This window comes from Chloroflexota bacterium (assembly GCA_040902225.1).
Classification (GTDB): Bacteria; Chloroflexota; Limnocylindria; order QHBO01; family QHBO01; genus CF-167.
Map to the genome: position 1 here is coordinate 454,965 of JBBDXT010000004.1, position 115,343 is coordinate 570,307.

The following is a 115,343-nucleotide window of genomic DNA, read 5'->3' on the forward strand; positions in this document are numbered from 1 at the left end:
CCTCAGCGATTGAGGTGCCATCCCCCGTGTGTGTGCATGCTGGCGCTCGGGTCGCCTGGCTTGTCGACCCCCTCAGCGATTGAGGTGCCATCCCCCGTGTGTGTGCATGCTGGCGCTCGGGTCGCTGAGGGTGCGCGCTCGCCAAGGGTCGGAGGCCCTATCCCCGCCTCGGCATTAGCCTGCTGGCACAGCTCGCAGCGGCACGGCCAACGGCGGCGGCGGGTCATGAGGCCAGCCCTGCAACGTGGTCGCTGATGGCGGCCAGGGTCGCCGAGGCTGCCACTTTGTCACCCCGCTTCAGGCCCGCCTCGAGCCTTCCACAGATGTCTCGAGCGGTGGCACCTCGTTCCTGCTCGCGTTGCATCCCTTCCAAGATCCGAGCCACCGGCCACCTGGAGGAGATCGAGGTGAGGTAGGCCACCTTCTTCTCAGAGGCGAACCCGAACAACCTCTGGTACTCACCCACCACCTCATTGACCGTCGGGGTCTGGGACATGTCCGGGACGTGTCCGGGACCCTTGTGTTGTGTTGTGTTGTTGTTGTTCTGTGAGGTGGGGGGTGCGGGGGGAGGGGCAGCCTTGCGATGGCGCCATTCCCGCTTCCGAGCGGCCTCCCACTCGCGGCGGGCGGCGATGGTTGCGGCCCACTGGTGCTCATCCCAGTCATGGATCACCAGCGCACCACCTTCGATCTGCAGCCACCGCAGCCCGATCAGCTCGTCGAGGGCGCCCTCAGGGAAGCCGGCCAAGACCAGGGACTCGCGCAGTTCCTCGGGATCGTCCCAGGTCGCCTCCGGGCTCTGGAAGCCGGCCAGCATGAAGACGTGCAGCAGGGCCCCGCGACCGATCGGACTCAGCCGTTGGTACTTAGGCCGGACGAGCATGGCGGTATAGATCGCCAACCACGTGCGGGTCATGGCGCTGCCCCGATTGGTCCCGATCCGGTGCTAAGATCGGCCTGCATCGTCTGGGCGGCGCCTCGAGAGGGGCGCCGTTCGGCATTAGGCGGCATCGTCGCCTGCCTCTGCCTTCCGCCATCGCGCCAGGGCGGCGCGCTTGGCCTGGGCGGACCTCAGGTTCGCGGCCCGAACCCGGATCTCTTCCTCGGACAGCTTGGGGTGTAGGACGCGGGCCGCGGCGAGGAACCGATCCTCGATGGCTTGGCGAGCAGGCGCCAACGCGGCTGCTCGATCGGGTTCGCGGGCCCATCTCTCGTGGGCGGCGATGCTGGCGATGACGCTGCGATGCGACGGGAGGACGGGCACGGGCTAAGTCCTTTCGGAACTTGGCTCGTGCCGCCGTGGCTTCTTCTGCCCGGGGATGATCTGTACCGGATCCGGGACGGTCAACCACTCATAGCGGCCGTTCGCTGCTTCACGGCGCCCTTGGTGATGATCAGTCACCGGGGGCAACCCTCTGGTCAGAGAGCAGGTGGCATATCACCTACCTGCCATGGCACAGGGCGCCTCAGCGCAGCTGGCTTGTTATGTAATTGGCGTCATCCTACCAGCACGGTGCAGGCCCCGAGCGGGTTAGCGTCGTGCTAATCGGTCGACGGGGGAGCGGTAGGCATCACGGGCCCGTTCAGCGGCGACGGATGCCCCGTAGCGATCGAGCATCTGGCGACTGGCCCATCCGCCGAGCTGCATGACGTCCCCCTCGTTGTGGCCACTCTTGAGCATCGCATCGGCCCAGGTATGACGGAGTTGGTGGGGATGTACCACCAGCCCCACCTGAGCAGCCCGCCGGCGCAGGGTGTGATAGATCTCGTTGCCGGTCAGCGGCAGGCCGGTCCGGGCCCGCCACAGCGGCTCCTGCGCGGCGTGGGGAGCTTTCGGGTGGCGCAGGTAGCGGAGCAGGGCCTTGGCGCTGCTATCGCCGTACACGATGGCCCTGCCGCGCCGGCTCTTGCTGGTGCTCGACGCGATGTAGGCGGTGCGCTGGGCAACGTTCAGGTCGCCCAGGGTGAGCCCGGCCACCTCGCCCCGGCGCAGGCCGGTGTCGAGCATGAGACTGAGCAGGGCGAGGTCGCGGCGCGAGATGAAGTCCGTCCCGCGACAGGCCGCCAACAGTGCGGCGACCTGGCTGGGGTCGAGGACCTTGGGCGGGTCGAAAGGCACCGCCGGGGTGCGCATCTTGTCCATCGGGCTCCGGTCGAGCTCGTCCTCGTCGACCATGTACCCGAAGAAGGGTCGCACTGCCCGGAACAGGATGCTGACGTGCGACGGCGCCAGCCCGCGGTCCTGCATGGCTACCATCCACGCCTCGAGGTGCTCGCGGCGTATGGCACGCAGTGCGCGCGGCATGCCCTGCTCGGTCAGGAAGCGATCGAGGCCGTCGAGCGCTCGCAGGTAGAGGGCGATGGTCTGCGGCGAGCGGTTGAGCCCGCGCAGGTGACTGATCCACTCGTTACGGGTGGAGGCGAGGGTCGGGGCACCGTCGGCTATGATCGGTGTCTCGGCTGGGGCTTTGGACATGGCTCGGGGCTCCTAACTTACGGGATTCGCGTCTCGCAAAGTTATACGCGTCTCATGCGTCATGCGCAAGGCCCCGGACGAGTACAGCGCGTCTCGTAAGCACAAAACAGCGGGCGAGTGGCGGAACGGCAGACGCGCCGGCTTTAGGAGCCGGTGTCGCAAGACGTGCGAGTTCGAATCTCGCCTCGCCCACCACGCCAGCAGCAGGAGCAGCCTTGGTCACCGTCTCTTCCCGCCCCGAGTCCGGATCCCGGATGGTCCTCGAAATCGAGGTCTCGCCTACCGAGGTCGACCGGCATTTCGCGACCGCCTACCGCCATGTCGCCGAGCGGACGAAGGTTCCCGGCTTCAGGCCCGGCAAGGCGCCACGCCACGTCATCGATCGGTTCGTGGGGAGAGCCTCCGTGGTCGCCGAGGCGGTCGACCACCTGGTCAACGAGAGCTACGACGCGGCCGTCGACCAGGTCGCCATCATCCCGATCGACCAGCCGGAGGTGGACCTCGACAGCGGCGCGGTGGCCGAGGGCGCGCCGGTCAAGTTCACCGCGACCGTCGCGGTCCGGCCGGAGGTGACGCTTGGCTCATACGCCGACTACCCGTTCGGTCTCGAGCCGATCGAGGTGACCGATGAGCAGGTCGAAGCCGTCATCACCGACCTGCGCGAACAGCAGGGCACGCTGCGACCGGTCGACGATCGGGGCGCGGCCAAGGGCGACATTGCCTCGGTCAAGTTCGTTGGCACGATCGACGGCGAGCCGTTCGAGGGCGGATCGGCCGACCGGCTGCCGCTGGTGATCGGCGAGGAGCGGATGATCCCGAGCTGGGAAGAGAACCTGGTTGGCATGGCGATCGACGAGACCAAGGTCTTCGAGATCGACTTCCCCGATGACTACCGGGTCGAGGCGCTGCAGGGCAAGCACGCGCACTTCGAGGTGACGCTGCTGGACCTGCGCGAGCGGATCCTGCCCGAGCTGGACGACGAGTTCGCGACGAGCGTGGGCGAGCTCTCGACCGTGGACGAGCTGCGCGCCGAGATCCGTGACGCACTGGCGCGGCGGGGTGCCGATGAGGCTCGCCACCACTTCGCCGACCGGATCATCGACTTCGCCACCGCCAACGCCAGCGTCGAGCTGCCGGAGGTGATGATCGCGAACGAGATCGAGATCATGCGCGACGAGCTGCGCAACCGGCTGGCCGTCCAGCAGATCGGGCTGGACAGGTACCTGGAGATGGCTCGCCAGTCACCCGAGGAGCTGGCGACCGAGCTGCGCGAGCCCGCGACCCGGCGGGTGAAGTCGCTCCTCGTCCTCAGCGCGATCGCGGAGAAGGAGGGGATCGACGCGACCCCGGAACAGGTTGAGGAGGAGATCGCGGACCAGCTGGCACGCTACCCGGATGAGCCGCGCCTGCGGGAATACCTCACCTCGCGACGCGGCCGCTCCTACCTGCGCATGACGCTTCGCAACCGTACACTGGTGGACACGCTGATCGACCGTGCGCTGGGCACGGACGCAGTCCCCGCCGACACCACGGAGTAGACGCATGCTGGTCCCGATGGTCATCGAGTCGAGCGCTCGGGGTGAGCGGGCCTTCGACATCTACTCGCGGCTGCTCAAGGAGCGGATCATCTTCCTGGGCGAGCCGATCGAGGATCACATCGCGAACCTGGTCATCGCGCAACTCCTCTTCCTGGAGAGCGAGGATCCGACCAAGGACATCAGCCTGTACGTCAACTCACCTGGCGGCGTGGTGACCAGCGGACTCGCCATCTATGACACGATGCAGTACCTCAAGGCTCCGGTCAGCACCATCTGCATCGGCCAGGCAGCAAGCATGGCGTCGGTGCTGCTGGCGGCGGGTGCCAAGGGAAAGCGCTTCGCCCTGCCGAACAGCCGGATCATGATTCACCAGGGCTCGGCCGGCTTCCGTGGCAACACCCCCGACGTCGAGATCCAGATGCGCGAGGTGATGCACCTGACCGAGCGGCTCACTGGGATCCTGGCGGCGCACACCGGGCAGCCGCCGGAGAAGGTGAAGAGCGACTCGGAGCGGGACTTCTACATGGGTGCCGATGAGGCGAAGGCCTACGGCCTGATCGACGAGGTCTTCGTCGGCTCCACCGAGTCGCTGATCAGCATGACCCAGGCCGCGGGCGGCACGGTGCCGACCGCCAAGGAAGCTGCCGCGGCGGACGTCAAGCCCAAGAAGTAGCGGTGTGGGCCTAAAGCTCAGTTCGCGGACTGTTCATCCACGGGTGGGCTTACCACTGTCATTGGTGAAAGGGCACCGGAGGCCTCCTTCTGCCAACGCGGCACCAATGACATTGGTACGGCATGACGCCCGCGAGCCTCTGTGTGCGGTTGTACCAACGTGGCTGGTAACCGTCAGCGGTCCAGGCTCGCGGCCAGCTTCTTCGAGGCTCGGGTCAGCCAGGCGTCGGTGAGGATCTTCTCGAGCAGGTCCACCTCGATGGCGGGGATCCGGACCAGAACGGCGGCGTAGCCGTTGTAATGCGGCTCGGTGAAGAACACCGCCGGGTCCAGCGACAAGAGCGCCCCTTCTCCAGCTCGTTGGCGACCCGCACCCCGATCACGCCCGGGTTGGGGACGCGCGCCCGCTTCGGGTCGAGTCGCTCCATCCACGGCCAGGCGAACGCCTTGCCGCCGACCGAGAAGGCAAGGCCGGGCTCCTCGCTCGCCTCGGGGAGCGCCAGCGCAATGCGCCGCACGTCTGCCCGGGTCGCCATTACCCGATGCTACCCCCGCGCTCCAGGTCAAGCAGCCAGCGCTTGACCCAGGTGTCGGCTCCCCAGCCGCCGATGGAGCCGTCGGCATGGATGACCCGATGGCACGGGACGACCGGCGAGAACGGGCAGCGGGCCATGGAGCCGCCGGCGGCGCGAGCGGCCCGCGGGGAGCCGGCCATTGCCGCCAGCTCCGCATAGGAGACGGTCTCGCCATACGGGATCTGGCGAGCGGCAGTCCAGACGGCGACGTCGAAGGGGCGGGCGCCGCGCAGGTCGAGAGGAGTTGAGAAGGTGCGCAGCCGTCCGGCGAAATACGCCTCCAGCTCGGCGATCGCCGTGGCGGCCGCGCTGGGATCCAGGGCAAGAGGACCGTGGAAGTCACGGTCCGGGCTGTCGCCGCGCGAGACGCCGACCAGTCCCCGCGAAGAGACGGCGACCCACAGGCGGCCAATCGGCGAGTCGAAGGGTGCCTGGGAGACCGCAATCGGATCCACCGGGGGGATGCTAGCGGGGACCATCGGTCTATAGCCGGCGCGCTCGAAAGCGCGTGCTATGCTCGGAGCAATGACCGGCAAGACCAAGGTTCCATATCGCTGCTCCTTCTGCGGGAAGAGCCAGGAGCAGGTGCGCAAGCTCATCGCGGGCCAGGGTGTCTACATCTGCGACGAGTGCATCAACCTCTGCCAGGAGATCATCGAAGAGGAGATGCTGGAGGCGCCGCGCGCCAAGACCACGCCCGCGGCGCTTCCATCCCCGCGCCGGATCAAGGAGAAGCTCGACAGCTACGTGATCAGCCAGGAGCAGGCCAAGAAGGTCCTCTCGGTGGCGGTCTACAACCACTACAAGCGAGTCAACGCGGGCTCTGCGGTCGACGAGGTGGAGCTCGGCAAGAGCAACGTCCTGCTGGTCGGTCCCACCGGCAGCGGCAAGACGCTCCTGGCCCAGACCCTTGCCAAGGTCCTGGACGTCCCGTTCTGCATCGCCGATGCCACCAGCCTGACCGAGGCCGGCTATGTCGGCGAGGACGTGGAGAACATCCTGCTGCGCCTGATCCAGGCAGCCGATTTCGACGTGCAGCGCGCCCAGCGCGGAATCATCTACATCGACGAGATCGACAAGATCGCCCGCAAGACGGACAACCCCTCGATTACCCGCGACGTCTCCGGCGAGGGCGTGCAGCAGGCGCTCCTCAAGATCCTGGAGGGGACCGTCGCCAACGTCCCGCCGCAGGGTGGCCGCAAGCACCCGCACCAGGACTTCATCCAGATCGACACGACCAACATCCTGTTCATCTGCGGCGGCGCGTTCGAGGGCTTGGAGAAGATCGTCGAGGAGCGGGTCGGCAAGCGCGGGATCGGCTTCGGCTCGCAGGCGCAGCGCTCGAAGGAGGAGCGGCGCCGGCTGATGGAGCAGCTGATGCCCGAGGACCTGCTCAAGTACGGCCTCATCCCCGAGTTCGTGGGACGCCTCCCGGTCGTGGTCGGCCTCACAGCGCTCGCCAAGGACGACCTGATCAAGGTCCTGACCGAGCCGAAGAACGCCGTCACCCGTCAGTTCGCGAAGTTCCTCTCGCTCGACCGCGTTGAGCTGGTGTTCACCGCCGAGGCGCTCGAGGCGACGGCACGCCTGGCGATCGACCGCAAGACCGGTGCGCGCGCCCTGCGGACCATCGTCGAGGAGGCGCTGCTCGAGGTGATGTACGACATCCCGGAGCGGACCGACGTCAAGAAGGTGGTGATCACCGGCGAGACGATCGAGCACGGCCAGCCGCCGATGCTGGTCACCGAGACCGATGATGCCGAGCCGCGCCGCAGGAGCCCTCGCCCAAGGTCAGCCGAGCGCGCCGAAGAGTCTGCGTAGGGGCCTCCCCCGTACCTTCGGCGGCCCCCGATGGTGCCGAGGTCCCATTGCCCCGGAAGGTCGTTTCGCCGGATTGTGGTGCCACTCGTCACCGCACTGCACCCAGAGGCACTGCACATGAACCGACCCAGCGTCCTGCTCGCCCTGGATGGGTGGAGCTCCTCCTACGAGGACGCGCTGACCGAAGCCGGATTCGAGGCGATCGCGGCCGATCGCCAGGAGGCCCTCGGCTGGCTCTCTCGCGACGGCCAGATCGACCTCGCCGTCATCGATTGCGATCGTGGCCAGCCGGGCGACGAGGAGCTCTTCGCCTTCCTGCACTCCACGCAGCGCGTCCCGACCATCATCCTCTTCTCCGACGACATCCCGGAGTGGGCGGTCGACGCGAACCCCGGCGCGAGTCGCGACGAATACGCTCGCAAGCCGATTTCGCCGGAGTCCCTCGTCTATCGGCTCCAGGCGATGCTGATCCATGGCGGGCGCGAAGTGCCGGGCGGGCTGCCCACCACCGCCACCGACGGCTCGGAGATCGAGACCATCGGCGAGGGCACGGTTGTCAGCCTCTTCGCACCCAAGGGCGGCGTGGGCAAGACGATGATCGCGGTCAATCTCGCGGTGGCCATCCGGCAGCAGACCGGCAACAGCGTCTGCCTGATGGATGCCGATGTCGGGGTTGGAAATGTGACCGCCGTCCTCAACGCGCCATACCACGGTGGATTGGCCCACCTGGCCGGCTCGCCCCCGGAGGAATGGACCAACGATGCCTTCGAACAGACTGTCACCACGCACGAGGCGAGCGGAGTCCGCGTCCTGACCTGGGGAACGGAGCCGAGCGAATCCGAGCGGATCAGCACGGACCTGCTCGTCGCCGCCGTGCGCTGGGCGCGAACCCACCACAGCTGGGTCATCATCGACTGCCACCCCAGCTATGACGACCGCACGATGGCCATGCTGGCCGCGTCACGCGAGATCTTCCTGGTGGTCACCCCCGAAGTTGGTCCATTGCGCAACGCCTCCCAGTTCCTGAGCCTCGCCCGCGAGGTCGGGCTGGGTGACATGGTCAAGGTGATCGTGAACCGTTCCAATCACGGCATCGCCCTCGACGACATCGCCAAGAACCTTGGCACGCGCATCAGCGCCACGGTGGTCTCGAATGGCCCCAAGGCGATCACCGCCGCAAACGAAGGGGAACCCGTCATCCTCAAGTTTCCTCGTGAGCAGATGTCAACCGACCTGCACAACGTTGCCCGGCTGCTGACCCATCCGGAAGGGGCGGCTGCGCCCGCGCGCCGTCGTTCCTGGTGGTCGGCGCTGGTCTCCCCATCGAATGCGGCCGAAAAGGCAGTCGGGCGGTGAGCGAGATGTCCGAGGAAGAGACCGCTTTCGCCGGGCTGGCCGAGCAGGCAGACCTGAGTCCGAGCACGGAGCCCGTCAACGAGACGGATCTCGTAAGCGGGACGGAGCCTGCGTCGCCGGATGGTGCAGAGTCTCCTGTCGTGGCACACTCAACGCCAGCGATGAATGACTCCGGCCGAGAACCAGCGGTGCCATTCCTGCAGAGCCTCTCGGATGCGATGCGCAAGATCGCGGAGCAGACGCGCGATGATGCGCTGGCCCAGCTCCGCGCAGGCGTTGCCGAGCGGTCGGCGGGCATCCACTCCGAGACCGAGCAGCGAGCGGCGGAGCTCCACCAGCTCACAAACGACGACCTGAAGAACATCGCAGACTGGGAGCACGGCGAGATTCAACGGATTCGCGACGAGGCGACCGCCAAGGTGTCGGCGCGCAACGCGACGCTGGAGGCGCAGCTCGCCGCCAACACTGCTGCCGGCGAGGGGGCCATGACCGCAGTCGAGGCACGGGTCGACGCCTTCGAGGCTGAGATGAACGCCTTCTTCGCACAGCTGAATGACATCCACGACCCGGCCGCCCTGGCCTCCGCCCTGAAGCGCATCCCCCAGGCGCCGTCGCTGACCGATGCCGACGCGCCACCGGCAGGGGACACTGCCCCGTCGCCGGCGGAGATGGCAGCCCCGGAACCTGAGCCCGCAGCGGCTCCGGACGTCATGGGCGAGCCAGCGCAGACCCCCGCCACAACGAGCGCCGTCGCCGTCATCGATGCCCCCGAGCCCTCGGGCGCCGACGATGGCGCGCACGACTCCACAACCGAATCAGACGTTGCATCCGGGGCAACGACTGCCGGGCCTGCGGCCACTGAGCCTGCGGCCGAGGCGCCCGCTGAGGCACGTGTCGACGATGCAACGACCCAGGTCGTGGTCACCGGGCTGACCAGCTTCGGCGCGATCACCTCGTTCAAGCAGTCGCTCGAGAGCGTGAACGGCATCCATCGGGTCGCCCTGGGACTGGGCACCTCCGGCGAGTTCATCTTCACCGCCGTTCACCTCGATGGATTCGATCTGTCGGCCGCGATTCAGAGCTTCGAGGAATCGGCCCAGTTCGTGACCTCGAACGGTCAACTGCGCGTCACGGTGGGCTCGAAGGCCTAGATCCGCCTCGTGGTAGACTCCCAAGCACGGCGCTGACCGTGAGGAGTACCCCTCCGACGACCGTGAGAGATGGCGGGCCACAGGCTGCAAGCCCGCCTCGGCACGAGAGGGCGAAGGTTGCACGCGAGCCGGCCGGGTTCCGCCCGATACCGCGGTAACGAGGGCGCCATCGGATCAGCCGATGTCGCCGAACGAAGGTGGTACCACGACCCGTTCGTCCTTCGGCGAACGGGTTTGTTGTTGCCACGGAGGCCTGACCGATGACGACGCCGCGACTCGAGCTTCCGCCGCGCTACAACGCGGCCGAGGTCGAGCCAGCGATCTACGAACGATGGCTGGCGAGTGGCGCCTTCACGCCCTCCGCCGACCCACCGGCCGGGGCGGAGCGATTCGTGATCACCATGCCGCCCCCCAACGTCACCGGCTCGCTCCACGTGGGGCACGCGCTCTTCGTGACCCTCGAGGACATGCTGATCCGCTACCACCGCATGCGCGGCGACGACACGCTCTGGCTGCCTGGGGTCGACCACGCCAGCATCGCCGCGCAGTTCGTGCTCGACAAGATCATCGCCGACGAGGGGGAGACACGCGAGTCGCTGGGGCGCGAGCGATACCTGGAGCGCATGTGGCGCTTCATGGACGAGACGCGCGACGTCATCGGCCTGCAGATGCGCCGCCTGGGTGCCTCCGCCGATTGGACGCGCAACCGCTTCACGATGGACCCCATCAGCGCCCGCGCCGTCCGGACGGCGTTCAAGCGACTCCACGACGCCGACCTCGTGTACCGCGGCGAGGCGCTCGTCAACTGGTGCCCGCGCTGCCGAACCACCATCTCGGACCTCGAAAAAGTGCCCAGGGAGGAGACCGGGACCCTGTGGACGATCCGCTATCACCTCGCCCTCGAGGATGGCTCGCCCGATCCAGGCCGATGGATCTCGATCGCCACCACCCGCCCGGAGACGCTGCTGGGTGACGTGGCCGTGGCGGTCCATCCCGATGACGAGCGCTACCGCGAGCTGGTCGGGCACGAGGCGATCCTGCCGTTCCTCGGCCGGCGCCTGCCGATCATCGCCGACGAGGTGGTCGAGCGGGACTTCGGCACAGGGGCAGTCAAGATCACGCCGGCCCACGATCCCGACGACTACGATCTCGGCCGGCGTCACGGGTTGCCGGCGATCAACGTGCTCGACGAATCGGCGCAAGTGAACGAGCAGGGCGGACCGTTCGCTGGCCTGGATCGCTACGAGGCGCGGTCACGCATCGTCAACCAGCTCCGGGAGATGGGGGACCTGGAGGGCGAACGGCCGCACGCCATGGTGGTCGGACACTGCGAGCGCTGCGGGACGGTCATCGAGCCGCGCCTGTCGGTGCAGTGGTTCGTGCGCACGGCGCCGCTCGCCAGGCGCGCATTGGCGTCGGTGCGCGAAGGTCGGACCCGGATCGTGCCCGAGCACTTCACCAAGGTCTACGCGCATTGGATGGAGAACATCCGTGACTGGGCGGTGGGACGCCAGCTGTGGTGGGGGCATCGCATCCCGGCCTGGTACTGCCCCGACGGGCATATCACCGTCAGCGACATTGAGGCTGGTCCCGACGCCTGCGCGACCTGTGGGCGAGCCGCAAGCGAGCTGACCCAGGAGACCGACATCTTCGACACCTGGTTCAGCAGCGGCCTGTGGCCGTTCAGCACCCTCGGCTGGCCGGATGACACGCCCGACATGCGCCGCTTCTATCCGACCTCGGTGATGGAGACCGGGTACGACATCATCTTCTTCTGGGTCGCCCGCATGATGATGCTGGGCCTCTTCCTCACCGACCGAGAGCCGTTCCACACCGTCTACCTGCACGGGCTGGTGCGCGCCACCGGCGGCATCAAGATGAGCAAGACCAAGGGCAACGTCGCGGACCCACTTGAGCTGATCGAGGAGATCGGAGCCGATGCGCTGCGCTTCGCTTTGACGGTCGGCACCTCGCTGGGCGCCGACCAGCGCCTGACGGAAGGGAAGCTGGAGGGGGCGCGGAACTTCACCAACAAGCTGTGGAACGCCGCCCGCTTCGTCCTCGGCTCGCGCCCCGAGCCGCTGGCCGCGTCCGAGGGGGCGCCCAGCCTCGCCGAGCGGTGGATCCACTCACGCCTGGCCGAGGCGACCGAGCGCGCAACCCGCCAGTTGGACGATCTCGAGCTTTCGGCGTATGCGGCCTCCTCCCACGAGTTTGCCTGGACCGATTACTGCGACTGGTACCTGGAGATGGCCAAGGTCGACCTGCGGCGCCCTGGCGTCAGCGACGGCGAGAAGGCCCGAGCGTGGCGCGCCGCGAGCGAGGCGCTGGCGACGATGCTGCAGATCCTCCACCCGATCGTGCCGTTCGTGACTGAGGAGATCTGGTCGCGCCTGGCGGCATCCGATGCCACCGCAGCGGCTCGGCCACCGCTGCTCATTGCCGCCAGCTGGCTGGGGATCGGCGAGCGCGACGCGGCGGCGGAATCGGAGATGGCGGTGCTGATCGAGCTGATTCGTGGCGTCCGCAACCTCCGCACCCAGTCCGGAGCGCCCGCATCAGCGCGGCTGCCACTTACCGTGGTGCCGGCCGATGCGGCCACGCGGGATGGGATCGAGCACGGGCTCGACTACCTGGCCGGCCTGGCTCGCGTAGGCCCGATCGACCTGCGCGCGCCGGGCGACGACCGCGACCGCCCCGAGCTTGTGGCCTCCACCGCAGGAGCCGCGGCGTGGCTCGGGGGCGAGCCGTCAGAGGAGTCCGACGCTCCTTCGCGCCAGGCCGCCAACGAGGCGCATCTCCGGCGCAGGATCGAACGCCTGCAGGTCCTCCTGGCCGGAGACTTCGCCACCCGAGCGCCGGCGGCCGTGGTCGAGCGGGAGCGGATGCGGCTCGCCGATCTGGAAGCGCAGTTGCGGCTGCTGACGGGCGGCTGATGCGCGCCCGCGGACTCAGCGGACGCCACTGCTAGAATCGGTCGATGTCCTTCCTTCGCCGTCGCAACAAGGAGGTCGCGCCTCCGCCTCCGCCGACGCCCTTCATCGAGGAGATCACTGCCCAGGAGTACAGCCTGAAGCTGGCCTTCCTGGCGCGGAGCAGCGATGGCCTGCGCCTCCCGGCGGATCCCAGCATGAAGGCCATGCTGCCGGCCGTCGTCGAGCCGCTGGCGCTGGGGCCGGTCGACGTGTTGGAGCCGGTCAGCCATGAGCTGGCCGACGCCGCCCCAACCATGGAGCGACTCCCCGAGCTGCAGCAGTGGATCGCGGCGCGATCGACGGTCAGCCCGATCGCCCTGCATGCCCTCTACGTGCTCGAGTCCACCGATGCCGTGGACATGACGGTCGACAGCCTCGTCTGTGCCCTGCTGCATGGCGAGACCGACACGGGTGGCTACCCCGACTACTCCGCCATCGTGGGCGGCCTGGCCAGCCACTGGGACGAGCTCTCCGGAGACCTGATCGTCCGAGCCGTGGTCGGCTGGGGAGGCAAGGGCCAGCGCGGCGATACCGAGCGCATCGGCCGCCGCCTGCTCAGCTCGCTCTACCAGCAGGTTCGAGCAACCGGCCACAGCCTTGGCGCCGCGACGGCAACCCGCGCCGCGACCGGTACTGAGCATGGCGGCTCGGTGTGCACCCACTGTGGGTTCGAATCGGGGACCGACGCCTTCTACTGCCCCAAATGCGGGATGCGCAAGGGTGGCCACGGGGCCTAGCCTCGGCTTGCCGTGCCAACCTACGACTACCAGTGCCGCAGCTGCGGCTTCATCACCGAGGTGATCCACTCGATGTTCGAGGATGGACCGGCCACCTGTGAGCGGTGCGGCGGCGAGCTCCGACGGGTCTTCCATCCGACCGGGATCATCTTCAAGGGGGGCGGCTTCTACAAAACCGATTCGCGCTCGTCGTCGTCGGGCAGCGCGGCAGGTTCGAGCAACGGGGCATTAACTGGATCGGGGGATGGGAGCGCTCCAGCTGCGACGTCGACGGAGGCCGGGTCCGGTGGGAAGGGCTCGGCGCCGAAGCCGTCGGGCAGTGGCGCCGGCAAGGGCGACGGCGGGGGCGACTAGGCCGACTGGGACTGGGGGTGCCCGCATCGGCGGCAGAAGCGCGCGGTGGCCGACAGCGACAGCTCGCACTGGGCGCAGCTCCGCACGCCAACCGGGCTGATCGCACCGGCGACCTCGCGGGCCGAGGCGTCCCAGAACGCCCCGCCGGCGAGGGCGGCGAGCGGCGTGACGGGCGCTCCGCTGGATCGGTACGGATGCACCCGTCGCTCGGGACCGACGGGCCCCTGCCCCGGATCGCCCAGCCCCAGCGTGTCGAGCTGCGCGCGTCGAGCGGCAAGCGCCTCGTCGTCGGCGGCGACAGCGGCGGCATCGCGTGGCTTGGTCGCTGGACGCGGCAGGTGGACGAAGGTCTCGCCGATCGGTCGCAGCGGCCTGATGGGTGTCGGTTCCGGCTGGGCCGCCTCTGGCTCGGGCTCGGGCTCGGCGGTGGCTTCCGGCTCCGGCTCGGCCTCGGCCTTGATGACGGGCTCCGCCTCGGGCTCAGCCTCGATGACGGGCTCCGCCCCAGCGTCGACGATCGGCTCCGGCTCGATGACGGGCTCAGCCTCGGCCTCGGCCTCGATGACGGGCTCCGCCTCAGCTTCGACGATCGGCTCCGGCTCGATTGCCGCCGGTGCGCGGAGATCGAGGTTCGTGAGCTGAAGAGGCGGGGTCAGGTCGCTGGACGGCCACGCGGTCGCAGCCTGCGCGTCGCCATTGCCCGCCTCCACCCAGTGCGCGGCTGGCTCGAGATTGGACAGCGGCTGGCAGCTCTGGCAGCGCCCGGCGTCGTCGTTCCAGCAGTTGGTGCAGGTGTACTGGCGACAGTCGATGCAGAAGTTGAACGAGGTGTGGAACGCGTCGAGCTGCCTGAACGCCAGCCGCTCCGCCTGCGAGCGGATGGCGTCGTTGACCGAGTCGGACAGCGAGTCCTGGCTCATGATGTAGTTCTTGAGCCCGGAGATCACCCCGCGCGTCTTGCGGATGGGCGTGAGCTTCTCGGGCGCGGCGAACTCATAGCGAGTTCCGCACCGCTCGCAGAAGGATTCGGTCAGCGTGTCGAGCATCGTTGTCAGGTCAGCACCCGGTTCCAGGAACGTCTACAGGGTCCCGAGTATACCCAGAGGAGGCGGCGGGTCCCCACGGGCGCATTGGTACCTTGGGGCACGCCGTTGGTACCCCGCTCGTCGAGCTCGTGCAGTCCACCGGAGCGGGTCGCGGCCCGTGCTAGGATCGGCCGATGGGCATCATCGCGCGGCTCGAGTCGATTCTCGAGCGGCTCTTCGAGGCGCCGGCGGGACGCCTTGGCGCAACCCTTCAGCCGGTGCTGCTGACGAAGCGCATCGAGCGGGCGATGGATAGCGGAAAGGCCTTCGGCGCGGCCGGGATCATCGTGCCGAACCGGTATGACCTGCATCTGCACCCGGCCGACTTCGCCGAGTTCGAGCCGTATCGCGGCTCCCTCGAGGACGACCTTGCTCACGGCGCCGCGTCGCGCGCTCGCCGCGAGCATTACCAGTTGGTGGCGCGGCCCACCGTCACGCTGGTCGCGGATCCGGCCGTGCCGCGCGGTGACGTGCGCGTTGCCGCAAACGTGGTGGATGTCGCGGGTGAGCCGATCCCCGAGCCGATGCCGGCGCAGGCGTCCGACCACACCATGGTCCTGGCCCGCCCGGGCAGCGCGCCGGCAACACCCGAATCGGCGTCACGTGCCTTCCTGCTGGTGCACACCAACGGCGCACCGAGGGTCCGCTTCGACCTGGGCGGGGCGTTGATCAGCATCGGCCGCGCCAGCGACAACGACGTGATCGTCGACGATCCGGAGGTGAGCCGTCACCACTGCCAGCTCAAGCTGCAGCACGGCGCTTACAGCCTGGCTGACCTGGGCAGCCGCAATGGCTCGTGGATCAACGGCCAGCCGGTCAGCGAGGTGGCGCTCGGGCCGGGCGACGTGGTCCAGATCGGCAGCACCGAGATCGAATTCCAGGTCGGTTGATGACCGGCGAGGTCCTCCGGATCCTGCTCCTCGTCCTGCAGCTCGGCTTCCTCGCCCTCCTGTACCTCATCCTCATCGGCTTCTCGCGCGCCCTGCTGCGCGACCTCCGCAGCGCCGAGATGACCCAGATGGCGAGCCAATCGGGGATCGGGAGGCTGTCGGTGGTGGAGTCGCCGGCGGACGAGCCGGCGCTCGGCAGCGCGATCGCCCTGGGACCGATCAACTCCATCGGCCGCAACGTCAACAGCACCATCTTCGTCGATGACGACTTCGTGAGCGGCACCCACGCGATGCTCACCTTTCGGGGGCGAAGCTGGTTCATCGAGGACCAGGGGAGCACCAACGGGACCTACGTCAACGGTCACCGCATCGATCGTCCGGTGGCGCTCTCGTTCGGCGATGAGCTCACGATCGGTCGGGTCCGGATGCGCCTGGAGCGCTGATGCACGCCGTCTCGCGTCGCCTGGAGCTGCGTCTCCTGCTGCCCCTCGTGATCCTGGTCCCGCTGGGTTTCGCCGTCACCCATATCGCCCAGACGGGCGCGCTCGACCCCGGCCCGATGGGGGTGGCGGTCGGCTACGTGGGCCTCATGTTCGGCGCTCACCTGGCATTGCGCCTGCTCGGCAACCGGGGGGACCAGCTCCTGCTGCCGTGCGTGGCGACGATCGGCGCCATCGGGATCGTCATGCTGAATCGCCTCCCACAGCAGCTGCTCGGCACTGATGCCTTTGGCGTCCAGTTCGGGATGGCCACCACGCAGCTTCTCTGGTTCGCGGTCGGCGTCACGGCGATGGTGGTGCTGGCCGGCCGATTCCGGGACGATGGCGTGCTGCGGCACTACAAGTACACCTGGGCGTTGGCCGGGACCCTGCTGCTGGTGATCACCTTCCTGTTCGGGCGTGAGGTGAACGGCGCCCGGCTGTGGATCTTCCTGGGACCCATCGGCTTTCAGCCCGGAGAGGCGATCAAGGTCGTGCTCGTCATCTTCATCGCCGCCTACCTGGCCGAGAAGCGCACGCTGCTGGCGGGCGCCAGCGCCCGCATCGGTCCGATCAAGATCCCGCCGCTGCCCTACCTGCTGCCGATGATCGCGATCTTCGTGATCGTGATGCTCGTCGTGGTCGTCAGCCGCGACCTCGGCACCGCGCTCCTGTTCATGGGGATCTTCCTGACGATGCTCTTCGTGGCGACCGGCCGGCGGAGCTACGTCCTGCTCGGGATCCTCCTCTTCGTGGCCGGCTCGTTCGTCGCCTACATCCTGTTCGCGCACGTCCGAATTCGGGTCGACAACTGGATCGACCCGTTCGTCGACCCCAGCGACCGCGGATACCAGACCGTGCAGGCGCTCTACGCCTTCGGGCGCGGCGGCCTCTTTGGCGAGGGGCTTGGACAGGGGCTGCCCACCATCTCAGGACGGCTCCCGATCCCGGCGCTGCCCACCGACTTCATCTTTGCCGCGGTCGCCGAGGAGCTCGGGCTGATCGGTGCCTTCGCCCTGCTGGCGCTGGTGATGTGCCTGGTCTTCCGGGGCCTGCGCACCGCCATGCTGGCCCGCGACGACTTCAGCGCCATGCTGGCGGTGGGCCTGACGGTCAGCCTTGGCCTGCAGACCCTCATCATCGCTGCCGGCAACGTGAAGCTCGTGCCGCTGACCGGGATCACCTTCCCGTTCGTCAGCTACGGCGGCTCGAGCCTGCTCGCCTGCTTCGTGGTGGTGGGGCTGCTGCTGGCGATCAGTCATCGGTCGGTGGTCGACGCCCAGATCGAGGGTCGCGGGCCGTGATCGCCACCAACATTCGTCGTCTATCGGTCTACCTCGTGTTCGCCTTTGCCGGTATCTCCGGCACACTCGTGTGGTGGCAGGTGCTCGACGCGCAGACACTCGCGGCGCGACAGGACAACCCCCAGGTCATCGCCACCCGTCGCAGCCTGCCGCGGGGCTCGATCTTCGATTCGCAGGGACGCCTGCTGGCCTCGAGCGTGGTGACCGATGGGATCAGCCGGCGCACCTACACCGATCCGGCCTTCACGCACCTCCTGGGCTACGCCAGCCTGCGGTTCGGGGCGACCGGGGTGGAGCGGGCCTGGGACGACCTGCTCACCGGCCGCGCGGACCCAAACCCCCTGCGCGACCTGGTGAACGACGTCCTCGACCGGAAACCGGATCCGCGCGACCTGACATTGACCATCGATCAGCGCCTGCAGGACTTCGCCGCGGCCCGGCTGGGTGCCGCTCGGGGCGCGGTGGTGGCGCTCGACCCGCGCACCGGCGCGATCCTGGCGCTGGTCTCCACGCCGTCCTACGACGCGACCGGCTTCTCCGGGGACCCGGCCACGGCCCAGGCTCCCTTCGACGCCGTGGCGAGCCTCGCCGACAACCCGTTCCTGGACCGGAGCCGCCAGGGCCATTACACGCCGGGCTCGATCATGAAGGTGCTGACCGCCGCGGCCGCCCTCGACTCGGGCGCCATCACGCCCCAGACCACCTTCCCAGACCAGCCCCAGGAAGAGGTGGACGGCTTCGTGGTCAGCGGCTTCACGATTCGCGAGCACGATCTGGGCCAGACGGCGCCGGCGCTCTGGGACCTGTCCCCGGCCCTGCAGGTGTCGAGCAACATCTACTTCGCGCACGTCGGCCTGGAGCTCGGCGCTGAGCGCTATCTCGACTACGCGCGGCGCTTCGGCTTCTGCCAGGGCCTCCGCATCGGCTCCGACGCCCGCGGCCTGCCCGTCGATCCGTCCTACGTCTCAGCCCCGGCCGATGGCGGCTGCGCCCCCTTCAAGGACCAGGTGGAGCTCGCAAGCGCCGCCTTCGGGCAGGCCGCCGTCTCGGTCACGCCGCTGCAGATGGCACTGCTGGCGGCGACCATCGCCAACGACGGGGTGGTCCCCCGGCCCTTCGTGGTCCGCGACCTGCGCAGCCACGCGGCGACGCCGGCCGCGGGGCCAACGCAGAGCGTGCTCGAGACATATGACGGCGGACGTGGCAATCCGGCCATCTCGTCGGGAACAGCCGCGCAGGTGCGCCAGGCGATGGTCGATGCGGTCCACGGACCGATCGGGCGGCTGTACGCCGCTTCCGGGGATGTGACGCGCTTCGGCATCTCGGGCGTCCAGACCGCCGGCAAGACGGGGACAGCGGAGCGCGGCCCCGGCCTCAAGCCGCACTCGTGGTTCATCGGCTTCACTCCGGCCCAGGATGGCGCCCTCGCGTCGATCGCGATCGTGGTCATCGTCGAGGGCGGCGGCAGCGGCTCGGTGAGCGCAGCCCCGCTCGGCGGCGCCGTGATGGCGGAGTGGCTGAAGCTGACCGGCAGCGGCAGTTGACCGCCGGGCCGGCGCAGCACCGGCGGACGGCGCGCTGGGGTATTGTTCGGCGCGGGCGGACACGCTCACGGTCGAATGGAAGGGGAGTCTCCCGCGGTGAAGAGTGTCAAGGAGTCGGCCGAGCGCGTCGTCGCCAACGTCGAGCGCGTCATCGTCGGCAAGCACGTTGAAGTGCGCATGGCCCTGGTGGCGCTGCTGTGCGAGGGGCACATCCTGATTGAGGACGTGCCAGGGGTCGGCAAGACGATGCTGGCCAAGGCACTCAGCCGCAGCATCGGCTGTACCTTCCGGCGCATCCAGTTCACCCCGGACCTGCTGCCGTCGGACGTCACCGGGCTCTCCATCTTCAACCAGAAGACCCAGGAGTTCGAGTTCCGGCCGGGACCGATCATGGCCCAGGTGGTCCTGGCCGATGAGATCAATCGCGCCACCCCGAAGACCCAGAGCGCGCTGCTCGAATGCATGGAGGAGCACCAGGCGACGATCGACGGGGTCAGCCACCCGATGCCGACGCCGTTCCTCGTGATCGCAACCCAGAACCCGATCGAATACGAGGGCACCTTCGCATTGCCAGAGGCCCAGCTCGACCGCTTCATGCTTCGCCTGCGACTCGGTTATCCGAAGGCGATGGAGGAGATCGTCATCCTCGACGAGCAGAAGCGACGGCATCCGATCGACCAGCTGCAGCAGGTGCTGGAAGTCGAGGAGCTGCGCGAGATGCAGGCCGCAGTCAAGGAGATCTACGTCGACCAGGTCGTGGCCGAGTACATCGTGCGGCTGACCGGGGCAACGCGAGAGCACGCCGATGTCTACCTGGGGGCATCGCCGCGCGGCTCGATCAACCTGTATCGAGCGGGCCAGGCGCTGGCTTCCCTCGACGGGCGGGACTTCGTGATCCCCGACGACATCAAGCAGCTGGCCGTGGCCGTCCTCGGCCATCGGCTGATCGTGAAGAGCCAGGCATCGCTGCGCGAGGTCGACCCTGACGGGATCGTGCGCGAGATCATGGGCCAGGTCCCGATCGGGGAGAGCACGAGCGCCGCGATCGCAGGCACTCGCTAGGCACCGTCATGGGCCTGTCACGGCAGCTCCGGGTCGTCTTCTTCGGCACCGCACTGGTCGTTGCCGCCTTCAGCACCGGGATCAACTTCCTCTTCTTCCTGGTCTACCTGCTGGCGACGCTCCTGCTCGCCTCGCGCTGGTACGCGCGCCGTGGCCTGCGAGGGCTGCGCGCCGGCTATCACGTGCTCAACCCGCGGAGCCAGGTGGGCGACACGCTCGAGGCGGTCTATCGGGTCGATAACGACAGCCGCTGGACCAAGCCGTGGGTCGAGGTCGCCAACGAGTCGACCCTTCCCGCGCCGCTGCCGGGCCGCGTGGTCGGCGTGAAGGCCGGCGGGAGCCGCCAGTGGCTGGCGAAGGTCTTCCTCCTGCGCCGAGGCAGCTACCGGCTCGGCGCCCTGCGGGTGCGGACCGGTGATCCGTTCGGGCTCTTCTCGAGCGAGATGGTGGTCGGGCGGCCGACCTGGATCGTGGTCTTCCCACAGGTCCATCCACTGCCGCACTGGCGCCTGCCCCCCTCGCCGGTGGATGGGAGCACGCCGTCGCGTCGCCGCTACGAGGCGGCGACACCATTGGTCAGCACGGTGCGTCCATACGTGTATGGCGACGCGATCAATCGGATCCACTGGCTCAGCTCCGTGCGCCATGGCGAGCTGATCGTGAAGGAGTTCGACCTCGAGCAGGCGGCCGACCTGTGGCTCCTGCTCGACCTGCAGCGCGCAGCGCACGCCGGATCGACGGAGTCCGCGTCGGTCGAGACCGCGGTCAGCGCCGCCGCCTCGATCGCGGTCCACACCCTGGGCGAGAACCGGGCGGTGGGGATCACCGTCAGCTCGCGGCGACAGCAGCACCTGACCCCGGATCGCGGCACGCGAGTAGAGCAGAAGATCCTGAACCTGCTTGCCAACGTCCAGGCCGATGGGTCGCAGCCGCTCGCCGAAGTGGTGGTCTCCACGCTTCCGCAGCTGCGGCGCGGCATGACCCTGTGCATCGTCACCGGCTCAACGGATCGCGAGTGGGTGCGCGCGCTCGCTTCCCTGCGGAGGCGAGGGATCGGCACCATCGTCGTCCTGCTCGATCGCTTCAGCTTCGCAGGACGGGACGACGACGACGGTCGCGCCGAGCTGGCAGCCGTACGACACGCCCTGGCCGAGTACGACATCGCGCACCACCTGCTCCGGGCGGGAGACGACCTCTCCAGCGTTCTCGGGCGGAGAGCGATCGGCGCGCGGGCACCGGCCATGCGGGAGCGGACTCGTGCCTGAGCTGCTGCGTCGCTTCCTGCAGCCGCGCGAGGGCTGGAGCAGCCTGGCCCTCCTGCTGGTCATGCTGCTCACGCTCGTGTGGTCCCTGCAGCGGGCGGCGTGGGTCAATCACATGGACTACCTCCTCCCCGTCGCGGTCGTCGCGGCGCTGGTCGGAGCGCTGCTCGGGCTGACCCGTCTGAGCGTGCTGTTCACCCTGCCGATCGGAGCCGTCCTGGGAGCCGGATTCGTGCTCTGGACCATCGGTGGCGAGTACTTGCCGGAGCGGGACCAGGCGGGACGGCTGATCATCCTGCGAGGGGACGCGCTGGATTGGACCCGCATCGTCGTCGACGGCGGGTTCGCGCCACAGCTATCCCCCTACGCGCTGGGCCTGGGGGTCCTGATGTGGGTCACCGCCTTCATCGCCTCCTACGCGCTGTACCGGCACCATCGGGTCCTCGACAGCATCCTGCTGGTTGGCGTGGCACTCATCGCGAACATGTCGGCCACCTTCACGGACCTCTTCCTGTATCTCGTTCTCTTCTCGCTCGCGGCGCTCCTGCTCTGGCTGCGCATCGCACTGGTCAACCGCGAGGAGAATTGGCGCCTTCGCCGGGTGAAGGAGAACCTGGATGTCCCGGGACAGATCATGCGGAGCGGCATCACGTTCATCGCCGGCAGCGTCGCCCTGGCCTGGATCCTGACGACGGTCGCGGTGGCGGCGCCGCTGACCAGCGTGTGGAGCAATCTCGACGGTGTGTGGTCGGACATTCGCAACCAGTTCGAAGGGGCATTCGGCGGCCTGGCCGGCACCGACTCGCGGATCCAGGGAACGTCGTTTGGCTCCTCGTTCCGCGTTCACGGCAGCTGGGTCAGCTCAGACGGTCCGGTCATGACGGTGGGCTCGCAGCGCCCGTACTACATGCGCACCGTCACCTACGACCTCTACACCGGCCATGGCTGGTCGAGCAGCGAGGGCCCGAATCGGCGGGTGGCCGCCGGTGATCGCATCTTCCCGGGCGAGACCCCCGAGCGTCCGCTGGCGCCCACCGCCTTCGAACTCGAGACGGTGACGGTCGGGGTGCAACGCAATGTCGGGCGCAACGTCTTCGCGCCCGGCTACCCCACCGTCGCATTCGCCCCGCTCATCGTGCATGAGCCCCGCGGCCTGCCGCTGCTTGGCGCGCTGCAGTCCGGCGTGCTCCTCGAGGAAGGGAAGGGTTACCAGATCACGGCGGCGATCTCGACCGCCACCGAGGCGCATCTGGCCGGCGCCGGCACGGCCTACCCACCCGCGATCGTGACGACCTATACCGGCACCGCCGGCGTCACCCAGCGGACCGCCGACGAGGCGCGCCGCGTGGTGATCGCCGCCGGCGCCACCGACCCGTACCACCAGGCCAGGGCACTTGCCGACTACCTGCGCACGGATCCGCGGTTCACGTACCGGACGGTCGCCGCCCTGCCGTCGGATCCGAACCGTGACATCGTCGACTTCTTCCTCTTCGACCCGGCTGGGCAGATCGGCTACTGCGAATACTTCGCCACCACCATGGCGGTCATGGCGCGGACGCTCGGACTGCCGGCCCGCGTGGCCGTCGGCTATGCGCCGGGAGAGCGGCTCGAGGCGGGGATCTACCAGGTCCGCGAACGCAATGCCCACGCCTGGGCGGAGGTCTTCTTCCCGGGCTATGGCTGGCAGATCTTCGAAGCGACCAAGTCGATCGCGCCCGTGGCCCGCCTCGCGGGCTCCGGGACCGTGCCACCGCTCATCCTGCCCAACGGCCAGATCGACCCCGGAAACCGGGTCCCCGAGGAGCAGGACCCGGGCACGATCTCCGCCCTCCCCTCATTCGAGCCCGTCGAAGGGGGGTTCACGCGGGGGGGCCAGCGCCCCAGCGACGAGGAACGCATCAACAACGCATGGTTGTTCCTGGTCCTGCTGATGCTGCTCCTGGCGGTCGCTGCATGGCGGATGGTGCGAGGCCGGCATCGGTTCCGCTTCCTTGCCCCGGGGGACCGGCAGTGGCAGCGGCTCGCCTACGCAGCTGACCGCGCCGGGGTCGCGCAGCGACCGTCGGAGACCGTCTATGAGTACGCCGGCTGGCTGGAGGAGCAGATCCCCAAGCGCCGCATCGAGATCCATGACATCGCCGACGGCAAGGTCTGGCAGAGCTACTCAGGGCACTCCATCTCGTCCGAGGTGATCGCCCGCCTTGAGCGTGCCTGGAGCCGTCTGCAGCTGCCGCTCCTGTGGCTCGCGCTGCGCAAGCGCATCCGTTCGCTGCTGCGCGACGGCACGAGCAGCTAGCCTCAGCCGACGGGAGCCGGCTGTTTCACCTCGTAGACCTCTCGCATGGCACGCACCGCGGCGGGTGGATTGGTCTGCCGGCCGTGCTCGGCGAGCGTCTCGCCCATGACGCGAACCGCCTCACTCATCTCGTCGATGCCGACACCGCCCATGTGTCCGAATCGCAGGATGCGCCCGGCCCATGCCCCCTGGCCGCCCGCCACGATCAGCCCCTTGGCCCGCATCGCCGCGTTGAACGGACCCCAGTCGAGGCCGTCCGGCAGCCAGGCGGCGGTGACGGTGTTCGACCGATCCCCGGGGGCGGCCACCAGCTGCAGGCCAAGCGCCTCGAGGCCCGCCTGGACGGCCGCTGCGATCGCCGCATGCCTGGCCCAGGTCTGCTCGCGCCCTTCCGCGAGCAGACGTCGAACACCCACGCGCAGCCCGAACAGGACGCTGACCGCGGGGGTCCACGGGGTCTGACCCTTCTCGGCCCATTTGCGCGCCTCGGCCAGGTCCCAGTAGGCGCGTGGCATGCGGGCGGACTCGTTGGCGCTCCACGCCCGCTCACCGAGCGCGGCGATGGCGATCCCCGGTGACCCCATCCATGCCTTCTGGCTGGCGCTCACCACCAGGTCGATCCCCCAGGCGTCCATCTCGAACGGCATCGCGCCCAGCCCGCTGATGCCGTCGACCAGGAGCAGCGGATCGCCCGGGCCGTTGCGGACGACATCGGCCAGCTCGCGGAGCGGGTTCGTCACGCCGGTCGAGGTCTCGTTGTGGGTGAGCAGGATGGCGCGATAGGCGGGATTCGCCGCGAGGTGCTGCGCGAGGGTTTGCGGGTTGGCCGCGTCGCCCCACGGGACCTCGAACCGCTCGACCTGGGCTCCGAAGGCAGAGGCGATCTTGGCAAATCGGTCGCCGAATGAGCCGATGGTGACGGCGAGCACCCGGTCACCCGGCGAGAGGGTGTTGACGACGGCTGCCTCCAGCGCCCCGGAGCCGGAACCGGTCAGCAGCAGCACCTCCCCGCGCGTGCCGATCAGTTCGGCCAGGCCCGTCGTGAGCTCGCGCTGCAGCTCGGCGAACTCGGTGCCGCGGTGATCGATCATCGGCGCCGCCTGGGCTTCGCGAACTTCTTGAAGGAGCGGGGTCGGCCCGGGGACGCGCAGGTTCTGGTCCATGGCGGGCATCATAATCGGCCGATGGATCGGACCGATGCCGCGTAAGCCTCCGGCCTCCGTGACGGAGCCGCTGTTCGTCGAAGGCGCGGGGGCTGACGCGCCACTTGCCGCCCGCATGCGGCCGCGCACGCTCGACGAGTTCGTCGGGCAGGAGTCGCTGGTCGGGCCGGAGGGCGCCTTGTCGAAGGTGGTGCAACCTGGCTACGCGCCGAGCATGGTGCTGTGGGGGCCGCCCGGCTCAGGCAAGACGACGCTGGCGCGGCTGCTGGCGGACCGCTCGGGAGGCACCTGGCGCCAGATCTCGGCGGTGACCAGCGGCGTAGCCGATATCCGGCAGCTGGTCGCCGACGCCAGGGCGCTTCGGCAGGCCGGCGGGCGCACCATCGTCTTCATCGACGAGCTGCATCGGTTCAACAAGAGCCAGCAGGACGCCCTGCTGCCGCACGTCGAGGACGGCACCATCGTCCTGATCGGCGCGACCACCGAGAACCCGTACTACGAGATCAACTCGCCGCTGCTGTCGCGGCTGCGCGTCTACCGCCTCGTGCCCCTGGGTCCCGACGAGGTGCGCGAGATCGTGGTGCGGGCCATCGCCGATGAGCGGGGACTGGGCGGCCGGGTGACGCTCGGCGAGGAGGCGATGACCGCGCTGCTTGAGCTCGCGAGCGGCGACGCGCGCCAGGCGCTGAATATCGTCGAGGCGGCGGCGGCGGTGGTTGACGACGGGGAGTCACTCAGCCGTGAGGCGGTGGCCGAGGCGGCGCAGCAGCGGCTGCTGGCCTACGACCGGGTCGGCGACCAGCACTACGAGGCGGCATCGGCCTTCATCAAGTCCATGCGCGGCAATGATCCGGACGCGGCGCTCTATTGGTGCGCGAGCATGGTCGCGGCGGGGGAGGATCCCACCTTCATCGCGCGGCGGATCGTGATCGCCGCCAGCGAGGACGTCGGCAACGCCGACCCACGCGCGCTCCAGATCGCGGTGGCGGCGATGCAGGCGGTCGAGCTGATCGGCCTGCCCGAGGCGCAGTACGCGCTGGCCCAGGCTGCTGCCTACGTTGCATCGGCGCCGAAGTCGAACCGAGCAGGAGCTGCCTACTTCGCGGCGCTGGCCGAGGTCGAGGAGAGGGGCAGGCTGCCGGTGCCGCTCCCGCTGCGGCCATCGGCGCACCGGCGGTTGGCGAACGAGCACGGCTACGGCAAGGGCTACCTCTATCCGCACGACTTCGAGGACGCCGATGTGGACCAGCAGTACCTGCCCGACGCGCTGGCCGGTCGGGTCTTCTACGAGCCGAGCGACCAGGGGATGGAGATCCAGATCGGGGAGCGCCTGCAACGGCTGCGGCGACAGCGCCTGGAGCGCCGCAAGGCAGGGCAATGAGCAGGGAGATGAGGTTCATGGCATGACCGACCGGATGTCGCCGCGCGACTTTCACGAGGCCGATGGCGTCGCGGACTGGCGCGTCATCGGCGACGGCGCCTGCGTCTACTTCCGCACGGGTTCTTTCGCAGAGAGCGCTAGGCTCGTTCAGGCGATTGGCGAGGTGAAAGGAGTGGGCGAGCACCCGCCCGCCGTGGACGTGCGGGAGGGCGGCGTGACCATCTGCCTGATCACCGTCGCGAACGACTACATGGGAATGACCCAGAGCGACCTTGAGCTCGCCCGGCAGATCTCGGCGGTGGCGCGAGGCCTTGGCTTCTCCGCCGACCCTGCCGCGGTCCAGTCCCTGCTCGTGATCCCGGGTGCGCCCGTCATTGCCGACGTGATGCCGTTCTGGCGGGCGATTCTCGGCTATGAGCCCCGCGCCGACAGCCCCGACGAGGACCTGGTCGATCCGCTGGGTCGCGGCCCCGCATTCTGGTTCGAGTCCATGGACGAGCCGCGTCCGGGAGGTGGTGGCGCCATCCATCTGGCGATCTGGGTGCCGCACGACCAGGCCGAGGCTCGCATCGCGGCCGCCCTCGCGGCCGGCGGCCGGATGGTTCGCGACGAGTTCGCGCCGTCGTGGTGGACGCTGGCCGATGCGGCGGGCAATGAGGCCGACATCGCCACCACGATGGGCCGCGACTAGCTCGGCGAGACTAGCTCGGGCCGATCCCCAGCAGGCTGAAGGCGACGACCGCGGCTCCCAACAGGATGACCATCGCTACCACCAGGACGGCGATGTTGCGGAGGTCGCGGCGGACGTAGTGGTATTCATCGGCGGCACGCTCCGACAGGCGCGAGGAACCCGAGACGGCGAAGCGTGGGTCGGCCCGGCCAGGGCGCGCTGACGGAGCCGCCGGCGTCGCGGTTGACTCGATGCGACGCTCCGCGGCGGCCTCAATAGCCTCGGAAACGGCGCCGGCGGCCAGTGGTGCGGATGCGGGCGGACGCTGCAGCATCCTGCGCTGCGCCTTCCGCTGACGGTCGCGGCGATTGGCCGCCTTGCCGCCTCGTCGAGCCATCGATCCTCCGTTCTCGGGTGCGCGGTCGAGCCGAATCGGGGCGGTATGATACAGCGCCTGTGCCCGACCTGAACCGCACCCTCCTCGACAACCTGGCGCTCATCCTCGGCGTCATGGGGGTCCTCCTCATCGGCCTCATGGTCGTGGCGATCGTCCATTCCAGGCGCATCCGGCAGGCCAGCACTTCTTACCGGTCGCTCGTCAGCGACAGCCAGGGCGGGTCGCTCCAGCAGCTGCTCGACAGCCATCTCGGCAAGGTCATCGAGGTGGGGACCAAGATGGAGGAGCTGTCGGATCTGTACCAGGCCCTCGAGGTGCGATCGCGCGGCAGCTTGCAGCATGTCGGGATCGTCCGCTTCAACCCCTTCAAGGACACCGGCTCTGACCAGAGCTTCGCGATCGCCCTGCTCGACGACCGTCGCGACGGGATCGTCCTGAGCAGCCTGCACGGGCGCGGGCAGACGCGGGTCTTTGCCAAGCCGGTCGAGAGCGGCGAGTCGACGCACCAGCTTTCAGACGAGGAGGCGCAGGCGATACGGATCGCGGTCGAGGGCGGGCGCCCGGCTCCCAGCGCCGGCTGAGACCATCACCGCCGTGGGCAACGGACCGATCGATCCCGGCCAGCGACGGCTGGCGGAGCGCCGCCTGCTCACCGCGCTGCGCAGGCACCAGCGAACGTCGCCGCTGCGTCGTGATCTTCGCGTCGATGCGCTCGTCGGCGAAGTGCGTGCCGCTGAGCCCAGTCGCGTGACCACCCACCGCGGCAGGCAGCCTCTGACGCTCAGCGACCGAGAGCTGCGTTCGGTCGTTGATACCATGGTCGCCGCCGGGGCGCTGATGCGAACCGGCCACCGGCTGCAGCTGCCAGAGGCGGGTCCATCCCTCGATCCAATCATGCGAGAACGCGTGGATCAGCTGCTGGCCGCCCTCGCAGCGCGCGGCGCGACGCCCCCGTCCGCCGACGCTCTCGCCGTCCGGCTTGGCATCCCTCCAGCGCTGGTCGATCAGCTGCGTGGCGCCGGTGAGCTGGTCCCGGTGGCGCCCAGAATTGATTACCCCCGCGAGGCGTGGCTGGAGATCTCGCATCGGCTCGACCGGCTCGCGGCCGATGACGCCCTCTCCGTTCGGCAGGTCAGAGACGAGCTCGGGACGGCCCGACGCCACGCCGAGGCGATCCTACGACACTGGAACCGATCGCGTACGCGCGACACACGAGGTGTCGAATAAGCGAGCGATAACGGTCCGGTGAATGGCACACCGGCTACCATCGGGGAGATGCCAGTGGTGGTGCCGTCCCCGAACCAGATCCCGATCTTCGAGGAGCTGGTCGCCCCACCGCGCGCTGCTCGGCCGCACCTGCGCATCCAGCCGCCCCTGCTCGCGGACCTGACCCCCCGCCAGCGCAAGGCGGTGACGCACGGGGAGGGGCCGCTCCTGATCGTGGCCGGGGCGGGGACCGGCAAGACCACGGTCATCACGCGCCGGATTGCGTGGCTGATCGCAGAGAAGCTGGCCAAGCCCTCCGAGATCCTGGCGCTCACCTTCACCGATCGGGCCGCCCTAGAGATGACGGAGCGCGTCGATCGTCTCGTGCCCTACGGATTCACCGATACGGTCATCAGCACGTTCCACGCCTGGGGCGATCGGCTCCTCCGCGACCACGCCATGGAGGCCGGCCTCTCCGATCGTTCGACCGTCCTCTCACGGGCCGAGCAGGTGATCTTCCTGCGGGAGCACCTCTTCGAGCTGCCCCTGGACCGATACCGCCCGTTGGGCGACCCGACGCGCTTCCTGCACGCACTGGTGACCCTCATCAGCCGCGCCAGGGACGAGGACGTCGCTCCTTCGGAATACCGCGCCCTTGCCGAGCGCCTGGTCGCCGACGCGGCGGCGACCCCGGACGATGCCGCGCTGGCCGAGACGGCGGGCCAGCAGGCCGAGCTGGTGGCGTGCTACGCCGCCTACGAGGAGCTGATGCGGCGTACCGACCGGATCGACTTCGGGGACCAGGTGGGCCTGGCGCTTCGCCTGCTGCGGGAGCATCCGGCCATCCTCGAGGCGGAGCGGCAGCGCTATCGGTACATCCTGGTCGACGAGTTCCAGGACACGAATCATGCCCAGTTCGAGCTGGTCAAGCTGCTGGCCGGTTCGCCGACCGCCAACCTGACGGTGGTGGGCGACGACGACCAGAGCATCTATCGCTTCCGCGGCGCCGCCCTCTCCAACATCCTGGGCTTCCGAGCGGCCTTCCCCTCCGCGCCCAGCGTCGTGCTGACCGATAACTTCCGGAGCCGTCAGCCGATCCTGGACGCGGCCTACCGCCTCATCCGGCACAACGACCCGGACCGGCTCGAGGCACGCGAAGGGCTCGACAAGCGGCTGGTGGCGCGGGCCCATGGGCGTCGCAAGGTGGGAGCGGAGTCGAGCATCGAGCTGCTCTCGTTCGACACTGGATCCGACGAGGCCGATGCCGTCGCCGAGCGGATCGCCGCGTCGCTGCGGGCCGGTCGGCGCGCAGGCGATTACGCCATCCTGGTCCGCACCAATCGCGACGCGGACCCGATCCTGCGATCGCTGAACATGGCGCGGGTGCCATGGCGCTTCGCTGGCACAGCCGGCCTCTACCGCCAGCCGGAGGTCCGCCTGCTGGTCAGCTTCCTGCGGGCGGTGAACGATCCCGGGGACTCGGTCAGCTGCTACGACCTGGCCACCTCGGAGACGTTCGGGCTCGATCCGCGCGACGTGACCCTCGCCCTGAATGCGGCCTCGCGACGCCGCACCAGCCTCGAGACCGCGCTCCGCTCGGCCGCCGCGGATCCCGGGCAGGCCCCGTTCGGCAAGCGACCGCTCGAGGTCGTGGCGCGGCTCCTTGCCAGCCTTGACCAGCACCGCGGCATGAGCGCCGAGCGCACCACCGGCGAGCTGCTCTATCACTTCATCACCTCTTCGGGCTGGCTCGGCCGCCTCGCCGCCGAGGCGCGTCAGAGCGGCGACGAGCGGCTCGCCAACGTCGCGCGCTTCTTCGAGATCGTGCGGCGCCAATCGTCGCTGCTGCGCGATGATCGCCTCCCCTTCCTGGTCGCCCAGCTGGACACGCTGATCGAGGCGGGGGACGACCCTTCCACCGCCGACGTGGCCGCCGACGAGGGGGATGCCGTCCACGTCCTGACCTACCACCGGGCCAAGGGACTCGAATTCCCGACCGTGATCATGCTGGGCCTGGTTGACGACCGCTTCCCAACCAGATCCCGGGGCGATCTGCTGCCGTTTCCCGCCGACCTGGTGCGCGAGACGGTGCCGGAGGGCGACCACCATCTGGCCGAGGAGCGACGCCTCTTCTACGTCGGGATGACTCGCGCCAGGGAGGAGCTGGTGCTCACCTGGGCGCGCGACTACGGCGGACGCAGCGCGCGCCGGATGAGCCAGTTCGTGCTCGAGGCGCTCGACCTTCCCCCGGCCACGCCGGTCGAATCGCTGCGATCGTCCGTCGCCGAGCGGCTGGCGCGCAACCAGCACCCGGTCCGGCAGCCTACGGCAGCCACACGGCCCAGCCTGGGCGACAAGCCACTGACCCTGAGCTACGGGCAGGTCAGCGACTACCTCGAGTGCCCAGCCAAGTACCGGTTCGGCCACCTCATTCGGATTCCGACCCCGGTCTCGCACCAGATGGTCTATGGACGGGCGCTGCACGCCGCCGTGCAGGCATTCCACCGCCGACAGATGGCCCATCGGCCAATGGCGCTGGCGGAGCTCCACGCCGAGCTGGACGCCGCCTGGGAATCCACCGGCTTCCTGACCCGCGATCACGAGGAGGCACGCCGGACGGCGGCGCGGGACACCCTCGAGCGTTTCTGGAACGCGCAGCAGGCCGATCCCGCCACCCCGTCGGCCATCGAACTCGAATTCGCGGTGCCGTTCGGGCGCGACCGGGTGCGTGGCCGCTACGATCGGGTGGATACCGATGCCAGCGGGCGAGTCACCATCGTCGACTACAAGTCTAGCGACGTGCGGGATGCGGCAACGGCGTCGCGGCGCGCGCGCGAGTCCCTCCAGCTGGCGATCTACGGGTCCGCCTGGGAGGCGCAGCATGGCCATCCCCCCGACGACCTGGTGCTCCACTTCCTGGAGTCGGGGATCGAGGGACACAGCACGCCAAGCCCCAAGCGCCTGGCGGGCGCAGCCGAGCAGGTCGCCACCGCCGCCGAGGGGATCCGCGCCGGCAGCTTCAATGCGAACCCGTCACCCACCCGCTGCGGGTACTGTCCTTTCCGTGAGATCTGCCCCGACGCGATCCGATGACCTCCCGATCCCGCATCGCGGTTGCCGCGCTGATGCTGCTCGCCGTGCTCGGTGCGGTGGTGCTGGTGGCCTTTGCGGGGAATGCCTGTGCCGGAGACGTGCCGGGTCGGCCGTGTCCCGATGCGGGGGCCAATCGAATCGTGGTGGTTACGCTCGCGGCCGCCTCCGCGGGTGTGGCGGTGGTGCCGTTCGCCTTTCTCGCCGAGTTCGCGGTGCGGCGCCGGATCATCTATCGCGGAGCCTGGGGGCGGGCCACGCGGCGGGGGCTGCTGGCGGCAGCCGCCATCGCTGCGGTCGCCGGCCTGCGCCTCGGTGGCGCTTTGTCGGTTCCGGTCGCGCTCTTCGTGATCAGCCTGGCGGTGGCCGTGGAGTGGGTCGCGCTTCGTCGTTTCGACCTCCCCTAGGCCCGGTCGCGGCGTGAGCGCCGACATCTTCGGCTCGCAGCCGTCGGACGAGGACCGGCTGGCCGAGCTATACGACCTCGAGCACGACGACCTGGTCGAGGATCTCCCCTTCTACCGCGAGCTGGCCCGACGGACCGCCGGCCCGGTCCTCGATCTCGGCTGCGGATCCGGGCGCCTCTTCACGACCCTGCTCGACGGGAGAGCACCGCGCATCCTGGGGATCGATGGATCCGCTGCACTCGTGCGACGGGCCGAGGCGCGCATCGCCGGTGACCCGCGACTCGCCGACGCCGCCCGCGACGGCCGGCTGTCGGTCATGCGGGGCGATGTGCGGGTCATCTCGACCCTCAACATTCGCGAGCGGTTCGACCTGGCGGTGGCGGTCGGTGTGCTGCCGCACCTCGACGGCCCGGAGGACGCGCTGCGCCTGTTGGGCGGCGTCAGATCGGTCCTGGCCAGGGGCGGGCGCCTCGTCATCGACGACCTCGGGCCGGCGGAGATGCCCCTCCGCGACATGCCTCTGTCGATCGACTGGCGGCGCGAGATTGATGGCCGCGAGGTGGTTCGGCGCAGTGAATTGGTGCGGCGTGAATCGCCGGAAGGGCTGCGGGTCGCCTTCTCCACGATCGCGGATGCAGTACAACCCGATGGTACGATAGCGCGGCTTCCTGCAAGTCATCAGCTCTGGTATCCATCTCCTGAGGCGCTTTCCGCGCTCGTCAAGCAGGCGGGGATGGTGGTCGAGTTGAGCTACGGCTCGCACGACCTCGAGCCACTTGGCGACGAGAGCGCGCGCCGGATCTATGTCGTCGCGTACGAACCCGCGGCGGCCCCGACGCGAGAGGTGAAGGTTGGCTGAGCAGATCAGGCTGCTGGTGATCGAGGACGTTCCGCAGGTGGCGATGCACATGCGGTCGCTGCTGCAGGCCCAGTCGCAGATCAAGATGCTGGACGTGATCACCTCCGGAGAGCAGGCCATGTCGGCCGTGAGCGAGCTTCGTCCGGACGTGCTGATCGTCGACGCCCTGTTGCAGGGCCGCGTCTCGGGGATGCAGGTTGCCGAACAGGTCCGCCGCACGGAGCCGAGCGTGTCGGTGATCGTGCTGACCGTGCCGCAGAACCCGGTCACCGAGGACCCCGCCGCCGGGATCGACGCGGTGCTCAGGATGCCGTTCTCGGGCTTCGACCTCACCACATTGGTCCGCAAGGTGCATGAGCAGAGCAACGTCTCCGGAGGCCACAACGCCTCGACCATGATCTCGCTCTTCTCGCCCAAGGGCGGCGTCGGGCGGACGACCCTGGCCTTCAACCTGGCCGTGGCGCTGGGTGCCGACCATCGGGTCTGCCTGATCGACGGCTCCCTGCAGTTCAGTGACCTGCGCGGACTGCTGCGCGCGCCGGCGAGCGCGCCCTCGATCATGAACCTGCCAACCGACCGCATCCGAGACACTGATCTGGCCGAGGTGCTGTGGAAGGATCCCTCCGGGATCGAGGTGCTGCTCGCGCCGCCACGCATTGAGATGGCCGAGATGGTCACGACTCGCGATATCGAGAAGGCGCTCTCGATCATCCGGCAGGTCTACGAAGTGATCGTGGTCGACACGCGCGCGTCCCTCTCGGATGACGTGCTCGCCTTCCTCGATGCATCCGACCTGATCCTGGAGGTGCTGGCCTACGACAGCATGGCGATTCGCGCCCTGGCGATGGCCGACGAGGCCTTTGCCGCCATCGGATACGCGGCGCACAAGCTCGAGACGGTCCTGAACCGATCGGACTCGACCGGCGGCTTCAGCAAGGCTGACGTCGAGGAAGCGCTCAATCGGAAGATCGACCACGAGGTCGTCTCGGACGGGAAGCTCGTGATCGCCGCCAATAACGAGGGTGTTCCCTTCGTGCTGGCCAACCCCGATGCGCAGGTCTCACAGGGGGTCCGGGCGATGGCCGCCTCCCTTGCGGCACGGCTGCCGGGGAGCGTCCCCGTCCTCGCACGCCGCTGACCGTCGCGGTGGGGCTCCGGGCAGACCCCCGGCCGATCGGGGTCTTCGACTCTGGCGTCGGCGGCCTGACCGTTCTCGCAGAGCTTCGCCGGCGCCTGCCCGCCGAATCGACGATCTACCTGGGCGACAACGCTCGCGCCCCATATGGGCCGCGCAGCGCCGACGAGGTGCGCGCCTTCACGCTCGAGTCGGTCGCGTGGCTGCTGGCGCAGGACGTGAAGCTGCTGGTCCTTGCCTGCAACACGGCGACCGCCCAGGCGCTGCCGGTGGTCCGCGCGATGGCGGCCGTGCCGGTGCTCGGCGTGGTGCGGCCGGGTGCTCTTGCGGCCGCTGCCTCCACCCGGGTCGGGCACGTGGGGGTGATCGCAACTCTCGGAACGGTCGCGTCGGGCGCCTACGTCGCCGCGATTGGCCAGGCGGATCCTGCCCTGATCGTGACGCAGCAGGCCTGCCCCGAGCTGGTCCCGATGGTGGAGGCGGGCCAACTCAGCGGCCCGGTCGCCGAGGCGACGGTCAGCGGCTACCTTGGCGAGCTGTTCGGCGCGGACCCACGGATCGATACCCTGCTGCTCGGTTGCACGCACTATCCGCTGCTGCGACCGCTGATCGAGGAGGTGGCAGGGCCGCAGGTGGCGGTCGTCGATTCGGCATTCACCACGGCGCTCGCCACGGAAGACCTGATCGACGCGCTCGGCGCACGGAGCGGACAGCCAGCCCCGGGTGCCAACCGGATCGTGACCACTGGCAAGGTCGCGAGCTTCACCGCCGTTGCGGGAATGGTCTTCGGCGAGGCGCTTCCCTCGGTTGAGCAGGCGGTGGTGGCAGCCGTCTAGACTCCCCGCATGGCACGCAGCGCAAGCCGGATCGGGATGGGGATTATCGTCGGGGGGTTGCTGGCCATGGGCGCCACGGCAGTCCAGCGCGAGCTGCTCCGCCGGGCGGGCACGCGGCTCATCGACTGGGAGTCGGTTCGGCGCATCGCGCGCCGCCGACTGGGAGCCGGGGGAGCGGGGCTGAGCGCGGCCGACCGTTCGGAGGCCGACACGTTCTACCGCGCCGAGCTGCTGCGGATCGAGCCGATCGTGGCGGAGGCGATCGGTGCCGAGCTGCCTCGTGCGCTCGAGACGCCGGCGGTGATCGATCGCTTCGAGTGGATCGACCTCAACCTGGCGACCTTCGAGCAGCTCTTCGGTCGGGTGGAGCGGATCATCAACGACGCCACCACCGGAGCCGATACCCCCGGCCGCGCGCTGGCACGGATCTTGAATCGGTCGCTCGGCAATCAGCAGCTCGGGCTGCTGATGGCGTTCCTGGCGCGCAAGGTGCTCGGCCAGTACGACGTCAGCCTCCTCGCCGCGGCGCCGGCAGCACGAGGCCGGCTGAACTTCGTCGAGCCGAACATCAGGGCCAGCGCGGAGACGCTGGGCGTTTCGCTGGGCGAGTTCCGCACCTTCATCGCGCTGCACGAGGCGACCCACGCCTTCGAGTTCGAGGCGTATCCGTGGCTGCGCGAGCATTTCGCGGCCTCTGTCGGCGAGGCGATCGAGCAGATGGCGACGGACACCGGCGGACTCAGCCGGCGCCTGCGAGGCGCGCTGCGCGGCCGCGATGGACACTGGCTGGAACGGATGATGACGCCCGCCCAGCTCGGCACCTTCCGCCGCACCCAGGCGCTGATGTCGCTGCTGGAGGGCTACTCGAACCACGTGATGAACGACGCCGGCGAGCGGCTGCTGCCAGGCTTCGGCAAGCTCCATGAGCGATTCGAGCGCCGCAACGAGGCGCGCGGAGCCCTCGAGCGGGCGATCATGCGCCTGACCGGCCTCGACCTGAAGATGGAGCAGTACGCGGCCGGCGAGCGATTCGTGACTGCCGTCCTGGCCGTACGGGATCGCGCATTCCTGAACCAGGTGTGGGAGGGTCCCGCCAACCTGCCGGACCTCGCCGAGATCCGCCAGCCGCAGCGCTGGATCGACCGGATCGAGGGACGCCGAACCAAGGAGCAGGTCAGCTGACCGACGAGATCGTGATCCTGGCGACGCCGATCTTCGGCGCCCCGCTCTCGGCCGAACATGCGGCGCAGCTTCAGGCGGTGCCCGGCGCGCGGGTGGTGCAGATGTCGCGCGAGGGGCTGGTCCACGACGATGCCGAGACGGCGCTCGCCTCCGCTCGCGTGCTGTTGCGAGGCGGCGTGCCCGCATCGGTGCTCGACCACATCATCGCCCGCGCTCCGCGCCTGGAGTGGATCCACTCCTTCTCGGCCGGGGTGGACCGCGTGGCGACCCCCGCGGTTCGCGAGCGCGGGCTGATCGTGACGAATGCGCGGGGTGTCTTCTCCCGGCCGATCGCCGAGTACGTGGTGATGATGTGCCTGGCCATCGCACGTCGGCTGCCGCAGCTCCTCGAGCTGCAGCGCGAGCAGACGTGGCAGCCGCTGCGTGGGACCGAGCTGGGTGGCATGACGATCGGGATCGTCGGCTTTGGGAGCATCGGCTCCGAGATCGCCAGTCTGCTGGCGCCATTCGAGGCGAAGGTGCTGGCCACGCGGCGGCATCCCGAGCGGGGAGCCGGCGACGCGTCGAATGTCGAGCTGCTGGGCCTCGATCAGCTCGACGAGCTGCTGCGCCGCAGCGACATCGTGGTCGTGGCCGCGCCGCTGACCGATGACACGGCCGGGCTGATCGGGGCCGCCCAGCTGCAGGAGATGCGGGAGCACGCGTGGCTGATCAACATCGCCCGCGGCCGGCTGCTCGATGAGCTGGCGCTGCGCCGGGCACTCGAATCCGGCTGGATCGGCGGAGCGGTGCTCGATGTCTTCAACGAGGAGCCGCTGCCGCCGGATTCACCGCTGTACGGCACGCCGAACCTGATCCTCACACCGCACACCTCGTGGTCGAGCGACCGGGTGGTGGACCGCTCGCTCGACCTGTTCGTGGCCAACCTTCGGCGATTCGCTGCGGGTGAGCGACTCGAGAACGTGGTCGACCTGGAGGCCGGGTACTAGCCGGTGCAGGTCACCATCGTCGGGCTGCCGGGGAGCGGCAAGACGACCGTCTTCAATGCCCTGACCGGGGCGCACGCCGACACCGGGGGCTTCTCCGGCGGACGTGCCGCGCCGAACCTGGGTGTGGTCAAGGTGCCCGACGAGCGCCTGGAACGCCTTGCGGACCTGTTCCACCCGCGTAAGACGACACCGGCCGATGTCACCTACGTCGACGTTGCCATCCCGGCCGGCGCGACCCGTGAAGGGACGATCAACCCGGACGTGCTGGCCCTGGTCCGCAATGCCGATGCGCTCCTGCACGTGGCCCGCGCCTTCGAAGCCGGTGGCGCCGACGGCCCGCCGGACCCATGGCGTGACGTCGAGGCGCTCGACCTGGAATTCGCGATCGCCGACTTGATGGTGATCGAGAAGCGCCTGGAGAAGCTGCGCACCTCGGGGCGCCACGGCGCGCCGGCGGAGCGCGAGGCGAACGCCCAGGAAGAGGCTCTCCTTGCGCGCCTGGAGCCGGAGCTGTCCGCCGGGCACCCGCTGCGAGCGGTCGCCCTGACCGATGACGACGAGCTGCGCCTGCGCGGGTATCGGTTCCTGACCCAGAAGCCGGTACTGGTGGTCCTGAACATCGACGAGGGCCAGCTCGCGGCCGTATCCGAGCTCGAGACCGCCGGCCGGGAGCGCTACGCCCAGCCCCAGACGGCCGTGGCCGCGCTGGGCGGCAAGATCGAGGCCGAGCTCGCCCAGCTCTCCGAGGCCGATGCGGCGCTCTTCATGGATGACCTGGGGATCGCCGAGCCGAGCCGCGGTCGCGTCATCCGCCTGACCTATGCGCTGCTGGGACTCTTCTCCTTCTTCACGGCCGGCGAGGACGAGTGCCGAGCCTGGACGCTGCGGCACGGCGCGACGGCGGTCGATGCGGCAGCGGCGGTTCACTCCGACCTGGCGCGCGGGTTCATTCGCGCGGAGGTGGTCACCTACGACGACCTGATCGCGTGCGGCAGCATGGTGGAGGCCCGCAAGCGCGGGCTGCTGCGATCCGAGGGGAAGACGTATGCGGTGCGCGACGGCGACGTGATCGAGGTGCTCTTCAACGTCGCCCGCTGAGGCGGAAGGACGTCTACGAAGAGAGGTCGACCTCCGCGATGACGCTGCGGAACTCGTCGCTGGTCTCGACCAGGTAGGTGTCCGCCTCGTCCATGCCCACGCTCATGCTGGCCGTGAGCTTCTCGTCCGCGGCGTAAGTGAACCCGTGGCTGCGCTCGAGCTCGCGGGCAATCGCCTCGACCAGGGTGTCCTCCTCGAAGGTATCGACCACCGCCGCCCTGGCGGCCAGCACGAGCGACGCGAAGGCCTCCGGCGCGTACTCCGTGTCGCTGACCAGCACCGCATCGGTGAGGAGGTCGGTGGCTCCCTCGTGCAGCTCGTAGAAGAAGAGTTTCATGATGGCCCGATGATAGCCGCCCGGCCGGACCTGCTCGTGATCGGCGGCCTGACCGTCGACCGCTTCGCCGATGGCTCCTCTGCTCCCGGCGGGTCGGTCCTGCACATCGCCCGGGCGGCCGTCCCACGGGGCTTGCGGGTGGCGGTCATGACCGTCGCCGGACCCGAGCCCGAGGCACGGGCGGGGCTGGATGAGCTCCGCCGCGTGACGGCCCGGCTCGATTTCAGCGAGGCGGCCGCCACCGCCACGTTCATCCATCGCGATTCTCCTGGGGGGAGGCGCCTCCGGCTTGAGCGGAGTGGTGGTCCGATCCGGTTCGCCGGCATCGATTCGCACGACACCCCGTCCGCCATCCTGGTGGCGCCGATCGCTGACGAGGTTGCGCCAGACGACCTCGCGCGCCTGGACGACGCGCCCGCGCGCGGCGCAATCCTGCAGGGCTTCCTTCGCTCGATTGCCGCTGATGGCGAGGTGCGGCCGCTTCCGCTGTCGGCGCTCTCCCCGCGACTCATTGCCCAATTGAGCACGTTCGATCTGCTGGTTGCCAGCCGCGAGGACCTCCTGGGAGAGGCTGCGGAACCATCGGACCAGCTGGCCGCGCTGCGCAGCTGCGTCGGCGCAGGGCCCCAGCTGGTCGTGACGGATGGGGTTCACGGCGTCTGGATGGAACGCGAGCACCTTCCCGTACCGCGGCGCGTCAGGGGCGTCCCGAGCGTGGGCGCCGGGGACGTCTTCGCCGCCTTCATGCTCGCCGGTGGGTGGCCGCGGCCCCCGACCGCCGGCTTCCTGCGCCAGCGTGCCGAGGGCGCGATGCAGGTCGTCTCCGAGGCCCTGGAGGAACGGCGGCGCTAGGCTCTCGGAATCTCCGTCATGCCACGCGAGCTACGCGCGCTGCCCGACGGTCGGCGGCCGCGACCCAGCGCCGAAGCCTGCGCAGCCGCGCATCGACCCGCAGTCGCACGCGACCGACCGCCAGCATCCCACCACCACGTCCGAGCGCAAATGCCAGATCGAGCACCCGAGAGCTCGTCAGGGCAGCCTCCAGCGCTCCGTGCAGATCGCCGCGGTGCCGCTCGCGGATGCGCGCCACCTCGAGCCAGGCGGCGGCAGCATCCGTCGAGGCACGACGCGTGGCGGCGGTCCACAGCTCCTCCGCTCGGTCAACCTCCCCCGCGCTGATCAGCAATCGCGTCGCCATCCGGCGCAGCGAATGTGCCCGATCCTGGTCAACCCCCGGCAGCATCGCCGACTCGACCACCTCGAGCGCCTCTTCGCTCGCGCCGTGGCGCAGGAGCTCGACCGCCATTCCATGGGGATCGAGCACCGGAGCATCACGCCAGCCGCCGGCGCGCATCCGCACGAGCTCGCCCTCCAGCAGGGCGAGCGAGACGATGTCCTGCAGGTTGTGATCGAGGACATCGGTCAACAGGTCGGGTGAGCCGCCGCGCAGGTAGCCGAAGTACCGCGAAGGCACCTCGCTGCCGGGGCAGTCGGATGTGCGGATCACGCCCAGCACGCCGGACTCCACGTCGGCCAGTCGAGCCCCGCCCAGCGGCCTGCGGTACAGCCGGCGGGCAACGGGCAGCAGGTCGTCGTGGAGCTCGGGCAGCGCCGACATCTCGCGGAAGAGGCGATGAACCGTCAGCCGGGTGATGAGGAGCGGCAGGTCGAAGCCCCGCCCGTTGTAGGTGACGACCCGCGGCAGCGCGGCCAGCTCGCTGCAGGCGAGCCGGAGCAGCGCGGCCTCATGGGGATAGTCGGGGAGGAGCAGCTGTCGCACGACCAGGTGCCCGCCCTCCAGGTGGCCGAGGCCGGCCAGGAAAACCACGGTCCCGGCGCCGGTCGAGAGGCCGGTCGTCTCGGTGTCGAAGTAGCAGGCCGGCGGCAGGTCGACGAGGTTCGCAACGGTCGCGGCCGGGAGGGCGACGCGCCGCTCGACCACGACCGCCGCGCCATCGGGTGCGATCTGCAGACGGGCCCCGAACCAGCGGGCAAGAATCTCAGCGCGATCGTCGGGTGAGCGCGCCGGGCGCTGCGGGGCCGGGACTCTCCGCTCTGCCCTTATCTCCGCCAGTCGATCGGCGAGGGTGCGCATCGGTCAGGAGAGTCCGGCCAGCAGCTCGGAGACGGTCGCCTTGCCGCGCGGTCCGACTTCTATGGCCGGGCCCACGCAGGCGGGACAGCCATCGGTGCATGCACAGGAGTCGACCGCCTCGCGGCATGCTCGCAGCAGCTGATCGATGAGCGTGTAGAGCCGCTCGGTCAGGCCCACCCCGCCGGGGGTGGCGTCGTACACGTATACCGTCGGTCGGCCGGTGAAGGGCGCCTGCACCTGGGCCAGCACACCGAGATCGCGCGGGTCGCACATCAGGAGCAGCGACGCGGTCGTGCGAGTGACGCGCGCCAGGCCGATGAGCGCCCCGTCGAGGGTATCCCGGTCGTATCGGTTCACGAGCTCAGCCGGTGGAACGAGCCAGCAGGCGGTGGTGTGCATCTCCTGCTCGGGGATGCTGATCGAGCCCCACCCGACATTCTCGTGGGTGTGGTACTTGATCTTCTTGAACATGGTCACCTTCCAGGCGACCATCACCTCGCCGCGCTGTCGCTTGCCGGCGGGCGGCTGATCGGCCTCGTCGAAGACCTCGAGCACCTTGAGGGTGATGCCGAGGTCGGCATCGGTGTAGTAGTCGACGTCGGTGCGCGTGACGTAGGCCTTGCGCTCATCCCAGTCGAGGCGATCCACGTGGAATTGCACGCCCTCGTGGATGTAGATCGCCTTCTCGTGGACGAGCAGGGGGGCAGCGAACAGGTCCACCTCACCGAGCACCCGGTGGCGGTCGCCCGATGTGTCGACGATGACGACGTTCTCAGGCGCACCGCTGCGCAGGGAGAAGGAGCTGGCCGGGAAGTTCTCGTGGCTCCAGTAATACCGATCGTCCTCGGCACGGCGCAGGTAGCCGTCCTCCTCGAGGACGTCGAGCAGCGCCGGCGTCTCGTCAATGCCGAACCGCTCGGCGGCGGGCACCGGCAGCTCGAAGCTCGAGGCGCGCAGATGGTTGAGGAGCACGTGGAGGTTGTCCGGGTTGACGAGGCCATGCTCCGGCGAGGTCTCGAAGAGGTACTCGGGGTGCGCCGCCAGGAACTGGTCGATCGGGGCTGACGAGCAGATCAGCGCCGAGAGGCTGGTGCTGACCCGCCGGCCGGCGCGGCCCATCTGCTGCCAGGTCGAGGCGATGGTGCCCGGGTAGCCGATGCTGATGGCGGCGTCCAGGCCGCCGATGTCGATCCCCAGCTCCAGCGCATTGGTGGCGACCACGCCCCGGACTCGGCCGTCGCGCAGGCCGCGCTCGATCTCCTTGCGCTCGTTGGGCAGGTAACCGCCGCGATAACCCCGGATCGTGTGGGGATGGCCGGGCGGGGGAGCGAAGGTCTCGCGCAGGTAGGTGGTCAGCACCTCCACCGAGGTGCGCGACTTCGCGAACGCGATCGTCTGCACGCCGCCGCTGATCAGTCGCTCCGCCACGCGCTGCCCCGTGAGCAGCGCCGAGCCACGGATGCCTAGCTTCTCGTTGGCGACCGGCGGATTGATCACCAGGATGTGCCTGCGACCGGAGGGCGCGCCGTTGTCGTCAACGAGCTCGACAGGGGCCTCCAGGATCCGCTCGGCCAGGTCGCGCGGGTTGGCGATCGTGGCGCTTGCGCAGATGAAGACCGGGTCCGCCCCGTAATGGCGGGTGATGCGGCGCAGGCGGCGGATGACGTTGGCCACGTGGCTGCCGAAGAGGCCGCGATAGGTGTGCAGCTCGTCGATGACCACGAACTGCAGGTTCTCGAACAGCTTGAACCACTTGGTGTGGTGGGGGAGGATCGCCGCGTGGAGCATGTCCGGGTTCGTGATCACGACCTGGCCGGCGGCTCGCACCACCGATCGCACGTTGGGGGGCGTGTCGCCGTCGTAGGTGTGCGTCTTGAGGTCCAGCTCGGCGGCGTCGGCCAGCGCTCGCAGCTCGACCAGCTGATCGGCCGCCAGCGCCTTGGTGGGAAAGAGGTAGAGCGCCCTGGCGGTCGGGTCGCGGGCGACGGCGTCCAGGACCGGCAGGTTGTAGCAGAGCGTCTTTCCGGACGCGGTCGGCGTGACCACGCACACGTTGCGACCGGCGCGGATCGCCTCGAGCGCCTGCGCCTGGTGGGTGTAGAGCGCCTCGACCCCTCGCGAGCGAAGGGCGTCTGCCAGCCGCGGGTCGAGCCCGTCCGGCCATGGTGCGTGGCGAGGCGGGCGCGGCTCCAGGACCCGATGCGCCGCCACGAGCGGCTGCAGAGCGGAATCGGCCAGGAGGGCCTCGATGGCATCCGTCGGGGTGGTGGGGCCGTCGGTCAGCATGCTGCGCTCCAAAATAGCACGCCCGTTCTCTTTCGAGCGTGCATCTTGAGCATCGCGGCGCGCGCGACAGCTCGGCTGTCGCGTCGGCGGTGCTAGGGTTCCGCCTGATGATTCGCCCGACGCCCTTCCATCCGCGCACCAGCGCGCTCAACGAGACGGGTCTGTGGAGCCACTGGGCGGGGCACCTGGCCGCCAACCGCTACCAGGAATCGGACAAGTTCGAGTACTTCGCGGTGCGAAGCGCGGCGGGCATCTTCGACACCTCGCCGCTGTACAAGTACCGGATCGCGGGACGCGACGCCGAGCGCTTCCTGGGCGGCATGCTGGCGCGCGACATGCGCGCCTGCCCTCCGGGCCACGCCCAGTACACGACCTGGCTCGACGATCGTGGCTTCGTCATCGAGGACGGTGTGATCCAGCACCGGGCGCCCGACGAGTACCTGCTGACCAGCGCCGAGCCCAACTTCGGCTACTTCGCCGACCGGGTCGGACGCCTGGCAGTAGCGATCGAGGACGTCAGCAGCCAGATCGGCACCATCGCGGTGCAGGGGCCGCGCTCTCGTGATCTCCTCGCCCAGCTCGTGCCGTCAGTCGCCTCCACGCCCTTCTTCGCCCTGACCACCGGGCAGATCGGCGGCGTGCCGGTGACCGTCTCACGCACCGGCTATACCGGCGACCTCGGCTACGAGGTATGGGTTGACGCCGCCGACGCGTTGACCGCCTGGGACGCGCTGTGGGACGCAGCCGAAGGACTCGGCGTGCTGCCGTTCGGGCTGGCGGCGCTGTACATGCTGCGCATCGAGGCCGGGCTGCTGCTGCTGGCGGTCGACTTCGACTCGAGCCGATACGCCTTCAACGACGCCCATCGGTCCACCCCGATCGAGCTCGGCTGGTCGTGGATGTTCAAGGGGCTGGCCGATGACGACCGTGCCTTCATCGGGCGCCGTGCCCTGGAGCGCGAGATCGCGGACAAGACGTCCCGTTGGCGGATGAGCGGGCTGGTGGTCGACTGGGAGGACTACGATCGCGTCTACGGCGCGGCCGGGCTGATCCCGCCCAAGGTGCACGCGCCGGTCCACGAGGATTGGATGGTCTACGACGAGGCCGGCCAGCGGGTCGGCTATGCCACCAGCTTCATGTACTCGCCGGTACTGCAGCGCCACATTGCGCTGGGCCGGGTGCGGCCCGACCTGGCCAAGGTTGGACAGCGCGTGCAGCTCGAGTTCACGGTCGACCATCACTACGAGAAGGTCGCGGCGCACGTGGTACGGCTGCCCTTCTTCAACCCGGAGCGCAAGACGGCATGAGCAGCGACCCCTACGACGCGATCGTCATCGGTGGCGGCCACAACGGGCTGGTGAACGGTGCCTACCTGGCCCGTGGCGGGCTGCGGACGCTCATCCTCGAGCAGCGCGAGCTCGTCGGCGGGGCGGCGATCACCGAGGAGCTGCGACCCGGCTTCTGGTTCACCACCTTCTCGTACGCGCTCTCGCTGCTGCGGCCGCAGATCATTCACGAGCTCGAGCTCCCCAAGCACGGCTTCATGCCGCTGCTCATGTCGTCAAAGTTCGCGCCGACGCCGGAGGGCGAGTACCTGTGGTTCACCAAGGATCACGACCAGAACCTGCGCGAGATCGCGCGTATCTCCCCCCACGACGCCGATGCCTACGAGCAGTACGGCCACGACCTAGATCGGGTCTGCCAGGCCATCAAGCCGCTCGTCGACATGGTCCCTCCCGACCTCTTCAGCGACGATCCGGAGGAGCTGCTGGCCCTCGCGACGGTCGGATCGCGGCTGCGCAGCCTCGACAAGCGGACGCTCCACAACGCCGTCCGGCTGCTCACCGGCAGCGCCGCCGACTTCCTGGACGACTACTTCGAGTCCGATCTGCTGAAGGGCTGGCTGGCGTCATCGAGCATCATCGGCACCAAGGTCGGACCCCGCTCGCAGGGCTCCGGGCTGGTCCTCCTCTACCACTCGTTGGGTGAGCACGATGGTGAGTTCGGGTCGTGGGCCTTCCACAAGGGTGGCAACGGCGGCTTCACCCAGGTCCTGGCGAAGGCCGCCACCGCCTTTGGGGCGGAGATCCGCCTCGGCGCGCCGGTCGAACGGGTGCTGACCCGCGATGGGCAGGCCACCGGCGTGGCGCTCGCCGACGGCACCGAGCTGCAGGCCAGGGTGGTCGTCAGCGCGCTCGACCCGCGCCGCACCTTCCTCGAGCTGGTCGACCCCCGCGAGCTGCCCGACGACCTGGTCGACACGGTTCGACGCATGAAGTTCCAGGGAGTCTCGTCGAAGGTGAACTTCGCCCTGTCCGGCCTCCCGCGCTACCCGGCGCTGGCGGAGCGGAGCGACATGTTCCGCGGCTTCCTGAACATCGGGCCGTCGATGGACTACCTCGAGCGAGCCTTCGACGCGGCCAAGTACGGCTGGTACAGCCCCGAGCCGTACATCGACGGCGCCATCCAGTCGACGATCGACCCGGACATGGCGCCGCCGGGCCAGCACGTCATGTCCTGCTTCGTGCAGTACACCCCATATCAGCTGCGCGAGAGCGACTGGGACACGGAGCGCGAGCGGCTGGGCGGCACCGCGCAGGCCACGCTCGAGCGGTATTTCCCGGGCTTTGGCGATCTCGTGCTGCAGCGCGAGGTGGTCACGCCGCTCGACATCGAGCGGACGATCGGCCTCAGCGAGGGCAACATCTTCGCCGGCGAGCTGCTGGCGCCGCAGATGTTCTTCTTCCGCCCGGCGCCCGGCTGGTCGCAGTACCGCACCCCGATCGACGGCTACTACCAGTGTGGCTCCGGCACGCATCCCGGCGGCTGCGTGATGGGCGCCCCAGGCCGCCTGGCGGCCAGCCAGATCCTCAAGGACGGCGAGGCCGCACGCCGCTGACGGGGAGCGGCGGGTGTGGATAACTATGCCGCCAACGCCTTGCATGGTGGAAAACTACCGGGCTAGACTGCCTCCCGGATGACCAGCCTCGAACTGCCCGCCCCGCGTCAAACTCCCCCCGAGCGACCGTTGCGGGTGCGCATCCCGGCTTCTCGCGGAGGACTGGCCTGGATCGCCGTGTTGCTGATCATCGGCACCTTCCTGGCGGTCCAGGTTGGGCGCCAGGTCTATACCAGCTGGTCGACCGGGCAGGAGGCCGATGCGATTCGTGCCGAGATCACGGCCATGGAGGCCCATAACGAGGCCCTGCGCCAGCAGCTGGCCTACCTGGAGAGCAAGGGATTCGTGTCAGGCGAGGCGCGACGACTGCTGAACCTCGGCCTGCCCGGCGAGCACGTGCTGATCATCCCGCCCGGGGCGGAGACGGCCCTTCCACCGGAGCTGCGCGAGAAGCCGGTTTCCAAGCCGCCTCTCGAGCAGTGGCTCGACCTTTTCTTCGGCCCTTAGCATTGAGACCGATGCAGAGCTTGCCGCGCTTTCCCGTTCTATTGCGGACTTTCGTCCTATCGGCCTGAGGTGGATCCGGGACTGAAAATCCCGGCATGTTCTTCAGCGGGTGGCGCGCCACGGGCCTGCCGGCCGCGGTCCGATCGCCGCGGTGCTGGCTCATCGCCATGACGATGGTCGGGCTGATCGGCGGCGGCCTGGCGATCAGCCGCGCCACCGACACGCAGTGGCAGGCCGGGACGCCGCTCAGCCGCCTCGGCGTCGACGACGGCGCGGCCGGCACCTTGACCTTCACCCTCCTCGGCCTGGGCATCATCCTGCTCGCTCTCGGCGTGTCGCTGGACAGAACATTCGCCCGTCTGCGTTCGGCGCGACGGGTGCGCCCGCGTGCCGGGCGGCTCCTGCCGCTCGGGTTCCTGGTGGCGGGGATCGCGGTCGCCGTGGCTGGTCTGTTTCCAATCGACACGAAGGCCTCGACCGCGGTCCACAACGTGGCCGGCATTGCCCTCCCGGCCGCGCTGATGGCCACCATGTTCGGCGGGCGGCTGGCCCTGGGGAGCCTCGGGCGGCGCTTCGACCAAGCCTCGGCCATGATCCTGCTGACCGTCATCGGCGTCTACGTCGCCACCGTCCCCCTCCATCTGTTGCCCTACAGGCTGATGGAGCTCATCTGTCTCGGGCTCATCGGGGCCTGGCTATGGCTCTTCGAGGCCCATCTCCGCCGTCTGATGGGAGACGCCTGACTCAACCCGCAGGACCTTTGAGATGGAACTACAAGGCCACCATTCGGTCACGACCTGCCTGCCGGCGGCGGGCTGCCTCGCCGACCGGCTGCAGTACGTCGTGCGCTGGCGCTTAACCCAGCCGTCGGTAGTCAAGCGGCAGACCCCTTGGATCCTTCGCCCGCGGTCGGTGTGGCCGGAGGCACCGTGGGCCGCCCGCCGCCGCCCATGAAGGCGCTGATCAGGTCCATCGGGAGGGGGAAGATGATGATCCGGCTCTGATCCGAGCTGATGTCGGTGAGCGTCTGCAGGTAGCGCAGCTGGAGAGCACTGGGCGCGGCATTGATGATGTTTGCCGCGTTGGCGAGCTGCTCGGCGGCCAGGAATTCGCCCTCGGCGTTGATGATCTTCGCCCGCTTGTCGCGTTCGGCCTCCGCCTGGCGCGCCATGGCGCGCTTCATCTCCTGTGGCAGCTCGACGTCCTTGACCTCGACGATGCTGACCTTGATGCCCCACGGCGCCGTCTGCTCGTCGATGATCTGCTGTAGGCGCGTATTGATCTCCTCGCGCTTGCTGAGCAGCTCGTCAAGCTCCGACTGGCCGAGCACCGAGCGCATCGTGGTCTGCGCGATCTGGAGCGTGGCGATCAGGAACTTTTCGACCCGCACCACCGCCGCCTCCGGGTCGACGACGCGGAAGTAGCAGACGGCGTTGACGCGGACAGTGACGTTGTCACGGGTGATGGCCTCCTGGCTCGGGATGTCGAGCGTCACGACTCGCAGGTCGATCTTCACCATGCGGTCGATGAAGGGGATGATGAAGAACAGCCCAGGGCCCTTGGCGCCGACCAGCCGGCCGAGCCGGAAGATCACCCCGCGCTCGTACTCCTGCACCACCTTCACCGCGGCGCCGATGAGGCTCAGGATGATGGCGGCCGCGACGGCCAGGATCGGCAGCAGAAAAATGAGGTCTTCCATCTAACTCTCCTTCTGGTTGGCTGCCTCCGGCAGTTGTTCCACGATGAGGTCGAGTCCCTCTCGACCGATGATTCGGACATGGTCCCCCGGATTCAACGTCGTGTCGGCGCCGGCGGGGCGCGCCCGCCACAGCTCTCCCTCGACGAAGACCGATGACGTCCCCCGCACGCTGCCCTCGCGCCCGATCATGTCGCCGCCCCCGATGAAGGCGGGTCTCCGTCGGGTGCGCATGACGGCCCGGAGCGCAAACAGGACGAATGCGACGAGGGCCAGGGTGATGCCGAAGATCAGCGGGCGACTGATCTCCAGGAATGGCGCACGGCTGTCATCGACCAGGATCAGGGCGCCGAGCACGAACGCGATCCCGCCGCCGATGCCCAGCACGCCTCCGGACGCCACCCAGATCTCGGCGCCCAGCAGCGCGAGGCCGAACAGGAGCAGCGCGAGCCCGGCGTAGTTGATCGGCAGAGTGCCCAGGCTGAAGAGCGCCAGGATGAGGGCGATGGCGCCGAAGATGCCCGGGAAGAACGCGCCCGGGTTGCTGAGCTCGAAATAGATGCCGAGCGTCCCAAGGCTAAGCAGGATCAACGCGATGTTCGGATCAGAGAGGACGATGAGGAACTCCTCGAAGGGCGACATCGGTTCCTCGACCACGACCGCGCCGGCGGTGCCAAGCGTGATGTCACGGTCGACCAGGCGCACCGTCATGCCATTGATAGCCGTGAGCAGCTCCGCGCGATCCGCCGCGACGAGGTCCACCACGCCGAGCTCCAGGGCCTCCGTCGCCCCGACCGAGACGCCATTGCGAACAGCGTCTTCTGCCCAGTCGGCGTTTCTGCCACGCGCCTCGGCGATGCTGCGGGCGTAGACGGCCGTGTCGTTGATGATCTTGGTGCGCAGGTCGTCCGGCATCTCCTGGCCGTCGCCGCTCACCGGCGTGGCCGCACCGATCCGCGTGCTCGGCGCCATGGCCGCCACGTGCGCCGCCATGGTGATGAACGTGCCGGCCGAGGCCGCGTGCGAGCCGGCCGGTGTGACGTACACGATCACCGGGAGGCGCGCATTGAGCAGCGCGCCGGTGATCTCCTGGGTGGCGTCGAGCAGGCCGCCTGGCGTGTCCAGCTCGATGAGCACCGCGGTGTCACCCTCGTCGGCTGCCTCCTCGATGCCGCGCACCAGGTAGCGGGCGGAGATGGGATTGATGATGCCGTCGACGCTGAGCACGCGCACCTCACCCGCGGCGGCATCCACACCACTCGGAACCCCGATGCCGAGGAGCAGGACGCCAAGCCAGAATGCCGCGAGCGATAGACCGCGGCTGAGCGTGCGCGCGAGAGTCGTTGGTCCTACAGTCATCATGGTCAACAAAAAGACCACCGGCTTTGCGCCAGCAGTCTCCACCTTTGACGCCTGATAAGGAAGGGCGTCGCTTCCGCGGCCAGCGGCTCTGCCACGCTGCACCCGTTGGTCCATTTTCGGCGACCGCAGTTGGTCACGTGCAGCAGAATCATCTTACTCGTCGCGACGGCTCGCTCGGGGGTGCCCGCTGACGACTTGCGCGGGTGAATTTGGTCCATCGGACCACTGGTCGGGTCAGCGCGTTCGCTAGTCAGCGGTCACCCTTGGCAGACTCTTGAGACGCGGGGGTCGAGTCGATTTGACAGCGCACCAGCCGAGTTGCCGCGGTGATCGGCTGTCGGTATCCTCGGAGGGTGTTCATTCGATAGGCCCCTTGTCGATCCGAGCACGAATCGCGTGGCGGAGTAGCTCAGTGGCAGAGCAGGGGACTCATAAGCCCTTGGTCGGTGGTTCGAATCCGCCCTCCGCTACCAGATCCCTGACCCTTCGACGGAATCTGTGGCCGTTTACCAATGTGGCTGGTACAACTGCGCCGATGACTCCGCCCGCGCGACGTCCTACCAATGTCACTGGTGCCGCGGCACGTCTGCGGGCCTCGAGTGGTGGATCAAGGCCGGATGTGCGTCGTTCTACCAATGGGGCTGGTAACGATCCGCTCAGGCCGATCATTGACGCGCTGGCCGAGGGCGCGGCCCGCCTGCCGATCCCCGATGGCGCTGCCCTCGTGCTTGCCATTTCCGGCGGTCCTGACTCCACCGCACTGCTGCACGCGTCGGCGAAAATGGCACCCGACCGCGGCTGGCGGCTGACGGTCGCCCATCTCGATCACGCGCTTCGACCGACCTCGGCCGATGAGGCGGCCGAGGTGGCCGCAACGGCTGCAGGTATGGGCCTGCCGGCCGAGGTGCGGCGGGTCGATGTGGGGGCGCTGGCAGCAGCAGAGCACCGGTCGTTGGAGGATGCCGGCCGGCAGGCCCGCTACCGCTTCCTCGAGGAGGTTGCCGCAGGGCTGGGAGCGGACGCGTTGATCGCCACAGCTCACACCGCCGACGACGCGGCCGAGACCGTCCTGCTGCGCCTGGCGCGCGGCAGCGGCCTCCGCGGCCTGCGGGGCATCCCCGCGCGGCGCGGTCGGATCGTCCGGCCGCTCCTGCATGCCCGCCGCACGGTCCTGCGGGACGCGCTCGACGCGGCGGGCATCGCCTATCTCATCGACCCGTCCAATGCGAATCTCGCGCATGCCCGCAACCGGGTGCGGGCGGACCTGCTGCCGGCATTCGAGCGCCTGAACCCCGCCGCGGTCGAGGCGCTGATGCGTTTCGGGCGCCTCAGCGCCGATGACGACGACCTGCTCGATGCCCTCGCCGCCGCCGAGCTGGCGCGGCGACGGGACACCGCCGACGCGTCGCTGGACTGGCGGGACCCCCCGGCTCGAGCCCTCGGCCGCCGCGTGCTGCGCCTGGCGATCGGTGATCCGGCACCGTCCGCGGAGCGCATCGAGGCGCTGCTCGACGCCGCCGAGGGGCCGCGCGGCGGCATCGCCATCGAGCTCGGCGCCGGCCGTCAGGCATCGGTCCGGGAGCGGCGCATCCGCCTGGAGTGACACGCCTCAGTATCCAGCCGCGTAGCAGGGTATGAGCTGCGATGCGCAGCCATCGGTCATGGCCCAGATGGGCCGTTTGTTGGCGTTGCCGGCTCGCACCTATACTTGCCCGGCCTGCGCGCAGGCGCAGCCAGGCTGTCGAAGCGAGAGCGCTCGATGGCCGATCCCCGCACCTGAGACTGGAAGAGAGCCACGTTGAGCAGCCGACTCATCCGTAACAGCGTTGTCCTGGTCGTGCTGGCCGTCTTTGGGCTGGCGCTGCTGTGGACCTACGTCGTCGAAAGCAATACCGGCAAGCCGTACACCTACAGCGAGATGCTGGAGGACGCTGCCAAGGGCGACGTCACCGCGGTCGTGCAGGACGGCACCCGCCTGGCGGTCACCGTGGATGGATCGACCGAGCCAAAGGCAGTGGTCGTCCCCTCCGAGTTCGTCAACGTGCGAGCCGAGGTCTGCGCGGCCGCCGGCAGCTCCGATCCCGGCAGCTGCGCCATCACCTATTCGGCCGTCGAGGAGAGCGCCGCCGGGCAGTGGCTCGGCCTGCTGATCACCGCCTTCCTGCCCGTCCTGCTGATCGGTGGCTTCATCTTCTTCATGATGCGGCAGGCCCAGGGCACCAATAACCAGGCGATGAGCTTCGGCAAGAGCCGGGCCCGCATGTTCCTCGGCAACAAGACGGTGGTCACCTTCAACGACGTGGCCGGCGTGGACGAGGCCAAGCAGGAGCTGACCGAGGTGGTCGAGTTCCTCAAGTACCCCGAGAAGTTCAACTCGCTCGGCGCGCGGATTCCGCGCGGCGTGCTGCTGGTCGGCCCGCCCGGAACTGGCAAGACCCTCCTCGCCCGCGCCGTCGCCGGCGAGGCCGGGGTTCCGTTCTTCTCCATCTCCGGATCGGAGTTCGTGGAGATGTTCGTGGGTGTCGGCGCATCGCGCGTGCGTGACCTCTTCGAGCAGGCCAAGCGCAACTCGCCGTGCATCGTGTTCGTGGACGAGATCGATGCGGTCGGGCGCCAGCGCGGCGCCGGGCTGGGCGGCAGCCACGACGAGCGCGAGCAGACCCTCAACCAGATCCTGGTCGAGATGGACGGCTTCGACACGAACACCAACGTGATCGTGGTGGCCGCCACCAACCGGCCCGATGTCCTCGACCCGGCGCTCCTGCGCCCGGGCCGCTTCGACCGCCAGGTCGTGCTCGATCGGCCTGACATCAGGGGCCGACGCGAGATCCTCAATGTCCACATCAAGGGCAAGCCGCTCGACAAGACGGTGGACCTCGACGAGTTGGCGCGCCGCACGCCCGGCTTCTCGGGGGCAGACCTCGCCAACCTGGTCAACGAGGCGGCCATCCTGGCTGCGCGCCACAACAAGAAGTCGGTCGCCCCGAGCGACTTCAACGAGGCGATCGATCGAGTGGTGGCCGGACCTGAGCGGCGCAGCCGCCTGATCACGCCCGAGGAGAAGACGATCATCGCCTACCACGAGGGCGGGCACGCGGTCGTGCAGCGCGTGCTGCCGAAGTGCGATCCGGTCAGCAAGGTGACGATCGTGAGCCGCGGCATGGCGCTGGGCTACACCATGAGCCTGCCTTCCGAGGACCGATACCTCCACTCCAAGTCCGAGTTCGAGGACAAGCTCGCCGGGATGCTGGGCGGTCACGTGGCCGAGGAGATCGTCTTCGGCGACACGACCACCGGGGCGAGCAACGACATCGAGAAGGCGACCGGCCTGGCCCGCGCGATGGTGACCCAGTACGGCATGAGCGACAAGCTCGGCCCGCTGACCTTCGGCAAGAAGGACGAGATGATCTTCCTTGGCCGCGAGATCAGCGAGCAGCGCAACTACTCCGACGAGGTCGCCGCCAAGATCGACGCCGAGGTTCGCGAGATCATCGATCGTGCCTATCAGCGCGCCAAGGAAGCGCTCATCGCTCAGCGCGAGGTGCTCGACCGATTGGCGGCTCTGCTGATCGAGAAGGAGACGATCGAGAGCGAAGAATTCGAGTCGCTCTTCGCCGGCATCCTGCCGCCTCGAGGCGGCTCAGGTCCCACGCCGCAACGGGTTGGCGAGATCGACGCGGGCGAGGAGCTTCCCACCCCGGAGCCGGGTCCCAAGCGCCGAAGGAAGCCAGCGCCACAGCCGGCCTAGTCGCTGCATCCAGCGCTCGCGCGCCGGATAAGCGTGGCTTATGGTCGTGCACCAATGGCGCTCCATCGGGGCCGTCTGATAAGCCACGCTTATCACGCTTCACGGTACGGGCTCCATCGGTGCACGACCATAAGTCCGGCTAATGGCGGGAGGGTAGGTGCGGCCTAAGAGGGGGCGCCGGTAGCCCATTCGGGCCATTTCGGAGCCAGGAGGGCTGGTCGTATACTCGCCCCCGTTGCGCATGAGCACCATGCGCTGCACTGCTCGTGTGTGAGGAGCCGCGGCACCCATGATTGAAGACCCGACTACCAGCGATCCCGAGGCCGATCCTCTCGCCGACGTCGCGCCGGCCACTGTCGATTGGCACCTCCAGGGAGAGGCCGGCGCGCTCGCGCCGCGATCGGCCCTGGACGTGCTGACCAACCTGAATGAGCGGATCGCGTCGGGCAAGGTTGACGAGTTCCAGCCGATCGGCACCGGCTTCGTGCCGCTCGACAAGACGATCGGCGGAGGATTGCGCCCCGGCGAGCTGATGCTGATCGGCGGCGCCCAGGGCGCCGGCAAGACCACCATGGCGCTCCAGATGGCCCGCAACATGGCCGCATCGGGCCAGGCGACCGCGCTCTACGTCTGCTTCGAGCACGAGGAGGAGTACCTCATCCAGCGGCTCATCTCCATGGAGTCCGCGCTCGGCCAGCTGCCAAAGAAGACGGGTGCGGTAAAGATCCAGGACGTCAAGAAAGAGGTCATGCAGAGCTACGCCGCCGCCGCTGAGGCGGGTCAGCGCGCCAAGCTGGGCACGAATCCGCGCCTGCGACCCTCGCTCGAGCGGATTGCCCGCTATGGCAGCAACCTGTACCTGATGCGCGGCACAGCCACCGGTTCCACCATCGACAACATGCGCTCGCTCGTCGCCGAGCACCGTGGCCCTGAGGGCAAGCGTCTCGTCCTGTTCGTCGACTACCTCCAGAAGGTGCCGGTCATCCCCGAGCCGTCGGAGGAGGCGGAGAAGGTGACCCGCATCGTCGGCGGGCTGAAGGACATCGCCCTCTCGCTCGAGATCCCGGTAGTGGCGATCGTCGCAGCCGACCGCGAGGGGCTGAAGGCAAAGCGCCTGCGCAACCATCACCTGCGCGGCAGCAGCGCCATCAACTACGAGAGCGACATCATCCTGATCCTGAACGACAAGTACCACATCGTGGCCAAGGTCAACATCGAGTTCAACCCGTACCAGGCCCAGCGCTATCGTGACTGGGTGGTTGCCACGGTCGAGAAGAACCGGGGCGGGCAGGACAACGTCGACCTTGAGTACGAGAAGCTGTTCGAGTTCAGCTGCTTCGATCCGACCGGCCGGGTGACAGCTGAGAAGCTGATCGAGGAGCGACTCTTCAATGAGTGAACCGGGCCAGCCGATGTCGTCGGTCGACCCGTACAAGATCCTGCAGGTCTCTCCGTCGGCCGAGCAGGAGGTCCTGCACGCTGCCTTCCGGGCGCTGGCCATGAAGTACCACCCCGATCGTGATTCATCGGCTCGCGCAGCCCGCCGCATGATGGAGCTGAACCAGGCCTATGCCATGGTCCGCGAACCCGAGCTGCGGGTGCAGGTCGACAAGTCTCGGCGTGCCGCTCGCGTCCCCTTCGATCCGGCCTCTATCCCCCCGATGAACGGTCGTATGGCGCCACCTCCACAGGCGCGGCGCACCAATGCCGCCAGCACGAACGGCACCTCGACCAAGCTTGACACCGGTCGCTATGCCGGATGGAGCCTGAAGGACCTTGCCGGCCATGATCCGGGTTACCTGAAGTGGCTGGCGCGCCACTCTTCGGGCTTGCGCTATCGCAAGGAGATCTCGCTCATCCTCGGCTCCAGGGCCGTCGCCGGGGGCTGACCCACGTGCGGCCTTGACGCGGTAGGCTTGGCCGGAATGAGCGACGCACGACCGACGGCCAGGCTGCGGGCCGTCTTCCTGGATATCGGCGACACCGTGATGCGCCCGAACCCTTCCTGGGAGCACGTATACGCCATCGCCTTCGAGGAGTATGGCGTGAAGGTCGAGGTCGAGGCGCTCCATGCAGCTCTGCGCCGGGCCTATCACCACGGCGGCTATGGCTTTGAAGCGGGCTTCGACCCCACCGAGGAGACCTCCTTTGCCCGCACCATGCAGATCGACAGCGCCGCGCTCGCCGACCTCGGCATCGATCCGATGCCAGAATCCTTCTTCCGCCGTCTGTCGGAGCTGTTCATGCTCACCGCCAACTGGCATATCTTCGCCGACGTCTCGCCGGCGCTTGCCGCTCTCCGCGAGCGAGGGTTGGTGGTGGGAGCCGTCAGCAACTGGGTCTGGCAGCTGCCCGAGCTCCTGCACGCGCTCAAGCTCGTCAGCCGGTTCGATTTCATTGCCGCCAGCTCGCGCGTGGGCTTCGAGAAGCCGCATCCCGAGATCTTCGAATGGGCACTGGCCCAGGCCAAGGTCCAGGCCGCGGAGGCGATCCACGTTGGCGACCACCTCGACGCCGATGTCGCCGGTGCGCAGGGCGTGGGCATCCAGCCGGTCCTCATCGACCGACGTGATCGCTTCACGCCGGCAGACGTACCGGACGGCGTACCGCTCATCCGGACGCTGACCGAGCTGATCCCGATCGTCGACGCCAGGCTTCCCGCCACGGTCGCAGGCCGATGATCGACGAAGGGTGGCGCTGCTTCGTGGGCGTGCCGATCGGCGAGCCGCTCGACAACGAGCTGCGCGCCGCGCTCGGCGCGCTGCAGGCCGCCGCATCGGTCGAGGCCGACGATCTGCGCTGGATCGATCCGCAGGAGTGGCACCTGACGCTTGCCTTCATGGGGCCAATCGCCGAGTCCGAGCTGCCGCGGCTGATCGAGGCCCTCAACGACGTCGCGTCCAACCATGCGCCGTTCGCGATTCCCACCGGAGGGCTGGGGGCATTTCCGTCGCGGCGTGAGGTTCGGATCCTGTGGTACGGGCTTGCCGATCGTTCCCGCCGGCTGGCCGAGCTCGCCATCGCCGTCCGGATCGCGGTCGACTGCGAGACGGCCTCACCGTTCCGCGCCCACCTGACACTGGCCCGGGCGCGCGGCGATCGTGGTGTCGCGATCCCCGCGGCCACCTGGAAGGTGCCCATGCCGGCCGGACAGCTGGCAGTCGAGCAGCTGGTCCTGTACCGCAGCCACCTCGGCGCCGGCCCCGCCAGCTACGAGATCCTGGCCGCCGCCCCCCTGGGCATCGCGCTGGCCGGGTCACGGGCGGCCACGCCATGAGTGAGCCCACCCCACGCCCGCGAGCGCCGCACGTCGCGGTCATCGGCGACGGGGATCCGCGCGGTCCGGAGGCGCATCGCATCCTCGAGTGGGCCGAGGAGGTGGGACAGCTGCTCGCCCGTGGCGGGGCGGTCGTGATCACCGGCGGCCTCGGTGGGGTCATGCGAGCGGCGTCGCGCGGCGCCCAGAGCGCCGGTGGCGCGACGATCGGGATCCTGCCCGGCGCCGATGCGGCGGAGGCAAATGAATTCGTGACGATCCCAGTCGCCACCGGACTGGGCGTGGTTCGCAATCTGGTCGTGGTCACTGCCGCCGACTCGGTGGTGGCAGTCGGTGGGCGGCACGGAACCCTGTCCGAGATCGGCATGGCCCTGCGCATGGGACGCCAGGTGGTGACCCTCAGCTCATGGCGAGTCGAGTCCGATCACCGCATCGGTGGCCCGCGCGTGCACCGCGCCCGCGATCCGCGCGAGGCCGCCGCCATGGCACTGCGCCTGGCTACCGCCGGAGCCGATCCGCCGGACTAGTCGCCGGAAAGCGAACCGGCCGGGCGAAGCGCCCGGCGGCATCGGTCAGTCGACGAGGCCTTGCTGCGTAATGTGGTACAGCTGGCTCGGATCGTACGGCATGTAGATGTTGCCGTTTCCGCCGATGTCCCATGTAAACGAGATGATCTGGACAGCGAGGATCGCCGTCGAGTCTCCGTTGCCCGAGATCTTCACATCGGCAAATGGCGCATAGATCGTTCCGGCGATGTCCAACGCGCCCTGACCGACAATTTCGATCGGCGCCGTGGGATTATCGCCGCGCCCGTCCTGCCACATCAGCATGCCGCGCCACTGACCAGAATCGAGTCCCCACAGGCGCAGGCTCGACTTTCCGCTGATCTTGATGCCGCCCTGCAGGCAGCGGCCGATCGTCGCATCGCAGCCCAGGTCCGTCGTGTTGTCCGTGCTGAAAATGAGGATACGCGCAGGATCGAGCGCCGGGTCGGGATCGCCGCCCACCGTTGCCGGCGTACTGTCGAGGTTCGGGCCGGTGATTGAGATGCCACCCCCGGCGATGATGTAGATCCCCGGCTGGAGCCTGACCGTCACGTCTTTGCCAGAGAACTTCCAGCCACCGTAGTAGACGCCGGGCGTCATCGTGATCGTCGTTCCATTCTGGTTCCAGCTGCAACCATCCTGGGTGGGGACCGACTGAACGTAGGTGATCAGCTGGCCTACCTTCTTGGGACAGTAGCCCGCTGGATACCCCTGTTGCGCCGGACCATACAGACCGGACATGGGATCCGGGGCCGGATCCGCTCCTTCAGATACCGGGCTGGCGACCTCTCCACCGGCCTCCTGGCAGGTACCGACGATGTAGATGTGCGGGGCGGTTATGGTGCTGCCACCGTTGCCGCCCTGCTTGAAGGCCCCGTTGCCATTGCCGCAGTCGTCGTTGTAGGCGCCATCCGGGAGGCAGTCCGAGTTGACGTGGACATATCCCCCGTTGAACGGCACTCCGGGGGTCTCGGGATTCTCCGCGGGCTCGATCGTCACGGTTCCCCCGCCATGAATCTTCCCGGCTGCACAGCCGTGGGGGTCGAGTGCGACGAGCGAGTTGGTGTTGGCGCTCGTCGACTCGCGGGCGGCGACCGCCGCTGTCTTGACGGTTAGTGTCGGCCGGCCGAGGAACTGCCCGAAGAACGATGTGTGATCGGCGCTGATGACGACCTGCACCATTTCCGGCCGAGCGGCGAATGGTCCCGAGATCGGCGGCCAGTGGATCTTGAGCCGCCCCTCGAGTCGCGCGCTGTCACAAGTGTCATTGTCGGCCTCGAAGAACCCGTTCTGCTTGGCATAGAAGCAGGCGGCGGTGTCCATCTTGGTCCGCGTTGCAGCACTGTCGCCCTCCTCGATGTAGCGCGCCGCCGCGATCGCGGCCGGGTCGGCCGCGTTCTGCTCCTGACGACGCAGCATCCACGACAGGCCGAGATCCACGACGATCGCCCCGATGGCAAGGAGCGCCATCATGGCGAACGCCACGAGGATGAGTATCTGGCCCCGCGACGACCGGCAGCGAGTGGACGAGATCATTCGAGCGGGCCTCATTTCTGGTGCTGCATGGCTTCGGTGATCACGGCTTGCAACGTGACCGCACCCCCAACGAGCTCACCCAGGAACGGTGGAGTCCATTCGTAGCAGGCGTATATCGTCACCTGGTTCGCCGAGTACGCTGCGCTGGCCGCGAGATTGCTCGCCTTGTCGTCCGTCGTGGCTGGATCCGCGCTTAGGACCGTTGCGGGCGGCGGACAGGGAAGCGATCCCGTGTCCTCGCGAGGGTCGATGCCGCCGATTGTGCATTCTCGGAAGTCGTTCGGCTGGCCGTCGCTTGGATTGAGTGCGGGAGCGTCATAGCTCGCCGCGGGATCCTCGTCCCAGTAGCCGGACCAGCATGCGGCGAAGTGGACCTCCGACGCGCTGATTCCGAAGACCTTCGACCGCGCATGTGCCGTCATCATCGGCCAGCCCAGGTCAGGCGGGTCGCAGCTGTAGTAGTTGTTCTTGTCGAAGCTGTCGTCGATGATTCGGTTCCAGTCGGGATCCAGTCGCGATGTGGTTGGACATTGCGAGGTGGCGCTGTGGATGGCGGCGTAGCGCGCGGCCTCTCGAGCCGCGTTTGTCAGCTGCTGCTGGTAGAACACCCCGATGCCAAAGGTGACGATGCCGGCCAGCACGAGGATGAACAGCGGAGCCACGAGGGCGAACTCCACGAGCGTCTGGCCACGCGACCCGCCGTTCTTCACGGCGTCGCCTCTGGGCTCGGCGTCGGTGTCTCCGGTGCTGGCGTCGGTGTCTCCGGTGCTGGCGTCGGTGTCTCAGCCGGGGTCTCGGCGGCCGACTCCTCCGGGCTCTGGGAGGCCGACTCCTCCGGGGTTGGCGTTGGCGGGATCTCCCCGGGCGACGGCGGCGGTGGCTCAGATGGCGGCTCGGGGGTCGGAGGCGGCGGATAGTAGGCGACGGTGAAGACGCGCGACTTCTGCAGCCAGACATCGTCGAGCGGGAGCACCGGAAGGTTGATCAGCATCGAGAACCGGTAGCAGATCCGGACCTCGACATATCGGCTTAGCTCAGTGCCGCCCTCCATGGTGTTCTCGGGCGGGGTCTGCAGCGCTGAGCACTGAGGCGGGATCGTCGCCCCGAAGGCCGACTCCCCACAGAGGGGATCGGCGTCATCGTGGATGCAGACCAGGAACACCGGCATCGCTTCGCCAGCCCCCGGATCGAACGCGCATTGGTCGGTGTCTGGATCGAAGGTCGCATTCTGAAGACCACCTGCCTCTCGGCACGCCGTCCGCGCGGCAAGCTCGTGGAGCGGCTGGTAGTAGGCGGGGTCGCCAGGCGATGGGGCCGGCAGGGTCTGGTCCGCGTATACACCATCCGGTGGGGTACGGCGATACTCCTCCGCGACGACTTCGGCCGCATTCCGAGCCGCCGCCTCGAGCGTGATGCCCGCAGCGAATACACGGCCGAAGTCAGCGATCCCCAGCAACAGAACGAGGAGCAGCGGCAGGACGAGCATGAACTCGACCATGGACTGGCCGCGTGCCGAACGCGCCCGGTGAAGAACCCCCCTGAACGTCTCGCGCAATGTCGGCTCCCGTGGTTCGGACTAGTACTGCAGTACTACCCGCCGAATAGGACTTACTTCGTCGCCGAAAGATAGGCCGGCATCCTTGCAGGGAACCTTGCAGCCGGAAACTGCGGTGCGCAGGCGCACCCTTGAGAAGTCCTCAAGGGCCTCGACATGAAACAGCGCCGCACCGTTGGTGCAGCGCGGTGGATGCGAAGGGGATCAGCAGATCAGGTTGTGAGCGACCGCAGGGGAACGCCCCGAGCTGAAGGGGTCGCCGCCGTGGTCAGGCGGTCGGGGCGCCCACGTGCATCGCCGCGTCAGCCGCCTTTTGGCGCGATTCCGCGACAGTAGCATGTCTGCTAGGCCGCACCATGACGAACGTCATCGTAATGATGACCAGCACAAGACCGACGTCCGGCATCCCCGCCAGGTGATGGGCGATGGCTGCCCACGTCGAGATGGCGAGGCCCCACACGACGGCAAGGACGATCCGGCGAACCCAGAACTTGGTCTGCATGCCCCCATGCTGTTGAGCGCGGCCTGGCGCAGCAACGGGACGAAGGTCCCAGAAGGGCCCTGCCTTATGGGTTGCAGACGCTGACCGTGGGTGAGCAGGCAGGGTCGAGGCGAAGGATGCCCGACGTGTCACCGACCACGGCTTCCAGGCTCAGAGTTGATGAGCCCGAGAACACGATCGTCCACGAGATGATCTGGCCCAGGACTCCCGTCTGTGGGCTATTTCCCGTCACCTGGGTGTTATCGGTCGGTGCGTACTGGATGCCGGCCACCGCCAGGGCTCCTCCGCCGGGGAGCTTGAGTTGGGGCTGTCTGTTGCTGCACGAATTGGACGGTTCCAACGCCGGGAATGGTGGCGCCAGGCAGCTGGGGTCGGGCTCGACCATGATCGACATCAGCGTCGAAGGGAAACCGCCGGTCACCACGAACCCGCCGTTCCACGCTGCAGCGGTGGCACGTTGTCCGCTGGAGTTCTGGTACGCACTGCCGAAGTTCAGCGCGACAAGCGGTGACGTATTCCCGGCGAATCCGGGGCAGTTGTTTCCGGGGCAGGTGGGAAATACGACCGCGACCCCGGGCTGATTGCCGACGTACCCGCCAACAAGCGTCGAACTGACGTCGAGCCCCTTGTCGAAGAAGTAGACCCCGGGTGTGAGGAGCACGGCTTCATCGGCCTTGCTGTTCTTCAATTGTTTGGTGTAGATCCCCGGCATGTAGCAGGTCACCCTGGTCGCCGGAAGCAGGTCCTTGATCGATGTCCCGCCCACCTTGTACTGGGCAGGCACCTGGGCCATCTCAGCCTGGCACGCCGCGCTCCCCGGCGCCCCACCGAGCATGGCATCGGAGAGACTGGCGGCCGTGTAGGTGCAGACAGCGGTGCTGGTCGTAGGGCATCCAGCGACCACGTCCGCCCGCTGAGGGATCGGGTAGTCCGGATCCTCGATGGGTGAGGAGAGCTGCGATCCGGGCGGCGGATCGCCCCACGCCTGGTAAGTGTCGTAGCGCCAAACGAAGTACGTATACGGCCCTGGTGCGGCGGGGTTCTGCAGCAGGACAGCCGAATTGATGCCATCGATGATGAGGTTGCTGTTGGTGCCGATGTCGGCGTTGTCGACCTGGACGATCGAGCCACCGGTGACATGAATGTCCTGCTCGTTCGCGTCGCTGCCATTGGCGCGCGGACGCGGCGGGCGAAGGGTGACCAGGCCGTATTGGCGACTCTGCACGATGCCGGCCACCGACGTGGTGCTCACCACCCAGCTCGACTGGCCGAAGATGCGGCCGAAGGTCAGCCCGAACGCTGGCTGGCGGATCGTGACCTGGATGCACCGATTCGGATCGCAGTCCACCCAGCTCGGGGACGGTGTGCGGATGGCCACCTCGTAGGGCGTGCCCGGCAGCGGACAGCCGGCGGGGGTGAGACAGGGCGATGCACCCATGACGCTGGGTGTCGACGTGGCCCGCAGCTCGCTGACGAGGATGTCCATGGCGTGGGTGCGCGCGTCCTGGTATTGCTGCGCACCGGGGAGCGCCTTGGACCCGGGGATCTGGAGGTCCTGCCCGCCCGCCAGTGAAGCGGCGTCAGCCACGGCGCGTTGCCAGCGATCCGCCATGTAGGCCGCGCTGACATCAATCGCCAGTCCGGTGATGCCGATCAGGATGACCATCAGCAGCGCTGCCAGAACCAGGATCTGGCCCCGCTCGCGCTGGTCTTGAGGAGCCGGCCGGTGCGTCATGGTCGCTTGGGCTCCATTCGCAGTTCGGTTGAGGATGTGAGGCAGAACCCGGGAGATCCGCATGCCGGGGCGATGAACTCGAGCCCCGGTAGGAAGATGGGGACGACGTGGTTCACGCGAACGCGGACGGTCCACACCGTCGTGTTGTCGGACGGCGGGCAGTCGGTCGCAAACGTGCTGTCTTCGGACTGCCAGTCGGCCCCCACACCTTCGGAGCCAACCGCGGCGATGCTGCTGGCCGTGGACCATGTGCCAGCCGGGTAGTTGACCAGCGAGGTGCCACGGGCGAGCTGATCGGCCGCTGCCGCGAGGGCGGTGCGCGTGGCGGGAGAGTCGCACGGGCTGATCGATTGCGTAACTGCCCATCGGGCAGTGTCGCGCGCGACCTGCGTGATCGCATTCTGGCTCCACAGGATGACGCCGAATTGGATCAGGCCGCCGATGACGAACAGGAACAGACCGATCACCAACCCGAACTCGACGAGGGCTTGCCCCCGATGCGCGCGAGGTGGTCGCCTGCGTGGTCGGTTCACGCTGATCATGGCGTCGGCCGCGCCTCCATCCGGAACCGCGCCGTGGTCGTAATGGGCAGGTAACAGCCGTTGGTGTCACACGCTCCCAAGCCGGGCAGATAAGCCAGCCCGGGCAGGAAGACCGGGGCCCGATGTGTGAGGCGCACCGTGACGTAGGCTGCCGTGGTGCTGTCCACGGTGGGGCAGGGTTCGCCGTTCTGGTACGACCAGACCACCTCGACCCACTCCGAGTTGGGTGGAGTCGCCGGCATCGGCTCGTTATCGGCGTAGGCGGTGAACGTCAGCGCGTTCCAATCCCCAGCCGCGTATCCCATCAGGCGAGACTGCTGGGCGATCGCGTCGGCCTCCGTGACCGGTTCAGGCGGAGAGGCAGTGGTTGCGCTGAGACATGGGTCGAATGCCTGCGTCGCTGCCCAGCGTCCGGTATCGCGGGCCACCTGGATGAGCGAGTGCTTGGTGGCGAAGATGACCCCGTACTGGATAATGCCTCCGACGAGCATGAGCAGGATCGGAAGCACCAGGGCGAACTCGACCAGGGCCTGGCCGCGCCGCGATCGCGCCTGTCTGTTCCACCTGGGCGTGTGGCTCACTGTTGCTCCCCTGGCGTGGACGGGTACCGTCGTACTACAGGACGAATAGGACCATCTACGCCGCGGACGATAATCCTGCGGCCTTGCAAGAGACCTTGCAGCCCGAAACTGCGGTGACAATGCGCACCCACCTAGACTCGGGAAATGGTCGAGCGCGTGCTGGTGCTGCCCCGTGCTGAGGTCCCCGGCGGGTGTCATTTCACGGGAGTCCGCGAGACCAGCGATCAGACGATGGCCGTGCTGCAGACCGCGACGGCGACCCACGGTCGCTTCATGGACCGGCCGCTCGCGGAGCAGGATCAGGCCTTCAAGCAGCTCATCCCGTATGTCGTCATCCGCGACGGAGCGCTCGTGTACCTGATGGAGCGCACCGCGGCGGGGGGCGATTCACGGCTGCACGGCAAGGCGAGCATCGGGGTCGGCGGCCATCTCAACCCGGTCGACGAGGGAGAAGACCCCCTTGCCGATGGGCTCCGCCGGGAGTGGTCCGAGGAGTTGGTGACCGACTGGGAGCCGGAGTTTCGGCTGGTGGGGATGCTCAACGATGATTCGAACCCGGTTGGATCGGTTCATCTGGGAGTCGTCTTCGAGGTCCAGGCCGATGGCCGCCCGGTCGAGGTGCGCGAGCGCGACAAGCTGACCGGTCGCTTCGCTACAGCGGCTGAGGTTCGCGCTGTGTGGGATCGGATGGAGACCTGGTCCCGCCTCGTCGCCGAGCACCTCCTCTAAAAGCGGCCCTTGGGCGGCCCACGCGTATACTCGGAAGGATGTCTCGGCTGCGGCGCGCCTTCGCGGTCGGCGCCATGCTCCTTGGTCTCGTCTCGCTGGCGGCAAGCGCTGCCGGAGCCGATGTGGGCGTGCTCAGGCTGCAGCTGACGGGCGTGATCGACCAGGTCAACGCCGCCTACATCGAGGAGGGGCTGCAGACCGCAGCCGACTCGGGCGCAGCCGCCGTCATCATCCAGATCGATTCACCCGGCGGCGAGCTGACCAGCATGGATCGCATCCTGAAGGCGATCCTGGGCAGTGAGGTGCCGGTCATCACCTGGGTCGCACCGGAGGGGGCGCGCGCCGGGAGCGCCGCCACCTTCATCACCCTGGCCGGGGACGTGGCGGCCATGGCGCCGCTCACCAACATCGGTGCCGCGTCGGTGATAAGCGGCACTGGCGAGGACCTGCCGGAGACCCTGGGCCGCAAGGTGACCAACGACGCCGTGGCGCGCATCACCGAGCTGGCGCGCGACCACGGCCGCAACGCGGCGTGGGCGGAGCGGGCGGTGCGGAACGCGGCCAGCGCCTCGGTCAGCCAGGCGATCGCCATGAAGCCGCCGATCGTGGACATCCTGGCGGCCGATACCGACGCCCTATTCGCCGAGATCGACAAGGGGACGCGTGCCGACGGCTACGCCTATACCTTCAACGGCGAACCCTTGCCGAAGCTCTCCGGACTGCCGATCAGCGACGGGACCATGAACATCGGCCAGCAGTTCCTGCACCTCCTGTCCGACCCGAACATCGCCTTCATCCTGTTCACCATCGGCTTCTACGGGATCCTGTCGGAGCTGTTCCATCCGAACCTGATCAGCGGCTCGCTGGGAGCGATCGCCATCGTGCTGGCCTTCATCGGCTCCAACAGCCTGCCCCTGAACGTAGGCGGCCTGCTGCTGATCCTGATGGGGATCAGCCTCTTCGTGCTGGAACTGCACTTCACCAGCTACGGCTTCCTGGCGGTGGGTGGAGTGGTCTGCTTCCTGCTGGGCGCCTTCGCCCTGTACACCGGCGTCGACACCGACAACCCGGTCGAGTTCACGGTCAGCCCGATCCTGATCGTGGGCGCCATCCTGCTCAGCCTCGCGTACTTCTTCGTACTGGTCCGAGGGCTCATCCAGATGCGCGCCAACCGATCCACCGCGCTCCCGATCGCAACCCTGGTGGGGGCAGGTGGGACGGCCCAGACCCTCATCGCCCCAACCGGCATCGCCTATGCTGGAGGCGAGGCTTGGTCGGCTCGCAGCCGGCACGGGGAGATCCAGCCCGGCAACCCGCTGCGCGTGGTCGCGGTCGAGGGGCTGGAACTGATCGTCGAGCCGGAGGAGAAGGATGGCTGACGCGGTCGTGACTCGATCGGGCGCGGACCGCGGAGCGTCCGAACGGCCGAACGGCGTGGCCGTGGTCGACGGCGCCGGTGGTGCCCTGACCGCCTGGTTCCTCGACGGCGTCTCGGCCGAGCTGTCGGCGCGCGGCTATCCGGTCCAGCGGGATCGCGAGCGGGATGCCACTGACATCGACCCGGACGTGCGAGTGGTGCTGAACGCGGTCGAAGCCGACGAGCCGCGCAGCTTCCGGCGCCGATCCAAGGAGATCTTCGTGGTCGGCGTGGCCGAGCTGCCCGACTCACCGGACGACATGCTGCGCGCCGGCTACCCACTGCTGGTGCGCTCGCTCTCCAACGTGTTCGTGCCGATCGCGCGGAACGGCGGCGGACCGGAGGCCTACCTGATCACGATGGAGCAGGGCTTCCACCGCATCGCCGGCGAGGCCGATGACGAGACCTTCTTCGCGCGCGTGGTCGACCGCATCGTGCCCCTCGCCGAGTCCCGGCTCGTGATCGACAACGAGTTTGTTCCCGACCTGCCCCGCGAGCTGTGGCATGGCGACGAGCACACGCAGGCGATTGCGCGCGCCGGGCAGCGGCTCGACGAGCTCGACCTGCTGCCCGCCCCGTGGCCGATCGACGAGATGCTGAGCGCCGACGAGTTGCGGCACGTGAAGCGCCTGTTCGGGATCGGCGGCCTGAGCTACGGCAACGCCAGCGAGCGCCAATCCGGCGACGACTTCTGGATGAGCGCCAGCGGCGTGGACAAGAGCAGGCTGCGCGAGATCGGACGCGACATCCTGCTGGTGACCGGCTTCGATGCCGAGCGCGGCGTGATCCGCCTCAGCGTCCCGCCCGCCGTGAAGCCGCGGCGGGTCTCGGTCGACGCGATCGAGCACCTGACCATCTACCGTGCGCACGTCGAGGTCGGCGCCATCCTGCACGTCCACGGCTGGGTCGCGGGCGCCGTCTCGACCGAGGCCGTCTACCCCTGCGGCACCGAAGAGCTGGCCCGCGAGGTGGCCGAGCTGGTCCGCGAGGCCCCCGATCCCGGCCACGCCGTGATCGGCCTCAGGAACCACGGCCTGACGATCACCGGCGAGAGCCTGGACGAGATCCTGGAGCGGGTTGGGCCGCACATCGTCCGCCAGGTCCCGATGAGCTGACTGGCGCTATGGAGGGCAGGCCGGCTCGCGGCCTTGGCCTGCGCGTCGGCGCATCCCGCCTGAACCAGCGGGCGCTGCGGTTGGTCGGTCGACGGCTGCCGGCGTTGACCGGCGGCTGGATGCCATGGCTGGCGCTCTCCCGATACCCGATCCCCGCGCCGCCAGGACCCGACTGGGTCCGGATCCGGCCGCTGATGGCCGGGATCTGCGGCAGCGACACCGCGCTCCTCACCGGAAGGGCCAGCCCCATCCTGTCGCCGTTCGCCTCGTTCCCCGCCATCCTGGGCCACGAGGTGGTGGGGGTGATCGAGGAGGCAGGCAGCGCCGTCGCCCACGAGGTAGGGGAGCGGGTGGTGGTCGACCCGATCATCTCGTGCTTCGTCCGGGGTCTGGACCCATGTCCCGCCTGCCGCGATGGCCTGCCCGCCCTGTGCCGCCACGCGGCCGATGGGTCTCTCGCGCCGGGGATGCTGATCGGGTACTGCCGCGACCTGCCCGGGGCCTGGTCGGAGGCAATGCTTGCGCATGCCAGCCAGCTGCACCGGGTTCCCGACTCGCTGAGCGACGAGACGGCGGTCCTGGTGGAGCCGCTGGCCTGCTCGCTGCACGCGGTCCTGCGCGCTCCGCCGGGGCCGGGCGAGAAGGTGCTGGTGGTGGGCGGAGGGACGATCGGGCTTGGCGTACTGGTGGCCCTGCGCATGGTAGATCCGAACGCCGATGTCACCGCGGTGGTCCGGCATCCACTCCAGGTCAGCCTGGCAGAGCGCCTGGGCGCGAGCCGCGTGGTGCTCGATCTCGGTGGCGGCGGGCCGCAGCGGGCGGCAGTGGAGGTCACCGGCGCACGCGCCCATCGGCCGATCGTCGGCGACCAGGTCTTCACGGGCGGCTTCGACCTTGTCTTCGATGGGGTCGGCAGCCGTGCCAGCGTGGACGCCGGCCTGCGGGTCGTGGCGCCCCGCGGTCGGTTCGTCCTGCTCGGCACCGCCGGGGAACTCGAGCACCTCGACCTCACGCTCGCCTGGGCGCGCGAGCTGCGGGTCATCGGCAGCTATGTCTACGGCCGGGAAGCCTCCCTGCCGGGGGCGCCGCACACCTTCGAATACCTGCTCGGCCGGCTGGCCGAACCGGGCGCGCCACCGGTCGCGGAGCTGGTCACGCATCGGTTCGGGCTCGACCGCTGGAGGCAAGCGCTGGCGGTTGCCACCGGACGCGGCCGACACGCATCGGTCAAGGTGGTCTTCGATCATGCAACGGCCTATGCTGCCCGCGACTGAACGCTGCGCCGCTCGAGAAGGGAAGCTTCTGGATGCCTGACAATCTGGTTGGCCTGGTGATCCTGCTGATCGGCCTGGCAATCCTCATCGCCCTGCTGACCACCATTGTCAACATCGTCCGCGAATACGAACGGCTGGTCGTCTTCTTCCTGGGAAGGCTGCAGGGCGGGCGCGGTCCGGGGCTGGTGCTCCTCATCCCGTTCATCCAGCAGGCGGTCAAGGTCGACCTGCGGGAGCGGTTCCTGGAGGTGCCGCAGCAGACCTGCATCACCAAGGACAACGCCCCGATCAGCATCGACTTCCTCGTCTACTCCAAGGTCTTCGACCCGGTCGAGACGGTGACCGCGGTGGTCGACTTCACCGGCGCTTCGCAGGCGCTGGCGGCGACCACCCTGCGCGCTGTGATCGGCGACATCCCGCTGGATGACGTGCTGGCCAAGCGCGAGGAGATCAACAACGTCCTGCGCTCCAAGCTCGACGAGGTGACGCACCGCTGGGGCGTCAAGATCACGAACGTCGAGATTCGCGAGATCGTGCCGCCGCGTGACATCCAGGATGCGATGAACCGCCAGATGAGCGCCGAGCGCAACCGGCGCGCCAACATCACCGAGTCGGAGGGGACCCGGCAGGCCACGATCAACGTGGCCGAGGGCGACAAGCAGAGCGCCATCCTGCGTGCCGAGGGCGAGCGGCAGGCCCAGGTCCTGCGGGCCGAGGGCTTCAGCAACGCGCTCAAGACGATCTTCGCCGCCGCCAAGGGGGTTGACGACAAGACGATGACCCTCCAGTACCTCGAGGCGCTCAAGGCGCTCGCCGCCGGCGCGTCCACCAAGTGGATCGTGCCGATGGAGCTGGCCGAGCTGACGCGGCCGCTGGCCGGGGTGATGCGGGCTGCGCGCGAGGCCGGCGAGCCACCCGCCAAGACCTGAGCGACCCGGCGAAGGGCATGGCAACGCCTCCGGGCCGACGGCGCGGGCTGATCGCCTGGCTGGGTCGGGTCGTGGCCGCCGTCACCTTCGGCTATCTCGGCTACCTGACGGTGGAGGGGTCGCGACGCATCGTCAGCCCCGGCCGCCGCCCATTCGTGCCGGAGGAGGGCGATCCCGCCACACCCGCCGACATCGGCCTCGCCTACGAGGACGTTCGCTTCACGAGCGATGACGGGGTGACGCTCTCCGGCTGGCTGATCCCCGCCGGCCGCGAGACGCGTGCGGCGGTGGTCCTGCTGCACGGCTTCTCCGGGCATCGGTTGCCGTGGCTGGCCGGTTTCGTGCCGTGGCTGCAACGGCGCTACCACGTCCTGCCGTTCGACTTCCGCGGCCACGGTGGCAGCGACGACTCTCTCATCTCGCTTGGCACGCTCGAGCAGCGCGACGTGGCCGCGGCGGTGCACTTCCTGGCCGGTCGCGGGCTCGGGCCCATCGCGCTGATGGGGAACAGCATGGGCGGCTCGGTGGCGCTCATGGCTGCGCCCGACCTGCCGGTGGCTGCTGTCGTCGCCGATGCGGCCTATGCGGACCTGCGCAACCCGATCGCAAACCGCATGCGGGAGGCTGGCTATCCGCTTGCGCGGCTGGGGGCAGGGCTCGCGCTGGCGGCAGCGAGCCTGCGAGCACGCGTCTGGCTGCGCTCGCCGATGAACCGTGTGGCACAGATCGCGCCGCGTGGACTGTTGCTGATCTCCCCCGGCGAGGATCGGCTGGTGAGTCCGCACCAGTCTCAGCGCATGTTCCGGGCTGCGGGCGAGCCGAAGGAGCTGTTCGTGGTCCCCGGAGCCGCCCATTCAGAGGCGCATTCGACCGCCCCGGAGGCGTACGAGCGCCGCGTCCTGGACTTCCTGGCCCGGCACCTGGACGGGGAAGCGCCCGTATAATCGCCCGGACCTCCATTCCGCCTCGGGGAGCTGCATGGCCACCAGAATCCTGGTCGTCGACGACGACCTGAACATCCAGCGCGTCCTCGTCTTCGCCCTCAAGCAGGAGGGCTACGAGGTCACGGTCGCGTCCGACGGCGCCGCGGGGGTGGAGATGGCTTTCGAGGCGCGGCCCGACCTGATCCTGATGGACGTGGCCATGCCCAAGCTGGATGGCTACGCCGCCACGCAGCAGATCCGCGCGGCGGAGAAGGGCATCGGCCGCATCCCGATCATCATGCTCACCTCCGAGGCCGACGTGGAGCAGCGGGTCCGGGGTCTCCGCGCGGGCGCCGATGACGACATCGTCAAGCCGTTCCACCCGCTCGAGCTGATGGCCCGCATCAAGGCGCTGCTCGCCCAGAGCGGGGGACCCACCCCCACGAGGACCGGCCCCGAGGCGCCGACCCTTGGCAGGCTGTGCGCCTTCTATCCCGCCAAGGGGGGTGTGGGCACCACCACCATCGCCATCAACACCGCCATTGGGCTGGCGCGCGAGCTGAAGCGACGGACCGCCCTGATCGACGCCAACCTCCAGTTCGGCGACCTGCGCGTCTTCCTGGACCTGGGCCTCGATACCCCCTCGATCGTGAACGCGATCAGCGAGCCTGACCTCGATCTGGACCTGTTCCGGACCATGATGGTCAGCCATCGGTCCGGGATCGACCTGCTGCTGGCCCCGGCCACCCCGGCGTCCGCCGACATCGTGGTCGAGCGGCAGCGACAGGCGCCCGCGGTGATGAGCAACCTGTTGGGTCTCTCGCGACGCCTGTACGACTACACCCTGGTCGACATGTCGCAGTCGATCGACGATTTCAACCTCCAGCTCTTCGACGAAGCCGATGTCATCTACGTGGTAATGACCGCCGACCTGTCGTGCCTCAAGAACGTGCCGTTGGTGCTCGAGACGATGGACAGCCTGGGCTACGAGAAGAGCAAGGTGCAGCTCGTCCTGAATCGGTCCAATGCGTACACCGGCATCAATGTCAGCAACGCAGAGTCGGCACTCGGCCGCAAGATCGACTACCAGGTCATCAACGAGTACCGCGGCGCGATCAGCGCCCTGAACTCGGGCGAGCCGTTCATGTCCAGCCGCGCCGATGCGCCCTTGAGCAAGAGCGTGCTGGCCTTCGCCCGGGCCATCGACGAGGCCTTTGCGACCGAGGCCGTTCCCGCCGGCGCCTGACCGTTAAGCGGCGCCTAACGAGCCGATAAGGCCCGACCCCTAGCCTCCTGCTCAGCCGGTCGCCGCCGGAGTTTGGGAGGCGAGCAGGTGTGCGGCCGGCACCTCATCCGCTTCGATCCGCGCCTCTCAAGGCGAGGTGGTGCGCTTGCTGGCCGAGACGCTCAGCGCGTCGATCATGGGCGTCGAAGGCCTGCCGGTGCGCGTCGAGGTGGATGTCGCCTTTGGTCTGCCGGCGCTCACGATCGTGGGCCTGGCGGGGAGCCAGGTGCAGGAGGCCCGTGAACGAGTCAGGAGCGCGCTACGGAACAGCGGGTTCGAGGTGCCGGCGCGACGGATCACCATCAACCTGTCGCCCGCGGACCTGCCCAAGGACGGCACGGGCTACGACCTGCCGATCGCGGTGGGGATCCTGGCCGCCTCGGGCCAGCTTCGCGACGTCGACCGACTGCGGCAGACGGCCCTGGTCGGCGAGCTGGGGCTGGATGGCGGCGTGCGCCCGGTGCCGGGCACGATGGCGCTGGCGGCAGCCTCCTTCAGCGCCGGCGTCCCGTCGCTGATCGTTGCCGTCGGAGCGACCGGTGAGGCTGCTGCGGTGGCCGGCCTGCGCGTCCACGGCGCCGCTTCGTTGGGAGAGGCGGTCGGTCACCTGGCGGGCGTGCGCGACCTGCCCGTGGCGGAGCCGACGGAGCTGCCCTCGCCTGTCCCCACGCGGCGCGGTCCTGATCTCGCCGAGGTGGCCGGCCAGGCGCTGGCGCGCCGCGGGCTGGAGATCGCGCTGGCCGGGCGCCACAACCTGGCGCTGTGCGGGCCGCCGGGGATCGGCAAGACGCTCCTCCTGCGCTGTGCGGCCGACCTGATGCCGCCGCTCGAGGACGACGAGGCGATCGAGGTCAGCCGCATCTACTCCGTGGCCGGGCTCCTCGAACGGCGCGCGCCGCTCCTCCGCGAGCGACCCTTCCGTGCGCCGCACCACACCATCTCGACCCAGGCGCTCGTGGGGGGAGGCCCGCGGGTGCGGCCCGGGGAGGCGTCGCTGGCGCATCGGGGCATCCTGCTGCTCGACGAGACGCTGCAGTTTCGATCGGATGCGCTCGACGCGCTGCGTGAGCCCCTCGAGGGCGGGAGCGTCACCATCGCGCGCGTCGACGGAGCACTCACCATGCCGGCGCGCTTCACGCTGCTGGCCGCCTTCAATCCGTGTCCCTGTGGCTGGCGCGGCTCCAGGCAGCGGGCGTGCACCTGCGAGGATGCCACCGCCCGCCGCTATCTGGCCCGGCTCTCCGGGCCGCTGCGGGACAGAATCGACCTGTGGGTGACGATGGCGCAGCCCGCCCCGGACACTGCCGCCAGCACCGATGGCATCGAGCCGAGCGAGGCAGTGACGGCCCGCATCGTAAGGGCGTGGCGGCGACAGCTGGAGCGGCAGGGCAGCGCCAACGGCGACCTGCCGGCCGGCGCGCTCCGCGCGGACCGGGGATTCGGACCGGTGGCCGCTGGCATCCTGACGCAGCGTGCGCGCCGATTCGCGATGTCGCCGCGCCGGATCCATCGCGCTGCGCGAGTGGCGCGCACCATCGCCGACCTCGCCGCGGTTGTCGAGGTGGCCCGGGAGCACATCGACGAGGCGCTGACCTACCGCGGCGCGGTGGGCTCGTGATCGGGGTCGGGGCCGGGGGACCCGTGTCGCCGGCCTTGGCAACGGCGGCCGCCGAGACGCGCTTCCGCGCCGATCACGGTGGGTGGACCGGGATCGATCTTGGCGAGCTCGAACGAGAGGCGGAGGCCCCGTACTGGATCGCCATCTCGCTGGTTCCCGGCGTCGGTCCGGTTGGCTTCGCGCGGCTGCTGCGACGCTTCGGGAGTGCGCGCGCAGCCTGGGCTGCCGGACCGGCGCTGCTCGAGGCGCTGCCCCGGGTTCCGGATGACGCGGCCCCGGCCCTCGCACGACTGCGTCGGGAAGGGGCGAGTCGCGTGGCCTCGCGGGTGGCGGCTGCGACGCGGCGGTGCGGCGGCATCATCCTGAGCGCCCTCGATCCTGGGTATCCGGCTGCGCTGAGCGCGGCCGATCCGCGGCCGCCGGTCCTGTACCTGGCCGGCGATCCCGCCTCGATGACGCGACCGTGCGTGGCGATTGTGGGAACCCGCCGCGCCAGCGGCTACGGCCGTTCCTGTGCTGCCGAGATCGCGGAGGAGCTGGCGCGAGCAGGGGTCACGGTGGTGAGCGGGCTGGCGGTCGGGATCGACGCGCAGGCGCACGTGGCCGCCGTGGCTGCCGGGGGGCGGAGCGTCGCGGTCCTGCCGTCGCCGCTCGACCGCATTTACCCGCCCCGCCATCGTGACCTGGCCGCGCGGCTGGTCGCGACCGGCGGCGCGCTGATCTCCGAGCTCGCGCCAGGCCATGCGCCGGGCAAGCCGGACTTCGCGCGACGCAACCGCATCATCGCCGGCCTGGTGCGCGCGGTGGTGGTGGTCGAGGCGCCGGATCGCTCCGGTGCGCTGCTCACCGCCGCGGCGGCGATCGATCACGGTCGGGAGGTGTTCGCGGTCCCGGGTCCGATCGACGCCATCGCGTCGCGGGGCTGCAACCGGCTGATCGCCGATCACCAGGCGACCATCGTCACCTCCGCCGCCGCTCTGCTGCATCGCATCGGCGCACAGGCCGGCGGCCGGCCAGTAAGCGTCACCAGCCTCTCGGACCCGGAGGCCATGGTCCTCCACGCGCTGCTCCAGCGCCCCGCGTCGATCGAGGAGCTGATCGGCCGAACGGACATGGCAACCGGGGCGCTGGCGAGCACTTTGACGCTCCTGGAGGCTCGCGGATTGGTCGAATCCTACGGTGGCGCGACCTTCCATCCGACCCTCGCCGCACGCCGGATCGGGCGCCCGACTGGGCTTGACAGCTGATCGGCGGGTATACTTCGTGCGCCACAAGGCAGCCGTGGGTCGTGCCCGACAGCGGTCAGCCCGTGACAGGAGTCACCGTCTATTGATCTCTATTCGCAGTGCGCGCTTCGGAAATCGCGCCCCATTCGCGTCGCTCTCGTACCAGTTGCGACGCCATCGTGCCATCACCCGCACCCTCATCGCAGCCCTCTCCCTCGTCCTCGCATCCGCCGTTTCGGCGGGCGGTGCCGCGCAGGCCGGGCTGACGACCATCCTCCCACCCCCGACCTCGATTCTGCCCGTGGTCATCGGCGTGGGAATCGGCACCGAGCAGCCCGTGACCATGGCCTTCACCCATTCGATGGATGCCGCGTCAGTCGAGGCGGCACTGTCGATCGTCCCGTCGCATCCGGTACGCCTTGCCTGGTCCGACGACGGCGGCGAGCTCCGGGTGCTGCCCGAGGGTCTCTGGTCGCCTGACAGGCGCTACGGGCTCGTGGTGGCGGGAACGGCTCGCACCGCAGGCGGCGCGTTGCTGGGCTCCCCGGCTCGCTTCAGCTTCACCACCCAGACCGCGCCTCGCATCAGCGACTTCGCGATCCACTACGTGGCGGAGACCGCCGTCCCTGTCGCGGCCATGGGCGCTACCGAGTCCGACCTGGTCGGGCCGCCGCCCGACACCGCGTCGGACGTGAGCGCCGGGACCTCGATCGAGATCGCATTCAGCGCGCCGATGAATCATGCTGAGGTGGAGCAGGCCTTCGTCCTGAGCCCCGCCACGCCGGGCATCCTCCGCTGGGCCGGCAGCACCCTGACCTTCACACCGATCGAGCGACTCGCATCGGGCGCCCGCTATGCCGTCTCGCTGGTGGGGGTGCACGACCGCGCCGGCAACCCGCTCGGCGGGGACGCATCCTTCTCGTTCACCACCCGACCGGGCGCCCAGCTGGTGCAGAGCACGCCAAAGGCCGATGCCATCGGCGTGACAACCAAGGAGATCGGCCTCTGGTTCAGCCAGCCGGTGGATGCCGCGGTGGTCGGCGCCGCGCTGCGGGTCACTGATCGATCGACCGGCGCCAAGCTGACCGGCACGACGTCATGGAACGCCTCGCACACGCAGCTGGTCTTCAAGCCGGCGCGCGCGCTGGCGGCCGGCCACCGCTTCGACGTGAGCCTGGCCAAGGGCGCCCTCGACGCCGATGGCAACGCGCTGACCGCCAGTCTGACCTTCACCACCAAGCCACTCGTCGTCGCCGTCGCACGCCCCCGCGTCTCGGTGTCCGCGCCAGCTCCCTCGTCGACCCTGGTCGGCCACGCGCTGAACCAGGTCAATGCCGCCCGTGCGGCGTACGGTCTCAAGCCGCTCGTGCTCAACTCGGCCATCTCGGCCGTCGCCAATGCGCACGCCTGGGACATGCTGCGGAACGGCTACTTCAGCCACACCAGCCTCGACGGGCGTACCAAGCAGGACCGTTTGCGCAACGGGGGCATCTCGTTCGGCTGGTCGGGCGAGAACATCTGCTACAGCAACAACGGCTCGCGGACACCAACCGGCGTGCTCAACTGGTGCCACAACCAATTCATGGCCGAGCCGTACCCTGGCTACAACAATCACATCGGCAACATCCTCGGCACGCACTACACCCGGATCGGCATCGGGATCGCCGTCAGCGGCTCAAAGGTGTACGTCGTGTGGGATTTCACGGACTAGTCCGTGCTCCGGAGCGCCCGCTGACGGGTGCTACACTCCCTGACCGATGCCCCCGAAGAAGCGTTCCAGCGGCAACCTGGTGATCGTCGAGTCGCCCGCCAAAGCCAAGACGATCGAGCGGTACCTTGGACCCGGCTACACCGTCACCGCCTCCTTCGGCCATGTTCGCGACCTCCCCCAGAAGAACCTGGGAGTCGATCTCGAGCATGACTTCGCCCCGCGCTACGAGCCGCTCAAGGAGCGCCGGAAGGAGCTCGAGAAGCTCGCCGACCTGGCGCGCAAGGCCGAGACGGTGTGGCTCGCCACCGACCTCGATCGCGAGGGCGAGTCGATCGCCTGGCACATCGCGGAGTACGCCGGCCTGGACGACGCGCACGTTCGCCGCGTGACCTTCAGCGAGATCACCAAGCCGGCCATCGAGGCGGCGTTCGCCCACCCACGCGCCGTCAACCTCGACCTGGTCAACGCCCAGCAGGCGCGGCGGGTCATCGATCGGCTGGTCGGCTACAAGCTCAGCCCGCTGGTGAGCAGCAAGATCCGGCGAGGACTCTCAGCTGGACGCGTGCAGAGCGTGGCGGTGCGCCTGGTCGTCGATCGCGAGCGCGAGATCGACGCCTTCACGGCCGAGGAGTACTGGACCATCGCGGCCGAGCTGACCCGTCGCGCGGAGAGTGGCAAGTTCACGGCCGAGCTGACCGGGATCGACGGCAAGAAGGCCCGCATCGGCTCGCAGGCCGAGGCGCGAGAGCACGAGGCCGCCCTGCGTGCCGCGGAGTACAAGGTCGCCTCGGTCAGCCGCACGCAGCAGAAGAAGTCCGCGCCGCCGCCGTTCACGACCAGCACCCTGCAGCAGGAAGCCTCCCGCAAGCTGAGCTTCGGGGCGCGACGCACCATGAGCGTCGCCCAGTCGCTGTACGAGGGAGTCGCCCTGCCGGAGGGCCAGGTCGGGCTGATCACCTACATGCGCACCGACTCGCTCTCGATCGCGAGCGGTGCGGTGAGCGAGGCGCGCGGCGTCATCGGCGAGCGATTCGGCGCCGATTTCGTGCCTGAGAAGCCGAATGCCTTCCGCAACCGGAGCCGCGGCGCTCAGGAGGCCCACGAGGCGATTCGCCCGTCCAGCTTTGCTCGCACGCCCGACAGCATGCGGGCGCACCTCAAGCCGGACGAGTTCCGCCTGTACGAGCTGATCTGGAAGCGGGCGATCGCCAGCCAGATGGCTCCTGCCCGCTTCGACCAGGTCGGCGTTGACGTGGACGCGGGGCGCTACACCCTGCACGCCGGCGCTCGCAAGCGCGTCTTCGACGGCTACCAGGCCGTCTATGTCGAGGGCCGTGACGACGAGGAGGACGAGCGCCTGGCGGTGCTGCCGGACCTGCGCGACGACGAGCCGCTCGACCTCGCCGCGGTGACCGCCGAGCAGCATTTCACCCAGCCACCGCCCCGATACACCGAGGCAACCCTGATCAAGGCGCTCGAGGAGCACGGCATCGGCCGGCCTTCGACCTACGCCCCGACCATCGAGACGATCCGCGCCCGTGGCTACGTCACCATCAAGGAGCGCCGCCTCTTCGCGGAGGAGTCCGCCTTCAAGGTCACCGACCTGCTGGTGGAGCACTTCCCCGAAGTGGTGGACATCGAGTTCACCGCGCGCATGGAGGAGCAGCTCGACGAGGTGGCGGCGGGCACCAACGAATGGGTGCCGATGGTGCGCGCGTTCTGGGACCCCTTCAGCGTCCAGATCGCCGAGGGGCGGGCCAACATCGCCAAGCAGGTCGAGCTGACCGACATCGTCTGCCCGCTGAGTGGCGACCTGCTGGTCAAGCGCTTCGGTCGCAACGGCTGGTTCCTAGGCTGCAGCGGCTACCCGGAGTGCAAGTACACCGCGCCGCTGCCCGGGGAAGAGGCCGAGGCGGCCGCGCTGCCCGGCGTGGGGGAGGAGTGCCCGCAGTGCGGGCAGGGCCACCTGGCGGCGCGCACCGGCCGGTTCGGGCCGTTCGTGGGCTGCGACCGCTACCCGGAATGCAAGTACATCAAGCGCGAGACGCCCGCCGCCGAGCGCTTCGGAGTCTGTCCGAAGTGCGGGCAGGGGACAGTGGTGACAAAGCGAGCCCGGCGCGGCCGGCGGCCGTTCTGGGGCTGCGACCGCTATCCCGATTGCGACTACGTGAGCTGGACCCGGCCGGGTCGCCCGGAGGAGGAGGGCGAGGCTCCCGCGGCAGCTGCGGCCGCAAGTGGCTGACGCGCCGGCGCTGAGCGGCGACGCCGCGGCGGCCCTGCGGCGCTTCCTGGGCCATCTCTCGAGCCGCAACTCCTCGCCGGGCACCATCCGCGAGTACCGTCGCCACGTGGCGCAGTTCTTCGCCTTCCTCGGATCGCGCGGCGTCGACTGGAAGTCGCCCGACCGCGCTACGGTGCGCACCTACCTGGGAACGCTGGCGGAGCGCGGCCTGTCCGCCTCGACCGTCGGCGGGCAGCTGGCCGCCATCCGCTCGCTGTATCGCCACGCTGCCCGACAGGGCTGGATCGACGGCGATCCGGTGGCCGGGGTCCGCTCGCCCAAGCGCCCCGGCCGCCTGCCCCGGGTCCTGTCGGTGGACGGGGCGGCGCGCCTGGTCGAGGCGCCGGCTAACGTCATCAGACCCGGCCGACGCAGGCGCGACCCCGCACTGGCGGACGCCACGGCGCGCCGCGATGCCGCAGTCCTCGAGCTGCTGTACGCCACCGGGATGCGGATCAGCGAGCTCGCCTCGCTCACCGTCGACCGCCTCGACCCCAGCCGCCGCCGGCTGCGGGTGATCGGCAAGGGGAGCAAGGAGCGCGAGCTGCTCTTCGGCGAGCCGGCAGCCCGCGCGGTGCGCGCCTACCTGGCGTCCGGACGTCCGACCCTGGCCGCCCGCAGCAGCAGCCCGGTTGCGGCGCTCTTCCTGAACAGCGCCGGCGGACCGCTGACCGCGCGGGGGGCTCGCATGATCGTGGATCGCTGGGTGACGGCTTCCGGCGCCCCGGCCAGCACCTCGCCGCACACGCTCCGTCATTCGTTCGCCACGCACCTGCTCGAGGGCGGAGCCGACCTGCGCACCGTGCAGGAGCTGCTCGGCCACGCCAGCCTGGCCACGACCCAGATCTACACGCACCTCTCCGACGCGTCGTTGCGCACGGCCTATCGCTCCGCGCACCCCCGATCGGGCCGGACCGGCTCCGCCCGCCCCACAGAGTGAGCGACGCCGTCGGCGTGGAGACGCCGCCGGAGCCTCGCGGTCCATCGATCGGTCGAGTGCTGGCCAACGCCAGCCTGATCCTGACCGTGGCGGCGCTCGCCAGCCGCCTGCTGGGCTGGATCCGGCTGCTGGTCATCGGCTCGCAGTTCGGTGCGTCGGAGGACCTCGACGCCTACTTCGCTGCCTTCCGCATCCCGGATGCGATCTTCCAGCTGGTGGTGGCCGGGGCGCTCTCGGCCGCCCTGATCCCGGTCTTCAGCAGCTACCGGGCGCGGGAGGACGAGCGCGAGGCCTGGCGCCTGGCGAGCAGCGTCATCAACCTGGTCCTGATCGCGCTGGCCGTGTTCAGCCTGGTGATGGCCATCCTGGCCCCCTGGGTGGTGCCGATCATCGCGCCGGGCTTCGACCCCGAGACGACCGAGCTGACGGTGCGCCTCACGCGGGTGATGCTGCTCAGCCCGGTCTTCATCGGGATGGGCGCCGTGGTGAGCGGGCTGCTGAACACCTACGGGCGCTTCGGGGTGCCGGCGGCAGCCCCGCTGGTCTACAACCTGGCGATCATCGTGGCCGCGGTGGTGCTGGCGCCAACGCTGGGGGTCGAGGGGCTGGCGATCGGCGTGGTGGCGGGGTCGATCCTGCACCTGGCAATCCAGCTGCCGCAGCTGCGCGGCGTGGGACGTCATTACGACCTGACCATCGGCCTTGGACATCCGGGGGTCCGCCAGGTGGCGTGGCTGATGGGTCCGCGCCTGCTCGGCCTTGCCGCGGGACAGCTGAACTTCATCGTCAGCACCGTGCTTGCCAGCAGCCTGGGGGTTGGGGCCGTGACCGCCTACAACTACGCCTTCCAGCTCAGCCAGATCCCGGTCGGCGTGCTGGGGGTGAGCGTCGCGGTCGCCCTCTTCCCGACCTTCTCGCGCGATGCGGCGCTGGGACACATCGCCGAGATCCGGCGCCAGCTGTCGACCAGCCTGCGCATCCTCATCTTCCTGGCAGCACCGCTGACGGCAGTCATGATCGTCCTGGCCCGCCCGATCGCCGCGGTCTTCTTCCAGTACGGCCTCTTCTCGAGTGCCGCCGCCGAGCGCACGGCGGGGGCGCTGGTCTTCTTCAGCATCGGCCTCGCCGGGCATATCGTGGTGCACGTGCTGACGCGCGCCTTCTACGCAATGCAGGAGACCCGCGTCCCGGTGCTGTGGGCGATCGTGGCGGTGGCCATCAACGTGCCGCTGATGGTGATCCTGTCGGGGCCGATGGGGGTCGAGGGGCTGGCACTGGCCCTCTCGATCAGCGCCTCGCTGGAGGTGATCGGCCTGGCTTGGGCCCTTCGCCGCCGGATCGACTCGATCGACGAGGGGACGATCCTGCGATCCACGCTTCGCTCGGCGACCGCGGCGGTTGTTGCCGGCGCCGTCATGCTCGGCGGATTGACCGCCGCGCAGGAGTGGTTCGGCCCGCTGTTGGCGAACGGCGCGGGGCGCGTGCTGGTGCTGCTCGTCCTTGCCGCTGCCGGGACGGCGGTCTACCTGCTGGCGGCCGTTGCGATGCGTTCCCAGGAGCTGGGCCAGGTGCGTCGCTACCTGCTCCACCGTGGCTCGGCCGAGGACACCGCATGAGCCGCTTCCGGCCGGCGACGCCCGCTGACGAGTCCGCCTGGCAGGCGCTCCTTGGACGGAGCCCGGCCGGCGACTTCCTGCACGACTGGGCGTGGGCAGAGGTGGCAGCCTTCGACGGCCAGGTGCAGAGGCGCTTCGTGGTCGAGGAGGAGGGCGAGATCGTGGCGATCGCAGCAGCCCAGGAGCGTCGCCTGCCGCTTGGACGGGCCTTCTGGTACGTCCCGCACGGGCCCGTCCTCGACTACGCCGATCCCCAGGCTGCCGATCGGTTGCGCGCCGTGACAATTGGCCTGCGCGAGGTCGGCCGGGCCTCCCGGGTGATCGCGGCCAAGCTGGAGCCGCGTGTCGAGGCCGATTCGTCCGCGATGGCGCACTTCGCACGCCTGCGGCCCGATCCGCGAACCGTCCAGGTTGGCCAGACGCGCCTGGTGGATCTGACCGATGACGAATCGTTGATGGGCAGCTTCGACAAGGACACGCGCTACGCGGTGCGCCGCTCGCAGCGCGAAGGAGTGGAGGTCCGCGTCCTGACCGATGCGTCCGACACGACGCCGATCGACGAGCTCCACGGCCTGGTGCTCGAGACGCAGCGCCGAGCGGGCTTCCCGCGGCCGCCGCTCGAGCGCTATCGGACCGCGTGGAAAGGGCTCGCAGGCGCCGGCCGCGCCTCGATCCTGGAGGCCCGGCGGGGCGACGAGCTGCTCGCCTCCGGCATGCTGGTGCTGGAGGGCGAGCAATCCTTCTATCTCTTTGCCGGCTCGCGGCGCGAGGAGCCGGGCGAGCCGAAGCACTACGCCAGCTACCTGCTGCAGTGGGAGATGATGCGCCTCGCCCGCGAGCTCGGCAGCCGGGTTCACGACCTGTGGGGGATCGCTCCCGCTGGGGCCGGCCCGGAGCACGCCTGGCACGGGGTCGGCCTCTTCAAGAAAGGCTTCGGCGGCCGCGAGGTCCGATGGGCTGGCACCTGGGATGTCGTCATCGACCCCACCGTCTACCGCCTCCGCTCGGTGGTCGCGATGGCGCGCTCGGCCATCCCTGGGAGGTCCCGATGAGCGCACCACGCTTGATGGGCCTCGGCGAGCTGACCGACGCCATCGGTCCGGAACGGGTGGTCGGCGTGCCGGTCGGCGAGGTCCGCTCCCTCGCCTACGACTCGCGGCACGCCACTGCGGGCACACTCTTCTTCGCGGTTCCCGGCGACCATGTCGACGGGCATGACTTCATCGCCGATGCGGTGGCGCGCGGCGCACGAGCGGTGGTCGCCGAGCGGGAGACCCCTGGCCTCGCCGTCCCGCAGCTGCTTGTGCCCCGCACCCGCGACGCACTGGGCGATGCCGCCGACGCCTGGTACGGGCGCCCCTCGGAGCGCCTGGAGGTGATCGGCGTGACCGGCACCGACGGCAAGACCACGACCTGCTACCTGGCCGTCGCCGCGCTGCAGGCCGGCGCGCGCCGGCCGGGGATGATCGGCACGGTGGCGGTACGGGTCGGCGACATGGAGTGGCCCAATAGGGATCGGAACACAACCCCGGAGGCGCTGGAGCTCCAGGCGCTGCTGGCGGGCATGGTCGAGGCCGGCAACGATTGCGTGGTGATGGAGGCGACCAGCCACGGACTCGCCCAGTCACGCGTCCGCAACTGCCGCTTCCGGGTCGCGATTGTGACCAACGTGACCAGCGAGCACCTCGAGTTCCACGGCACGCTGGAGGCGTATCGGGCGGCCAAGGCGATGCTGGTCGAGGAGGCGCCGATTTCCATCCTGAATGCCGATGACCCAGCCTTCGGCTACTTCCGCGACCGAGCTCGTGACCGGGTCCTCACCTACGGGACCGATTCCTCCGCCGACGTCCGCGCCACTGATATCGAGGCCCGCGCCGACGGCACGACCTTCACGGCCACCACGCCCAGCTGGAGCGCCGAGGTCAGCCTGAAGCTGCCAGGTGCCTTCAACGTGCACAACGCCCTGGCGGCGCTGGCCCTGGCCGAGGTCGAGGGCGTTGACCTCGCTGCAGCGGCCGCCGCCCTTGGCGGCGTCAGCGGCGTTCCCGGCCGAATGGAGCGGATCGACGCTGGTCAGCCGTTCGGGGTGGTGGTCGACTACGCGCACACCGCCGAGTCGCTCGAGAAGGTGCTCAGCACCCTTCGTCCGCTGACAAAGGGGCGACTGATCGTGGTCCTCGGTTCGGCGGGGGAGCGCGACCGGGTCAAGCGTCCCGCCCTGGGGCGCGTGGCGGCCGAGCTGGCCGACCTCGCCATCGTGGCGGACGAGGACCCCCGCCTGGAAGATCCGCGGGTCATCAACGAGGCGATCGCCGACGGGGCGCGCGAAGCTGGCGCTCGCGACGGCGAGAACCTCTGGGTCATCGACGACCGCCGGCAGGCGGTCGCACACGCCATCCGCCTGGCGGAGGCGGGCGACATGATCCTGCTGGCCGGCAAGGGGCACGAGGGCAGCATCATCTACGGCCGCGAGAAGCGCTGGTGGGACGAGCGCGAGGTGGCTCGCCAGGAACTCGCCACGGCCGGATTCAGCGCCGATGCCTGAGCTCTCCGCCTTCTACGTCACCGACCGCGACGCCTGGAACGCCTTCGTCGAACAGGCCCCGTACCGCAGCTTCCCGCAGCTCTGGGAGTGGGGCGAGCTGCGCGAGCCGGCCGGGTGGCGTGCCATCCGGTTCGCGGTAGGGGAGCGCGAGGAGCGGCCGCTGGCGGGCGCCCAGGTGCTGATCCGCACCGTGCCGGTCGTCGGCTGGCGCCTCGGGTATGCGCCGCGGGGCCCGATCGGCCAGTTCGACGAGCCGGAGACTCGCCGATCCCTGGTCGCGGCCATGCGCCACCTGCGCGTCCTGGAAGGGATAGCCACCCTCAAGGTGGACCCCGAGGCCACGGCAGGCGAACCGCTCAGTGCGGAGCTTCTTGGCCCCCGTTGGCGGCCGTCGGCCAAGGTGCAGCCGCCGCGGACCCGGGTCATCGACCTCTCACTCGACGAGGACGCGCTCCTGGCCGGCATGCGCAAGAAGCACCGGCAGTACGTCCACAAGGCAGAACGCGCCGGGATCCAGGTCGAGCAGCTCGCCACGAACGCCCCGCCCAACGAGGCGGCCACCGCCCTGACCGACTTCTACGCGATCTACCGGGAGACCGCCGAGCGCGCGGGATTCGCGGTCCGCGTGCAGGAGTACTACGAACGCGTCTGGAGCCTCTTCGGCCCGGGCGGCCACGCCCGGCTCTTCTTCGCCACCCTGGACGGCGAGCGCGTGGCGACGCTCTTCCACTTCACATGCGGCGACCGCGCCGCAGAGGCCTACGGCGGCATGACCGATGCCGGCGCGGCCTCGCACGCCAACTATCTGCTCAAGTGGGAGGCGATGCGCGCCTTCAAGGCCGCCGGCTTCTCCAGCTACGACCTGTGGGGCATCGCGACCGGCGGCATCGCGCAGTTCAAGGAGGGCTTCGGCGGCCGACAGATCGACTACGTCGGCGCCCGGGACCTTCCGCTCCGCACCGCCCAGGACGCGGCCCTCCGGTTGCTCCTGCCCGCCTACGGCATCGCCCAGCGAGCCCGCCTGCGGCTCACTGGTCACAAGCTCGCGGGCAGCGACGACTGACGGAGTCAGCGGCTCTTCGAGAAGTCGGTCTCCTTCACGACCTTGCCAGTGCGATCGTAAGTCCGCCAGATCCCGATCTGCCGCCCACGGTCGAACTCGCCGGATCGCATCGGGCTCCCGTCCTTGCGGAAGAACTCCCAGGCGCCGTGCATCTGGCCGTCGAGCTGAAAGCCGCGGTAGCGGACTCCGCCGTCGTCGTAGTGAGCGATATCGGGGACCGGCTCCGTGCGTTTCGGCATCCAGGGGATTATCGTCGTTCGGGCCATTGACCAGGGTCTTATGACCGGTCATGATAATTGGCCATGAGAACCGTGACTGCGATGGGCCTTCGGGCGCGCCTGGGCGAGATCCTCGACGCAGCTTCTTCCGGCGAGCGGATCGTGATCGAGCGTGACCATAAGCCGATGGCGGTCTTGATCCCTTACGAGGACGCCGCCCGCCTCGATCCGGACGAGCAGGAGCGCATCCGGCGCAGCCTCGAGGCTCTTGACCGACTGGTGGCCCGCGGCAAGCGCCTCCGGGCCTCGGGTCTCATTCCCGGGGACGCGCCAGATGCAGTGACGGCGATCCGTGAGGAGCGGGCGCGCGATGACCTCTAGCGTGGCCTCGGCGCTCGTAGTCGACGCCTCGGTCGCCGTGGCGATCACCGTCCAAGAAGCGGGTCACGACCGCGCCGTTACGATCCTCCGAGAGCGCCGGGCCGCCGGTAGCAAGCTGCTGGTGCCTGCATTCTTTTGGCTCGAGGTGGCCAACGTCCTCGTCAGGCGCTATCGCCAGCGGCCTGGGGTGGTGCTCGAAGCAATCGTTGACTTGGAGAACCTTGGTCTGGAGTCTATTGCGCTCGACCGGCCGCAACTGTTGCTCACGATCGACGCAATGGAGCGCGGCGGCCTTTCGGCCTACGACGCCGCGTATCTAGCCCTCGCGGAGTCCGCCAATGCGCAGCTCACGACTGCCGACCGACGCCTCGCTGCTGCAGCCGGCAGCCGGGCCTTACCGATCGGTGGCGGTCGCACAATCAAGGAAGCCCGCGAGCCCTACCCGGAATCCTGGGCGGCGTGGCCGGGGGCCGCCGCCTATCTCAAGCAGCTTCGCGCGCAGGTGGTCGGCCAGGCCAACGGGTAGGCTTCTGGACCGATGCCTCCCATCCTCCGTCGCGCCGACGACACCGACCGCACCGCCTGGGACGCCTTCATCGCCTCCCGTCCGGAGGCCGATCTCCTCCAGAGCTGGGCCTGGGGCGAGTGCACCGCGCTCGCGGGCGAGCCGTCTGCCCGCCTCCTGCTCGATGACAACGGCACGATCCGCGGCATTGCCCAGGCCCTCATGCGCCCTGCCGGGTTCGGCCGCCAGGTCGCCTACGTCGCGCATGGCCCAATCTGGGACCGATCGGCCCCGGACGCCGATCGTCTCTTCGCCTGGCTGCTCCAGGGCCTGCGCACCCTCGCCCGCAAGGAGAAGGCGCTCGTGGTCAAGCTCGACCCCCGTACGGAGCCCAGCGACGCGACCGACCTCGCCGGTCTTGTCGGGACCAACAGGCTCCGCCCTGCACCCGACCTGCAGGCCCCGACTACCCGGATCGTCGACCTGCTGGATGGGGCCGAACAGCTCGAAGCGTCCTGGCACGCGGACGCGCGTCGCCTCTCGCGTCGCGCCGAGCGCGAGGGCACGCAGGTCACCGTCACCCGCGAGCCCGATCCCGCGCAGATTGCGATCCTCCACGAGCTGCTGACCCTGACCGCCGAGCACGGCGACTTTCGCGTCCGCTCACCGGAATTTCTCGAGCGGCTCGCGACCGAGCTGAGCCGCTCGGACGGCTGGTACCTGGGCATCGGCCGTGTCGAGGACACGCCGATCGCCGCCATGGCCTTCCCCCGCATCGGCAATCGCGCTTACTACCTGTACGGGGCCCTCCGCCGCGACCCCGAGTACAAGCATCACTACGGCGCCCACGCCGTCATGGCCACGATGCTCCGGGACCTCGCCGCCGATGGCTGCTCCACCGTCGACATGTGGGGCGTCGCCGAGCCGGACGACACCACCGCCGATCCCGCCTGGCGTGGCTTCTCCGACTTCAAACGCACCTTCGGCGGCCTTCCCCTCCGCCATCCCGGCCTCTTCGACCTCGTGACCCATCGGTTCTGGTACCGGCTTCGCGCCATGCGGGCCTGGTTCCATGGGCGTGTCGCAGCGATTCTTGCCTTGTCGGATCGGTAGTTGTTCAATGGGGTAGGGTTTCATTAACAATCACCGGACGAGCGGTGGGCATGAGGAGAGCGAGCGATGTATGCCAGGGTGAGCTACTACGCCGAATCGCCAGAGCAGATTGATGCAACGATCAGCAACTGGCGGAACAATGTCCTTCCTGCGGTTCGGCAGCAGATGAAGGAATCGGGCCTCAAGGACCATGGCGCCATGGTCCTCGTCGACCGCGGCTCTGGAAAGTCGCTCAGCATCAGCTTCTGGGAAACGGAAGACGAGATGCGGGCGAGTGAGGAGCAGGCCGACCGAGCCCGAGGGCAGATAGCTCGCGCCGGAGGCGGGAATATCACCGGCGTCGAGCGGTATGAAGTTGTAATCGACGAGCGAGAGTAGACACATCGCTGACCTGGACTAAAGTCGGCTGGTACAGGGACGCGATGGCATGATTTCCGCACGCGACAGCACCACGATCGGCCGACCCATCGACGAGGTCTTCTCGTATGTGGCCGATACCACCAACGACCCCGCTTGGCACACCGATTTCACTGAAGTCCGCCGCCGCGGCTCGCAGCCGACGCAGCTTGGAACGGAGTTCGACGTCCAGATCAAGCCCTTCATGGGACAGTCGACGGGCTGGCTGAAGGTCACGGGGTACGAGCTGAACCGCCTGCTTGAGCTCGAAGGCCGTGTGGGGGCGATGGAGCCGACGCTCCGCTACACCTTTCGAACGGCGGATGGCGGGACGGAGGTGGGCCGGGAGGAAGCCCTTGAGCCACCGGGCCTGATGCGTTTGCTGCAGCCGTTCCTGCGCCCGGTCTTCGCCCGCAGAAACAGACAGTTTCTGGAGAACCTGAAGCAGGTTCTCGAGCGCTAGACGGAGGCTGCGGGAGCCGATGTCACGGAGCTCGTGCTGGGATAAGGACGCATGAGAATTGAATTGACAGAGCTCATCAACCGACCGCCGGCAGAGGTGTTTCGGTTCATCGCTGCTGACCATGTTCGGAACCATCCGCGCTGGGATCCCAAGATGGAGCTTCAGCAGGTAACCGAGGGACCGCTCGGCGTTGGAACCGTCATTCGTCGGCGCAATACACATACAGGCAAGCCGGTCGAAGGGACGATGGAGGTCGTGGAGTTCGTGCCGAACCGTGCGTTCGGGATGGTGATTCAGGACGGTCCGACGGAGATGCACTCGCGGATCACGTTCGAGGAGCAGGATGGGAACCGAACCAAGCTCATCGCCAGCGTCGACATACCGTCGATGGCCGAACCGATGAACCCCGAGCCGATCGAGCAGAGCATGCGCCGCATGAAGGAGCTGATCGAAGCCGGGCGGTAGGGTGCTACCCTTGCTTGACCATGGACCTGGCACGCCTGAGGGCGGCCCCGGCCGCCGTGGCGAAGCGCATCTCGCGAAATGCCGAGCCAGCGGCCAGCACGCCCACCATCGATACCGTCATCGCGGAGGCGCGACGACATCGGCCGAGCGTCAACGTCGGCCTGATCGAGCGTGCCCACCAGGTCGCGGCGGCCGCGCATGAAGGCCAGCTGAGGGCGTCGGGCGAGCCGTACATCACCCACCCGGTGGCGGTGGCCTACGAGCTGGCGGCGCTCCAGCTGGATGCGGAGAGCATCGCCGCCGCACTCCTGCACGACGTGCCCGAGGACACCGATCTGACCATCGCCGACCTCGAGAAGCGCTTCGGGCGCGAGGTGGCGCGGCTGGTCGACGGGGTCACCAAGCTCAGCAAATTCGGCTCAGCCCGCTCCATGGAGGAGCAGCAGGCCGAGAACATCCGGAAGATGTTCCTGGCCATGGCCGAGGACGTGCGGGTGGTCATCATCAAGCTCGCCGACCGGCTCCACAACATGCGCACCCTGGGCGCCCTGCCACCCGACAAGCAGGTGCGCATCGCGCGCCAGACGATGGAGATCTACGCGCCGCTGGCACATCGGCTGGGGATCTGGCAGTGGAAGTGGGAGCTCGAGGACCTCGCCTTCAAGCACGCCGAGCCGGAGACCTTCCGCAAGATGGTCGAGATGCTGGCCGACCGCCGCAAGGAGCGCGAGTCGTTCGTCAATAAGAGCATCGGCATCCTGACCAAGGAGCTTGCCAAGGTCGAGATCGAGGCGGAGATCAGCGGGCGGCCCAAGCACCTGTACAGCGTCTACAAGAAGATGGAGCGCAAGGGCGCCGAGTTCAGCGAGATCTACGACCTGCACGCCATCCGGCTAATCGTGGACGAGGTCAAGGACACGTATGCCGCGCTGGGTGTGGTCCACTCCATCTGGCGACCGATCCCCGGGCAGTTCGACGACTACATCGCCATGCCCAAGGCCAACCTTTACCAGTCACTGCACACCGCCGTCATCGGGCCCGATGCCAAGCCGCTCGAGGTCCAGATCCGGACCCGCGCCATGCACGAGGTGGCGGAGGCGGGGATCGCCGCTCACTGGCGCTACAAGGAGGGCTCGCGCGGCGATCGCCGCTACGACGAGAAGCTGGCCTGGGTGCGGCAGCTGATCGACTGGCAGCGCGAGGTGGTCGACGCGACCGAGTTCGTGGAGGGGCTCAAGCTCGACATCTTCCAGGACCAGGTCTTCGTGTTCACCCCCAAGGGCGACGTCAAGGACCTGCCCTCCGGCGCGACCCCGCTCGACTTCGCCTACCGCATCCATACCGATGTCGGCCATCGCACCATCGGCTCCAAAGTCAACAACCGATTGGTGCCGCTCGACTACCGGCTGCACAACGGAGACATCGTCGAGATCATCACCACCAAGGCCGCGCACGGGCCGTCCCGAGACTGGCTCAACATCGTGCGCACCAACCAGGCCCGCGAGAAGATCCGCGCCTGGTTCAAACGGCAGCAGCGCGACGAGAACATCGCCCAGGGCAAGGAGATCCTCGACCGTGAGCTCCGCCGCCTGGCGCACGAGACGCTGGTCAGCATCGACGCCGACAAGCTGCTGGAGCTGGCGTCCCATGCGCATTACAAGGAGCTCGACGACTTCTACGCCGCCATCGGCTACGGGGCGGTCTCGCCGGCCAGCGTGGTTGGCAAGCTGGAGATCCACGACGACGCGGCGATCACCCTGCCCGAGGTGGCGCCGCCCTCCGGCGTGCCCTCCGCCAGTGGGATCCGGGTCAAGGGGGTGGGCGACCTTCTGGTGCGCTTCGCGAAGTGCTGCTCACCGATCCCCGGCGACCCGATCACCGGCTACGTAACCCGCGGCAAGGGCGTGACCGTGCACCGCTCCAACTGCCGGTCGGTGCTGTCGGAACGGGATATCGAGCGGCTGATCGACGTGGATTGGGAGGCGGTGGACCTGCAGACCTACCCGATCACCATCCGGATCCTGGCGGTTGACCGGCCGGGGCTGCTCAACGAGATCACGAATGTCGTGGCCGAGGACAAGGTCAACATCGTGGCGGCGTCGATTGGCACGCACCCCGATGGCACCGCCACGATCAGTGCCACGCTCAAGGTCACGTCGTTGCAGCAGCTAGCCAAGGTGCTGACCCGCATCGAGCGGGTGCGTGATGTGACCAGCGTCAGTCGCGAGGCGCGCTAGGGGCTTGGGCCTGGCGGGCTCGGGCCACCTCATTGGTGTCGAGCCTGGTCGTGCACTCGTGCTGCACGATCGCACGAACGACCCTGACACCGGCGACTACGCCGAGGATTTCTGCCAGGATCCGCGTCATGTGCACGTGGCCTCGGCGCCCAGCTGCGAAATGTAGTCCCGCTCGATCTGCGACCCCAGCCCGACGCTGTCCAGGTGGGATCCACCTTCCAGGCCGCGATCACGGATTCCGATCACGACCGCGTACCGAACGCCGAGGTACGGCGGGACCCACTCCTCGAAATAGAGCGCGACAAATCCGCTATCGAAGCACCGAGCGTCAATCAGCCTCGGATGAATCGGGAGCGGGAATGCTCTCGAACTTGCGATGACCCACTGGCGCGCACCATCGGACTTCTGCATCCCGCAAGACGAGGGGCGGAAGGGTGTAGGCGAGTGCGGGCACTACCGCCATCACGAGGATGAACAGGAGCGCTGAGCGAATCATGGCTCTCCTGCCGGCACCGGCTCAGCCTCGGTGCGGGCCTGGACGAGGAGCAGGAAGACCAGCGTTGCGGCGGTCGCGATGAGCGTCAGCGAGATCCAGATCCGCGCGACCGGCAGCGTCACGAGGTCCTCGAGCCACGGCCAGAACGTGAACGGCGTGGTGTCGACCAGGGCGTAGAGCATCGAGGCTGTAAAGCCAGCGGTCATGAGCAGATATGCCGCGAAGACGCTCCAGTTGGCCGCGGCGAGGGGGGCCAGCACGGCCATCGCCGGGAACAGGTAGCGCTCGTGGACGCGGGTCGGCAGGAAGTAGAAGGCGAAGATCACGAAGGCTCCGCCGGCCAGGATCATGCGCAGGTCCTGCCGCCGCAGCAGCGGGAGCACCGCTGCGGTCAGGCCGAGGACGAGCAGGACGGCGCCGATGTAGACCAGGTCTCCATCGGGCTTCTTGTACCCGTGGAAGAGGCCCCAGATGTTCGCCGCATTGGCCGATGACATCTCCTTGAAGCTCCCAGCGCCGATCACGCGACCGATGTACGAGATCGGATCCATGCGCAGCGGGAGCGCCACGACCAAGTAGGCGGCCGCCCCGCCAAGGGCCGAGCGAACGATGGGAACGACGCTACGGGTCGCGCGCCACTGCACGATCGCGACGACCGCGACCGGCAGCAGGACGAGCCCGAACTGCGGTTTGACCAGGAGCGCGAGCACGGCGCAGGCACCGGCCATTGCGAACCGCCTCCCGGCCAGCGCCAGCAGGGCGAGGAGATAGGCGAGCGTCCCGGCGGCGTCGACCTGTCCCCACACCGGTCCTGCCAGCAGCACGGCCGGGCTGAAGATGTAGATCGCCGGGGCCACGAGCCCCCGGACCGGGCCGACCATGCGTCGTGCCGCCACGTAGGTGACCACACCGATGGCCAGGTCGAAGGGGATCGAGAGGCCCTTGACCGCACGGGCCTGGGCGACACCGTCGAGCAGCACCCCGATCGGCCAGTACGCGTACAACAACGCCGGGTAGAGGGCGCCGTCATGGCGGTAGAAGTCCCACGGGCCGTAGATCGCCATTCTGTCCGCCCAGCGGCCGTTGACCTCCGCGTCGCCGTAGTGGCCTGTCGTGTCGAGGACAGCGAGCCGGATCGCCAGGCCTGCGGCCAGGAGCGCGGCGAGCGTCAGCCACACGAGGATCGTCCGGAGTCTGACGGTCCGCATCATCGGCGCAGCCTAGCGGCTCGCGATCAGATGCGGCAGACCGCGAAGGTCAATCCCCGGTCGTGATCGCAAGCCCGAGGAGCGTGGAATCACACGTGTTGTCTACGCCCGGATCCACGATGAAGTAGATCGACTCGCCGCGACGGACCGTGGTGGTGACGTCGAGATGGTCGCTGTCTCCCGAACGAACCTCGGACGCGAACAACGTTGAAGACTCACGGTCCACCGAGAAGCCGATGCCGCTCCCGAGCTCCTTGCAGTTGCGATCGACCATGAGCACGAAGCCGCGAATCGTCACGTCCCCAGCGACGGGGCTCGTCCAGCCGAGGATCGCAAATCGCACGCTCCCATCGGCCTTCCAGGGATGCATGACAAGCCCATCCTTGTCGCGATACACGATGACGGTCGAGGGATCGGTCCACTGGCCGTTGGCGAAGGTCGGAAGTGGCTCGTACTGGAGAGGAGCGTGCGCCCTGGGGCTGCTCAGATAGCTCCACACATTCGAGTTGCCGTACGAGTCCGGACTCGGGTTGCGCTGGCTGGGTGCCACCAGGAATTCCGCGCCGGGGTCCCACGCCAACTCCGGCCGGGCGTCCGCCGACGCGGTTGGAAACAGTGACCCGATGCGGTTAACCGTCAGCCCGCCCGCCACGACGACCAGGATCAGCACCGCCGCGGCGGCCAACACTCCCACCGGCCCGCTGCCGAGCCAGCTACGACCTGTCCGGCGAGTTCCGCCCTGAGGAGTCCTGGCCACGGACTCCAGGGCATTCTCGAGCACCTCTCGTGGCATCGGCTGCGCATCGTCAGTGAGCCAATCGTCGAGGAGGCGTTCGATCTCTTCGTCGGATCTCATCGCCTGCCTACTTCCGGCGTCGTCCGAGCATCGGCCTCAAGTGCGGCGCGCAGGGTTTTGAGGGAGTAATGGAGCCGTGAGCGCACGGTGCCCACCGGGATGTCGAGGGCTTCGGCAATCTCCTGGTTCGACAGGCCGGCGTAGTGCTTCAGAACGACCACTGCCCGATGGTCGATGGGCAGTCGCTGGAATCCGCGCTCGAGCTGGTCGCGGTCCGCTACGAGGGTCGCGTGGTCGGGCGCGAAGGTCCGGTCCGGCGTCACGGCGGCCGCGCGCAGGCCCCACAGGCGCTGACGGCCTGCCTCGGCGTAGGCAGCGCGGACGACGATGCGGTAGGCCCACGCCTGGAATCGGTCTGGATCCTTGAGCTGGGGCAGCATCCGCCAGATATCGATCATGGCCTGCTGGGCGGCGTCCTCGGCGCGTCCGGTGTCGCGCAGGATGTGATGGGCGGTGGCGTACATGCGATCACCGATCCTCACCGCAAGCGCAGCGTAGGCCGACTCGTCGCCCTGCTGCGCGCGCTCGACCAGCTCGCGATCCAATGCCCGCCCTCGTCGCCCGCGACCTGGCTCGACAGGTCGACGCGTAAGGCGGCATCTTCGCCGTTGAGTGCGTGAGGTGGCAAGCATTCACGGTGCTGCGGAGGTGTGGGAGATGGGCGGGGTGATCCGCCCATTCCCCTCACTGGCGCCGAAGCCAGCCGTGGCACTTCGTCACTGCCGCAGCCAAGTGCTGGCTACGAGTTCACGTTTCCGATCGCGATGTCGCCCTGCACAAGGAAGGCGTCATGTGCGGTCGTGGCCGCGTCAGGACACGTTGCTGGGAAGTTGCGGGGCACGGCAACCGCAGTGGAGTCGAGTGGAAGGATGTACGTCCCGCTCACGACGTCCGGGTTGGCTGGGTTCTGGTCGCTATTGTCGATCAGGAACACCAGGAACTTGTCACCTACGCCAAAGCCCGGCGAAGGGTCAGCGGTCAGCCTCGTGATCACGCCGCCGATGGCGGTCTGGTTGCCGGAAACGTCGAGGCATTTCACCTGGCCGCTGAAGGTGAGGTTTATCGCCAGGTTTCGGTACCAGTACGAGCCCCACGCACCGTTTGTATCGGCCTGGGCATATGCGTTGAACTGGACCCTCCGCTCATTGCCATCTGCGCTAAGGCGGTAGCCACTGCCCGATACGAAATCGCCGTTGGACGCTGGCGCTCCCGATACTGGTGTACCCAGTAGCATCATGACGGCGGTTGCCGCCATGAGGACACGCAGTTTTCGCACTTGGGCTCTCCTCTCGTCGTTGGGCGAGCCACCAAGCTGATGGCCGCTCGCTATCTGATGCAATGAGAGCCTCTGCCCTTCGATCGACTCAATCTTCGCTGACGGGCAGGGAGCGTTTCCCGAGGGTATGGGTCGGTAGACTCCGCACATGTCCCGTCCCGTCTCCGCGCCGCGCGGCACGCGCGACCTGCTCCCCGAGGACGGCTCCGCCTGGAGCCGCATCGAGGAGATCGCCCGGGACCTGAGCAGCCGGTATGCGCTCGATCGGATCGAGACGCCGCTCTTCGAGCGGATCGAGCTGTTCAGCCGCGGCCTGGGTGAGTCGTCCGACGCAGTCGAGAAGGAGATGTTCCGCGTCAGCGGGGCGGCCGGCAGCGAGGAGGAGCGCGCCGAGTGGGCGCTCCGACCGGAGCCCACTGCCGGCATCGTGCGGGCCTATCTCGAGCACGGCATGCACGTGCGGCCAGGTCCGCAGCGCCTGTGGATGATCGGCCCCATGTTCCGCTACGACCGCCCGCAGGCCGGCCGCTTCCGGCAGTTCGTGCAATGGGACGTCGAGGTCATCGGCGATCCGGGCCCGATGGTCGACGCCGAGATCATCGAGCTCGGCCACCGTTTCTTCGAGGGGGCGGGGTTGGGCGACGTCGTGGCCTACGTCAACTCGATCGGCGACGCGACGTGCCGCCCCGGCTACCGAACCGCCCTGATCGAGTACTTCGCTGCGAACGAAGACCGCCTGACCGATGACTCGCGACGGCGGCTGAGCGTCAACCCGCTGCGTGTCCTCGATGGCAAGGATCTTGATCCGGAGCTCGCTGCGGGCGCCCCCCGCTCGATGGACCACCTGTGCGATCCGTGCCGAGCGCACTTCGTGGCGGTCCAGGCATTGCTCGACGACCTCGGCGTGCGCTACGAGGTCGACAATCGCATCGTGCGGGGCCTCGACTACTACACGCGCACCACCTTCGAGTTCTACGTTGCCGGCCGTCGGGGGCAGCAGCAGGCGCTCGGTGGCGGCGGCCGCTACGACGGGCTGGCGGAGCTCCTCGGCGGGCCCCCGATGCCGGGGATCGGCTTCGGGATCGGGATTGATCGGACGGTGCTGGCGGCAGCCGAGCAGGGCGTTACGGTGCCGGCAGGCGCACCCCTGGTGGTCGTGGTCGGCGCGGATCCGGATGCCCTTGCGCCGCGCCTGGCGGTCGCCGGGACCCTGCGTCAGGCCGGCCTCCGCGTGCGCGCCGACGGCAGCGCCCGAAAGCTGGGGAGGCAGCTGGAGTCGGCTGCCAAGCTCGGAGCACGCTTTGCTGTCATCGTCGACCCGCAGCTGCCGGAGGGGAGCGTGACCCTGCGCGACCTGGATGCCAGCGAGCAGCGCCAGGTCCGGCTCGACGAGGTAGCCGGGTCGATGCGTTAGCCCCTATCAGATCAGCCCGCTGATCAGCAGGACGACGCCGCAGAGGATGAGTCCGAAGAGCAGGAACGGGCGGTACGAGGCCCGCCTCAGGTCTTCGCGCAACAAACCATCGGCTCGTGGCCCGGCCTCGTCGCGGAGCGCGATGAGCGGCGCCTTCCAGTCTCCGCCGCTGGCGGCCAATGCGCGAGCGTCCGCGATCACCGCCTCGCCGCGCGCCGCCAGGCGCTCGGCGGAGTCGGGGTCGCCGACCGCCTCGGCCTGTTCCCGCAACGAGTCGAAGTCCGGATCGCCACCCTCGACCCATCCCAGGTAGACCCGGAGCGACTGCTGCTCGAATCGATCCCACTCGCTCACGATGGGCATGCGCTCGGTGACCGCGCGTGCCTCGACCAGGTCCCCCGTGAGGAGGAGGATCTCGGCTCGCGCCCAGCGCGTCTCCGGCCGTTCGGGGTTTCGTTCCAGCCATCGATGCATCGCCGGCAAGGTGGCCGGCACCGGCGTCCCCACCATCGCAACCCATCGCTTCATGCCGGGATTGCCGACGACCGCGTAGCCTTCCCACGCTCTCCGGACGCCCCCGGGAATCGTCACGTAACCCAACTCGACGGCGATCACGGCAAAGGCCACCGTCCCGGCCAGCAGCCCCACGGGCCAGGGCACGCCGGCTTGCACCGCCAGCGGGAGCCCGAACCCGGTGATCACCAGGGCAGCGGCAATGCCGATGAGCGTCTGGATCGGGATCGGGCCGATGGCCGTCTCCCGCAGGATGGCGCTCCCGATCGCGGCGGGATCGCGGATCTGGGTGGCGGCTCTCTCGAGAAGCGGCGGCACGGGCACCGGGCGATCTCCTCGAGCGATGAGCAGCGCCCCAACGACGATCAGCACGACCTCCGGCGCCCACCAGAGCCACAGGACGGCGTCGTAGACGAGGTCGGGATTCAGGGCATCCTGGACCAGGAAATAGCCCCACCATCCGGCCCCGGGCAAGCCAAGAGCGATCAGCAGCGTCCCGGCCGCCACCCCGTGACCTCGCCGCACGAGCCAGTAGGTTGCGAACGTGGGAATGGCCAAGAAGAGCGCGACATAACCCAGCTCGGGCATGAAGAGGAAGCCGATCGCGCCGCTGGCCCCCTCCAGGCCAGCAACCAGGCGCACGGTCGCGCGCGAGATCTCGCGGCCGCGGTAGCGCTGTACCCCGGCATAGACCAGGACGCCCGCCGCGCCGAGCATCGCGAGCAGTGTCACCAGCGCCATGAGCCGTATCACGGGCGGCATCATGGCAGGCTCGGAGCGGCCCACGCTCCGGTACCATTCGACCTCCCATGGGCCAGGCCTTCCGGAGTCACACCTGCGGCGAGCTGCGCGCCTCCCACGTGGGAGAGCGGGTGACGCTGGCCGGCTGGGTGCATCGGCGCCGCGACCATGGCCATCTGGCCTTCTTCGACCTGCGCGACCGATACGGGATCACCCAGGTGGTGACCAACGCGGACGACGCAGCTGATGCCCATCTCGCCGCCGAGCCGGCACGCAACGAGTGGGTGGTGCAGGTGGAAGGCGTGGTGCGCCATCGGCCTCCGGGGACGACCAACGCCGAGCTGGCGAGCGGCGAGATCGAGGTCGCGGTCGACACCTTCGCCGTCCTCAACCCCAGCAAGCTGCCGCCGTTCTACGTCAACGAGGAGCAGCCCGGCCTCGACGAGTCGCTGCGCCTGACCTATCGCTACCTTGACCTGCGCAGGCCTCCGCTCCAGGGGCGGATCCTGCTGCGGGCACGGCTGGCGAGTGCCGTTCGCCGGCAGCTGGAGGCATTCGGGTTCGTCGAGGTCGAGACCCCGACTCTGATCCGCAGCACGCCCGAGGGTGCGCGCGACTTCGTGGTGCCCAGCCGCGTGCAGCCCGGCAAGTTCTACGCGCTGCCGCAGTCCCCGCAGCAACTCAAGCAGCTGTTGATGGTGGCCGGGTACGACCGCTACTACCAGCTCGCCCGCGCATATCGGGACGAGGACCAGCGCGGCGATCGGCAGCTGGAGCACACCCAGGTCGACATCGAGATGAGCTTCGTGGCAGCCGAGGACGTCATGGCGACCGTCGAGGACGTGGTGACCGCCGTCAGCGGCGAGGTGCTCCCGGAGCGTCCGATCCTGCAGACTCCGTTCCCGCGCCTCACCTACGAGGAGGCGATGAGCCGATATGGATCGGACAAGCCCGATCTGCGCTTCGGGATGGAGCTGATCGACCTGGGCGAGACGGTCAGCGACGTCGACTTTCGGATCTTCACCGAAGCGCTCGCGGGGGGTGGCGCCGTGTTCGCCATCCGCGCACCAGGCTGCGGTGACTACTCTCGCCGCCAGCTCGACGAGCTGACCGACCTTGCCCAGCGCCACGCTGCCAAGGGCCTGATCCACGTGTCCGTGCAAGCTGATGGCTCCCTTCACGGCCCGCTCGGTAAGTTCCTGTCGTTGACGCAGACGGCAGCCATCCTGGAAGCGGTGGGTGGCGAGGCAGGCGACCTGCTCCTCATGGTGGCCGATGCCGATCGTCTCGTCGCTGCCGGCGCGCTCGGCCGGCTGCGGCTCGAGATGGGCCAGCGGCTCGACCTGCGCGATGCCAGCACGCTGGCGTATGTCTGGGTCTATCCCTTCCCGATGTTCAAATGGGACGCGGACCTCGGCCGCTGGGATGCGACCCACAACCCGTTCAGCGCACCGCTCTGGGATGAAGAGGCACGCATGGAGGCCGATCCCGGCGCCGTCCATGCCCAGCAGTACGACCTGGCGCTGAACGGCTGGGAGCTCGGTGGTGGATCGATTCGGATCCATCGTCGCGACCTGCTTGAGCGCGCCTTCGCGTTGATGGGCCACAGCGTGGAGGGGATGCGCGACCAGTTCGGCGCCCTGCTCGATGCGCTCGAATATGGCGCACCTCCACACGGCGGCATCGCGATCGGGCTGGACCGATGGTCCGCCCTGCTCGCCGACCAGGACAACATCCGCGAGGTGATGGCTTTCCCCAAGACGCAATCCGGCAGTGACCTGATGATGGGCGCGCCGTCGCCGATCACTCCCGAACAGCTGGCCGAGCTGTCGCTGCGCGTCGTGGATCACGACCGAGAGAAGTCCTAGCCATGCCTCGGCGACCGATCCGCCTGATCTTGGCAATCGGACTTGGTGTGGCGGCCCTGGCGGCAGGCTGCGTGAATTCAGCGGCCGGGGTACTCCGGAAGCGGCGGCGGCCTTCAACTCGGCACACCCACGAGAGACAGTGATCGACCATTACCGAGCGGAATGGACGGCTGCCGGCTGGACGCTCAACCCGTCATCGCCTCTCGCCTCTGAGCCGCCCGCGGGCGAGGACAGTCCCGACTTCGTGTTCGGCGGCGCGAGCGCCCACAAGGACGGCATGACCTACTCGATCACGGCTCAGCTGGAGGGAGCAGAGACGCTCTACCTGCTGCTCGTCGGCCCAGATCGATGACGCCTGCAATTGACAGTCGCGGTGTAATCACGCAAGGGGGCGAATGCAGAGGAGGAGAGGATGTCTCTGAAGCCGGGCGCAATTCTGTTGCTCGTCGCGGTTGTGCTGTTTCTGCTTGCGGCGTTTGAGTTCAAGGTCGGCACGTTGGACCTCGTGACGCTCGGCCTGGCCGCGTTCGCGGGCTCGTTCCTGCTCGAGGGCTGGAAGCGCTAGCGTCTAATCGGTCGGCGGCGGGAAGCTTCCATCTGCGTCATGCGTCTCGCCGCCGGTCAACGCCGGGTTGAAGACACAAACGAGATGGAGGTCGGTCCGCACGCGGAGGGTGTGGCGGTCGTGCTGGTCGAGCGCATACATCGACCCAGGCCGAAGGATGTGCTGCTCACCAGTTAACAGGTCGGTCAGCTCCGCCTCACCCGCCATGAGGTAGCAGGCCTCGAGGTGATGCTTGTACTGCAGGGTGAGCTCGGTTCCTGCCGCCACGGTGGTGTCGTGCAACGAAAAGCCCAGCCCGTCGCGTCGTAAGAGGAGGCGGCGGCTGCGCCAGCCCTCGCCCGCGACATCCCGGTCACTCCCCACCACATCGTCGAGGGTTCGCACGATCACCGATCCACACCTCCATGTCCCAGCGTCGTAGACTGCCGCCCGTGGCGCCCCGCTTGATCGCCGCGATTCGGCACTCCGCCGTGATCGCAGCTCTGCTCTCGTTCGTGTGGCCCGGCCTTGGTCAAGGCTGGGTCGGTTCGCGTCGTCGGGCGCTGATGTTCGCGGTGCCGATGATGCTCCTGCTGGGCGCCGGCGTGGTGGTCATGATCGTGCAGGGCAAGGCCCGCTCCCTGGGCCTGCTGCTCCAGCCGAGCGTTCTGCTGCCGCTCATCGCGCTCAACATCGCCGTGCTCGTCTACCGCCTCTTCGCAATCGTGGACGCGTATCGAGCGGCGGCGCGCCGTTGGCCGCCGATCCCGGATTTCCGGGCCGCGCTCGGACTGGTCCTCCTGGGCACCCTGCTGGGCAGCACGCTCCTGATGCACGGCTGGCTGGGGTTCGTCGGCATCAAGGCGTATGACACCGTGGTCGCCATCTCCCACCCGTTCGGCAGCGCGACGCCGGTCCCCGCCGCCAGCCGGCTACCCGGCGAGACGCCCGGCCCGACGCCCGAGCCGACGCCGATCCCCACTCCAGAACCGGCGTGGGGTGACAACGGGCGGCTCGATCTGCTCCTGGTCGGGGGAGACGCCGGCCCCGGGCGCTTCAGCCTGCGCACGGACACGATGGTCATCCTGAGCATCGAGGTCAGGACCGGGCGCGCTGCGCTGTTCGGGCTGCCGCGCAACCTCCTGAACGTCCCGCTGCCGGACGGTCCGGCCCAGGCCTTCGACTGCCGGTGCTATCAGGACCAGCTGAATTCGCTCTACACCTACGCCATTGCTCATCCCGAGATCTTCCCCGGCCCTGATGAGGAGCGCGGCTATCGGGCCGTCCAGGAGGCGATCGCCGAGCTGACCGGCCTCCAGATCGACGGGCAGGTGGTTGTCACCCTCGGCGGCTTCATTCACGTGGTGGATGCGCTGGGTGGGCTGGACATGACGACGAAGGACTCCATCTATGATGCGACCTATCCGGATCCCTTCAGCATCAAGCGCGATGTCACCGTCTACATTGCGAGAGGCTTCCACCACTTCGACGGCTGGCATGCGCTGGCCTACGCGCGTTCGCGCCACCAGGACAACGACTACAACCGGATGAACCGGCAGCAGGAGGTGCTGCTGGCGCTCCGCCAGCAGCTCGACCCGTGCACCCTCATCCCGCGCATCCCCGAGCTGCTCGACATCGCCCGTGACTCGCTCTGGACCAACATCCCGATCGAGCAGCTGCCGGACCTGTTGGCGATCGGAGCCAGCGTTCGCCCCGGCACCATCGCCACCTACCAGTTCTGGCCACCGGCCATTCAAGAGAATCTGGACTTCGCGAGCATCAGCCGGGTGCGGTCGATCGCGCGCACCGCGTTCCTGATGCCCTTGGCAACGCCGGCGCCGTCGTCCAGCGAGACCCCCACATCCGGCTCCGGGTCGGTCTGCTAGGAGACCTGGTCCGATGAGCATCTACCTCGACCATGCCGCCACCACGCCGCTCCGCGCCGAGGTGCTGGAGGCGATGCTGCCCTACCTGACGAACCACTTCGGCAATGCGTCAAGCCCGCACGCCGCCGGCCGACGGGCGCGGCAGGGACTCGACGAGGCCCGGGAAGGGATCGCTTCGATCCTGGGCGCCAGGCCCCGCGAGATCGTCTTTACCGGCGGCGGCAGCGAGGCCGATAACCTCGCCATCAAGGGTGCCGCCTGGGCGGCCAGCGCCAAGGGACGGCACATCGTCACCAGCGGCGTGGAGCACAAGGCGGTGCTGCATGCCTGCGCAATCATGGAGCGCTCCGGCTTCGGGGTGACCGTCGTCCCGGTCGACCGATTCGGCCGCGTTGACCCCGCCGCGGTCGAGGCCGCCATCAATGAGCACACCAGCCTGGTCTCGATCATGTACGCCAACAACGAGGTCGGCACGATCCAGCCGATCGCGGAGATCGGTGCCATCTGCCGCCGTCACCGCGTCCTCTTCCACGCCGATGCAATCCAGGCCGCGGGCTTCCTTCCACTCGACGTCGACAACCTGGGAGTCGATCTGCTGAGCCTGGCCGCGCACAAGGTGTACGGGCCCAAGGGGGTCGGCGCGCTGTTCGTGCGGCAGGGGACGGCACTCCTGCCGCAGATCCAGGGCGGCGCCCAGGAGCGGCAGCGGCGCGCTGGAACGGAGAACGTGGCCGGCATCGTCGGCTTTGGGCGGGCCCTGGAGCTGGCCCAGGGCGATCGATCGGCCCGCGACGCCGAGAATGGGCGTCTGGCCGGCCTGCGTGATCGGCTCCTTGTCGGCATGCGGGAGCTGGACGGGGTGGAGCCGAGCGGCCATCCCAGCGAGCGCCTGCCGCATAGCGCCAGCTGGCTGATCGACGGCGTCGAGGGAGGAGACCTGGTGGCCGCGCTGGACCTGGAGGGCGTTGAGGGGAGCACGGGCAGCGCCTGCACCAGCGGCTCCGCCGAACCGAGCCACGTCCTGCTGGCGATGGGGATCGACGCCGAGCGTGCCCATGGTGCGCTGCGCCTGACCGCCGGCCGAGGTACGACGCTCGACGACATTGAACGAGCGACCGAGGTCCTGCGCTCGACCATCGGCCGCATCCGTGAGCAGGCCGCGCGACCAAACACCGTGGCATCGGCCTGATGGCCCGCATCGTTGCCGCCATGAGCGGCGGCGTGGACTCGAGCGTTGCAGCGGCGCTGCTGGCGCGCGACGCGGGCCAGAGCGGTGACGAGGTGGTCGGCGTCTGGATGCGGCTTCACCCTGACGGTGGCGAGGGGTACGAGCAGAGTCGGAGCTGCTGCTCGCCCGACGCGCACGACGACGCCCGCCGGGTCGCGCAGCTGGTGGGGATCCCGTTCTTCGCCCTCAACCTGGAGCGCTCGTTCGAGGAGCGGGTGATCGACGCCTTCGCGGACGGCTACCTCGCCGGCGCCACTCCGAACCCATGCCAGGCCTGCAACCAGTACATCAAGTTCGACGAGCTGCTGCGTCGCGGCCTCGCCGCGTATGGCGCCGACCAGGTGGCGACCGGCCACTACGCGCGAGTCGAGGAGCGGGACGGTCACTTCCACCTCATGCGTGCGGCCGACGCCAACAAGGATCAGACCTATTTCCTGTGGGTCCTCGACCAGGGCCAGCTGGCGCACACCCGCTTCCCGCTCGGCGAGCTGACCAAGCCCGAGGTACGGCGGATCGCCGCCGAGCTGAAGCTGCCGACCGCCGACAAGCCGGAGAGCCAGGAGATCTGCTTCGTGCCCGCCGGCGACTACCGCGAGCTGCTGGCCGAGCGGCGCGGATACCTCGGCGAGCCGGGCCCGATCGTCGACACCGGTGGCGAGCGGATCGGCACCCATACCGGGTACGCGCACTACACCGTTGGACAGCGGCACGGCCTGGGCGTCGCGCTCGGCGAGCCCGTCTTCGTGCAGGAGGTACGCCCTGCCTCGAACACGGTGGTAGTGGCCAGGCGCGACGAGATCGCCGCGCGCAGCTTCGCGGTCGAGGGGCGCCGCTTCGTGGCGGGGGCGCCGCCGGCCGATCGCTTCAGCGCATCGGTCCGCATCCGGCACCGTGGAGCGGAGGTGCCGTGCGAGGTCACCGTGATCGGGGATGAGCGGCTCCTGGTCGAGACCTCCGAGCCGGTCTGGGCACCGGCGCCGGGGCAGGCGGCGGTCCTGTACGACGGAGAGGAGTGCCTCGGCGGCGGTCGCATCGCCCGCGCGACATGACGCCCTGGATGGTGCTCACCGCCTTCGTGGCGGCGATCAACCTGACCGTCTTCACCGCTCTCCGCGGTCGCTGGGACCGGCGGCTGCTGATCCTGGCGCTCGCCTCGCTGTTGGGCACCGCCGCGGGGAACGCGATCGGGGCGCGAACCGGCCTCGAGCTGGTGCGGATCGGCGACTTCCACCTGCTGGCCGCCTGCCTGGGTGCGCAGCTCGCCATGCTGGCCACCGATCTGCTGGCGCAGCTCGGACCTTCGCGGCCGCCCCCCGAGCGCCCTGCCCGCGGTGGTCGGGACGGGGAACGGACGGATCGTTAGAATCAGCGGACGCAAACGCTAGGGACGGACCGAGAGCATGAAAGATTCCGGGTTCGGCAGCTTCCTCGCAGGAGTCGTGATCGGCGGACTGATCGGTGCCGCCATCGGCCTCCTCCTTGCCCCGCGAACGGGTGACGAGATTCGCGAGCAGGTCGGTGAGTTCGTCGGCGAGAAGAAGGCAGCCATCGGTGAGGCGATCAGCGAGGGTCGCGCGGCGGCCGAGAAGGCACGCGCGGAGATGATGTCCGCGTACGATGCCGGCGGTGGGGAGCCTGCGCCGGAGGGCGCTGCCTCCTGACCGGCCATTCGCGCGCAATCACGCACGAGGAGTCGAGAGCCGGTTGTCGCCGGCTCTCGTGGTGAGTACGAGGTCACGGGCAGGACCGATGCCGGAGCTGCAGGCCGCCGAGATCCGCGAGCGCTTCCAGCGCTTCTTCGAGGCGCGCGGCCACACCCGCGTGCCGGCGGCTCCGCTCCTTGCGCGCGACGACCCGACGCTCCTCTTCACCAACTCGGGGATGGTCCAGTTCAAGCGGGTGCTGACCGGCGAGGAGAAGCGCGACTACACGCGCGCCGTCGACGCGCAGCCATGCCTGCGGGTGGCCGGCAAGCACAACGACTTCGAGCAGGTTGGGCGCACACCCCGTCACCACACCCTGTTCGAGATGCTCGGCAACTGGAGCTTCGGCGACTATTTCAAGCGCGAGGCGATCCACTGGGCGTGGGAGTTCCTGACGGTCGAGCTGGGGATTCCTGGCGAGCGCATCGCCGCCACCACCTATACCGATGACGACGAGGCGCGCCGCATCTGGAGCGAGGAGATCGGCCTTCCGCCGGAGCGGATGGCGCAGTGGGGCAACATCGCCGCCGGCGACGACCACAACTTCTGGTCGATGGGCGAGACCGGCCCGTGCGGGCCGTGCAGCGAACTGCACTACGACCGCGGCGCCGAGCTTTCCGAGGGGCCCGAATGCGTGCCCGACCATTCGGAGACCTGCCCGCGCTGGCTGGAGATCTGGAATCTGGTCTTCATGCAGTTCGACCGATCAGTCGACGGGACCCTCACGCCTCTGCCGTTCCCCAGCGTCGACACCGGGATGGGACTGGAGCGGATGGCGAGCGCCGTGCAGGGGGTCGACAGCAACTACCTGACCGACCTTTTCACCCCGATCATCGACCGGCTGGCGGAGCATCTTGGCCACGATCCCCAGAGCGTCGAGAGCGAGCGCTTCAGCTACCAGGTGGTCGCCGACCACAGCCGGGCGATGACCTTCCTGATCGGCGAGGGACTGAGGCCGTCGAATGAGGGTCCCGGCTACGTGCTGCGCCGGATCATGCGGCGTGCCGTCCGGCACCTGCGCCTGATGGGGATCACGCAGGCGGTGCTGGCCGAGACGTGCGGGACCGTCATCGAGGTGATGGGCGGCGCGTACCCGTATCTCGTCGCGAATCGGGAAGAGATCCTGGGCACGGTCGACGCCGAGGAGCGCAAGTTCGCACGCACGCTCGAGGCGGGGAGCGAGCGGCTCGCAGCGCTGGTCGACGCGGCGGGGCCGAATGGCACCATCGCCGGCGACGAGGCGTTCCGGCTGCACGACACGTTCGGCTTCCCGATCGACCTCACCGTGGAGATCGCTGCGGAGCGTGGCGTGACCGTGGACCGCAAGGGGTTCGAGGCCGCCATGGAGGAACAGCGCGATCGCTCGCGGGGCTCCCGCGCCGGCCGCTTCGCGCCACTCCCGGGCGTCGAAGGGCTGCGCAGCGAGTTCACCGGCTATCCCAACGAGACGTCGGCAGATGGCCTGGCTGTCCTGGTGGTTGCGGAGGGCGAGGGATCGACCCAGGTCGTGCTCGACAGGACGCCGTTCTACGCGGAGGGCGGCGGCCAGATCGGCGATCGTGGCGAGCTGGTCGGAGAGCGTGGAAGGCTCGTGGTGGACGACACGCAGCGCGTCGGCGACGCGATCGTGCATGTCGGGCGGCTGGAGGGCGCGCTCACCGTCGGCGACGTGGTCAACGCCCGCGTCGACGAGGAGCGACGCTGGGGGGCGGCGCGCAACCACACCGCCACGCACCTGCTGCACCGCGCCCTGCGCGACGTCCTCGGCGAGCAGGCAAAGCAGGCCGGCAGCTGGGTTGGGCCGGATGGGCTGCGCTTCGACTTTCCGGCGGACGCGGCCACGCCGCGGGAGGGGCTGCGCGACGTCGAGCGTCAGGTGAATGCTCAGATCCGCCGCAACGCATCGGTCACACCGACCGAGATGTCGCTGGCCGAGGCCCAGGCGATCGGCGCCGACATGTTCTTCGGCGAGAAATATGCCCCCGAGCGGGTTCGGGTCATACGGGTCGATGGCTACAGCGCCGAGCTGTGCGGCGGCACGCACGTGGCGGCGACGGGGCAGATCGGCTCCTTCCGGATCACGGGTGATGCGAGCATCGGCACCGGGTTGCGGCGAATCGAGGCGGTGAGCGGAGCGGCGGCCGATGAGCTGGTCGCCTCCCGGCTCGAGGCGCTGCACACGGCGGCCCAGCTGCTCGGCGCCGCCGAGGACCAGGTCGCGACTCGAATCGAGAGTCTGCAGGCGCGGCTGCGAGAGGCGGAGAAGGGTGGCAGCAACGCCAGCACCACGCGACTCGATGCCGTGCAAGCCCTGGCGGGTGCGCAGCAGGCGGGTGAGGCGAAGGTCGTCGTCGAGCGCTACGCCGATGCCGATGGCGCCGCGCTGCGGGCTCTCGCGGATGACCTGCGCGCCGCAACGGGTCGCTTCGTGGCCGTCATCGCCGGTGAGCGCGGAGGGCCGGCGATCCTGGTCGCCGCCAGTCGCGACCTCGTCGAGGAAGGGTTCGATGCTGCCGCAATCGTGCGCGAGGTGGCGCCGATGATCGGGGGCGGGGGCGGCGGGCGCGCAGAGCTTGCCCAGGCGGGTGGCAAGGACCTCGCCGGCCTGGACCAGGCGCTGCGCGAGGGCGCCCGCCTGGCGCTCGAGGCGCTCCAGCGGATCGAGAACGGCTGACGGTGCAGGACCGGCTGAGGAGCCTCGTCGAACGCCTGACCAGGGTCGGTGGGCGCTCGGCTGCCGGTCCGCCGGCGCTCGTCGCACTCGATGTTGGGACCGAGTTCGCCAAGGCCCTGGTGGTGGCCATCACGCCTGACGAGGAGGGGCGGCTGGTCGGATCGGTCCGGGGCTCGGGACGGCAGCGTCAGGGCCTCACCCACATGCAGTCGGGCACCGTGAGCGACATTGATGCGGTCGTCGCCAATTGCTCACGCGCCCTGGGCGAGGCGCGGGAGATGGCGGGCATGCAGGCGACCTCGGCCGTGATCGGCATCGCCGGCGAGCTGGTCAAGGGCACGACCTCGAATGGCGCGGTGCACCGCGAGAATCCACACGCGCCCATGACCGAGGCGGAGCTGCAGCAGATCGTGGAGCAGGTGCAGATCGAGGCCCTGGCCGACGCGGAGCGCCGCATCGCCTGGGAGAGCGGCGTCGAGCGCCTGGACGTGCGCCTGGTGCACGCTGCGGTGGTCGAGCTCAAGATCGACGGCTACCCGGTCAGCAATCCGATCGGCTTCACCGGCGCGCAGCTCGAGCTGTCGGTCTTCAACGCCTTCGCGCCGATGGTTCACCTTGGTGCCCTGCAGTCGGTGGCGAGCCAGCTTGGTCTCAAGCTGCTTGGAGTGATTGCCGAGCCGTATGCGGTGGCCACCTGCCTGGATCCCGGCGAGCTGGGGGATGCGGGCGCGGTCTTCGTGGACATCGGTGGCGGGACGACCGACGTGGCCCTGGTGCGCCACGGCGGGATCGCGGGCACCAAGATGCTGGCACTCGGCGGGCGGGCCTTCACCAAGGGGATCGCTGAGCGCTTTGCCCTCTCCTTCTCGCGCGCCGAGGCATTGAAGCTCGCGGCCGCGGACGGGGAGCTGCCCGAGCAGGTCGACCGGGCGACGCTGGCCGAGGCGCTGGCCGACGATGCGGCCGTGTGGCTGGGCGGCGTCGAGCTGATGATCAGCGACCTTGCCGAGGGGGAGCTGCTGCCCGGCCGTGTCTACCTGTGCGGCGGGGGCGCGGAGCTGCCGCAGATCGTGGCCGCGCTCGACGGCGATGAATGGTGGCATCGGCTGCCCTTTGCGCGAAAACCCCAGGTTCGTCCGCTCTCCCCGGCAGATGTGGTGGGCCTCCACGATGCGAGCGGGCAGCTGGCGACGCGCCAGGACGTGACCCCGATGGCGCTCGCGCACCAGGCCCTCATCCTCGACGCCAGCAGCAGCGCGGCCGAGCGTGCGATGCGCGCCGCCGTGCGGGCGATGCAGCTGTGAGCCCCGTGGACGGCGAGCCCCAGCTCCTCTACCTGGAGCCCGACGACGAGATCACCTCGGTGGTGCGCCGCCTGCGTGGGGCCGATGCCGGACGCGTCGTGCTGGTCGCTCCCGGCCGCAGCCGCGCGACCTCGAGCGTGGTGGCGCTGCGCCTGCTGGGGCGTGCCGCGGCCGAGACCGGTCGCTCCGTGGCGCTGGTGGCCGATGCCTCGACGCGGTCGCTTGCCGGCGAGGCTGGCATCGCCGCCTTCGCCTCGGTCGCCGACGCGACCTCGCCAACGCCATCCCCCGCGGAGCCGATGACTCCCACCCGTGCGCCAATTCACGTGGTCCGCGGCGCGGGCGGCGCACGGCCCCAGCCTGCAAGGCCGATCCCTGCCACCGACGGCATGGAGGAGACGGTGGCCGTCCACCTGCCACCGCCGTCTGGGGCTCCGGGTGCACCGGGTCGCGGACGCCGGCGCACTCGGGGCCTGCCCCGCTGGCCGTGGCTGGTGGCGCTCCTCGCCGCGGCTCTTGCGGCGGGCGCCGCGCTGCTGCCCGGGGCAACCGTCACGATCACGCCCGCCACGACGCCCGTTGGACCGGTCTCGATTCCGGTCACGGTCGACGTTGCCGGGCACGTGGCCGCCGAACTGGAGTCCACCGAGCCCGGCACGGCAACGGGTGAGCGGCTGGAGGAGGTTCCGGCCAGCGGGGTCGTCACCTTCTTCAACTGGAATACGGTTGCTGTGGAAGTCCCCCGGGGCACGCACGTGTCGGTCGGTGGGAACACCGCGTTTGTCACGCTCGAGCGGATCGTGGTTCCGCGCGGCAAGTTTGGAGCGCCGATCGAGCCGGGTCAGAAGAGCGTCGCGGTGGCCGCCGTCGTGGCTGGCCTTGGGGGGAATGTCGCAGCCGGTGCGATCGACACGGTGGACGACGATGGGGTACGGCTCTTCCTGCGTGGATTCCCTGACAACCCGAACCGCTTAGTGACGAACTCCGAAGCCACGGCCGGCGGCGCGGAGACACCGCACACCGTGATCCAGCAGGAGGATGTCGATGCTGTCGTGGCCGCCATCGAAGCCGACCTCCGGTCGCAGCTGGACGCGGCGCTGGCAGGAGATGCGGACCGCCTGTTCGCCGCGGCCACGGCCGAGGAGGTACCGAGCATCGAGGTACCCGACGACCTGGTCGGCAAGGAGGACGAGGCCACCTTCGAGCTGCGGGGGACGCTGACGTTCGATCGCGCGTACGGTTCCCGTGCCGAGGCCGAGTCAACAGCTTCTTCGGCGCTCCTGACGCTTGGCGAAGAGGTGCCGCCGGGAACCGCCATCGTGGCCGACTCGATCCAGGTGGAGCTGGGGCCGGCGACGCTGGCCGGAGGGCGGCTGGACCTCACGGCTTCGGTGACGGCCGCCGCAGCCGCTGAGATAGACCAGGCCCAGGTGCGCGACCGCATCGCCGGACTGACCGTCCCCGAGGCCAAGGCTGAGCTCGCCCCGCTTGGTGACGTCGACGTCGACCTGTGGCCGGCCTGGGTGGATCGGCTCCCTCGGCTGACCTTCCGAATCGACATCAGGGAGGAGGTCCAGACCCCGACCGAGTCACCCGGCCAGGCGCCGGCCCAGTCATTGAACTGATGACAGCCGTCATCGGCCTGGACCACGGCAGCCGGCGCATCGGTGTGGCGGTCGGCAACGAGGAGACCCGGCAGGCCTTCCCTCGTCCGGCATTGCTGCGCGGCAATGTGGCTACCGACCTGGAGCAGATCGCCGCGCTGGCAGGCTCCGAGGGCACGAGCCGAATCGTGGTGGGCCTGCCCCGCAACATGGACGGCAGCGAGGGGGCGCAGGCGGCTGCGGCACGGGCGTTTGGGGAGCAGCTGACCGCCATCGGCCTGGAGGTCGTCTTCGTCGACGAGCGGCTGACCAGCTGGCAGGCGGGGGAGCAGCTGGCGGCCGCGGGGCGCCGGCCGGAGCGGGGATCGGGCGAAAGGGACTCGGCGGCGGCGTGCCTCATCCTGCAAGAATGGCTCGACCGCAGGAGACCAGATGACCCGACAGCCTGATCCCCGCTGGAACAAGAACGAGCAGCGCAACGCTCGGATCCGCGAGCTCCGCGACCAGCGCGACGCGCCGATGCGGCGGCGCCGCACGTTCCAGCCGCTGACCATTGTCGCCTGGTTTGGCGCCGTCATCGCGCTGGCCGTCGTACTGCTCTTTGTGGGCTTGCTGGCCCTCTCGCCCCGCCTCTTCGCGTGGGTGGAGGAGCATCCCGGCTCGATCGAGCACGGCGTCGTGCGCGACTTCGTGGAGTGGTACCGCCCCAACGCCCTGGCCGATGAGCCGGCCGGGGAGGATGGACGAAGGATCACGGTCGAGGTCGTGGCGGGCACCAACGATGCAGAGATCGGCCAGCTCCTCTTCGACAAGGGCGTCATCAGCAGCCAGCTCGCCTTCCAGTACGCGGTGCTGCAAGCCGAGCGCTCCGGCGAGCTGCAGGCCGGCGTCTATGACCTGTCGCCTGCGCTGCGCCCGTCTCAGATCGTGGCCGCTCTGAAGCAGGAGGCGGGCGAGGAGGTCACGATCACGCTCGTCGAGGGCTGGCGTCTGGAGCAGGTCGTCGGCTATCTGGGCACCACGAAGCTGACCATGAACCTGGAGGAGTTTGCGGCGCTCGCGAAGGCCCCGCCGGCCGACCTCGTCGCCCAGTTCGACTTCCTGGCCGATCTGCCGGAGGGCCGCAGCCTCGAGGGCTATCTCTACCCGGACACCTATCGGGTTGACGCCAATGACCACGCACGCCAGGTGCTCGAGAAGCTGCTCGGCACCTTCGGGGAGCGACTGACGCAGGAGATCCGCGACGGGATTGCCGCACAGGGGCTGACGATCGACCAGGCGGTGACCGTGGCCAGCATCGTGGAGCGCGAGGCGGTCCAGGACCCTGAGCGGCCGATCATCGCCGGCGTCTACCTCAACCGCATCAAGAACCCGACCGCCGGCACGGTTGGCCTCCTGAATGCCGACCCGACCCTCCAGTACGGGCTGGCCACGGCCGAGTTCGGGTCGCGGCCGATCTCCGAGTGGCAGGGGATCGAGTGGTGGCCGCAGCTGCAGACCGCGGGGGGCGAGGTGGTGCTCCCCGAGGAGCTGGCCGGCTACCAGTCGTACCGGGTCAAGGGGCTCCCGCCGTCGCCGATCGCCTCGCCGCGGATCGCCTCGCTCGCCGGCGTGGCCGCGCCCGACACGAGCGGCGGCTACTTCTACTTCGTGGCGGCCTGCCCCGGCGGCGTGCGCGACGGGTCGCACTATTTCGCAGCGACCCTGCCGCAGCACAACGCCAACATCGCCAAGGCCAACGCCGAGTGCCCCGCGGCGTGATCGGAGTGCCGCATGATTGACACCGGCGATATCAAGAAGGGCGTCATCATCGAGCTGGACGGGCAGCTGATGAAGGTGCTGGACTGGACGCACATCAAGATGGCGCGTGGATCGGCGCAGGTGCGAATGAAGCTCCAGAACGTCCGTCGCGGCGACATCGTGGAACGGACCTTCCAGGCGGGGACCCGCTGGCCGCGCGCCCGGGTGGAGCAGCGCAAGGTCCAGTACCTGTATGGCGACGGCGATTCGTTCCACTTCATGGACAACGAGACGTACGACCAGTTCGCGGTCAGCGCCAAGCAGATCGGCGAGGACGCTCGGTTCCTGAAGGAGGGGACCGAGGTCTTCGTCAGCATGTACGACGCCGAGGTGCTCGGCGTCGACCTGCCGGTTGCCGTCGACCTGCGGGTGACCCAGACCGATCCGGGCTTCGCCGGCGACACCGCCACCGGCGCCAAGAAATCCGCCACGATGGAGACCGGTTTGGCGGTCCAGGTGCCGCTCTTCGTCAACGAGGGCGACATGCTGCGCATCGACACGCGGACCGGCGAATACATGACCCGCCTGAAATAGGCCCGATGACGCCCGATTCCGATCAGCCCACCCTCTGGGAGGCGCCACGCCCGGCGCCACGCATCCTGCGCGTCTCGGACCTCAACCGCCGGGTGCGAGTCTTGCTCGACGGCGACCCTGCGCTGGCCGACGTGTGGGTCGAGGGCGAGGTCAGCCAACCCTCGTACCCGCCATCGGGGCATTGCTTCTTCGTCCTGAAGGACGCCGCCAGCCAGGTGAAGGCGGTCCTCTTCCGCGAGGAGCTGGCCAGCGCCACGGTGCGTCCCGAGCATGGCATGCACGTGATCTGCCACGGCAAGGTGCGCGCCTACGAGCCGCAGGGCAGCTACCAGGTCTACGTCGAGTCCATCACGCCCGCGGGGGCTGGGGACCTGCACCAGCAGTACGAGGCGCTCCGAACCAAGCTGGCCGCGGAGGGGCTCTTCGACGAGGGTCGCAAGCGCCCGATCCCTCGCTGGCCGCGGCGGATCGGGGTGGTCACCTCGCCGGTCGGCGCCGTGTGGCGCGACATCGGCAATGTGATGCGCCGGCGCTACCCGATCGCCGAGCTGGTCCTGTCACCGACGATCGTCCAGGGCCCAACCGCATCGGGTGCGATCGTGCGCGCGCTGCACCGCCTCTACACGGACGAGCGGATCGACCTCGTCATCCTGGCCCGCGGTGGCGGCTCGCTCGAGGACCTGTGGTCGTTCAACGACGAGCGCGTGGTGCGCGCCGTGATCGAGGCGCCGATGCCGGTGGTGGTGGGGGTCGGGCACGAGTCGGACGTGACGCTCGCCGACTTCGCCGCTGACCTCCGCGCGCCGACCCCCTCTGCGGCTGCCGAGCAGGCGGTCCCGGACCTCGCCACCTTCCCGGCCATCCTGGATCGCCTGCGTGACCGTGCCTCGGCGGCAATGATCAGCGGCCTCGCCGATCGCGGCAGCTTTCTGGGCCAGGAGGGGCGTGCCCTCATCCGCCTGCTGCCCGATACCGCTGCCGCCCGTCAGCGCGCCGCCGAGCTCGTCGACCGCGGCCACCGCGCGCTGAGCGCACGGACCTCCCACGAGCTGACGCAGCTGCGAGGCCTGGCGGACGCCCTGCGCGCCCTCTCGCCGGCGGCCACCCTGGAGCGTGGCTATGCGGTGGCCCGGCTCGCCGACGGCACGATCGTACGCGACCCTGCCCAGGCCAGGCCGGGGGAGCCGCTGGAGGTGGTGGTGGCCCGCGGTACGATCCGCACGCGCGTGGAGACGACCGCCGGGTCGGACGAGGAGGTGCTGTGATGACCGAGCCAGAGGCAGCCGCTGATCTTGCCGCGCGGCCCTTCGACGAGCTCGTCGCCGAGCTGCAGCGCATCGTCCAGGCGCTGGAGGCCGGCAATCTGCCGCTCGAGGAGAGCATCGCCCGCTACCGCGAGGCGTTGCGCCTGCACGCCGCGGCCGAGCTCCGGCTGCGGGAAGCCGAGCTGACCATCAGCCAGCTTGGGCGAGGGATGGGCGCCGAGGCCAGCGACCAGGCGCCCACCACCGAGGGAGAGGGTTAGCGGCATATACTTTCGCGCGCCAACGCGTAGCGGAGAGCTCCTTGCCGATCCTCGACACACTGAACGACCCCGCACAGCTGCGCGGGCTGAGCCCCGCGCAGCTGGAGGCGCTTGCCGGCGAGCTCCGCGAGAAGATGATTCGGACGGTGCAGCACACCGGTGGCCACCTGGCCAGCTCGCTGGGGGCGGTCGAGGTCACCCTCGCCCTCCATCGGGTGATGAGCTCTCCCGGTGATCGGATCGTATGGGACACCGGACACCAGGCCTATGCCCACAAGTTGCTGACCGGACGCCGCGATCGGTTCCATACCCTGCGCCAGCTGGACGGCGTGGGCGGCTTTCCACGCCGCAGCGAGAGCGACCACGACGTCTTCGACGGGGGCCACGCCGGGACGGGGGTCAGCATCGCGGTCGGGCTGGCCGCGGCGCGCGACCTGCGCCCCGGCGACGATCCGGCGCGACGGCAGCGGATCGCGGTCTGCGTCGGGGATGCCGCCATCCAGAGCGGCCTGACGCTCGAGGCGCTCAACCATCTCGGCGACGACCGGCATCGCCTGCTGATCGTGCTGAACGACAACGAGATGAGCATCAGCCCGTCGGTGGGCGGGCTCTCGACGCGACTCAACAAGCTGCGCCTGAGCCGCGCCTACCAGGAGACGAAGTCGCTGACCCAGCGGGTGCTACCACGCATCCCGCTCATCGGCCGCCCCTTATTCAATGCGCTGGCCTTCACCAAGGAGGGATTCAAGCGCTCGTGGGCCAAGGTCGGCTTCTTCGAGGACATGGGGATCACCTACATCGGGGTCCTCGACGGCCACAACCTGGCCGAGCTGGAGCACAGCTTCGAGCGGGCCTTTGCCCTGCCCGGACCGGTGCTGGTCCACGTCAAGACGGTGAAGGGGAAGGGCTATGGGCCGGCCGAGATCGACAGCATCAGCTTCCACGGCGCCAGCCTGCCGCCGATCGACCTGTGCCTGATCGACCCCACCGAGGAGCCGCTGCCGCCCGAGGGCGAGCCCGGGCGTCGCCCGAAGACGTACACCGCAGCCTTCGCCGAGGAGCTGGTGCGGCTGGCGACCGATGATGATCGGATCTGCGCCATCACCGCGGGGATGCCGACCGGGACCGGGCTGTCGCGCTTCGGCGCGCGCTTCCCGTCGCGCCTCTTCGACGTCGGGATCGCCGAGCAGCACGCCGTCACCATGGCCGCCGGCCTGGCGCTCGGCGGGAAACGACCGGTGGTCGCCCTGTATTCGACCTTCAGCCAGCGCGCGTACGACCAGCTCGTGCACGACATCTGCCAGAACGACCTGCCGGTGCTGCTGGCGATCGACCGCGCCGGGCTGGTCGGGGAGGACGGCACCAGCCACCAGGGCATGTTCGCCCTCTCCCCACAGCGCGCTCTGCCGAAGCTCGTCATCGGCTCGCCCAAGGACGAGCAGGAGCTGCGTGACATGGTGGTGACCGCGTTCGCCCACGCCGGACCGATCAGCCTGCACTACCCGCGCGACCCCGGCGAGGACCTGCCGGACCGCGACGGATCGGCGCTCGAGATCGGGCGTGGCGAGGTGCTGCGCGCCGGTGGCGACCTGCTGCTGGTCGGCTTCGGACCGATCGTGCAGCGGCTGTCGCGGGTGGCCGAGACGCTCGAGCGCGACCACGGCCTGGCATCGACCGTCATCAACGCGCGCTGGGCAAAGCCGCTCGACGAGGAGCTGATCGCCGCCCAGGCGGTGGGCCGGCGCCTGGTGGTGACTGCCGAGGAGAGCGCCGCCATGGGTGGGTTCGGCGACGGCGTTCTCGACGCCCTCAACCGGGCAGGCGTCCGCGTGCCGCTCCTCAAGATCGCCCTGGCCGAGGGGTTCGTGCACCACGGTGCCGTCGAAGACCTGCGACGCCAGCAGCGGATCGACGTGCCGGGGATGCTGGCCCAGATCCGCGAGGCGCTCGGCCTCGAGGCTCCCGCTGAGGCTTCCCTCGAGTCGACCGCTGGCGATCCGTCGAGCGCAAGCGCCGCCTGACCGGCGTGACCCGGGTCCGCCTCGATCAGCTGCTCGTCGACCGTGCCCTGGCGCGGAGTCGCGCCGCGGCCCAGGCTCTGCTGCTGGCAGGCGAGGTGGAGCTGGCGGGCGCCGGCAGCCGCACCCTGAAGCCCGGCCAGCTCGTCGATCCCGAGGCGCAGGTATCGGTGATCGCACGCCGTCGCTGGGCATCTCGCGCCGGCGAGAAGTTGGACGCAGCGCTGGACGCGTTCGCGATCGATCCCGCGGGCAGGGCGTGCCTCGACGCCGGCTCCTCCACGGGTGGGTTCACCGACGTGCTCCTCGACCGCGGCGCCCGGATCGTGTACGCGGTGGATGTCGGTCGCGGCCAGCTGCTGGACCGCCTGGCCCGCGATCCCCGGGTGGTCAGCATGGAGCGCACCAACCTGCGGACGCTGCGCCGGCTTCCGGAGCCGATCGACCTCGCCACGCTCGATCTCTCCTTCATCTCGCTCCGCCTCGTCCTCGCGGCGGTGCGCGAGCT

Annotated in this window: 108 protein-coding genes and 2 tRNA genes (1 of these 110 only partly in view); 83 read left to right on the top strand and 27 right to left on the bottom strand. The window is 69.0% G+C overall.

Features of this window, described 5'->3' with window-relative positions:
- Positions 1-223: 223 nt before the first annotated feature.
- The 3 genes from WEB29_04550 to WEB29_04560 form a co-directional block, all read right to left on the bottom strand.
- Positions 224-916 (bottom strand): hypothetical protein, encoded by a 693-nt coding sequence (locus WEB29_04550; protein ID MEX2136219.1) that lies wholly within the window; start codon positions 914-916, stop codon positions 224-226.
- An 84-nt stretch (positions 917-1,000) separates the two neighbouring features.
- Positions 1,001-1,264 (bottom strand): hypothetical protein, encoded by a 264-nt coding sequence (locus WEB29_04555; protein MEX2136220.1) that lies wholly within the window; start codon positions 1,262-1,264, stop codon positions 1,001-1,003.
- 267 nt (positions 1,265-1,531) lie between these two features.
- Positions 1,532-2,476: a tyrosine-type recombinase/integrase gene (locus WEB29_04560; GenBank protein MEX2136221.1), complete on the bottom strand. Its 945-nt coding sequence runs from the start codon at positions 2,474-2,476 to the stop codon at positions 1,532-1,534.
- A gap of 111 nt (positions 2,477-2,587) precedes the next feature.
- Here WEB29_04560 and WEB29_04565 point away from each other — a divergent pair.
- From WEB29_04565 to WEB29_04575, 3 genes are all read left to right on the top strand, one after another.
- Positions 2,588-2,671 (top strand) — tRNA-Leu (locus WEB29_04565).
- Positions 2,672-2,691: 20 nt separating this feature from the next.
- Entirely contained in the window at positions 2,692-4,014 is a 1,323-nt protein-coding gene (tig, locus tag WEB29_04570; GenBank protein ID MEX2136222.1) for a trigger factor, read from the top strand.
- Positions 4,015-4,018: 4 nt separating this feature from the next.
- The gene (locus tag WEB29_04575; GenBank protein ID MEX2136223.1) at positions 4,019-4,687 is read left to right on the top strand and encodes an ATP-dependent Clp protease proteolytic subunit; all 669 of its coding nucleotides are present in this window, start codon (positions 4,019-4,021) and stop codon (positions 4,685-4,687) included.
- Between the two features lie 173 nt (positions 4,688-4,860).
- Here the strand turns inward: WEB29_04575 and WEB29_04580 are convergent, their stop codons facing one another.
- Positions 4,861-5,025, bottom strand: coding sequence for a hypothetical protein (locus WEB29_04580; GenBank protein ID MEX2136224.1), 165 nt, complete (start codon positions 5,023-5,025; stop codon positions 4,861-4,863).
- 196 nt (positions 5,026-5,221) lie between these two features.
- Positions 5,222-5,716 (bottom strand): methylated-DNA--[protein]-cysteine S-methyltransferase, encoded by a 495-nt coding sequence (locus tag WEB29_04585; protein ID MEX2136225.1) that lies wholly within the window; start codon positions 5,714-5,716, stop codon positions 5,222-5,224.
- Between the two features lie 70 nt (positions 5,717-5,786).
- Between WEB29_04585 and clpX the strand changes: the two genes are divergently transcribed.
- From clpX to WEB29_04615, 6 genes are all read left to right on the top strand, one after another.
- Positions 5,787-7,082 (top strand): ATP-dependent Clp protease ATP-binding subunit ClpX, encoded by a 1,296-nt coding sequence (gene clpX, locus WEB29_04590; GenBank protein ID MEX2136226.1) that lies wholly within the window; start codon positions 5,787-5,789, stop codon positions 7,080-7,082.
- A gap of 117 nt (positions 7,083-7,199) precedes the next feature.
- The gene (locus tag WEB29_04595; protein ID MEX2136227.1) at positions 7,200-8,438 is read left to right on the top strand and encodes an AAA family ATPase; all 1,239 of its coding nucleotides are present in this window, start codon (positions 7,200-7,202) and stop codon (positions 8,436-8,438) included.
- 188 nt (positions 8,439-8,626) lie between these two features.
- The gene (locus WEB29_04600; GenBank protein MEX2136228.1) at positions 8,627-9,589 is read left to right on the top strand and encodes a hypothetical protein; all 963 of its coding nucleotides are present in this window, start codon (positions 8,627-8,629) and stop codon (positions 9,587-9,589) included.
- A 260-nt stretch (positions 9,590-9,849) separates the two neighbouring features.
- Positions 9,850-12,525 (top strand): valine--tRNA ligase, encoded by a 2,676-nt coding sequence (locus tag WEB29_04605; GenBank protein MEX2136229.1) that lies wholly within the window; start codon positions 9,850-9,852, stop codon positions 12,523-12,525.
- Between the two features lie 44 nt (positions 12,526-12,569).
- Positions 12,570-13,301 (top strand): hypothetical protein, encoded by a 732-nt coding sequence (locus WEB29_04610; protein ID MEX2136230.1) that lies wholly within the window; start codon positions 12,570-12,572, stop codon positions 13,299-13,301.
- 12 nt (positions 13,302-13,313) lie between these two features.
- Positions 13,314-13,655: an FmdB family zinc ribbon protein gene (locus WEB29_04615; protein MEX2136231.1), complete on the top strand. Its 342-nt coding sequence runs from the start codon at positions 13,314-13,316 to the stop codon at positions 13,653-13,655.
- Here the strand turns inward: WEB29_04615 and WEB29_04620 are convergent.
- Positions 13,652-14,701, bottom strand: coding sequence for a hypothetical protein (locus WEB29_04620; GenBank protein MEX2136232.1), 1,050 nt, complete (start codon positions 14,699-14,701; stop codon positions 13,652-13,654). The genes WEB29_04615 and WEB29_04620 overlap by 4 nt on opposite strands.
- Positions 14,702-14,874: 173 nt before the next feature.
- On the opposite strand from WEB29_04620, the gene WEB29_04625 reads away from it, so the two are divergent.
- The 7 genes from WEB29_04625 (at position 14,875) to WEB29_04655 (ending at position 23,577) form a co-directional block, all read left to right on the top strand.
- A complete protein-coding gene (locus tag WEB29_04625) occupies positions 14,875-15,630 on the top strand; it encodes a DUF3662 and FHA domain-containing protein (protein ID MEX2136233.1) in 756 nt (251 codons plus the stop codon).
- Complete coding sequence (locus WEB29_04630) at positions 15,630-16,073, top strand: FHA domain-containing protein (GenBank protein ID MEX2136234.1); 444 nt, start codon at positions 15,630-15,632, stop codon at positions 16,071-16,073. Before WEB29_04625 ends, WEB29_04630 begins: the two co-directional genes overlap by 1 nt.
- The gene (locus tag WEB29_04635; GenBank protein MEX2136235.1) at positions 16,073-17,413 is read left to right on the top strand and encodes an FtsW/RodA/SpoVE family cell cycle protein; all 1,341 of its coding nucleotides are present in this window, start codon (positions 16,073-16,075) and stop codon (positions 17,411-17,413) included. Before WEB29_04630 ends, WEB29_04635 begins: the two co-directional genes overlap by 1 nt.
- Positions 17,410-18,957, top strand: coding sequence for a penicillin-binding protein 2 (locus WEB29_04640; GenBank protein MEX2136236.1), 1,548 nt, complete (start codon positions 17,410-17,412; stop codon positions 18,955-18,957). Before WEB29_04635 ends, WEB29_04640 begins: the two co-directional genes overlap by 4 nt.
- A 96-nt stretch (positions 18,958-19,053) precedes the next feature.
- Complete coding sequence (locus WEB29_04645; protein MEX2136237.1) at positions 19,054-20,019, top strand: MoxR family ATPase; 966 nt, start codon at positions 19,054-19,056, stop codon at positions 20,017-20,019.
- Between the two features lie 8 nt (positions 20,020-20,027).
- The gene (locus WEB29_04650) at positions 20,028-21,284 is read left to right on the top strand and encodes a DUF58 domain-containing protein (protein ID MEX2136238.1); all 1,257 of its coding nucleotides are present in this window, start codon (positions 20,028-20,030) and stop codon (positions 21,282-21,284) included.
- Positions 21,277-23,577 carry a transglutaminaseTgpA domain-containing protein gene (locus tag WEB29_04655; protein ID MEX2136239.1) on the top strand — a complete coding sequence of 767 codons (2,301 nt, stop codon included), beginning with the start codon at positions 21,277-21,279 and terminating at the stop codon, positions 23,575-23,577. The genes WEB29_04650 and WEB29_04655 overlap by 8 nt, the downstream gene beginning before the upstream one ends.
- A 2-nt stretch (positions 23,578-23,579) precedes the next feature.
- Here the strand turns inward: WEB29_04655 and WEB29_04660 are convergent, their stop codons facing one another.
- Positions 23,580-24,740 carry an alanine--glyoxylate aminotransferase family protein gene (locus WEB29_04660; protein MEX2136240.1) on the bottom strand — a complete coding sequence of 387 codons (1,161 nt, stop codon included), beginning with the start codon at positions 24,738-24,740 and terminating at the stop codon, positions 23,580-23,582.
- A gap of 58 nt (positions 24,741-24,798) precedes the next feature.
- On the opposite strand from WEB29_04660, the gene WEB29_04665 reads away from it, so the two are divergent.
- Positions 24,799-26,121 carry a replication-associated recombination protein A gene (locus WEB29_04665; GenBank protein MEX2136241.1) on the top strand — a complete coding sequence of 441 codons (1,323 nt, stop codon included), beginning with the start codon at positions 24,799-24,801 and terminating at the stop codon, positions 26,119-26,121.
- Between the two features lie 22 nt (positions 26,122-26,143).
- Positions 26,144-26,812: a VOC family protein gene (locus WEB29_04670; protein ID MEX2136242.1), complete on the top strand. Its 669-nt coding sequence runs from the start codon at positions 26,144-26,146 to the stop codon at positions 26,810-26,812.
- Positions 26,813-26,822: 10 nt separating this feature from the next.
- Here the strand turns inward: WEB29_04670 and WEB29_04675 are convergent, their stop codons facing one another.
- A complete protein-coding gene (locus WEB29_04675; protein MEX2136243.1) occupies positions 26,823-27,188 on the bottom strand; it encodes a hypothetical protein in 366 nt (121 codons plus the stop codon).
- Between the two features lie 59 nt (positions 27,189-27,247).
- On the opposite strand from WEB29_04675, the gene WEB29_04680 reads away from it, so the two are divergent.
- From WEB29_04680 to WEB29_04725, 10 genes are read left to right on the top strand one after another with little or no spacing between them, the layout of a single operon-like run.
- Positions 27,248-27,769, top strand: coding sequence for a DUF4446 family protein (locus WEB29_04680; protein MEX2136244.1), 522 nt, complete (start codon positions 27,248-27,250; stop codon positions 27,767-27,769).
- 13 nt (positions 27,770-27,782) lie between these two features.
- Positions 27,783-28,415 carry a hypothetical protein gene (locus WEB29_04685; protein ID MEX2136245.1) on the top strand — a complete coding sequence of 211 codons (633 nt, stop codon included), beginning with the start codon at positions 27,783-27,785 and terminating at the stop codon, positions 28,413-28,415.
- Positions 28,416-28,463: 48 nt separating this feature from the next.
- A complete protein-coding gene (locus WEB29_04690; GenBank protein MEX2136246.1) occupies positions 28,464-31,487 on the top strand; it encodes an ATP-dependent DNA helicase in 3,024 nt (1,007 codons plus the stop codon).
- On the top strand, positions 31,484-31,891 hold the full coding sequence (locus WEB29_04695) for a hypothetical protein (protein MEX2136247.1): 408 nt from the start codon (positions 31,484-31,486) through the stop codon (positions 31,889-31,891). Before WEB29_04690 ends, WEB29_04695 begins: the two co-directional genes overlap by 4 nt.
- A gap of 13 nt (positions 31,892-31,904) precedes the next feature.
- On the top strand, positions 31,905-32,750 hold the full coding sequence (locus WEB29_04700; GenBank protein MEX2136248.1) for a methyltransferase: 846 nt from the start codon (positions 31,905-31,907) through the stop codon (positions 32,748-32,750).
- The gene (locus WEB29_04705) at positions 32,743-33,888 is read left to right on the top strand and encodes a response regulator (GenBank protein MEX2136249.1); all 1,146 of its coding nucleotides are present in this window, start codon (positions 32,743-32,745) and stop codon (positions 33,886-33,888) included. Before WEB29_04700 ends, WEB29_04705 begins: the two co-directional genes overlap by 8 nt.
- Before the next feature lie 8 nt (positions 33,889-33,896).
- On the top strand, positions 33,897-34,721 hold the full coding sequence (gene murI, locus WEB29_04710) for a glutamate racemase (GenBank protein ID MEX2136250.1): 825 nt from the start codon (positions 33,897-33,899) through the stop codon (positions 34,719-34,721).
- Positions 34,722-34,730: 9 nt separating this feature from the next.
- Positions 34,731-35,903: a zinc-dependent metalloprotease gene (locus WEB29_04715; protein MEX2136251.1), complete on the top strand. Its 1,173-nt coding sequence runs from the start codon at positions 34,731-34,733 to the stop codon at positions 35,901-35,903.
- 11 nt (positions 35,904-35,914) lie between these two features.
- Positions 35,915-36,892, top strand: coding sequence for a D-2-hydroxyacid dehydrogenase (locus tag WEB29_04720; protein MEX2136252.1), 978 nt, complete (start codon positions 35,915-35,917; stop codon positions 36,890-36,892).
- Between the two features lie 3 nt (positions 36,893-36,895).
- Positions 36,896-37,990 carry a DUF933 domain-containing protein gene (locus tag WEB29_04725; protein ID MEX2136253.1) on the top strand — a complete coding sequence of 365 codons (1,095 nt, stop codon included), beginning with the start codon at positions 36,896-36,898 and terminating at the stop codon, positions 37,988-37,990.
- A gap of 13 nt (positions 37,991-38,003) precedes the next feature.
- Here the strand turns inward: WEB29_04725 and WEB29_04730 are convergent, their stop codons facing one another.
- Positions 38,004-38,327: a hypothetical protein gene (locus WEB29_04730; GenBank protein ID MEX2136254.1), complete on the bottom strand. Its 324-nt coding sequence runs from the start codon at positions 38,325-38,327 to the stop codon at positions 38,004-38,006.
- A gap of 9 nt (positions 38,328-38,336) precedes the next feature.
- Here WEB29_04730 and WEB29_04735 point away from each other — a divergent pair, with 9 nt between their 5' ends.
- Positions 38,337-39,179, top strand: a complete 843-nt coding sequence (locus tag WEB29_04735) for a hypothetical protein (GenBank protein ID MEX2136255.1) — start codon at positions 38,337-38,339, stop codon at positions 39,177-39,179.
- A 16-nt stretch (positions 39,180-39,195) separates the two neighbouring features.
- Here the strand turns inward: WEB29_04735 and WEB29_04740 are convergent, their stop codons facing one another.
- Both WEB29_04740 and WEB29_04745 read right to left on the bottom strand, forming a co-directional pair.
- Entirely contained in the window at positions 39,196-40,422 is a 1,227-nt protein-coding gene (locus tag WEB29_04740) for a ribonuclease H-like domain-containing protein (GenBank protein MEX2136256.1), read from the bottom strand.
- A 3-nt stretch (positions 40,423-40,425) separates the two neighbouring features.
- The gene (locus tag WEB29_04745; GenBank protein MEX2136257.1) at positions 40,426-42,708 is read right to left on the bottom strand and encodes a DEAD/DEAH box helicase; all 2,283 of its coding nucleotides are present in this window, start codon (positions 42,706-42,708) and stop codon (positions 40,426-40,428) included.
- 107 nt (positions 42,709-42,815) lie between these two features.
- Here WEB29_04745 and WEB29_04750 point away from each other — a divergent pair, with 107 nt between their 5' ends.
- The 4 genes from WEB29_04750 (at position 42,816) to WEB29_04765 (ending at position 46,857) form a co-directional block, all read left to right on the top strand.
- A complete protein-coding gene (locus WEB29_04750; protein ID MEX2136258.1) occupies positions 42,816-44,015 on the top strand; it encodes an aminomethyltransferase family protein in 1,200 nt (399 codons plus the stop codon).
- Positions 44,012-45,607 (top strand): NAD(P)/FAD-dependent oxidoreductase, encoded by a 1,596-nt coding sequence (locus tag WEB29_04755; protein ID MEX2136259.1) that lies wholly within the window; start codon positions 44,012-44,014, stop codon positions 45,605-45,607. Before WEB29_04750 ends, WEB29_04755 begins: the two co-directional genes overlap by 4 nt.
- 78 nt (positions 45,608-45,685) lie before the next feature.
- Positions 45,686-46,114: a septum formation initiator family protein gene (locus WEB29_04760; GenBank protein ID MEX2136260.1), complete on the top strand. Its 429-nt coding sequence runs from the start codon at positions 45,686-45,688 to the stop codon at positions 46,112-46,114.
- 95 nt (positions 46,115-46,209) lie between these two features.
- On the top strand, positions 46,210-46,857 hold the full coding sequence (locus WEB29_04765; GenBank protein ID MEX2136261.1) for a DUF998 domain-containing protein: 648 nt from the start codon (positions 46,210-46,212) through the stop codon (positions 46,855-46,857).
- Between the two features lie 131 nt (positions 46,858-46,988).
- Here the strand turns inward: WEB29_04765 and WEB29_04770 are convergent, their stop codons facing one another.
- Positions 46,989-47,813, bottom strand: coding sequence for a slipin family protein (locus WEB29_04770; GenBank protein MEX2136262.1), 825 nt, complete (start codon positions 47,811-47,813; stop codon positions 46,989-46,991).
- Positions 47,814-49,169 (bottom strand): nodulation protein NfeD, encoded by a 1,356-nt coding sequence (locus WEB29_04775; protein MEX2136263.1) that lies wholly within the window; start codon positions 49,167-49,169, stop codon positions 47,814-47,816.
- 401 nt (positions 49,170-49,570) lie between these two features.
- Between WEB29_04775 and WEB29_04780 the strand changes: the two genes are divergently transcribed.
- From WEB29_04780 to WEB29_04815, 8 genes are all read left to right on the top strand, one after another.
- A tRNA-Met gene (locus tag WEB29_04780) sits at positions 49,571-49,645 on the top strand.
- Between the two features lie 146 nt (positions 49,646-49,791).
- Positions 49,792-50,775: a tRNA lysidine(34) synthetase TilS gene (gene tilS, locus WEB29_04785; protein ID MEX2136264.1), complete on the top strand. Its 984-nt coding sequence runs from the start codon at positions 49,792-49,794 to the stop codon at positions 50,773-50,775.
- Positions 50,776-50,970: 195 nt separating this feature from the next.
- Positions 50,971-52,920 (top strand): ATP-dependent zinc metalloprotease FtsH, encoded by a 1,950-nt coding sequence (gene ftsH / locus WEB29_04790; GenBank protein ID MEX2136265.1) that lies wholly within the window; start codon positions 50,971-50,973, stop codon positions 52,918-52,920.
- Between the two features lie 289 nt (positions 52,921-53,209).
- Complete coding sequence (locus WEB29_04795) at positions 53,210-54,319, top strand: DnaB-like helicase C-terminal domain-containing protein (GenBank protein ID MEX2136266.1); 1,110 nt, start codon at positions 53,210-53,212, stop codon at positions 54,317-54,319.
- Positions 54,312-54,809: a DnaJ domain-containing protein gene (locus WEB29_04800; protein ID MEX2136267.1), complete on the top strand. Its 498-nt coding sequence runs from the start codon at positions 54,312-54,314 to the stop codon at positions 54,807-54,809. Before WEB29_04795 ends, WEB29_04800 begins: the two co-directional genes overlap by 8 nt.
- Before the next feature lie 36 nt (positions 54,810-54,845).
- The gene (locus WEB29_04805) at positions 54,846-55,601 is read left to right on the top strand and encodes an HAD-IA family hydrolase (protein ID MEX2136268.1); all 756 of its coding nucleotides are present in this window, start codon (positions 54,846-54,848) and stop codon (positions 55,599-55,601) included.
- Positions 55,598-56,197, top strand: a complete 600-nt coding sequence (gene thpR / locus WEB29_04810; protein MEX2136269.1) for an RNA 2',3'-cyclic phosphodiesterase — start codon at positions 55,598-55,600, stop codon at positions 56,195-56,197. The genes WEB29_04805 and thpR overlap by 4 nt, the downstream gene beginning before the upstream one ends.
- On the top strand, positions 56,194-56,724 hold the full coding sequence (locus WEB29_04815) for a TIGR00725 family protein (GenBank protein MEX2136270.1): 531 nt from the start codon (positions 56,194-56,196) through the stop codon (positions 56,722-56,724). Before thpR ends, WEB29_04815 begins: the two co-directional genes overlap by 4 nt.
- Before the next feature lie 45 nt (positions 56,725-56,769).
- Here WEB29_04815 and WEB29_04820 read toward each other — a convergent pair whose 3' ends face one another.
- The 7 genes from WEB29_04820 to WEB29_04850 all read right to left on the bottom strand — a co-directional run bounded on the left by WEB29_04820 (position 56,770) and on the right by WEB29_04850 (position 63,193).
- Positions 56,770-58,293: a pilus assembly protein TadG-related protein gene (locus WEB29_04820; protein MEX2136271.1), complete on the bottom strand. Its 1,524-nt coding sequence runs from the start codon at positions 58,291-58,293 to the stop codon at positions 56,770-56,772.
- The gene (locus tag WEB29_04825) at positions 58,290-58,988 is read right to left on the bottom strand and encodes a TadE family protein (protein MEX2136272.1); all 699 of its coding nucleotides are present in this window, start codon (positions 58,986-58,988) and stop codon (positions 58,290-58,292) included. Before WEB29_04825 ends, WEB29_04820 begins: the two co-directional genes overlap by 4 nt.
- A complete protein-coding gene (locus WEB29_04830) occupies positions 58,985-59,776 on the bottom strand; it encodes a TadE/TadG family type IV pilus assembly protein (protein MEX2136273.1) in 792 nt (263 codons plus the stop codon). The genes WEB29_04825 and WEB29_04830 overlap by 4 nt, the downstream gene beginning before the upstream one ends.
- Before the next feature lie 325 nt (positions 59,777-60,101).
- On the bottom strand, positions 60,102-60,335 hold the full coding sequence (locus WEB29_04835; GenBank protein MEX2136274.1) for a hypothetical protein: 234 nt from the start codon (positions 60,333-60,335) through the stop codon (positions 60,102-60,104).
- A gap of 64 nt (positions 60,336-60,399) precedes the next feature.
- A complete protein-coding gene (locus WEB29_04840; GenBank protein ID MEX2136275.1) occupies positions 60,400-62,070 on the bottom strand; it encodes a Tad domain-containing protein in 1,671 nt (556 codons plus the stop codon).
- Positions 62,067-62,603, bottom strand: a complete 537-nt coding sequence (locus tag WEB29_04845) for a TadE family protein (GenBank protein ID MEX2136276.1) — start codon at positions 62,601-62,603, stop codon at positions 62,067-62,069. The genes WEB29_04840 and WEB29_04845 overlap by 4 nt, the downstream gene beginning before the upstream one ends.
- Positions 62,604-62,608: 5 nt before the next feature.
- Positions 62,609-63,193, bottom strand: coding sequence for a TadE/TadG family type IV pilus assembly protein (locus WEB29_04850; GenBank protein MEX2136277.1), 585 nt, complete (start codon positions 63,191-63,193; stop codon positions 62,609-62,611).
- 144 nt (positions 63,194-63,337) lie between these two features.
- On the opposite strand from WEB29_04850, the gene WEB29_04855 reads away from it, so the two are divergent.
- The 16 genes from WEB29_04855 (at position 63,338) to WEB29_04930 (ending at position 83,865) form a co-directional block, all read left to right on the top strand.
- On the top strand, positions 63,338-63,922 hold the full coding sequence (locus WEB29_04855; protein ID MEX2136278.1) for a hypothetical protein: 585 nt from the start codon (positions 63,338-63,340) through the stop codon (positions 63,920-63,922).
- Between the two features lie 38 nt (positions 63,923-63,960).
- Entirely contained in the window at positions 63,961-65,301 is a 1,341-nt protein-coding gene (locus WEB29_04860; protein ID MEX2136279.1) for a nodulation protein NfeD, read from the top strand.
- The gene (locus WEB29_04865) at positions 65,294-66,454 is read left to right on the top strand and encodes a class II aldolase/adducin family protein (protein ID MEX2136280.1); all 1,161 of its coding nucleotides are present in this window, start codon (positions 65,294-65,296) and stop codon (positions 66,452-66,454) included. The genes WEB29_04860 and WEB29_04865 overlap by 8 nt, the downstream gene beginning before the upstream one ends.
- A gap of 8 nt (positions 66,455-66,462) precedes the next feature.
- Positions 66,463-67,728, top strand: coding sequence for an alcohol dehydrogenase catalytic domain-containing protein (locus WEB29_04870; GenBank protein MEX2136281.1), 1,266 nt, complete (start codon positions 66,463-66,465; stop codon positions 67,726-67,728).
- A gap of 32 nt (positions 67,729-67,760) precedes the next feature.
- Complete coding sequence (locus WEB29_04875) at positions 67,761-68,657, top strand: SPFH domain-containing protein (GenBank protein MEX2136282.1); 897 nt, start codon at positions 67,761-67,763, stop codon at positions 68,655-68,657.
- A 17-nt stretch (positions 68,658-68,674) separates the two neighbouring features.
- A complete protein-coding gene (locus WEB29_04880) occupies positions 68,675-69,601 on the top strand; it encodes an alpha/beta fold hydrolase (protein ID MEX2136283.1) in 927 nt (308 codons plus the stop codon).
- 34 nt (positions 69,602-69,635) lie between these two features.
- A complete protein-coding gene (locus tag WEB29_04885) occupies positions 69,636-70,826 on the top strand; it encodes a response regulator (GenBank protein MEX2136284.1) in 1,191 nt (396 codons plus the stop codon).
- A gap of 136 nt (positions 70,827-70,962) precedes the next feature.
- A complete protein-coding gene (locus WEB29_04890) occupies positions 70,963-72,483 on the top strand; it encodes a YifB family Mg chelatase-like AAA ATPase (protein MEX2136285.1) in 1,521 nt (506 codons plus the stop codon).
- Positions 72,480-73,730 carry a DNA-processing protein DprA gene (dprA, locus tag WEB29_04895; GenBank protein ID MEX2136286.1) on the top strand — a complete coding sequence of 417 codons (1,251 nt, stop codon included), beginning with the start codon at positions 72,480-72,482 and terminating at the stop codon, positions 73,728-73,730. Before WEB29_04890 ends, dprA begins: the two co-directional genes overlap by 4 nt.
- Before the next feature lie 145 nt (positions 73,731-73,875).
- Complete coding sequence (locus WEB29_04900) at positions 73,876-75,420, top strand: Ig-like domain-containing protein (GenBank protein MEX2136287.1); 1,545 nt, start codon at positions 73,876-73,878, stop codon at positions 75,418-75,420.
- 46 nt (positions 75,421-75,466) lie between these two features.
- The gene (gene topA / locus WEB29_04905; GenBank protein ID MEX2136288.1) at positions 75,467-77,662 is read left to right on the top strand and encodes a type I DNA topoisomerase; all 2,196 of its coding nucleotides are present in this window, start codon (positions 75,467-75,469) and stop codon (positions 77,660-77,662) included.
- Positions 77,655-78,641 carry a tyrosine recombinase XerC gene (locus tag WEB29_04910; protein MEX2136289.1) on the top strand — a complete coding sequence of 329 codons (987 nt, stop codon included), beginning with the start codon at positions 77,655-77,657 and terminating at the stop codon, positions 78,639-78,641. The genes topA and WEB29_04910 overlap by 8 nt, the downstream gene beginning before the upstream one ends.
- A 14-nt stretch (positions 78,642-78,655) precedes the next feature.
- The gene (gene murJ, locus WEB29_04915) at positions 78,656-80,257 is read left to right on the top strand and encodes a murein biosynthesis integral membrane protein MurJ (protein MEX2136290.1); all 1,602 of its coding nucleotides are present in this window, start codon (positions 78,656-78,658) and stop codon (positions 80,255-80,257) included.
- Positions 80,254-81,309, top strand: coding sequence for a peptidoglycan bridge formation glycyltransferase FemA/FemB family protein (locus WEB29_04920; protein MEX2136291.1), 1,056 nt, complete (start codon positions 80,254-80,256; stop codon positions 81,307-81,309). Before murJ ends, WEB29_04920 begins: the two co-directional genes overlap by 4 nt.
- Positions 81,306-82,802: a UDP-N-acetylmuramoyl-L-alanyl-D-glutamate--2,6-diaminopimelate ligase gene (locus WEB29_04925; protein MEX2136292.1), complete on the top strand. Its 1,497-nt coding sequence runs from the start codon at positions 81,306-81,308 to the stop codon at positions 82,800-82,802. Before WEB29_04920 ends, WEB29_04925 begins: the two co-directional genes overlap by 4 nt.
- Positions 82,795-83,865 (top strand): peptidoglycan bridge formation glycyltransferase FemA/FemB family protein, encoded by a 1,071-nt coding sequence (locus WEB29_04930; GenBank protein MEX2136293.1) that lies wholly within the window; start codon positions 82,795-82,797, stop codon positions 83,863-83,865. The genes WEB29_04925 and WEB29_04930 overlap by 8 nt, the downstream gene beginning before the upstream one ends.
- A 5-nt stretch (positions 83,866-83,870) precedes the next feature.
- Here the strand turns inward: WEB29_04930 and WEB29_04935 are convergent, their stop codons facing one another.
- Complete coding sequence (locus WEB29_04935) at positions 83,871-84,104, bottom strand: hypothetical protein (protein MEX2136294.1); 234 nt, start codon at positions 84,102-84,104, stop codon at positions 83,871-83,873.
- A gap of 63 nt (positions 84,105-84,167) precedes the next feature.
- Between WEB29_04935 and WEB29_04940 the strand changes: the two genes are divergently transcribed.
- The 7 genes from WEB29_04940 to WEB29_04970 all read left to right on the top strand — a co-directional run bounded on the left by WEB29_04940 (position 84,168) and on the right by WEB29_04970 (position 89,643).
- Complete coding sequence (locus WEB29_04940) at positions 84,168-84,464, top strand: type II toxin-antitoxin system Phd/YefM family antitoxin (GenBank protein ID MEX2136295.1); 297 nt, start codon at positions 84,168-84,170, stop codon at positions 84,462-84,464.
- Position 84,465: 1 nt separating this feature from the next.
- A complete protein-coding gene (locus WEB29_04945; protein MEX2136296.1) occupies positions 84,466-84,990 on the top strand; it encodes a type II toxin-antitoxin system VapC family toxin in 525 nt (174 codons plus the stop codon).
- Positions 84,991-85,002: 12 nt separating this feature from the next.
- Positions 85,003-86,082, top strand: coding sequence for a peptidoglycan bridge formation glycyltransferase FemA/FemB family protein (locus tag WEB29_04950; GenBank protein ID MEX2136297.1), 1,080 nt, complete (start codon positions 85,003-85,005; stop codon positions 86,080-86,082).
- Positions 86,083-86,148: 66 nt separating this feature from the next.
- A complete protein-coding gene (locus WEB29_04955; protein ID MEX2136298.1) occupies positions 86,149-86,460 on the top strand; it encodes a hypothetical protein in 312 nt (103 codons plus the stop codon).
- Positions 86,461-86,509: 49 nt separating this feature from the next.
- The gene (locus tag WEB29_04960) at positions 86,510-86,941 is read left to right on the top strand and encodes an SRPBCC family protein (GenBank protein ID MEX2136299.1); all 432 of its coding nucleotides are present in this window, start codon (positions 86,510-86,512) and stop codon (positions 86,939-86,941) included.
- Positions 86,942-86,992: 51 nt separating this feature from the next.
- On the top strand, positions 86,993-87,406 hold the full coding sequence (locus tag WEB29_04965) for an SRPBCC family protein (protein ID MEX2136300.1): 414 nt from the start codon (positions 86,993-86,995) through the stop codon (positions 87,404-87,406).
- Between the two features lie 20 nt (positions 87,407-87,426).
- Positions 87,427-89,643, top strand: a complete 2,217-nt coding sequence (locus tag WEB29_04970) for a bifunctional (p)ppGpp synthetase/guanosine-3',5'-bis(diphosphate) 3'-pyrophosphohydrolase (GenBank protein ID MEX2136301.1) — start codon at positions 87,427-87,429, stop codon at positions 89,641-89,643.
- Positions 89,644-90,135: 492 nt separating this feature from the next.
- On the opposite strand, the gene WEB29_04975 is transcribed toward WEB29_04970, so the two are convergent.
- From WEB29_04975 to WEB29_04990, 4 genes are all read right to left on the bottom strand, one after another.
- Complete coding sequence (locus tag WEB29_04975) at positions 90,136-91,350, bottom strand: hypothetical protein (protein MEX2136302.1); 1,215 nt, start codon at positions 91,348-91,350, stop codon at positions 90,136-90,138.
- 46 nt (positions 91,351-91,396) lie between these two features.
- On the bottom strand, positions 91,397-92,203 hold the full coding sequence (locus WEB29_04980) for a hypothetical protein (protein ID MEX2136303.1): 807 nt from the start codon (positions 92,201-92,203) through the stop codon (positions 91,397-91,399).
- Entirely contained in the window at positions 92,200-92,748 is a 549-nt protein-coding gene (locus tag WEB29_04985) for an RNA polymerase sigma factor (GenBank protein ID MEX2136304.1), read from the bottom strand. The genes WEB29_04980 and WEB29_04985 overlap by 4 nt, the downstream gene beginning before the upstream one ends.
- A 194-nt stretch (positions 92,749-92,942) precedes the next feature.
- Entirely contained in the window at positions 92,943-93,479 is a 537-nt protein-coding gene (locus WEB29_04990) for a hypothetical protein (GenBank protein MEX2136305.1), read from the bottom strand.
- 148 nt (positions 93,480-93,627) lie between these two features.
- Here WEB29_04990 and hisS point away from each other — a divergent pair, with 148 nt between their 5' ends.
- Positions 93,628-94,893 carry a histidine--tRNA ligase gene (gene hisS / locus WEB29_04995; GenBank protein ID MEX2136306.1) on the top strand — a complete coding sequence of 422 codons (1,266 nt, stop codon included), beginning with the start codon at positions 93,628-93,630 and terminating at the stop codon, positions 94,891-94,893.
- A gap of 6 nt (positions 94,894-94,899) precedes the next feature.
- Here the strand turns inward: hisS and WEB29_05000 are convergent, their stop codons facing one another.
- Positions 94,900-96,159, bottom strand: a complete 1,260-nt coding sequence (locus WEB29_05000; GenBank protein MEX2136307.1) for a hypothetical protein — start codon at positions 96,157-96,159, stop codon at positions 94,900-94,902.
- Between the two features lie 56 nt (positions 96,160-96,215).
- On the opposite strand from WEB29_05000, the gene aspS reads away from it, so the two are divergent.
- The 3 genes from aspS (at position 96,216) to WEB29_05015 (ending at position 98,580) form a co-directional block, all read left to right on the top strand.
- Positions 96,216-98,015, top strand: a complete 1,800-nt coding sequence (gene aspS / locus WEB29_05005; protein ID MEX2136308.1) for an aspartate--tRNA ligase — start codon at positions 96,216-96,218, stop codon at positions 98,013-98,015.
- Between the two features lie 139 nt (positions 98,016-98,154).
- Complete coding sequence (locus WEB29_05010) at positions 98,155-98,367, top strand: hypothetical protein (protein ID MEX2136309.1); 213 nt, start codon at positions 98,155-98,157, stop codon at positions 98,365-98,367.
- Positions 98,368-98,427: 60 nt separating this feature from the next.
- The gene (locus tag WEB29_05015; GenBank protein ID MEX2136310.1) at positions 98,428-98,580 is read left to right on the top strand and encodes a hypothetical protein; all 153 of its coding nucleotides are present in this window, start codon (positions 98,428-98,430) and stop codon (positions 98,578-98,580) included.
- 3 nt (positions 98,581-98,583) lie between these two features.
- Here the strand turns inward: WEB29_05015 and WEB29_05020 are convergent, their stop codons facing one another.
- Positions 98,584-98,970 (bottom strand): ectoine synthase, encoded by a 387-nt coding sequence (locus WEB29_05020; protein MEX2136311.1) that lies wholly within the window; start codon positions 98,968-98,970, stop codon positions 98,584-98,586.
- Between the two features lie 41 nt (positions 98,971-99,011).
- Here WEB29_05020 and WEB29_05025 point away from each other — a divergent pair, with 41 nt between their 5' ends.
- The 15 genes from WEB29_05025 to WEB29_05095 form a co-directional block, all read left to right on the top strand.
- Positions 99,012-100,445 carry an LCP family protein gene (locus tag WEB29_05025; protein ID MEX2136312.1) on the top strand — a complete coding sequence of 478 codons (1,434 nt, stop codon included), beginning with the start codon at positions 99,012-99,014 and terminating at the stop codon, positions 100,443-100,445.
- A gap of 13 nt (positions 100,446-100,458) precedes the next feature.
- Entirely contained in the window at positions 100,459-101,634 is a 1,176-nt protein-coding gene (locus WEB29_05030; protein ID MEX2136313.1) for a cysteine desulfurase family protein, read from the top strand.
- Positions 101,634-102,722, top strand: a complete 1,089-nt coding sequence (mnmA, locus tag WEB29_05035; protein MEX2136314.1) for a tRNA 2-thiouridine(34) synthase MnmA — start codon at positions 101,634-101,636, stop codon at positions 102,720-102,722. Before WEB29_05030 ends, mnmA begins: the two co-directional genes overlap by 1 nt.
- Complete coding sequence (locus WEB29_05040) at positions 102,719-103,036, top strand: hypothetical protein (protein ID MEX2136315.1); 318 nt, start codon at positions 102,719-102,721, stop codon at positions 103,034-103,036. Before mnmA ends, WEB29_05040 begins: the two co-directional genes overlap by 4 nt.
- 37 nt (positions 103,037-103,073) lie before the next feature.
- Entirely contained in the window at positions 103,074-103,334 is a 261-nt protein-coding gene (locus WEB29_05045; protein MEX2136316.1) for a YtxH domain-containing protein, read from the top strand.
- Between the two features lie 88 nt (positions 103,335-103,422).
- Positions 103,423-106,050, top strand: a complete 2,628-nt coding sequence (gene alaS, locus WEB29_05050) for an alanine--tRNA ligase (GenBank protein ID MEX2136317.1) — start codon at positions 103,423-103,425, stop codon at positions 106,048-106,050.
- Between the two features lie 2 nt (positions 106,051-106,052).
- Positions 106,053-107,354, top strand: coding sequence for a cell division FtsA domain-containing protein (locus WEB29_05055; protein MEX2136318.1), 1,302 nt, complete (start codon positions 106,053-106,055; stop codon positions 107,352-107,354).
- A 5-nt stretch (positions 107,355-107,359) separates the two neighbouring features.
- Positions 107,360-108,979 (top strand): baseplate J/gp47 family protein, encoded by a 1,620-nt coding sequence (locus tag WEB29_05060; GenBank protein MEX2136319.1) that lies wholly within the window; start codon positions 107,360-107,362, stop codon positions 108,977-108,979.
- Positions 108,979-109,407, top strand: a complete 429-nt coding sequence (gene ruvX / locus WEB29_05065) for a Holliday junction resolvase RuvX (protein MEX2136320.1) — start codon at positions 108,979-108,981, stop codon at positions 109,405-109,407. Before WEB29_05060 ends, ruvX begins: the two co-directional genes overlap by 1 nt.
- Entirely contained in the window at positions 109,391-110,719 is a 1,329-nt protein-coding gene (mltG, locus tag WEB29_05070) for an endolytic transglycosylase MltG (GenBank protein ID MEX2136321.1), read from the top strand. The genes ruvX and mltG overlap by 17 nt, the downstream gene beginning before the upstream one ends.
- A 12-nt stretch (positions 110,720-110,731) precedes the next feature.
- Positions 110,732-111,292 carry an elongation factor P gene (gene efp, locus WEB29_05075; protein MEX2136322.1) on the top strand — a complete coding sequence of 187 codons (561 nt, stop codon included), beginning with the start codon at positions 110,732-110,734 and terminating at the stop codon, positions 111,290-111,292.
- A gap of 5 nt (positions 111,293-111,297) precedes the next feature.
- Entirely contained in the window at positions 111,298-112,557 is a 1,260-nt protein-coding gene (gene xseA, locus WEB29_05080) for an exodeoxyribonuclease VII large subunit (GenBank protein MEX2136323.1), read from the top strand.
- Entirely contained in the window at positions 112,557-112,817 is a 261-nt protein-coding gene (gene xseB, locus WEB29_05085) for an exodeoxyribonuclease VII small subunit (protein MEX2136324.1), read from the top strand. The genes xseA and xseB overlap by 1 nt, the downstream gene beginning before the upstream one ends.
- A 41-nt stretch (positions 112,818-112,858) precedes the next feature.
- Entirely contained in the window at positions 112,859-114,838 is a 1,980-nt protein-coding gene (gene dxs / locus WEB29_05090; GenBank protein ID MEX2136325.1) for a 1-deoxy-D-xylulose-5-phosphate synthase, read from the top strand.
- A 5-nt stretch (positions 114,839-114,843) separates the two neighbouring features.
- A protein-coding gene (locus tag WEB29_05095) for a TlyA family RNA methyltransferase (protein MEX2136326.1) crosses the window boundary here: on the top strand, positions 114,844-115,343 show its 5' portion. It continues 289 nt past the right edge of the window; 500 of the gene's 789 nt are visible here — the first part of the coding sequence; it begins with the start codon at positions 114,844-114,846; the stop codon falls past the right edge of the window.

Excerpts from the sequence above, each read along its gene's own strand:
- WEB29_04550 (MEX2136219.1), bottom strand. The coding sequence starts at position 916 with ATGACCCGCACGTGGTTGGCGATCTATACCGCCATGCTCGTCCGGCCT.
- WEB29_04560 (MEX2136221.1), bottom strand. The coding sequence starts at position 2,476 with ATGTCCAAAGCCCCAGCCGAGACACCGATCATAGCCGACGGTGCCCCG.
- WEB29_04575 (MEX2136223.1), top strand. The coding sequence starts at position 4,019 with ATGCTGGTCCCGATGGTCATCGAGTCGAGCGCTCGGGGTGAGCGGGCC.
- clpX (MEX2136226.1), top strand. The coding sequence starts at position 5,787 with ATGACCGGCAAGACCAAGGTTCCATATCGCTGCTCCTTCTGCGGGAAG.
- WEB29_04595 (MEX2136227.1), top strand. The coding sequence starts at position 7,200 with ATGAACCGACCCAGCGTCCTGCTCGCCCTGGATGGGTGGAGCTCCTCC.
- WEB29_04605 (MEX2136229.1), top strand. The coding sequence starts at position 9,850 with ATGACGACGCCGCGACTCGAGCTTCCGCCGCGCTACAACGCGGCCGAG.
- WEB29_04610 (MEX2136230.1), top strand. The coding sequence starts at position 12,570 with ATGTCCTTCCTTCGCCGTCGCAACAAGGAGGTCGCGCCTCCGCCTCCG.
- WEB29_04620 (MEX2136232.1), bottom strand. The coding sequence starts at position 14,701 with ATGCTCGACACGCTGACCGAATCCTTCTGCGAGCGGTGCGGAACTCGC.
- WEB29_04625 (MEX2136233.1), top strand. The coding sequence starts at position 14,875 with ATGGGCATCATCGCGCGGCTCGAGTCGATTCTCGAGCGGCTCTTCGAG.
- WEB29_04630 (MEX2136234.1), top strand. The coding sequence starts at position 15,630 with ATGACCGGCGAGGTCCTCCGGATCCTGCTCCTCGTCCTGCAGCTCGGC.
- WEB29_04635 (MEX2136235.1), top strand. The coding sequence starts at position 16,073 with ATGCACGCCGTCTCGCGTCGCCTGGAGCTGCGTCTCCTGCTGCCCCTC.
- WEB29_04650 (MEX2136238.1), top strand. The coding sequence starts at position 20,028 with ATGGGCCTGTCACGGCAGCTCCGGGTCGTCTTCTTCGGCACCGCACTG.
- WEB29_04660 (MEX2136240.1), bottom strand. The coding sequence starts at position 24,740 with ATGGACCAGAACCTGCGCGTCCCCGGGCCGACCCCGCTCCTTCAAGAA.
- WEB29_04670 (MEX2136242.1), top strand. The coding sequence starts at position 26,144 with ATGACCGACCGGATGTCGCCGCGCGACTTTCACGAGGCCGATGGCGTC.
- WEB29_04675 (MEX2136243.1), bottom strand. The coding sequence starts at position 27,188 with ATGGCTCGACGAGGCGGCAAGGCGGCCAATCGCCGCGACCGTCAGCGG.
- WEB29_04690 (MEX2136246.1), top strand. The coding sequence starts at position 28,464 with ATGCCAGTGGTGGTGCCGTCCCCGAACCAGATCCCGATCTTCGAGGAG.
- WEB29_04695 (MEX2136247.1), top strand. The coding sequence starts at position 31,484 with ATGACCTCCCGATCCCGCATCGCGGTTGCCGCGCTGATGCTGCTCGCC.
- WEB29_04715 (MEX2136251.1), top strand. The coding sequence starts at position 34,731 with ATGGCACGCAGCGCAAGCCGGATCGGGATGGGGATTATCGTCGGGGGG.
- WEB29_04730 (MEX2136254.1), bottom strand. The coding sequence starts at position 38,327 with ATGAAACTCTTCTTCTACGAGCTGCACGAGGGAGCCACCGACCTCCTC.
- WEB29_04735 (MEX2136255.1), top strand. The coding sequence starts at position 38,337 with ATGATAGCCGCCCGGCCGGACCTGCTCGTGATCGGCGGCCTGACCGTC.
- WEB29_04740 (MEX2136256.1), bottom strand. The coding sequence starts at position 40,422 with ATGCGCACCCTCGCCGATCGACTGGCGGAGATAAGGGCAGAGCGGAGA.
- WEB29_04745 (MEX2136257.1), bottom strand. The coding sequence starts at position 42,708 with ATGCTGACCGACGGCCCCACCACCCCGACGGATGCCATCGAGGCCCTC.
- WEB29_04750 (MEX2136258.1), top strand. The coding sequence starts at position 42,816 with ATGATTCGCCCGACGCCCTTCCATCCGCGCACCAGCGCGCTCAACGAG.
- WEB29_04755 (MEX2136259.1), top strand. The coding sequence starts at position 44,012 with ATGAGCAGCGACCCCTACGACGCGATCGTCATCGGTGGCGGCCACAAC.
- WEB29_04760 (MEX2136260.1), top strand. The coding sequence starts at position 45,686 with ATGACCAGCCTCGAACTGCCCGCCCCGCGTCAAACTCCCCCCGAGCGA.
- WEB29_04765 (MEX2136261.1), top strand. The coding sequence starts at position 46,210 with ATGTTCTTCAGCGGGTGGCGCGCCACGGGCCTGCCGGCCGCGGTCCGA.
- WEB29_04770 (MEX2136262.1), bottom strand. The coding sequence starts at position 47,813 with ATGGAAGACCTCATTTTTCTGCTGCCGATCCTGGCCGTCGCGGCCGCC.
- WEB29_04775 (MEX2136263.1), bottom strand. The coding sequence starts at position 49,169 with ATGACTGTAGGACCAACGACTCTCGCGCGCACGCTCAGCCGCGGTCTA.
- WEB29_04795 (MEX2136266.1), top strand. The coding sequence starts at position 53,210 with ATGATTGAAGACCCGACTACCAGCGATCCCGAGGCCGATCCTCTCGCC.
- WEB29_04800 (MEX2136267.1), top strand. The coding sequence starts at position 54,312 with ATGAGTGAACCGGGCCAGCCGATGTCGTCGGTCGACCCGTACAAGATC.
- WEB29_04805 (MEX2136268.1), top strand. The coding sequence starts at position 54,846 with ATGAGCGACGCACGACCGACGGCCAGGCTGCGGGCCGTCTTCCTGGAT.
- thpR (MEX2136269.1), top strand. The coding sequence starts at position 55,598 with ATGATCGACGAAGGGTGGCGCTGCTTCGTGGGCGTGCCGATCGGCGAG.
- WEB29_04815 (MEX2136270.1), top strand. The coding sequence starts at position 56,194 with ATGAGTGAGCCCACCCCACGCCCGCGAGCGCCGCACGTCGCGGTCATC.
- WEB29_04820 (MEX2136271.1), bottom strand. The coding sequence starts at position 58,293 with ATGAGGCCCGCTCGAATGATCTCGTCCACTCGCTGCCGGTCGTCGCGG.
- WEB29_04830 (MEX2136273.1), bottom strand. The coding sequence starts at position 59,776 with ATGGTCGAGTTCATGCTCGTCCTGCCGCTGCTCCTCGTTCTGTTGCTG.
- WEB29_04835 (MEX2136274.1), bottom strand. The coding sequence starts at position 60,335 with ATGCAGACCAAGTTCTGGGTTCGCCGGATCGTCCTTGCCGTCGTGTGG.
- WEB29_04840 (MEX2136275.1), bottom strand. The coding sequence starts at position 62,070 with ATGACGCACCGGCCGGCTCCTCAAGACCAGCGCGAGCGGGGCCAGATC.
- WEB29_04855 (MEX2136278.1), top strand. The coding sequence starts at position 63,338 with ATGGTCGAGCGCGTGCTGGTGCTGCCCCGTGCTGAGGTCCCCGGCGGG.
- WEB29_04860 (MEX2136279.1), top strand. The coding sequence starts at position 63,961 with ATGTCTCGGCTGCGGCGCGCCTTCGCGGTCGGCGCCATGCTCCTTGGT.
- WEB29_04865 (MEX2136280.1), top strand. The coding sequence starts at position 65,294 with ATGGCTGACGCGGTCGTGACTCGATCGGGCGCGGACCGCGGAGCGTCC.
- WEB29_04870 (MEX2136281.1), top strand. The coding sequence starts at position 66,463 with ATGGAGGGCAGGCCGGCTCGCGGCCTTGGCCTGCGCGTCGGCGCATCC.
- WEB29_04875 (MEX2136282.1), top strand. The coding sequence starts at position 67,761 with ATGCCTGACAATCTGGTTGGCCTGGTGATCCTGCTGATCGGCCTGGCA.
- WEB29_04880 (MEX2136283.1), top strand. The coding sequence starts at position 68,675 with ATGGCAACGCCTCCGGGCCGACGGCGCGGGCTGATCGCCTGGCTGGGT.
- WEB29_04885 (MEX2136284.1), top strand. The coding sequence starts at position 69,636 with ATGGCCACCAGAATCCTGGTCGTCGACGACGACCTGAACATCCAGCGC.
- topA (MEX2136288.1), top strand. The coding sequence starts at position 75,467 with ATGCCCCCGAAGAAGCGTTCCAGCGGCAACCTGGTGATCGTCGAGTCG.
- WEB29_04920 (MEX2136291.1), top strand. The coding sequence starts at position 80,254 with ATGAGCCGCTTCCGGCCGGCGACGCCCGCTGACGAGTCCGCCTGGCAG.
- WEB29_04925 (MEX2136292.1), top strand. The coding sequence starts at position 81,306 with ATGAGCGCACCACGCTTGATGGGCCTCGGCGAGCTGACCGACGCCATC.
- WEB29_04930 (MEX2136293.1), top strand. The coding sequence starts at position 82,795 with ATGCCTGAGCTCTCCGCCTTCTACGTCACCGACCGCGACGCCTGGAAC.
- WEB29_04935 (MEX2136294.1), bottom strand. The coding sequence starts at position 84,104 with ATGCCGAAACGCACGGAGCCGGTCCCCGATATCGCTCACTACGACGAC.
- WEB29_04940 (MEX2136295.1), top strand. The coding sequence starts at position 84,168 with ATGAGAACCGTGACTGCGATGGGCCTTCGGGCGCGCCTGGGCGAGATC.
- WEB29_04950 (MEX2136297.1), top strand. The coding sequence starts at position 85,003 with ATGCCTCCCATCCTCCGTCGCGCCGACGACACCGACCGCACCGCCTGG.
- WEB29_04955 (MEX2136298.1), top strand. The coding sequence starts at position 86,149 with ATGTATGCCAGGGTGAGCTACTACGCCGAATCGCCAGAGCAGATTGAT.
- WEB29_04960 (MEX2136299.1), top strand. The coding sequence starts at position 86,510 with ATGATTTCCGCACGCGACAGCACCACGATCGGCCGACCCATCGACGAG.
- WEB29_04965 (MEX2136300.1), top strand. The coding sequence starts at position 86,993 with ATGAGAATTGAATTGACAGAGCTCATCAACCGACCGCCGGCAGAGGTG.
- WEB29_04970 (MEX2136301.1), top strand. The coding sequence starts at position 87,427 with ATGGACCTGGCACGCCTGAGGGCGGCCCCGGCCGCCGTGGCGAAGCGC.
- WEB29_04975 (MEX2136302.1), bottom strand. The coding sequence starts at position 91,350 with ATGATGCGGACCGTCAGACTCCGGACGATCCTCGTGTGGCTGACGCTC.
- WEB29_04980 (MEX2136303.1), bottom strand. The coding sequence starts at position 92,203 with ATGAGATCCGACGAAGAGATCGAACGCCTCCTCGACGATTGGCTCACT.
- hisS (MEX2136306.1), top strand. The coding sequence starts at position 93,628 with ATGTCCCGTCCCGTCTCCGCGCCGCGCGGCACGCGCGACCTGCTCCCC.
- aspS (MEX2136308.1), top strand. The coding sequence starts at position 96,216 with ATGGGCCAGGCCTTCCGGAGTCACACCTGCGGCGAGCTGCGCGCCTCC.
- WEB29_05015 (MEX2136310.1), top strand. The coding sequence starts at position 98,428 with ATGTCTCTGAAGCCGGGCGCAATTCTGTTGCTCGTCGCGGTTGTGCTG.
- WEB29_05030 (MEX2136313.1), top strand. The coding sequence starts at position 100,459 with ATGAGCATCTACCTCGACCATGCCGCCACCACGCCGCTCCGCGCCGAG.
- mnmA (MEX2136314.1), top strand. The coding sequence starts at position 101,634 with ATGGCCCGCATCGTTGCCGCCATGAGCGGCGGCGTGGACTCGAGCGTT.
- WEB29_05040 (MEX2136315.1), top strand. The coding sequence starts at position 102,719 with ATGACGCCCTGGATGGTGCTCACCGCCTTCGTGGCGGCGATCAACCTG.
- WEB29_05045 (MEX2136316.1), top strand. The coding sequence starts at position 103,074 with ATGAAAGATTCCGGGTTCGGCAGCTTCCTCGCAGGAGTCGTGATCGGC.
- alaS (MEX2136317.1), top strand. The coding sequence starts at position 103,423 with ATGCCGGAGCTGCAGGCCGCCGAGATCCGCGAGCGCTTCCAGCGCTTC.
- ruvX (MEX2136320.1), top strand. The coding sequence starts at position 108,979 with ATGACAGCCGTCATCGGCCTGGACCACGGCAGCCGGCGCATCGGTGTG.
- mltG (MEX2136321.1), top strand. The coding sequence starts at position 109,391 with ATGACCCGACAGCCTGATCCCCGCTGGAACAAGAACGAGCAGCGCAAC.
- efp (MEX2136322.1), top strand. The coding sequence starts at position 110,732 with ATGATTGACACCGGCGATATCAAGAAGGGCGTCATCATCGAGCTGGAC.
- xseA (MEX2136323.1), top strand. The coding sequence starts at position 111,298 with ATGACGCCCGATTCCGATCAGCCCACCCTCTGGGAGGCGCCACGCCCG.
- xseB (MEX2136324.1), top strand. The coding sequence starts at position 112,557 with ATGACCGAGCCAGAGGCAGCCGCTGATCTTGCCGCGCGGCCCTTCGAC.